The organism is Pseudomonas kitaguniensis, from assembly GCF_049199985.1.
Taxonomy (GTDB): Bacteria; Pseudomonadota; Gammaproteobacteria; order Pseudomonadales; family Pseudomonadaceae; genus Aquipseudomonas; species Aquipseudomonas kitaguniensis.
In genome coordinates, this window is sequence record NZ_JBLZPT010000010.1 from 92,704 (window position 1) to 201,551 (window position 108,848).

Here is a 108,848-nt window from a genome sequence, read left to right on the forward strand (position 1 = left end):
ACGGGGCAGGGACGCCCCGTCGCGGCGGCCCGCTCCGTAATATCGGAGTGAGGGCATGCCGAGCCACAGCGAGGCACCGAGTGGTGGGGCGAGAGCGTTTTGGTTACTTTTGCGCTCTATCAAAAGTGACTCGCTGTAAGAGCGAAACCGATATAAGCCGTTACCCAAATAACGGATATGTACTCAGCAAACTATTTCCAAACCTGCACATTCACAAGGTTCTTCGGCCGCTCCCCAGCCAGCGCCGCCAGCAGGTTATCCACCGCGCACCGCGCCATCGCTTCACGCGTCTCGTGCGTCGCCGAACCCATGTGCGGCGTGGCCACCACATTGTTCAACCGCAACAACGGCGAGTCATGATTCAACGGCTCACGCTCAAACACATCCAACCCTGCCGCACGAATGATGTTTTGCTGCAGCGCCTCGATCAGCGCAGCTTCATCCACCACCTTACCGCGCGAGATATTGATAAAGATGGTCTGCGCGCCCATCAGCGCGAACTGCTCGGCGCCAATCAACTTTTCGGTTTCAGCCGTCAGCGGCAAAGTCAGGCAGACAAAATCGGCCTGTTGCAGCAAGTCGTTCAAGCTGCGGTATTGCGCGCCGAAGCGTTCTTCTACCCGCGGTTTGGGCGAGTGGCTGTGATAAATCACCGGCATGCCAAAGCCGAAATGCCCGCGTTGGGCCAAGGCTTCACCAATGCGCCCCATGCCGATAATGCCCAGGGTTTTGCCATGCACGTCACTGCCAAAATGCGCGGGGCCGATGTTCTTGTTCCATTGGCCGGCACGCACCATGTTCGCCAATTCGACCACGCGGCGTGCGGTGGCCAGGATCAGCGCAAAACCGCTGTCGGCGGTGGTTTCGGTGAGCACGTCCGGGGTGTTGCTGAGCAGAATGCCACGCCGGGTCAGGTAGTCGATGTCGTAGTTGTCGACGCCCACCGACACGCTGGCCACGGCTTGCAGTTTGGGCGCCAGGTCGAGCAGCTTGGCATCCAGGCGCAGGCTGGCGCCCAGCAGGCCATGCGCGGTGGGCAGTGCTTCGCGCAGCTTGGCCAGGCCGGGTTCGTCCAGCGCGTCGATCAGCGTCACGTCGGCGTGCGCATGCAGGCGCGCCATTAATGGCGCGGAGAGTTTTTTGTATAACACCACAGATTTTTTCATCAGGCTTTTACCTTTAATTCGAGGCTGTGCAGCGGCGCGCGGGCACGGTCGCTGGCGCCAGGCTGGAGGAAAATCGTCAGCACCACGGCCACCATCAGTGCGCCACTCATCAGCAGGTACGAAGCGCCGGGCGAGCCGGTGCTGCTGTTGAGGTAACCCACCAGGTAGGAGCCGCCGAACGAGCCGAGCGCGCCCATGCTGTTGATCAGCGCCATGGCACCGCCAGCGACGTTGGCCGGAAGAATCTCCGGCACAATCGCGAAGAACGGGCCATACGGCGCGTACATGCAGGCGCCGGCAACCACCAGCAGGCTGTAGGACCACCAGAAATGTTCGGCGCCCAGCGCGTAGGACGCATAGAACGCGATGGACGCAACCAGCAGCGGCGGCCACACAAAGCGTTTACGCTTTTGCAGCTTGTCCGAACCCCAGGACACCGCGAGCATGCCGATTACCGCCGCCAGGTATGGCAGCGCCGACAGCCAGCCGGCTTCGACCATGTCCATCTGCAAACCGGCTTTGAGGATCGACGGCAGCCACAGCACAAAGCCGTACACGCCGATGCTCCAGCAAAAAAACTGCAGCGCCAAAATGATCACCTTGGGAGAGCGGAAGGCGTCGGCGTAGTTCTTCACCGCCTTGATCCCGACTTGCTCGGCAGCCAGCGCGTTTTCCAGGTCTTGTTTATGCTGCGCGCTCAGCCATTTGGCGTCTGCGGGTTTTTCGTCGGCATACCTCCACCAGATAAACGCCCAAATCACTGCCGGTATGCCCTCGATGATAAACATCCAGCGCCAGCTGAAATGCTGCACCAGGTAGCCCGAGACCACCGACATCCACAGCATGGTCACCGGGTTGCCGAGGATAAGGAACGTGTTGGCCCGCGAGCGTTCGGCCCGCGTGAACCAGTGGCACAGGTACACCAGCATGGCCGGCATTACCGCCGCTTCAACCACGCCGAGCATGAAACGAATCGCGATCAACATGTAGGCGTTGGACACCACGCCGGTCAGCGTGGCCAGGCCGCCCCACAGGATCAGGCTGACGAAAATCAGCTTTTTAACGCTGCGCTTTTGCGCGTAGATCGCCCCCGGCACCTGGAAGAAAAAGTAGCCAAGAAAGAACAGCGCGCCGAGCAGCGACGACATGCCGGGCGTGATCATCAGGTCTTCGGCCATCCCGGAGGCGGCGGCGAAGCCATAGTTGGCGCGGTCCAGGTAGGCCAGGCTATAGGTGATAAACACGATGGGCATGATGTACCACCAACGGCGGGTGGCGAGTTTCACGGTTTCCATGGAATGGCTCCTGAGCTTGTTGTAGTTGTGGCAACAGGTAACGGGTTATGCAACGGAGGGCGTGGGCAGCTCCGAGCGGGTCGGCAAACCTTCCATATCTCCGCGGCTTTGCACGGCGCGGCTGCCGATCCAGTTGCCGCGCTGTACCGCCTCGGGGAAGCTTAGGTTTTCGAGCAGGGCGCTGATCATGCCGACGGCAAAACCATCACCGGCGCCGACCGTGTCCACCACCTTTTCCACCGGGAAGGCGGCGACAAAGCCCTGGTCCATGTGCGTGCGGTAATAGGCGCCATCCGGCCCCAGCTTGATCGCCACGGCTTCGGCGCCCTGGTCGAGGTAGAACGCTGCGATGTCGGCCGGGTCGTCGAAACCAGTCAGCAAGCGGCCTTCGCTCAAGCCTGGCAGCACCCAGTCGGCCAGGCCCGCGAGGGCGTTGATGCTGCGGATCATCTGCGCCTGGCTGGCCCACAGCGATGGGCGCAAGTTCGGGTCAAACGACACACTGCGCCCGGCCTTGCGCATCTGCGTCATCAGCTCTACCGACAGCGCGTGCGTGGCCTCGGACAACGCCGGCGGAATGCCGGTGGCGTGCAGGTGCCGCGCTTGCAACAACGCGGGGCTGATGCCGGCGATCGACAAGTGGCTGGCCGCCGAGCCTTTGCGGAAATACTCAACCTGCGGGTCAGCGCCCGTTTCTTCGCGCGATTTAAACTGAAAGCCGGTGGGGTGCAGCGGGTCGACCGCCACGTGACGGCAATCCAGGCCTTCTTTTTTCAGCGTGTCGACCACAAAGCGCCCGAGCGAATCGTTGCCCACGCGGCTCAGCCAGGCCACCTTGAAACCCAGCCGCGACAGGCCGATGGCGACGTTGCTGTCGGCTCCGGCAATGCGTTTGTGGAACTGGGAGACAGCGGCCAGGTCGCCGGTCTGTTCGGCGACAAACATCGCCATGGTTTCACCAAACGAGAGGATATCGATCTCAGACATACGCATTCTCCGCACGGGGTTGGCCAAGAAGGGCGAGGGTGGCGACCTGTTGCGCGGTGACCTCGATCAAGTCATCGCCTTGCAGCGGGAACTCCACGGCCCTGGTAATACCTTGAGTCATATGGTTGAGCAGTTGTTTCCACGTATGCAAGTCGGTGGCGCCAGGCGGTACGGCGACCAGCTTGCCATCCGGGCGACGCGCAACCGCCTTGCAATGCAGGTAATCCACGTGCCGGCCCAACAAGCGGGCGGCAGTGAGCGCAGATTGGTCTTGCCACTGCCAGTTGCCGATGTCGAACGTCATCTTGAGCGGCAAGCCCACTCGCTCCACTTCGCTGAAGAAGCGTTGCATCGGCTCGATGCGCCCGCCGTGCAGGGTCTGGTCGTTTTCCACCAGCAGCTTGACCGGGTGGCGGTTGAGCAGGGCGTGCAGGCTTTGCAGGTCGTTGGTGTCGGTAAAATAGCCGAGCGAGACTTTCAGCCAGCGCGAGCCGAATGCCTGGGCGCGGTCCAGGGTGGCGGCGAGTTCGGCGTTCGGCTGGGCGCGCCCGGCGACCCAAAGTTCCAGCGGCGAGGAATACAGCGACTCCAGGCCATGCTCGGCGGCGGCCTGGGCGAGGGCGGCGGGCTGTTCGGTGGTCAGCAGTTCTTCACGCCACTCGATGCGCTGGGCGCCGGCGGCACTGAGCAAGGTGACGAAACTCAATTGGCCCTGTTGGCGCACGAGGTCGGCACCGTAACTGGAAAGGCTGATGGAGACGGGGTATTTAAGCATGGTTGTTAACCTCTGAAACCGGTTTCATTTTTTATAAAAAATTATTTGAATTGGGTTGAGCCACGAATAATCAGTTGCGGCAGGAAATCCAGGGTGCGTGTCGGCGCGTCATCGCCGCGCAGGCGTTTGAGCAGGCAGTCAAACGCACTGGCGCCAATCGCAGCGGTCGGTTGGGCGAGGGCGGTGATGCCGTTGCTCACCAGCGGGTACCAGTCGAGGTCATCCAGGGCGATCAGGCCGACCTCTTCAAACAGGCTGCAGCCCAATATTTTGAGCGCGCGGGTACAGGCCAGCGCGGCGACGCCATTGGCGCAAAACACTGCCTTGGGGCCGGGCTTGGCGAGAAAACGCTGCAAGCGGTTTTCCAGGTCGTCATTCAGTTCAAGCACTGCGCCGGTCAACCCCGGACGCGCGGCAATCTCTGCCTCGAAGCTGACTTGGCGCTCCAGGCGTGAACTGGTGCCATCGGCGGCTTCGCTGACCAGCAATACGTCGCGATAACCCTGCTGCTGCAGGTGTTCGACTGCCATGCGCACGGCTGCCGGGTTATCCAGGCCCACCAGGTCGCTGTGCAGCGGCTCGACTTTGCGGTCGATCAGCACCAGCGGCATTTCTTGCTGCAGTTCGAGCAGTTGATCCAGGTGATGGCCAAGCGTATTCACGATCAGCCCTTCGATGTTGTACGAGCGCAGCGCCGCCAAATGCTGGCGCTCCTGATCGTCATCGCGGTCGGTGTTGCACACCACCAGGCTGTAGCCATGTTGGCGGCAGGCGGTTTCGACGCCGTGCATCACGGCAATGGAGTAGGGGTTACGTATGTCCGCCACCAACATGCCGATCAAGCGCGTGCGGCCGCGTTTCAAACCGCGGGCCATCTGGTTGGGGCGATAGCCCAGTTCGCTGATCGCCTGCTCGATGCGCAAGGCAATGGCGTCGGAGAGCAGGGCGCGGTCATCGCCGATAAAGCGCGACACGCTGGCTTTGGACACGCCGGCAAGCTCGGCTACGTCAAGCATGGTCACGCGGCTGCGCTGGGCGGCGGAAAAAGGAGTCACGGTAGCAGGCCTTTCTTATTGGATGTTGTTGAGCGTTGAAACCGGTTTCAGGAAGCCTCAACGACGAAAGCAAGTCAAGTGTATTTCGGTGCAACTGTGCGATCAGCGCCGGCTCAGCCCGACGAGTGGAGGCGCTACCTGTTAGTTCTGACAGTATCCGAAGAGCGGCGTTGGGTATTCAATCTTTCCTAACGTAGTTCTTTACAGCGATGCACAAACGCGGCGGAGAAGAACATGGGGAACGCTTCAGGGGATACTACCAACAGCAATATTAGAGCTGCCAGTGTGTCGGCAGCGCCGACGTTGCCCGCGCCGCAGATAGAGGATGCACTGCCAGATGGGTTGATCCCGATACAGTTTCTGTTTGCCGACCTGGCCGTCAATTTAATGGAACCCTGGAAACAGTTGCCTGGCGTTGGCGAGAGCGACTGGGTGACGTTTACATGGCAGGTTAAGGGAAGCGTCGCGTTTGACCTTGAGCCAATAGAGTTACGCGGGCCTATCACCGCGGATAAATTTCCGCTTGAAGTAAAAATTCCTCAGTCGTATTTTCAAAACAATGCGGTGGTGAACCTCTCTTATCGCGTCAATAACCTGTTTCAAGACAGCGAAGTGTTCGAGCGTTCGCTCACCACGACGATTATCATCGACCGGGTCGCGCCAGGCGGCGGCCAAGTGCTGAAAGCGGCCAAATTTCTGCTGGACCCTGTTACGGAGTTCGATTTAAGCAGTAACACAACAATCGGCGTCGAAGTGCCCGGCGATTACCTTGATCGAAAAGTCGGCGACACGATATTAGGCTATTTAAGTGCGAAAGACGCGCTGCCCACACGCCCGGCATTTCCAGTGCAAGCATTTGCGGCCATCAGCGGGCCAATGCGGGTGAATATTCCAGTCGCGGAAATTCGCAAGTTTGCCGGCTCGCCCACACTCTATTTCTTTTATCGAATACGTGACCGTGCCGGCAATGTCTCTCCTCAGTACTCGTTGGTCGCGAGTACCCAGTTGCTCCTGAATGCTCCGCCTGCCAATTTGTCGATACCCGAAGTTCCGGCTTATGACTCGGACCTGCTGGTTAATCGGGAAGACGCGCGCAACATTGTTTCGGTCAGGGTGCGTCAATACGACAACCCGCTGCCGGGTGACCAGTGTGTGGTTGAGTGGGACGGCATCAAGCTTGCGGCGGTGCCTGTAAACGCGTTGCCGCGCACTGTGCCTGTGGCGTGGACGGTGTTGATTGCCAAAGGCGCGAATTTACGCCGCATTATTGACCTGCCGGTGCGCTACTTTATTCTGCGTGCCGGGGATACGCTGGGCCCGGGGGTAGGCTCCCCTGTGAAACGGGTCACGGTGGACATGACGATCGCGGGCCAGGAAAACCCTCAGGCGCCTGCACTGTTGAACCGCCAATTAGCCCTGGTGAATATCCATGGCGCGATTTCGCCGGTTCCCAATCGCTTGGACAACCGCGATGCCAACCAGCCTGTAAGGGCTTCATTTACGCTGTTCGACAACCCCGTACTTGGCGAGCGGGCGTTGCTTTTCTGGCCGGGCCAAGCGGCGCCGGTAGCGACCTATCGGGTCAAGGCCGGTGATGTGGCCGGGGATGTTGTTGACTTTGATAACGCGATTGCGTGGGCGGTCATTCAGGCTGGCGGCAGTAATGCGACAACCCTTGTTAATTATCAGACAGACAATGGCGTCAACCAACAGTTATCGCCTGACCAGATAGTTTTTGTCAGCCTGGTACCACCTGTTAACTATGTGCGGCCGAGTTTCCCTCAGACGTTACAACACCCTAACAAGTTTCTTAATTGCAAGACGCAGCCGCCGATATGGCAAGGCATTGAAGTAGCGGTTAACCCGGCGCCGAATACATTGCGGGCGGGAGACGTGGTCGTCTTAACGTGGCAGGGGTATTTAAATTACCCGGACCGTAATCCGATTGCTTCAACCGCGCAAACCTTCAGCTATACATGGGGCGCGGCCGATGCGATCCATAGTTTCTGGGTAGATGATTATGAAAATCTAATCCGGCCGTTGAGTGACTTTGCCGGTGGCTCGGCGCGTTACAGCGTGTCGCGAAACGGCATTCCGCTGGGCGCGTCAGCCGTTGCTTATGTGCAAATTGACCGTAAGTTTTCCACGGGCAACTACTGCGGCCCGAACGGCATCGGCCCTGAACACAAGTAAGCGCTGGTCGACGTTAAACCGCCGGCGCGCCGGGTGGGGTGCACGGTATCCATGAATGATTTCTTCACCGTCAACACGTTAGTTGGTGGGCGCAGAAAGAAGTAAGGCTCTCAAGGGTCAACAAGGTTTAACGCATGTTGACGCTATGTGTTTGTTCGGCATTTATATCAAATCGTGATGGAGACTATGAAATGAGCACCAAAATATCTGCAAGAGCTGCGGCACTACTTGCCGGCCCGGTGACACTGGAACCGACCAGCATCGTAGAGGCATTGAACCCATTGACGGGCCTTATTTCAGCCGCGACCGCCGGGGTGGGTATAACCCTGACGTGCCCCTTGGGTGCGGTATCAGACGATGGTGACTGGATCGAGGTTCAACAACAAGACCTCACCAAGCCGCTCCCCAACTGGATTAAGATACATGGCCCAATCCAGTTCACGCTCCCGGCTGCCGGCAACTCTATTGACATAGCTATTCCGGCCCCGCTAGGTGCGGGAGGGTTCGTGCATGGTCAATTTCAGCTCCGGCACCTGCTGTACGTGAATTCGTTTGATGACACGGGAGCAGAAAGACCCAGCGACGCGCTGGAGTTTTCGGCAGGCACGCCTTTCAAAGTTGACAGGATTGCGCCATACGCCAGTTTGATCACTCGTGATGTGCCACCTGTCTCGGTATACACGGGCACTCTACCGGTGGGTGCGCCGCTTACCCAAACGATCATTAACGCCGACGGCGGGCTGCCCTTCACCATTCCCGACAACGCCTACCCGCTGCCGAGCGGGCAATGGGAACTCGGCGATACTCTCCGGTATTACTGGAGCCAAGGCCTGATCCCACTGCCGGCCGTTGAGGTGGGTGCGACAGTCCCGCCACGGTTGATGCTGCAAACCGGCAACACGTTTACGGTGCCTGCAAGCGCAGTCGCCGGCAGTGGCAACTGGAATTTGTTCTACACCATCACCGATGCTGCGGGGAACGTCAGTCGGCCATCAGTCGTCAGCAACTTCCTGGTGGCGTTGTTGCCTGCGCCGGAGCAACGGGAAATTTTCATTCCTTTGGCACCGGCACCGGAAGGTGGCAGTCTCGATAACCTGCTCAATATTGCTGACTATCTTGCCGTTATCGAGGCGCATGTTCGAACTTACTTGAACCATCAGCCAACCCTGGATCAAATTCAGTTGAAATGGGGCGTACAACCGTTCACGGCGGTATCTTCGACGTTCACGAACTTTCCGTTAATCTATTCGGGAGGCGCGCTTAACCCTTTGATCATTGCTGACTACGCGAACAGGAGAGGGCCGCAGCCGACTGCCGTACAATATCGCATTGTACGAAACGGTGAGACCTTCGATTCTCTGATCAAAACGATCAACGTCGACTTGAGCGTGACGGGGCCGGAAAACCCGGGACTGCCTGGCAGCCGTAACCCTGCGCTGAACCAAGCGCATATCTTTGGCGAAGGTTCGCTGGTGCCGGATGTGCTGACAGCCGAGCATGCCAATAAACCTATTACGGTGCAGATCGTACTGTGGACCGCCGCCGATTTGCCGGCGCCTGGGCAGTGGATTCACGTTGTAGGGGACGACGGCATCGCCGTTCTGCCGCCTTTTGAAATCACCGTTCAACTTCCCGGTGACACGATCAGCTTTACAATCCCCTGGGCCTCTAACTTAATCAAGTTTAACGGTCCCCAGAACATTCATTACTTTGTTGCACCGTCGGCAACCCCTGCGCCCGCCGACAACCTCAATAGAGCGCCGGATACACCGATCACTGTGACCGATGTGGTGACGATTACCCTGGCACCGCCGCAGTTTGTACGTGTGCTTGGCAGCGGCCCGAGCACCATATGGAACTGCGATTCGTTCGGGCTAAGGCCGCAAGTGACCCCGGCTGACTAAGACGGGAGGATCTTCGTGCCAGCGGACGCGCGGCTTGTGCTGGGGGCGACGCTGACCTTGAGTGTTCGGGTATTCGCTCCGCGTACCGGGACTCCGACAGCCGACGAGACTCGGACTTTCACTCAAACCATTACGCCAGCGGTTGTCGCCAGTGGTTTCACGTTTATCGTGCCATTCGATTTACTCAAGATCGGTCGATTGGGACGCGTGGAGGCCACCAGCATCGCTCGGATTACCGGCAATATCAGTGGGCGCGGTAATGCCAGCGTGAACTCACGCGCGGCCTTGTCGAATTCGTTTTGCGACTTTAGCCCACTCACGCCATAACTCAGCACCTTGAAACGGCGCTTAATTAAACGGCCGTTATGACGACGCCTCCCTCTTTTAGAGGGAGGCGGAAGTCACTGACAATATTCTGCTTAATAGACCACGGTATACACAGTTTTTTACCAGAAGCTTTAGGGATTATTCCTACAGAATGTCGGATGTTTACTCCTTAATCTGTGCGCCTCACAGGTAAGGCTTCACTCCCACAGAGTGGCCGAACCGTTTTCGTAGGCCTCACCTGAAGAGTGATTGAGCATGTCGCCACTGAATACATTCGAACTCAAACCATTAAGTGCGATGATGAAAGTCCCCACCATTACATTCTGTCTGTTTGCGGCGATGCAGGGGCACGCGCAAGCGGCTCAGTTGAACGGTGAGCAAAAAAATATCAACGCCACTGAGCAATCTACGGATTGGCAATTATTCAATACGTCCACCCTGGACATGAACAGCGCAACCGCAACAACCATTACACTGACTGACTCTGCGTTGAACATGAACCGCGGCAGTCTGGCCAGTGATATTCGTGCAACTGCGGGTTCCACCGTTAATATCAACGCATCGAAAGTGTCCTCGAACAACCCGCTGTTCGGCGCCTTGCGTCTGGAACAAAGTGCGGCCGTTATCAAAGACAGCACTGTCACCAACGGTCACGGAGTAGGCCTGCAGGCACTGGGTGCTGCGGGTACTGCGAACGGCTCGTCTGTAGAGGCGAGCAACAGTGTCATCAGCGGGTCCGGCGGCGGTGCAGAAGCCACCAACGGCAGCGTGTTGAACTTCAAGCAAAACACCCTCGTACAAGGTACCGGTGCTGGCAGCGCTGGTCTTGCCTTGCAAGGTGCTACGGCCACGGCCAGCCAAAGTACTATCGTCGGCCAGGGCAACGGAGTGTCGTTCACCCGTGGCCGTTTTGATACCACTGACAGCAAGTTGGTATTGGATCAATCCGTCGTAGAGGGTAAAACCGGTTCCGCCATCTCGGTCAGGGGCACGCAAGGTCGAGCCCCTGTGGTGGCGATAGAGGTGCGCAACGGCTCCACGCTGACGGGCGGCGACGGTAATCTGCTGACGGTCTCGGGCGGCGGTTCGGCGGCGATGATTGTTGATAACAGCCGCTTGACCGGAAACGTAGTTGCCGACGGCACCAGCACCGCCCATTTGACGCTGCAAAACAACGCCGAGTTGACTGGCCAGTTGCAGAATGTCTCCAGCTTGAGCGTGGGCAACGCGTCCAATTGGACCATGACCGGCGACAGCCAGGTCAGTGTGCTGAACATGACCGGTGGTACGGTCACCCTGGGCGCTGCGGATGCGTTCTATCAACTGAACCTTAATACGCTTGCCGGTGATGGTACGTTTGTCATGGGCGCCGATTTTGCGCAAGGCAAGGCCGATTTCATCAATGTTACCGGTGAAGCTACGGGTCATCATGGCGTGTTGCTGTCTGCCAGCGGCGCTGAGCCGGTTAACCCCGATCAGATTCGCGTGGTTCATACGGGCGGCGGTGATGCGCAGTTCTCCCTGGTGAATGGCCCGGTCGACGCAGGTGCCTTTGCTTACGATCTGAAAAAAGAAGGTACCGATTGGTACCTCGATCCGGAAACACGCGTAAGAAGCCGCAGCACTCGCGTGGTCACGGCCCTGTTCAACACCGCGCCGACCGTGATGTACGGCGAAGAAGCGTCGTTGCGTGCGCGTATGGGTGAGTTGCGGTTCGAGCCTGGCCAGGCGGGTCTGTGGATCCGTGGTTTCGGTAATAAATACAACGTGTCTGAAAATTCCGGCACGGCTTATACGCAGAACCAGCGTGGTTTCTCCATCGGTGCCGACATGCCGTTGGCAGACAGCCAATGGCTGGTGGGCGTGATGGCCGGCCACAGTACGTCCGACCTTAACCTGGCTCGCGGCTCTTCCGGCACGATCAAGAGTTACTTCGTGGGCGCTTATGCAACCTGGATGGACCAGGAAAGCGGTTTCTACTTTGATGCGGTCGCCAAGGCCAACCGTTTCCAGAACGAAGCCAAGGTAGCACTCAGCGATAACAACACGACCAAAGGTAACTATAACAACGTGGGCGGCGGCCTCTCGGCGGAGTTCGGTCGCAATATCAAACTCGACGATGGCTGGTATGTTGAACCGTATGCTCGCGTGTCGACAATCGTGGTGCAGGGCGGTACTTACAGCCTGAAAAATGGCCTGCAAGTGGAAGGCGAACGCACCCGTTCACGGGTCGGCGAAGCCGGTGCAACGGTTGGGCGTGACATCCAGCTCGACAGTGGCGCGATTGTTCAGCCTTACCTGCGTGCGGCGCTTGTGCACGAGTTTGCCAACAATAACAAGGTGTCGGTCAACAACCAGACCTTCAATAATGACTTGTCGGGCTCGCGCGCCAAGTTTGGTGCCGGCCTGGCGGTGAAGCTGTCGCAGAACCTGCAAATGCATGCCGACCTTGAGACCAGTACCAGCGATAAAATTGACCAGGTGCTGGGTGCCAACGTTGGCGTACGTTATTCCTTCTAAATAGCGCAGTAGACATAAAAAAGCCCTGATCGAAAGATCAGGGCTTTTTTTGCGCTGGCAATTAATTATTGTTTCAGGTGAAAACTGATGTCGACCGGCTGATCAGCTTCATCCGTGGTGCCACGGAGTTGGCCTTTTACTTCAAAAGGGCTGAGTGACAGCGTTTCAATAAACAGGGTTGCCTCGATGCACTGGACGACCCGGGGCGGTTTAGAGGCCTTGAAGGAAACCCAGGCCAGCGGAGACCTCTGGGGCTGCAGCTTCAGTTCCTTGTTGTGTTCGACGTCGCTTGAAAATTGGATGAACACCTCTTCTGCCACGCTGCCGTCGTCATGTTTATCAATCAGATACACCTCAATAGTGTTGTCATGGACGTTCCATTTTCCGCTATCGGTTTTAAAAATGTGGTCACCAATCTTTCCGTTGACATCGCCAGATGCGTCGCGGGTTTTCGGGATATCAGTTGCCAATTTCAGTTGTGCTGACATGATCGCCTCTCCATCTCTGATGTGTGTGCAAAACCCAGAAGCCCTGATGCTTCTGACGCTCTCTATCAAGCGGCAAAAGCAAATTTTATGTAACTGTCAAAAGTCACAGTTTACAAATGCCTGCTTGTCTTTTTAGCGGCCGGTGCGGGTCGTTAAACTAAAACTGTGAAACGTCATGCTTAAATGACTTCTGCTATTAAATGCATTCACGCAGGAATGTCTACTGTCAGAGTTGACAGTCTAAAAAAGGATTTTTAATAGCGTTTTTATATAAGCTCGCCAGGCTCAACTAAACAGGCCCGCCGCGATATTGATCGAGAAGCCCAGAATAGCGGTATTGAATAGAAAACCGATCAATGACTGGCCCAGCACCACTTTACGCATGCTGCGCGTGGCAACACCCACATCAGCGGTTTGCACCGCCACGCCGATGGTGAACGAGAAATACAGGAAGTCCCAGTAATTGGGGTTGCGCAAATCATCGGCAAACCGCAGCGCCGGCTCGTCGCCTTCCCACGTGTAAAAAAGCCGCGCGTAATGCACGCTGAAAATCACCCCGGTCAGCAACCATGAGCCGATCACCGTCATGCCGGTAAACCCGTAGTGCAGCAGGCGTGCTGTGCTGTCCAGGTCTTTGCTGCCCACCAGGTTTACCGTGATGGTCGCAAGGCTCGCAATTGCCGCAATGCACACCATGAACAGCACCAGCCCGGCGTTTTCATCTTCGATTTCGGCGATGCGTTTTACCTCGTCGGCTTGCGAGCGGCTGGTCAGCCACAGCATCAGCAGCAGATAAATCCAGACCCCGGCGTTCCAGCCGATGAGGATCTTGCTGATGAGTGTATCCGCCGGTGCCAGAATGCCCACGGCAAGGCCCAATACGGCGGCGGATGAAAGGCGAGGGTGGGTGCGGGCGAGGAAGGCCATAGGTGCTCACAAAACTGCGGAAGTTGTAGAACGGCAGCTACAAGCTACAAGCTACAAGCTGCAAGCTGCAAGCTGCAAGCTACAAGCTACAAGTCAAAAGCAAACCTGCTTTTCCTTGCAGCTTGTAGCTTGCCGCTTGCAGCTTTCCTTACCGCTTGTGGCTTGCCGCTTGCAGCTTTCCTTACCGCTTGTAGCTTGCCGCTTGCAGCTTTCCCTTACCGTTTGCGTGTGAGCTTCATGACGACGACAAAAAACACTGGCACAAACACCACCGCGAGCGTTGCGGTGATCATCCCGCCGATCACGCCCGTGCCGATGGCTTGCTGGCTGGCCGAGCTGGCGCCGGTGGCAATCGCCAACGGCACTACGCCGAGGATAAACGCGAGCGAGGTCATGATGATCGGCCGCAGGCGCAGCCGTGCGGCTTTCAAGGTGGCGTCGATCAAATCTTCGCCTTGTTCATAGAGGTCCTTGGCGAACTCGATGATCAAAATCGCGTTCTTCGCCGACAAGCCGATAATGGTGATCAAGCCGACCTTGAAGAACACGTCGTTCGGCATGCCGCGCAACGTCACCGCCAGTACGGCGCCCAGCACACCCAGCGGCACCACCAGCAATACCGACGTCGGAATCGACCAGCTTTCATACAGCGCCGCCAGGCACAGGAACACGATCAGCAGCGACAGGCCGAGCAGCAATGGCGCCTGCGCGCCGGACAAGCGTTCCTGCAACGACAACCCCGTCCATTCCTGGCCCAGGCCCGGGGGCAGTTGGCCGACCAGGCGCTGGATCTCCGCCATGGCCTCACCGGTACTGTGCCCCGGCGCCGCTTCGCCGCTGATGGCGATGGCCGGGTAGCCATTGTAACGAGTCAATTGCGCCGGGCCTTGGGTCCACTTGGCTTCGACAAACGCTGACAACGGCACCATGTTTCCGGCGGTGTTGCGCACGTTGATCTTGAGCAAATCCGCCACCTGGCTGCGCTGGTCGCCTTCGGCCTGCACCACCACCCGCTGCATGCGGCCCTGGTTGGGGAAGTCGTTGATGTAGGCCGAACCGATGGCCGAGGACAGCACGTTGCCCACCTCGGCAAACGACACGCCGAGTGCGTTGGCCTGCTTGCGGTCGACGTCCAGTTGCACTTGCGGCGCTTCGGCCAGGGCGCTTTCACGCACGTTGGCGAGGATCGGGCTCTTTGCTGCGTTAGCCAGCAGTTCAGCGCGCGCCGCCATCAGCGCGGCATGGCCGACGCCACCGCGGTCCTGCAAGCGGAACTCGAAACCGCTGGAGGTCCCCAGGCCGTCCACCGGCGGTGGCAGCACGGCGTAGGCAAGCGCATCCTTGAGCTCGCTGAACGCGGCGTTGGCGCGGTCGGCAATCGCTGCGGCAGAGTCTTTGCTGCTGCGATTCGACCAATCCTTGAGTGTGGTAAACGCCAGTGCCGCGTTCTGCCCGGAGCCAGAGAAACTGAACCCCAGAATCATCGTGGTATCACCCACGCCCGGCTCTTTGGCGTTGTGCGCCTCGATCTGCTCGACCACTTGCACCGTGCGGTTTTTGCTCGCGCCCGGTGGCAACTGAATATCGGTGATGGTGTAACCCTGGTCTTCCACCGGCAGGAACGAGGAGGGCAGGCGGCTGAACATCAGCCCCAAGCCCACTAGCAACACCAGGTAGATCAACAGGTAACGGCCGCTGCGCTTGAGCGCATAGACGACCCAGCCTTCATAGCGGTCGGTAAGCTGATCAAAACGTTTATTGAACCAGCCAAAAAAACCGCCCTTGGCATGGTACTCACCCTTGCCGATGGGCTTGAGCAAGGTGGCGCACAGCGCCGGCGTCAAGGTCAGGGCCAGGAACGCCGAGAACAGAATCGAGGTGGCCATCGACAGCGAGAACTGCTGGTAGATCACCCCCACCGAACCCGGCATGAACGCCATCGGCAAAAACACCGCGACCAACACCAGGGTGATACCGACGATGGCCCCGGTGATCTGGCCCATGGCCTTGCGCGTGGCCTCTTTGGGCGACAAACCCTCGGTGGCCATGATGCGCTCGACGTTTTCCACCACCACAATTGCATCGTCCACCAGAATGCCGATGGCCAGCACCATGCCGAACATGGTCAGCACGTTGATCGAAAAGCCCAGCAACAGCATGGTGGCGAAAGTGCCCATCAGCGCCACCGGCACCACCAGCGTCGGGATCAAGGTGTAGCGCACGTTCTGCAAGAACAGAAACATCACCGCAAACACCAGCGCCATGGCTTCCAGCAAGGTGTAAACGACTTTGGTGATCGAGACTTTAACGAACGGCGAGGTGTCGTACGGAATCTTGTATTCCACGTTGGCCGGGAAGTACCGCGACAGCTCGTCCATCTTCGCCCGCACCAGCGTCGCGGTGTTCAGCGCGTTGGCGCCGGGCGACAATTGCACGCTGACGGCGGTCGACGGCATGCCGTTCAGGCGGGTGGAGAACTGGTATTCCTGGCTGCCGATTTCCACCCGCGCCACATCGCCGACACGCACGGTGGAGCCGTCAGGGTTGGCCTTGAGCACGATGTCGGCAAATTCCGCCGGGGTCGACAGTTGGCCTTTGACCACAATCGCCGCCGTGATTTCCTGGGTTTTGGTGCCTGGCAAATCACCGATGCTGCCCGCCGACACCTGTGCGTTCTGCGCGCCAATCGCCGCGTTAACGTCGGCGGGCGTCAGGTTGAAGCCAATCAGTTTTTGCGGGTCGATCCAAATGCGCATTGCCCGCTCGGAGCCATACAACTGCGCCTTGCCGACACCGTCGAGGCGCTTGAGCTCGTTCATCACGTTGCGCGCCAGGTAATCGCTGAGCGCTACGTCATCAAGCTTGCCGTCGCTGGACGTGAGGGTGATCAGCAGCAGAAACCCGGCGGAGACTTTCTCCACGTGCAGGCCTTGCTGGGTCACCGCCTGCGGCAAGCGCGGCTCCACTGCCTTGAGCCGGTTTTGCACATCGACCTGGGCCATCTCCGGGTCGGTGCCCGGTTGGAAGGTGGCGGTGATGGTCGCCGTGCCCAAACTGCTCTGGGATTCGAAATACAGCAGGTGATCGGCGCCGTTGAGCTCTTGCTCGATCAGGCTGACCACGCTTTCATCCAGCGTCTGCGCCGAGGCGCCGGGGTACGTTGCGGAAATTTCTACCTTCGGCGGCGCGACGTTGGGGTACTGCGCCACCGGCAACTGCGGGATGGCAAGCGCGCCGGCCAGCAGGATAAACAGGGCCACCACCCACGCGAAGATCGGGCGGTCAATAAAGAACTGCGGCATGGCGGGTTATTCCTTGACTGGCTGGCCCGAGGCTGGGCTGTCGTCCACTTCAACTTTTTCACCGGGGCGCGCGTGTTGCAGGCCTTCGACGACAATGCGGTCACCGGGCTTGAGCCCGCTGCTGACTATCCAGCGGTCTTCAATCACCGCGCCCAATTCCACCGGATGCTGGCTGACAGTAAGCTCGGCATCTACCAGCAACACCATCGGGATGCCGGCGCTGTCGCGGGTGATGGCACGCTGCGGCACGCTGATGCCCTGTTTATCCACGGCCTGTTCCAAACGCACGCGCACAAAACTGCCGGGCAACAGGTCGAGGTCCGGGTTGGGGAACTCACTGCGCAACGTGATTTGCCCGGTGCCTGGGTCCACGCTGATGTCGGCAAACAGCAACTTGCCCGGCAGCGGGTACAGGCTGCCGTCGTCCTCAATCAGCGTGGCCTTGGCCTGGTCCTGACCGACTTGCTTCAAGCTGCCGGCGCGGAAGGCGCGGCGCAGGTCATTCAGTTCACGGGTGGACTGGGTGAGGTCGGCGTGGATAGGGTCCAGTTGCTGGATGATCGCCAGCGGCGTGGCTTCGTTCTGGCCGACCAGCGCGCCCTCGGTCACCAGCGCGCGGCCGATGCGCCCGGAGATCGGCGCGGTCACGGTGGCGTAGCCGAGGTTGAGTTTGGCGCGCTCAACGGCAGCCTGGTTGGCGGCGACTTCGGCGTTGGTCTGGCGCACGGCGGCGCGCGCATTGTCGTATTCCTGGCCGCTGATGGCGTTGCTTTCGACCAACTGGCTGTAGCGCTGCGCTTGCAGGCGTGCCTGAAACGCGTTGGCGCGGGCCTTGCTCAGGTTGGCCTGCGCGCTGTCCAAATCAGCGTTGAACGGCGCCGGGTCGATACGGAACAGCACGTCACCCTGTTTTACGTCGTGGCCTTCCTTGAACACACGCTGCATCACCACGCCGGCAACCCGCGCGCGCACTTGCGCGATGCGTGGCGCGGCGATGCGCCCGCTCAGTTCGCTGGTGATGGACAGCGGCTTGGCTTGCAGGGTTTCGACGCGCACTTTGGCCGGCGGCGTTGACGGCGCGCCGGCGGCCGACTTGTCACACGCGCTCAGGGCGAGTGCCAGGGCCAGCAAGCAAAACGGCGCTAACAGATTCTTCGACATGCTTATATCCCACTATTGACTGGCGCATCCTAAAGACTCCGGCTGCAGGGTGCTGTGAAGCTCTGTAACGGGTCTGTGAAGAAATGTAAGGCGCAGCCCATAGTCTGCCGCGTGCGTATATCCTTGCACAATCCTGCAACACATCAGGTTGTTAACAACCCCTAACAGTATTCTTTGGAAACACCATGCCCAACATCCTCCTGGTGGAAGACGACGCCGCACTCTCCGAGCTGATTGCCAGCTACCTGGAACGCAATGGCTACCACGTCAACGTGCTCAGCCGTGGCGACCACGTACGCGAACGTGCGCGCCTCAACCCGCCGGACCTGGTGATTCTCGACCTGATGCTGCCCGGTCTCGACGGCCTGCAGGTGTGCCGCCTGCTGCGCGCGGACTCGGCCTGCTTGCCGATTTTGATGCTGACCGCGCGTGACGACAGCCACGATCAGGTGCTGGGCCTGGAAATGGGCGCCGACGACTATGTCACCAAACCCTGCGAGCCGCGCGTGCTGCTCGCCCGTGTGCGCACCTTGCTGCGCCGTAGCAGCTTGTCGGAACCGCACGTGGCGAATGACCAAATCATCATGGGCAACCTGTGCATCGACCTGTCCGAACGCACGGTCACGTGGCGCGAGCAGGCGGTGGAGCTGTCCAGCGGTGAATATAACCTGTTGGTGGTGTTGGCCCGGCATGCCGGTGAAGTGCTCAGCCGCGACCAAATTCTGCAACGCCTGCGCGGTATCGAATTCAACGGCACCGACCGCTCGGTGGACGTGGCCATCTCCAAACTGCGCCGCAAGTTCGACGACCACGCGGGCGAGGCGCGCAAGATCAAGACAGTATGGGGCAAGGGCTACCTGTTCAGCCGTTCCGAGTGGGAATGCTGACCCATGTACCGTTTACTGCTACGCCTTTACTTGATCACCATCGTCACCTACAGCGCGGCGATCTACTTGATCCCCACGGTCGTGATCCACGCGTTCGAACATCGCTACATGAACTACAACGTCGAGCAAACGCGCGGCCAGCAAAAACTCATCGTCAAACAGTACCTGCGGGCGCCGGTGGAGCGCTGGTCACAGGTCACCGAACAACTGGGGCGTGACTTCGCACCGCTGACCGTGCAATTGCTGGTGCGCGAGGACGCACGCTACACGCCGCAAGAGGCACTGTTGCTGGCGCAGGGCAAACCGGTTGTGCGCTTGGGTGAGTGGGGCTGGATGGAAGAAATCAGCTCGCCGATCAACGCGCAGTTTGTGGTCAAGGTGACGACACCGCCCGACCCGCTGGACATGAACGTGCTGTATTGGGCGATCAACGTACTGATCGTGGCGGCGTTGCTGGCCTGCCTGTTGATCTGGCTGCGGCCGCACTGGCGTGACCTGGAGCGCCTGAAAACCACCGCCGCGCAACTCGGCAAGGGCAACCTTAGCGAGCGTACGTGCATTCCGGCCAGTTCCAACATCGGCAGCCTGGCGTCGGTGTTCGACACCATGGCCGATGACGTTGAAAACCTGCTTAACCAGCAGCGCGACTTGCTCAACGCGGTGTCCCACGAACTGCGCACACCCTTGACCCGCCTGGATTTCGGCTTGGCCCTGGCGTTGTCTGAAGACTTGCCGCAGGCGAGCCGCGAGCGCCTGCAAAGCCTGGTGGCGCATATTCGCGAGCTGGATGAGTTGGTGCTGGAATTACTCTCTTACAGCCGCCTGCAAAACCCGGCGCAGTTGCCGGAGCGCGTCGAGGTGATGCTCGACGAGTTTATCGACAGCGTGTTGGGCAGCGTTGACGACGAGCTGGAAAACCCCGGCATTGTGATCAATGTAGCGCTCGACTGCGCCGTGGAGCGTTTCAGCCTCGACCCGCGCCTGACTGCCCGCGCCTTGCAAAACCTGCTGCGCAACGCCACGCGCTACTGCGACCAGCGCATTCAGGTGGGCGTCAAGGTGTGCGCCAAAGGCTGTGAAATCTGCGTGGACGACGACGGCATCGGCATTCCGCTGGACCAGCGCGAGCGCATTTTTGAACCGTTCTATCGCCTCGACCGCAGCCGCGACCGCGCCACGGGTGGCTTCGGCCTCGGCCTGGCGATCAGCCGGCGCGCCCTTGAAGCACAAGGCGGCAGCTTGACGGCCCAAGCGTCACCGTTGGGCGGGGCGCGGTTTCGCCTGTGGTTGCCCAGTGTTAGCTGATCAGAGCACCTTGACCGCGCGGCCGATGGCCTGAATCGGCCCGGTCGGCTTGCCGGTCGGTGAGCCGTTAGGGTCTTCCAGGGTCAGCTCAAACAGCTGGTTTTGCGTGAGCGGCGGCAGCCTGTCCAGCGGCACCGACAGCGTTTGCCCGGGCGTTACCAGCCCCAGCGAAACCGGGCCTTGCCAGCCATCGCCTTTGGTCCAGAACTGCAGCGCCTTGTCGGCCGGAACGTGCATCACGCCCAGCGGAATCAGCTGGATTTTCTGCGCAGTGCTGGCCTGGATCACCCAGCCCGGCGCCTGGCTTTGCGGCGCCACCAGCACCACCACAAAAGACGGCTCCGAAGTGGGCGGGCGGGTCAGCAGCAACGCCGTCAGTAGCACGCTGGTCAGCAACCCCGCACCGGCCAGGCCGCGCCACACCGCCAGCAGGTTCCACCACGCCGGGCCGGCCTGTTTGCCGGCGAGGTTGCCTTCGATGCGCCGCCACAGGTGAGCGGAGGGCGCCACCGGCTCGGCCAGCGCGGTCAATGGCAGCAGGCGCTGTTCCCAAGCGTCCACCGCTGCACGCAACGCGACGTCATGTTTAAGGCGGTGTTCGACCTCGGCGCGCTGTTCGGGCGCCAGGGTGCCCAGCACGTATTCGCTGGCCAGTTCGTCAAGTGGGTTACTCATGCCATGCACTCCCGCAGCGCGGCGAGGCTACGTTTGATCCAGGCTTTGACGGTCCCCAGCGGCGTGTCCAGTTTCTGTGCGATTTCGCTGTGGGAATAGCCGTCGACGTAGGCGTGAAGGATGCAACGGCGACGGGCCGGGTCGAGCTGTTCCAGGCAGTGGTAAATCTGCCCGGAGCGTGCGCTGAACTCAAACCTGTCGTCAGGTGCTGCGAGGTGCTCATGTTCTTCGCTCAAGGCTACTTCGCGGTAATGGTTGCGCACCGCGTTCAGCGCCAGGTGCCGGGTAACGCTGAACACCCAGCCGCGCGCCGAGCCACGGCTGGCGTCGAAACTGCCGGCGCCGCGCCAGATCTTGATAAACGCATCGTGCACGATGTCTTCGGCCAGGGCCTTGTCGCGGGCGATGCGCAGGGCCACGCCGAGCAAACGGCTGCTGTCTTGCGCATATAACTGGCGCAAGGCACGTTGCTCGCCCCGCGCGCAGGCACGCAAACACGCTTCGTAATCAAACAGGTTTTCAGTTGGGGACACGGTTTTGCGCCGCAAGAACAAGACCCATACCCCGGCCCGAAGGCCGGGGCGCTATCGCAGCAGAATAGCTGAATTTACTCAGTCGGCCGCCCAGAAGATGTAGTCGGCCTGGTACTTCACGACTTCCTGCTTGCCTTTGTTGGCGGTGGTACACGCGGTGCTCGGCGCCACGCCGCCTTTAAGCGCGACGCGCTGGATATAACTGACGCCACTCATCGCGCCCTTGCCTTCGGCCGGGTTGGCCTTGACCAGTTGATAGGGCAGGTTGCCCGCACTCGACGGCGCCACGGCCAATTGCGTGCCGGTGATTTTTGAACCGTCGTTGGCCTGCCAGGTCGCCGGTGGGCCGAAGTAGGTGCCCACTGCCTTGCCGCTGCGGTCATTGAGCACGGCCTTGGGGCCGACGAAGGTCCATTCGGTCTGGCCGGTAGCGTTGGCTTTGTCGCGGCACTCGTAGGTGATTTCGCCGACGCCGGTCGTTTCCATTGCCACCTTGTGCCCGTCCGGCACTTTGATGCTGTCCGGCAAGCCGGTCTGGGCAAAGGCGCTTGGCGCAGCGGCCAGCAGGGCGGTCAGGCAGAACAGTGCTTTAGCGTTCATGGGTGCTTCTCCATTTAAGTAAAACAGCGGGGTGACTGTCTGTACTACCCACGGCGCGCACGATTGGATGCACGGATTAGAAAATAAACTTTTTGGGGCGCACACTGTGCCCCCGCTTTACCCGATGAGAGATTGGCAATGACTGGTGTACACACGTCTGCTCAACAAGGTTTCTCTGCCCAGGCCGTTACCTACGCCCAAGGCCGGCCCGGCTACCCACGCCAACTCACGGGCTGGCTGAACAACGCGCTGCACATTGACGCGCACTCGACGGTCGTCGACCTCGGCGCCGGCACCGGCAAGTTCACCCGTTTGCTCAGCACCCTGGCGCCCACGTTGATTGCCGTGGAGCCGGTGCAGGCAATGGGCGCGCAGCTTAGAACACTGTTGCCGGACGTGCGCCTGGTAAACGGCACAGCCGAATCCATCCCGTTGGAAACCGCCAGCGCCGATGCACTGGTGTGCGCGCAGGCGTTCCACTGGTTTTCCACCGAGGCCGCGCTGGCCGAGATCCACCGCGTACTCAAGCCCGACGGGCGCTTGGGGCTGGTGTGGAACGTGCGCGATGAATCGGTGGATTGGGTCGCCGCGATTACGCACATCATCACCCCTTACGAGGGCGATACCCCGCGTTTTCACAGCGGGCACTGGCGCGAGGCGTTTACCGGACGCTACTTTTCCGAGCCTGAACTGACCTGCTTTGCCTACACCCACGTTGGCAGCCCGCAAGAAGTGATCATCGACCGCTTCCTCTCGGTCAGCTTCATCGCCGTGCTGAGCGAGGCGGAAAAAGCCACGGTGACCGCGCAATTGCAGGCCTTGATCGACACCCATCCCGACCTCAAAGGGCGCGAAACCGTGGCATTCCCTTACCAGACCCAAGCCTACGTGTGCCGGCGAATGGCCTAAAAGGCATAAAGTCAGATCATATTGATATAAGTGGTTATAAGAAAAATCGCTATCCTTCGGCCAGAAATTTATAAGGCCGCGGGTAGCTGTAATGGATGTGGGTAATATTGGTTTTGTAGTCGCGGGCCTGATCGTTGGTTTTATTGTGGGCATGACCGGTGTCGGTGGCGGCTCTTTGATGACCCCGATCCTGTTGTGGTTCGGCATCAACCCGGCCACCGCCGTGGGCACAGACTTGTTGTACGCCGCGATCACCAAGTCGGGCGGCGTGTTGGTGCACAGCAAGAACAAGAACATCGACTGGACCATCACCGGCTGGCTGACCCTCGGCAGCGTGCCTGCGGTGCTGCTGACCCTGTGGTTTCTGGCCAGCCTGCACACCGACCCCAGCGCCATGAACGCGGTGATCAAGCAGGCGCTTGGCTTTGTGTTGCTGCTGACGGCCCTGGCGATTCTGTTCAAGAAGCGCTTGTTGGCGTTTGCCCAGCGGCATGCCGGCGATGATTACCACATGCGCCCGCGTAACCTGAACGCGCTGACGGTGTTGACCGGTGCTGTACTCGGCAGCATGGTCGCGCTGACCTCGATTGGCGCGGGTGCGCTTGGCACCGTGGCGTTGTTTATTCTGTACCCGTTTTTGGCCACGCGGCGCTTGGTCGGCACGGAGATCGCACACGCGGTGCCGTTGACCCTGGTGGCGGGGCTGGGGCACGCCGGCATGGGCAATATGGACTGGCATTTGTTGGGCTTTTTGCTGATAGGGTCGCTGCCGGGGATTTACCTGGGCAGCCACATGACCGGCAAAGTCCCGGACGCTGTGTTGCGCCCTTGTCTGGCGATTATGTTGATGACGATTGGGTATAAGTTGGCGTTTTGAGTAGGGCAATGATCGTTCCGACGCTGCGCGTGGTAACGCCGCTTGGGACGCTCCGCGTCCCTTTGTACGGGCTGCATTCCCACACAGAGCGAGGGAACGAGCGGGCTCAAGCCCGCGTGGCTGGGCCATTGCCGATCTGCCACACAAACGGCGGCTCTGTCCCATTCACCACCCAATCCCCAACAATCCGCGCCTTGTAGATCACCGGGTTGTGCGACGACACCGTACGCGCATTGCGCCAGTGGCGATCCAGCGATTTACCCTGGCGCACATCCGACGCGCCCAGCGCATTAAACAACTCACTGGTCGCACGCTGGATCAATTCCGACACCACCACCTGCGCCGTCGCCGATTCAATCTCCGCCGCCACATTCGCTGCGCGTTCAGCCACCGCATCCCCGGCAAATCGCGCCAGGTACGCCTGTTGCGCCGGCACCGCGGCTTTTAAGGCGCTGGCCTCGGCGGCATACACCAGCGCCGCCACGTCACCGACCACGTGTTGAACTTGAGCGTCCTGGCTGACATGGGCGGCATTGCCATGGCTGTAAATGCGCTTGCGGCTGCGCACTTGATGGGCCACGTCGTTGAGCGCAGCGCGGCCGATACCGGCCAGGGTCGCCAGTAGCACCAGTTGGTAAAAAGCGGTCTGGTATTTAAAACGTGTAGCAAAATCGATAACGTTTTCCGCCTCCACCCGCGCGTCGGTAAACCGCGTGGTGCCGCTGCCGGTGGTGCGCTGGCCAAAGCCATCCCAGTCATCGCTGGTAGCAACGCCAGGCTGGCGCGTGCGGGTGGCGGCAATCACATCACCGCCGGTGTCGCTGCGCTGCGCGTACACGTCGATCCAGTCGGAAAAAATGCTGCCGGTGCTGTAGAACTTCTCACCGTTGAGCTTCCAGTGTTCACCGTCGGGGCTGACCTGGGTGACCACATCGCCGATGGCGACATTGCCGATTTCGGTCCAGGCGCAGCCGACAATATCACCCTCGACAAAACGCTTGAACCAAACCTCACGGCCCGCGCCGGGGGGCGCATTCAGGCGGTCTTCGGCAAACGCGAAGTGCCCGCGCAAGGCCTGTGGCACGTTGGAATCGGCGGCGGCGAGTTCGATCAGCAGCTCGAACAGTTGTGGCAACGACGCGCCGCCACCGCCATATTCCACGGGCACGCGCACCGCGCCAAACCCTGCTTGTTTAAGCCATTGGATCGGTTCATGGGGCAGGGCGCGGGTGTGCTCGCGCGTTAGCGCGCCGTCGGCGATGCGTTGGAATATCGGCCGGAAGCGCGCGGCCAACGTGGGGTAGTCGACGCCGGTGGACAGCGGGTTGATGACGTGTTGCTCGGTCATGGGGACGGCTCCTTGGCAGTGATCAAGTCTGAGGGCGATTGCACAGTCCGTGCCGTGCTGCAAACGCCCGTGTTTGCGTGGTGCAGGTGCGCTGCGCTGTTGCGCCAGCAACAGTGAACCGACAAATCGACGCGATCCCTGACATCAGCCGCTCAGCGATCCAGCGCCGCGTTTTGTGCCACGGCCCCCATGGCCTGGGCCTTTGCCGGGCCTGGCACGCTTGCTGCTCAAGCGCTTGTTACATCCCTTTGTGCGAGGTAATGCCCGATGAGTCAGCAAGCCGTGAAATTTGCCTACTGGGTGCCCAACGTCAGCGGTGGGTTGGTGGTGAGCAAGATCGAACAACGCACCCATTGGGGTATCGACTACAACCGCAAACTGGCGCAGTTGGCCGAAGCGGCGGGCTTTGAATATGGCCTCACGCAAATTCGTTTCACCGCCGGTTACGGCGCCGAAAACCAGCACGAATCCGTGGCGTTCAGCCATGCGTTGCTGGCGGCGACCACCACGCTCAAAGTCATCGCAGCGATCCTGCCCGGCCCTTGGCAACCGGCGCTGGCGGCCAAGCAACTGGCGACCATCGACCAGCTCACCAACGGCCGCATCGCGGTGAATATCGTCAGCGGCTGGTTCAAGGGCGAGTTCCAGGCGATCGGTGAACCCTGGCTGGAACACGACGAGCGTTATCGGCGTTCCGAGGAGTTTATCCGCGCCCTGAAAGGTGTCTGGAGCCAGGACGACTTCACCTTCAAGGGCGATTTCTACCGTTTCAACAACTACACCCTCAGGCCCAAGCCGCTGGGCCGGCCGGAAGTGTTCCAGGGCGGCAGTTCGCGGGCGGCGCGCGACATGGCCGCGCGCGTGTCGGACTGGTACTTCACCAACGGCAACACGCCTGAAGGCATCAAGGCTCAGGTGGATGACATTCGCGCCAAGGCGGCGGCGAACAACCATTCGGTCAAAGTCGGCGTCAACGCGTTTATCATCGCCCGCGACACCGAGGCAGAAGCGCGTGCCGTGCTCGCAGACATCATCGACAAGGCCGACCCGGAGGCCGTGAATGCCTTCGGCGATGCTGCCAAACAGGCCGGTAAAGCCTCACCGGAAGGCGAGGGCAATTGGGCCAAATCCAGCTTTGAAGACCTGGTGCAGTACAACGACGGCTTCAAGACCAACCTGATCGGCACCCCACAGCAGATAGCCGAGCGCATCGTCGCGCTCAAGGCGGTGGGCGTGGACCTGGTGCTGGCCGGCTTCCTGCACTTTCAGGAAGAAGTCGAGTACTTCGGCACGCGCGTATTGCCGCTGGTACGCGAGCTGGAAGCCAAGGCCGCGATCAAGCAGGTGGCCTAAGCATCACCGGTTAAACACCAGCACCGCCGCGCGCAATTTATTACTGCCGAAACGGCACATCCGCTCGAACTGCGCATGGCTGACCGGCAGGTGCTGGCAGTCGAGCGGCTGGCGCTGCTGGCTGTGGTCCACATCGGGGTCGTGCAGGTAAACAAAGTCGTCGTCGCAATCGGTGACCATCACCCAGTGCGGCGACTTGGAGCGGGTGAGGCGATAGCTGCTGATCAACACCAGCGGCTGCGCGCCCTCGCGCAGCAACTGCGGCAGGTCCAGTGCGCCGCCCACGGCTTGCTCGACATCGCTGCCGGCCAACGCCTCTTCGAAGGCCTCATGGACTAAACGCATCACGTCCTTTTTGTGCTGGTCGCGCACACCATCCAGAAACAGCGGCCCGCGCACATTCACCTGCATGCGCACCCGAAAACCCCGGCGCCACGCCGCCAGCGCCAAGCCTTGCGGGCTGCAACCGCCGTGGCCTGCGGTCATGAACACGGTGGTCGCCTCGCGCCAGATTTGCAGCTCTTCGCGGCGCCCGGCCACGCGCGCAGGCACCAGCGCGCCCATCGCCATCAGCAGGCAGGCGGCGCCGCAGGTAAAATCGGTGGTCTGCGGGTAATACGGCACGCTGTGTGGGCGCGCGACCTGGTGCTGCAGAATGCGTTTTTCCAGGCGCAGGGCCGGGGCGTGGTCTTCGTAGTAATCGTTGATCAGGTCGAAACGCCGGTAACCATTGCGCTCATACAAAGCGAGTGCGCCGGGGTTGTCGGTGCGCACTTCCAGGCGCAGGTAGGCGCAGTCATGCGCCACGGCGCAGGCCTCAATGCGCGCCAGCAATTGTTTGCCCAGGCCCATGCCCCGCGCGTGCTCGGCAATCGCAATCGAATACAGGCGCGCCAGCGAGGTGCCGCGATGGAACAGCACCAAGGCGTAACCGAGTAAATCGCCGTCATTGTCGGCGACCCACAACTGCCCGTTGGCGCGGCTGATCATCCACTGAAAACTGCGCGGCGAGAGCCGGTCGGTGGTGAAACAGTGCTGTTCCAGTGCCACCAATTCAGGCACATCAGCGGGGGTTGCAACGCGAAAGGAAAGAGCCATATGACCGCCGTAAAAGTTGCGTAACGAAACGGGACTTCTCTAAAAGATCGTGCTTAATAGAAAAGGTCGAGTTCTCTAAAGCGGATCAAATATTATGTCGGCGGTACACAGTCATTGGCGTGAAGTATCCGAGCAATCGGTCGCGGCGACAATAACGTCGCAGCGTTATTTTTCGGCCCAACCGCGAGGTTCCAGTCAAGTCGTGATTATTGTCGAACGCAAGGAAGACTGGGCGTCGTACTTTCCCAGCGAAGACATCGTCAGCGCCCAGGAGTACCTCGAGCAAACGCCCGAGAGCGAGGCGGGCAAGCGTGTGCAGGTGATCAACCTGTGCCGCGGCTACAAGTACCTGGGGCACGGTTATTACTGTTCGTTGTTGGCTGAGGCGCGCGGGCACAAGGTGATTCCGTCGGTGCGCACCATCAGTGAGCTGACCAAAAAGTCGCTGTATGGCCTGGCGTTGGATGACCTGGATAAAACCCTCGATAAAGCCTTGAACCATCACCTTTACAGTAATACCGAAGGCTTCACGCTGACGCTTTACTTTGGTCGAACCAACATAGAGCCGTTGCAGGAGTTGGCCCGCCAGTTGTTCGAAACCTTTCCCTGTCCGATTTTGTTAGTTGAGTTTCGCAAACACAACGGTTGGCACATTGAAGGGGTCAAGTCCGGCGTGTTGCACAAGTTACGCGATGACCAGGAAGACCACTTCGCCCACGCACTGGATAACTTCAGCCGCAAGATCTGGCGCCAACCCCGCTCACGCCGACTGGCGCGTTATGACCTGGCGATTTTGCACGATCCTCAAGAGCAACTGCCGCCGTCGAATGCCCGTGCGCTGGAAAACTTCATCCGTGTCGGCAAGGGGCTGGGCATTGATGTGGAACTGATCGAGCGCAAGGATTACTCGCGCCTCGCCGAATACGACGCCTTGCTGATCCGCGAGACCACCAGCGTCGACAACCACACCTACCGTTTCGCCAAAAAAGCCGAAAGCGAAGGCCTGGTGGTAATGGACGACCCGGCATCGATCCTGCGCTGCACCAACAAGGTCTACCTCACCGACCTGCTCAACAGTCACCAATTGGGCATGCCCGCCACCGAAATTCTGTACAAGGATCGACCGCAAGACTTTGAGCGTGTCGGCGAGCGACTGGGTTTTCCGCTGGTATTGAAAATCCCCGACGGGTGTTTCTCCCGGGGCGTGATCAAGGTCGAAAGCCAGGAGGCATTGCTCAAGGCCACCGCCGAGTTGTTTGAACATTCGGTACTGCTGCTGGCTCAGGAATTTTTCTACACCGAATACGACTGGCGCATCGGCGTACTCAACCGCAAGCCGATCTTTGCCTGCCAGTACTTCATGTCCAAGGGCCATTGGCAGATCTACAACCACAAAGCCATTGGCCAGGACGTCAACGGCGAATGCCGCACCCTGGCGGTCCACGAAGCCCCCAAGGCGGTGGTGGAGCTGGCGGTAAAAACCGCCAACCTGATCGGCGACGGCCTCTACGGTGTCGACCTCAAGCAATCCGGCGACAAGGTGGTGGTGATTGAGGTCAACGACAACCCCAACATGGACGCCGGTATCGAAGATGCCTACTTGCAGGACGACTTGTACGCCCTGGTGCTGGAAGAGTTTGTGCGGCGGCTGGAGTTGAAGCGTCAGGGCCAGGTGTGGTGAGTTTTCTGGGTGTAGCGCTGTCGCGCATCGGACTGGCTCGGGGTGTTCTTCAGGTTGGGTATATATCCGGTATTTGGGTTATGGCTTATATCGGTTTCGCTCTTACAGCGAGTCACTTTTGATAGATCCGGAAGCCGGCCCAGCCAAAAGTAACCATGCATACCCAGCAGATCTGCTTTTTTTGCTTTCTGTGGGAGGGGGCTTGCTCCCGATAGCAGTTTTACAGTTGATACATGAATTGACTGACCCACCGCCATCGGGAGCAAGCCCCCTCCCACAGTTTGACCGAGTTTGGCTTGGGGATTGGGCCGGCTTCCGGTCCTTTCAAAAGTGACCCGCTGTAAGAGCGGAACCGATACAAGCCATCGCCCAAATAACGGATATGCCCTTAAACCTCAAGGCAAAAAGCCTGTGGGAGGGGGCTTGCTCCCGATTGCAGTTTTACAGTTGATACATGAATTGACTGACCCACCGCCATCGGGAGTAAGCCCCCTCTCACAGTTTGACCGAGTTCGGCATGTGATTTTGATCTAAAGGGCGGCGCCAGCCTGCAGGGTCAGCACTTCAAACCCATCCGCCGTCACCGCCACGGTGTGCTCCCACTGCGCCGACAAGCTGTTGTCCTGGGTCACCACCGTCCAGCCATCCTTCAGGCTGCGCACTTTTGAGCTGCCCTGATTGAGCATCGGCTCGATGGTGAACACCATGCCCTCGCGCAATACCAGCCCGGTGCCGGGGCGGCCGAAGTGCAGCACCTGCGGCTCTTCGTGCATCTCGCGGCCAATACCGTGGCCGCAATACTCACGCACCACGCTGTAGCCGTTGGCGTGCGCATGGCTCTGGATCGCATGACCAATATCGCCCAGGCGCGCGCCGGGCTTGACCTGGCGAATGCCTGCCCACATCGCCTCGAAGGTTTTTTCTACCAGCCGCTGTGCGTTGGGCGCCACCTTGCCGATCATGTACATCTTGCTCGAATCGGCGATGAAGCCGCCTTTTTCCAGGGTGATGTCGATATTGATGATGTCGCCGTCCTTGAGCACGTCCTTGCCGCTGGGCATGCCATGGCACACCACTTGGTTGATCGAGGTGTTGATGCAAAAGGGGTAATCATATTGCCCAAGGCTGGCCGGGCGCGCTTTCAGGTCGTTACGGATGAACGCTTCAACCGCGCTGTCCATCTGCAGAGTCGAGCGGCCAGCGGCGACAAAGCCGTCGAGCATGTTGAAGACTTGCGCGAGCAGGCGCCCGGATTCACGCATCACGGCCAGTTGTGCGGGGGTCTTGATCATCAAGCGCGCCCCCGGATCAGGTCGGGTTTGTCGAGCAACAACTTGTTGATCAGCTCGTTGTACGGCAGGTGCGGGTTGAGCTCGGCGAGCAGGCCGATCTTGATCCAGAACTCGGCCTGAGCGTTGATGGAACGGTCCATGGCGGCGCTGGCCAAGCGCAGTTGTTCATGCAGTTGATCGGTGATTTTGACGATGCCCATGCGCTTCACTGTGATAGGTGGATATGCAAAGCGTATACGTTTCGTATGCTCATCGTAAACCCTCTCCCACCCAATGGCTGCCTGTGGCGAGGGGGCTTGCTCCCGTTGGGCTGCGCAGCGGCGCCAAAAATGCCACAGCAGCGAGTATCCGGATAGTTTGCTACATGTTGCAGAAACAATCGACGCATGACATTGCGTTTAATAAAACCCTCAACGTTAAACGTTTAATCACAGCAGTTCGAAGATGATCTAAACATCGCAGAAAAACCTGCGCTAACGTTATATAACGCCGCCTGTTGCTTATGAAGAAAAGTTACAACGTGAGTGGATTTTGCCGAGTACGCTGATCAAGGTAAGCGTCTTCCAGGGTCGGCAAGACGTGGCAGGCAGACGCCTGCCGCACATAATTAATCTGTTGGCAGTCTCATAAAAGGAGAGGTTGGCCATGCTTTCGGAATTAGAACTTCGCAGCATTATTGAAGGAAGTTTCCTGCCCAAACGGTGCGAATGCACCAAGGCCGAAGATGCTTCGCTGACGATCAAGGTGTATGACGACCGTGACCGTGACCGAGTCGATTTGGAAGTCAAAGGTATAAACGCCGACAAACTCGACAGCAGCCGCGCTATTTGCAACCTGATCGCCGGGTTGCGCGAAGACCTCAAGCACAGCGCAGCACCCACTGTGCAAAGAATGGGCGCGCGCGGTTATCACTGATTACGCGCGGTTGTCGGTGTGCACTTGATTCATCGACAACCTGTGGGCCTGGACAAACGCCAGGCCCAGTATCAGTTCGGTTGCTACCGCCAGCAGGATTCCAGGGCCGGCGTTGCCATTGAGCCACTCACTGAACCCCAGCACAGCCAGTGCAAAGCAGCCGGCAGTAAACCCGCTGGTCAAGGCACTGCGCGTGTCGGAGCGGGGCGCGTGGCGAGCGCGATAAAACATGATGCCGATGGCCAGGAACAGCGCGGCATTACGGCGCGCCAACAGCTCGGCGGCGCTTGAGTATTCGACACTCCACAGCCACAACAGCAGGCCCGGGCGTAATCCCCAGAGCAGCGCGAGGGCGAAGCAAAGAAGGGCGGTGAAGGTGGCGAGGTTACGAAAACTCAGCGACATGGCGAATCCTTTCGGCCTTGTGACAAGCTCGCAAGACTACGCGTTTGCACAGGGGCTTGTCGCCTACCGTTGATTGCCTCAGTTCTAGGATTGCCTCAGTTCTGGAAATCGCAGACGTCGGACATCTTCCGATAGCCCACATCTTCAACCTTGCCGGCTTTGTCGACGAACTTGATGTCGGCATTGATAACCTTGCACACAGGGGTGTCGGTCTCGTGCATGGCGATCACCTTGTCGATGTTTAAAGGCATGCCGTATTGATACGGCACCGGCTTCGTCACAGGCGCTTGGGTGTCCGCATGGGCCAGGCCCGATAGCGCCGCCAGGGCGAATGTGCTGCTAAAAAGTAAGGTACGCAGTTTCATGGCAGGTCTCCGCAAGTCTCGCCTGCGCATCAACACGATGCGCTGGCGGCCGCACGAGCCCTTGGGCGGTGAGTGCGGTCAACTTCACTGTCGACTGGCGGGATTAACCGTGGATTAATCTTGACCTGGCTGACAAAACCTTCATAAACCCGCGTTCAGCCCACTTGCTGACGATACGGCAGGTCTGGCCCGGTTTTGCCGCAGGTGAGGGCGGCGGCGCGGATGGCGAAGCCGAGCATGGCGTCGATCTGCGCACGCGTGAGCTGTTGCAGGCCGTCAACTGAATCCAATTGGTGTTCGGTCAGCCAGGCAATCAGCGCGGCCTGAAAGGTGTCGCCGGCGCCGACAGTGTCGGCCATCACCACCTCGACCGCCGGTTGCGACCAACTGCCGTGCTGGCGACTGAATACCGTCGCGCCGTCGCCGCCACGGGTGAGGAACACCAGTTGGCAACGGTGCTGCAGCCAGCCTTGCAGCACGCTTTCGGGCGACTGATCGGGGTAGAGCAGGTGCAAGTCTTCATCGCTGACTTTGATCAGGTCGGCATGCTTGACCAGCTCGGCCACGCGGTCTCGCCACAGTTGAATATCCGGTTGCGGGTTGAGCCGCACGTTAGGGTCGAGGCTGATCAGGCGCTTGCCGCTTTCGCGCCGAACCAGGCTCAGCAACGTGTCGCCAATGGGCTGTACCACCAGCGAAAACGAGCCGATGTGCAGCCCGCGAATCTCATCGCCCAAGGCCGGCAAGTGCGCGATTTGCAGTTGGCGGTCGGCGCAGCCTTCGCCGCGAAAGCTGTAGCGCGGTGAGCCATCGGCGCCCACGGCGACCATTGCCAGCGTCGTCGGCGCCGCGAATTCCACCAGAAATTGCGGGCTGACGCCTTCGTCCTTGAGCACTTGCTGCAAGCGTTGGCCGAGGAAGTCGTTGGACACCCCGCCGAACAGCCCGGCCTCAATGCCCAGGCGGCGCAAACCCACCGCCACGTTAAACGGTGAACCGCCGGCAATCGCCTTGTAATTGACCTTGGACGCCTGCCCGCTGGCATCCTCCTCGCTGAAAAAATCGAACAGCGCTTCGCCACACACCAAATACATAGTCGTTCGCTCTTAAAGGGTTGCCACGAGTTGTTGATAGCGTGCGTAGGCCTGTTGATAGGCGCTTACGCTGGCGGCCACCGGCAGTGTACGGCTGGCCGGGTCGACGCTCACGCATTTGTCGCAGAGGCTGGCCAGCGACTCGCCGGACTGGCTCCACGCCGCCTGAATTGCCGCGCCCAGGGCGGCGGCTTCGCTTTGTTCGGTGCAGACCACTTCGGTGTTCATGATGTCGGCAACCATCTGCCGCCACACCGGGCTTTTCGAGCCGCCGCCGATCAGCCGGATACGCAGGCTTTGCAGGCCGGTCTGACGCAGCAGGTCGAGGCCATAACGCAGGCCGAAGGTGGTGCCCTCGACCGCCGCGCGGCACAGGTTGGCGCGGGTCAGGTTGGTCATGGTCAAGCCGTGCAGGCTGCCGGTGGCGTGGGGCAGGGCGGGCACACGTTCGCCGTTGAAGAACGGCAACAGGCTCACGCCGTCGGCACCTATCGGCGCTTGCGCGACGAGGGCGTTGAACGCCGCCAGGTCGAGGTCGAACAGCTCGCGAATCAGCGAGGTGGCGTTGGTCAGGTTCATCGTGCAGATCAACGGCAGCCAACCGCCGCTGGACGAACAGAAGGTCGCGACCGACGCTTGCGGGCTGACATTCGGCTGCTCGGCAAAGGCATACACGGTGCCGGATGAGCCCAGGCTCATGGTGATCACGCCGGGGGCGATATTGCCGGTGCCGATGGCGCCCATCATATTGTCGCCGCCACCGCTTGCGACAACAGCGTTGGGGTTGATGCCCAAGCGTTCGGCGATGGCCGGCAGCAGCGTGCCGACGCTTTGGTGGGCGTCGATCAGCGGCGGCAACGCCGCTTCCAGGCGGCCGCTGGGGTCGATGTGATTGAGCAGCGCGACGTCCCATTCGCGGCTGCGCACGTTGAAATAACCGGTGCCTGAGGCATCGCCGTATTCGGCGACGGCGCGCCCGGTCAGCCAGTAATTCAGGTAGTCGTGGGGCAGCAGGATATGCGCGATGCGCGCGAAGATCTGCGGGTGCTGCTCGCGTGTCCAGAGCAGCTTGGACACGGTGTAACCCGGTGCAATCGCCACGCCGAGGCGCGCAAGCGAACCGCTCTCGCCGCCGAGGTAATCCAGCAGGCGCTGGTTTTCGTCGGCGGTTTCGGTGTCGCACCACAGCTTGGCCGGGCGCAGTACCTGGCCTTGGTCGTCCAACAGCACCAGGCCGTGTTGCTGGCCGGAGACGCCGATACCGAGGATGTCCTGGCCATCGACGCCAGCGTCTTGCAAGGCGCGATGGGTGGCTTCGGTGAAGGCGTCCAGCCATTCCTGGGTGTGTTGTTCGCGCCGGCCATTGGCGCCGCTGATCAGCGTATGGCTGGCAGCGCCGAGGCCCAGCACCTTGCCGCTGGTGGCATCGAGGACGACGGCCTTGGTGCCTTGCGTGCCGCAGTCGATGCCGAGAAACAGGTTTTGCCGGGTCATGATGATTTGCTCAGCAGTATTATTATTGGGCGGTTAGCCCGGTCGACTGTGGGAGGGGGCTTGCTCCCGATTTCGGTGCATCAGTTATCAATCAGGTGGCTGACACAGCGCTATCGGGAGCAAGCCCCCTCCTACATTGTTACGCCGCTTGCTTCAACAGGGTGTTCAGGGTGTGGGTCACGCCGTGATCACGCAAGCTGACAAAACACCGCTCGAACGCTGCCACAAACTCAGGCGAGTTGGGAATAGCTTTACCAAAAATCTCCTCTACGCCCAACAGGCGTTTACTGATCAGCGCATCATCACTCACCAAGCTTTGGCAGAACTCGGCGCGCGGGTCCGGGATGCTGTAGGCCACGCCGTTCTCGTCGACACCCTTGAGGTACAACGCCCACGCCGCCACCACCAACGCTGCACGCTCGGTCTCGCGCCCATCGGCGATCAAGCGGTTGATGGTCGGTACGGTGAACTTGGGAAACTTCGACGAGCCGTCCGAGCACACGCGTTCCAACTGGTCGGCAATCGCCTGGTTGGAAAAACGCTCCACCAGCGTTTGCTTGTAGTCCGTGAGGTCGATGCCTGGCACCGGTGCCAGGTGCGGGGTCACGTCCAGGTCCATGTAGGCGCGCATATACGCCACAAACACCGGGTCGTTCATGGTCTCGTGCACAAACCGGTAGCCCTTGAGAAACCCGAGGTAGGTGAGGGCCAAGTGGCTGCCATTGAGCAAGCCGATTTTCATCTCTTCGTAGGGCGTGACGTCATCGGTGAACTGCACGCCGACCTTTTCCCAGGCCGGGCGACCGTTGACGAATTTGTCTTCCAGCACCCACTGCACAAAGGGTTCGCAGACCACCGGCCAGGCGTCGTCGATGCCGTGTTCGTCGTGCAGTTGCAGGCGGTGGGCGTTGCTGGTCATCGGCGTGATGCGGTCGACCATGGCGTTCGGGAAGCTCACGTTGGCCTTGATCCAGTCATGCAACTCGGCGTTGTGCAGGGCGGCGAAGGCCAGCAGCGCCTTGCGCGTGACGGCGCCGTTGTGCGGCAGGTTATCGCAGGACATCACGGTAAACGCCGGGGTGCCGGCCGCACGGCGTTGGGTCAGTGCGGCGCAGATAAAACCGAACACGGTTTTCGGCGCCAGCGGGTTCGCCAAGTCATGCTGGATTTGCGGCAGGTGGGCCATGAACTCGCCGTTGCTGTCGTCGATGCAGTAACCGCCCTCGGTGATGGTCAGCGAGACAATCCGAATCTGCGGATCGGCGAGTTTGTCGATCAGCGCCTGCGCGCCGTCCTCGGCCAGCAGCATGTCGCTGAGGGCGCCGATCACGCGCACTTCGGTGTCGTCGGTGTCACCCAGTTCGTACAGGGTGAACAGGTAATCCTGGCTGGCGAGGTCATCGCGTGCCTTGCGGTCTTCGCTTCGCAGGCCGACGCCGCAAATGCTCCAATCGAGGCCAACGCCCAAGTTCATCAGCGCATCGGTGTAATACGCCTGGTGCGCGCGGTGAAAACCGCCGACGCCGATATGCGCGATGCCTTGGGAGGTGCTGGCGATTGAATAGGTGGGCAGTTGGACTTCGGGCGCCAGTTGGGTGAGGGTCTGTGTGTTCAATTTCATCGGTAAATACTCAGGCGGCAGCGCGCAATGGGCGGGCCACGGCGACGCCTTCAGCGTCGAACAGGTGGCATTGGGTCGGGTCCAGGTACAACTGCAGTGTTTCGCCATATTGGCTGGCCATGTCGCCACGAATGCGCAGCGTCAACGGCTCTTTGCTCGCGGTGATGACGTGGCAGAACGTGTCACTGCCCAAGCGCTCGCCGACATCGGCGGTGACGGTCAGCGTGGCTTGGCCGGGCGTGGCGATTTCCAGGTGTTCCGGGCGAATGCCGAGCGTGACCGGGCTGCCGACACTCAAGGTAGCGCTGCTCAGTGGCAGGCTGATGTGGCCGCCGGCGTCCAGTTCGAGTTCGCAGCTTTGGGCATCGACTCGTGTGACCTTGCCTTTGAGAAAGCCCATTTTCGGCGTGCCCAAAAAGCCCGCCACAAACAGGTTGGCCGGCTGGTGGTACAGCTCCAGCGGTGACCCGACCTGTTCCACGCGGCCGCTGTTGAGTACCACTACTTTGTCGGCCAGGGTCATGGCTTCGACCTGGTCGTGGGTCACGTAGATCATCGTGGCTTGCAGTTCTTTGTGCAGGCGCGACAGCTCCAGGCGCATCTGCACGCGCAGCGCGGCGTCGAGGTTGGACAGCGGCTCATCGAACAGGAAGATCTTCGGGTTACGCACAATCGCCCGGCCAATGGCCACGCGCTGACGCTGGCCGCCGGAAAGCTGCTTGGGTTTGCGCTCCAGCAACGGGCCAAGCTCAAGGATGCGCGCGGCTTCGTTGACTTTGCTCTCGACGACTTTCTTGTCGACGCCGGCCAAATCCAGGGCAAACGACATGTTTTTGCGCACGCTCATGTGCGGGTACAGGGCGTAGGTCTGGAACACCATGGCCAAATCGCGTTTGGCCGGGGTGACTTCGGTGATGTCGCGGCCATCGAGTTCGATGGTGCCTTCGCTGACTTCTTCCAGACCGGCGATCAGGCGCAGCAGGGTTGATTTACCGCAGCCCGACGGGCCGACGAAGACCACGAATTCTTTGTCGTTCACTTCCAGGTCGATGCCCTTGATGATCGAAAAGCCTTCGAAGCCTTTTTGCAGATTCTTGATTTTCAGGTTGGCCATGGGATGGGCCTCCACGTCTAAATGCGTTTTTGTTAGAGAGAAGCCGTTACTTCACCGCGCCGAACGACAAGCCGCGCACCAGTTGTTTCTGGCTGATCCAGCCAAAAATCAGGATCGGCGCACAGGCCAGGGTCGACACGGCAGACAATTTGGCCCAGAACAAGCCTTCGGGGCTGGAGTAGGAGGCGATCAGCGCAGTCAGCGGCGCCGCATTCGAGGAGGTCAGGTTGAGCGACCAAAACGCCTCGTTCCAGCACAGGATCAGCGACAGCAACACCGTGGACGCCAGGCCACCCTTGGCGATGGGCAGCAGCACGCGGACCATTTCCTGCCACAGCGTGGCGCCATCCAGGCGGGCGGCTTCGAGGATGTCTTTAGGGATGTCCTTGAAGTAGGTGTAAACCATCCACACCACAATCGGCAGGTTGATCAGCGTGTAGATGATGATCAGCGCGATGCGCGTATCGAGCAGCCCCATGCTTTTGGCGAGCAAGTAGATCGGCATCAGCACGCCCACCGGCGGCAGCATTTTGGTGGAGAGCATCCACAGCAGCGTGCCCTTGGTGCGTTTGGTTTCGTAGAACGCCATGGAGTAGGCGGCCGGCACCGAAATCAGCAGGCACAGGGCGGTGGCGCTGAACGAAATCAGCACCGAGTTCCAGGCGTAGCTGAAGTAGTTGCTGCGTTCGTTGATGTGCAGGTAGTTCTCCAGCGTCGGCGTGAAGATAAACTGCGGCGGCGTGGCGAACGCATCGATTTCAGTTTTGAAGCTGGTCAGCACCATCCAGAAGATCGGGAAAAAAATCAGGATCGCGATGGCCCAGGCCAGCGTGCCGAGCAACAGGCTTTGCAGGCGGCGAGATTGTTGAAGCGTCATGGCGCGGCCCTCAAGGCTTGTCAGTCAGGTTTTTGCCGATCATCCGCACCAGGATGATCGCCGCGATATTGGCGATAACCACGGCAATCAAGCCGCCGGCCGAGGCCATGCCCACGTCGAACTGCACCAGCGCCTGGTTGTAGATCAGGTACGCGAGGTTGGTCGAGGCGTAGCCCGGGCCACCATTGGTGGTGGTGAAGATTTCGGCGAACACCGAGAGCAAAAAGATCGTTTCGATCATCACCACCACGGCAATCGGGCGCGCCAGGTGGGGCAGGGTCAGGTGCCAGAAAATTGCGATGGCGCCAGCACCGTCCAGGCGGGCGGCTTCCTTCTGTTCCTGGTCGAGGGACTGCATGGCCGTCATCAGCAACAGGATCGCGAAGGGCAGCCACTGCCACGACACAATGATGATGATCGACAGCAACGGGTAGTGCGCCAGCCAGTCCACCGGCTGCGCGCCGAACAACTTCCACACGGCCGCGAGCACGCCCGACACCGGGTGAAAAATCAGGTTCTTCCAGATCAGCGCACCGACGGTGGGCATGATGAAGAACGGCGAAATCAACAGCACGCGAACTACGCCGCGGCCAAAGAATTCACTGGCTTCGAGCAGGGCGCTGATCAACACGCCGAACACCACGCTGATCAACAGCACACTGCCGACCAGCAACAGGGTGTTGGTGGCGCCCGGCAAAAAGCCCGAGTCGGTGATGAAGTAAGTGAAGTTTTCCAGCCCCACAAATTCGTTTTCGCCGGGGTAGAGCAGGTTGTAGCGGATCAGCGAAAAGTACAGCGTCATGCCCAGCGGCACGATCATCCACAGCAACAGCATGGCGACCGAAGGGGTGACGAGAAACCAGCCGGGGTTGGCCAGGCGGTTTTTGCGCTGCTTTTCCTGCGTGGCAGATTGCCCTTGGGCAGTGTTGGTATTCATAGGATCAGAACCCGTCAAGTACATGCAAAACCAGAGTCGAAGCGCGGTCAGTGTGGGAGGGGGCTTGCCCCCGATAGCGGTGTATCAGTTACAAAATCATCAACTGGTAGATTGCTATCGGGGGCAAGCCCCCTCCCACATTTGACTGTGGCAGGCCCGGATTACTTGGGATAACCCGCCCGCTTCATTTCGCGCTCGGTGGTGGTCTGCGCGGCGCTCAAGGCTTGATCCACCGTTTGCTGACCGGTCAGCGCGCCCGAGAAGAACTTGCCGACCTGGGTACCAATCGCCTGGAACTCGGGAATGGTCACCAACTGGATACCGATGTACGGCACTGGCTTGAGGGTAGGTTTGGTCGGGTCCGCTACTTTCAGCGATTCCAGGGTCACTTTGGCGAATGGCGCCGCCTTCATGTACTCATCGCTGTAGGTCGACTTGCGGGTACCCGGCGGCACATTCGCAATGCCATCGGTCTTGGCCACAAGCTGGCTGTATTCCTTGGACGTGGCCCAACTGCTGAACACCTTGGCGGCGTCCTTGGCTTTGGAACTGGTCGGTATCGCCAGGCTCCACGAGTACAGCCACGACGTACCCTTGTCGGTCGTTTCGTGCGGGGCAAAGGTGAAACCGACATGCTCGGACACTTTGCTTTGGGTTTTGTCGGTGACGAACGAGCCGGCCACGCTGGCATCCACCCAGATCGCACACTTGCCGCTGTTGAACAGCGCCAGGTTTTCGTTGAAACCGTTGCTGGAGGCACCCGGTGGGCCGGATTTTTTCATGTTGTCGACGTAAAAATTCAACGCGTTTTTCCACTCGGGACCGTTGAATTCCGGTTGCCACTTCTCGTCGAACCAGCGCGCACCGTAGCCGTTGGCCAGGGTAGTGATCAGCGCCATGTTCTCACCCCAACCGGCTTTGCCGCGCAGGCACAGGCCGTACTGCTCTTTGCTTTTGTCGGTGAGTTTTGCCGCGTATTCACTGATCTGCGTCCAGGTCGGGTGCTCGGGCATGGTCAGCCCGGCGTCCTTGAACAGGTCGGTGCGGTAATAGGTGATCGAGCTTTCGGCGTAGAACGGCAGGGCGTACAGCGAGCCTTTAACCGACAGGCCGTCACGCACCGAAGGGAACACGTCGTCGAGGTCGTAGGACGCCGGCAGGTCCTTCATCGGCTCCAGCCAGCCCTTGGCGCCCCACAGTGCAGCTTCGTACATGCCGATGGTCAACACGTCGAACTGCCCGCCCTGGGTGGCGATGTCAGTGGTCAGGCGTTGGCGCAGCACGTTTTCTTCGAGCACCACCCAGTTCAGCTTGATCTCGGGATGCTCGGCCTCGAAGGTTTTCGAGAGCTTTTGCATGCGGATCATGTCGCTGTTGTTGACGGTGGCAATGGTCAGGGTTTGCGCGCCAAAGCTGACGGCGCTGAGGGTCATGCATGCAGTCATGCACGTAGAGGCAAGCAGAGCTTTTGCTGTGAACTTCATTGCGCACTCCATTTCTGCGCCCATGGGCTGCAGAAGGACAGTTATTGTTGTTGTGTCTCCCAAGGCAACTGGAAGAGTGTGCGTTGATTACAGCCTTGAAATGAGCATATGACAAATCCTTGGGCGCACTTTCACTGATACTTTTTTGCACTCGGGCGGCAGCGCATTGCAGGCGTGCCTTCTCGACAAACCTGAAAGTACAGGGCCCGCGTTTAACACCGCAGGAGCCGTTCCAACCGGCTTCTGCGGGTGACAGAGAGCCTGGATTAATCGGCGAAGTCGAATACATCCCGGATCTGCGCGGTGTTGAACACGCCTTTGCCCGTGCCTTCAATTAACGTGAATGTGCCATCCGGGTTAATATCAACCCCCAGTGAACTGGCGATCGTAGTCTCTACACCAGGTTTTCTGAGGAGGGCCAGCAGCGGTTTTTTCCCCTGGTACTCTTGCCCCAGTACAACGCCCATGCCTACCGCAGATTGTGAGTCGATACCGCCGACGAATATCACCTTGCCGCCATCGGCAAGCGACTCATTCAGTGTTTGCAGTAGCTGATAAGTGTCATTGTCAAATAAACCGAACTCCAGATTGCTGCCGGTCAGGTGCATTAATGTGCGTTTCTGATAAACCCCGTCCTTCAGGTCAGTCAGCACCGCCAGTGCGGAGCAATCTGTGAGGCTGCGAGTTGACAGCACCGAGTGCGCGTCTTCAGCGGTATGCGAGTAACCCATCAGTACTTCAACTGGCTTGATAGGCGCAGGCTTGATCTTCGGTGTTCCAAAGGTCCGCGGTTGATAATCGACCCTGGTTTTATAGATCACCGGCTTGTCATCACTGCCGATATTGAGCTCGACTTCCGTGCCGTTATCTTTGAAGACATTGAACTCGATATCCCGATCAGCAAGCTTGCGGTTCAGTTCTGCTTCAGCCATGCGGTGGATCTCACGGTCACTGAGGTTTGCATAGTTTTTGCGGTAACGTGCCGAGGCGTCTTCGTAGACCTTGAATGGATCTTCATCGCCAACGCCCATGTAGTCTGTAATGATTTCCTGCTCAAAACCCTTTACGCGCGCACCTGTGAGTGTACTGAGTTTCGCCGCGAGAGACTGTTCACCGCCGTTGCCGGAGTAGCAGGCTAATAACCGCACATCGCTATAGTCTCGGATGTCTATGCCGCGCGCCAACAATTCCTGGTCAATGTCTTCTGCCTCGTAATGCTTGCCATCTTCTCCAAAGATGTGTGCAGCTTGCTCACCTATGGGTTTCTCACCGTGGCCCATGATATTGAGGCGTTGCTTGCCGTTGTAGGTGTCCACAAAGACTTGAACGTCGCCGGCAAGCGGTTTTATATCCGCAGGGCCTCCCAGGACAATGCGGTTATTGGACGCTGGAGTGGGCGCTGCCACCTCATCCACCAGTAGGCTGCCGCCGGTTGCTGGCCTTGGTGAGAGGGTTGTGGATGGTTCAGGCAGTGATCGCGCCTTGAAATGGATCAACAACGTCGCAACGTTGACCAACAGATCTGCCAGCGCCGCCTCTTTGCTTGTCGAACGCTCATCGCCCAGAACCTCCAAGTCGTTGATGATGCCCTCTGCCTGCAGCAGCAAGCCGAGCACGGCGCCAGGGCCGCGCAGCACTGGCAACAGCGCATTGAGTAGCAGGAAACCCCCTGTCTTGAGGGACGCCCACCGGCTTTGCGCGTCGGATGTCGATTGTTGTCCGGCCAGGGAGATCAAGCTGTGGGCATTCGCCTCGTACAGGTATTCCATCAGTTTGCCCTCTTGCAGCGTTTGCTGCAGGCGGCTGTCCACGGCCAAGGGGACGGTCTCGTTGAGGGAAACGGACCCCAGGTTGAGCCCGAACAGCACAATGTTAGAGTGTTTAAAACCGTTACCGCTGTAGAGTTGTCGCGTGTTTTCGTCAGGTAACCAGGCCAGGGTGTCGTTTTGTAGCTTGCCTGGCGTCTGGATGGCTTCCAGCAGAGCCTCGCGAGTAGCAAATTGCAGAAGCGGGGCATCGGCAATCAGCGGACGATACAAAATATGCGGGCCGGTTGTGCTGTCTTTGGGTTCGATCAGGTAAGCGCCTTCAACCACATCGGTTTTGCCAGTGGGCTTATTATCGAAAGCCAATGGCCGGATGACGATTTCCTTGCTGTCTACGGTCTTGGGGCCTGGCCCCGGCGTGAGTATCTCCTGGATGTACCGGAACCCCGTGTTGTTGAAACCGGCTTTTCCCGTGATGCTAAGCTCCAGCGCTTTGAGCTGCAGCTCGATGGGCACTTGCTGGACAAACAGCGATCGGCGTTCGGCCATTTTGGCCGGCTCGTCGAGTAGTTTTTCCTTGAGTAACGCGGGGTAGTTTTTGCCGATGTCGAGGTCGGTAACCAGTTGCTTGAGCACGCCCTCTTTCTCAAGTGCGGGCACCCGGATTCTGACTTCTGCAGCGTTTTCATCTTTGAACCCTGGCTTGAAAAAAACCTCGATCTGACCATTAGGCAGCCCCGACAGGTTATTGAGCAGCATGTCAGTCAGGCTCATGGTTTGGCGCTCGATAAAGCCAGAGCCCAGCGTCCCGTAAGCCACTTTAAAGACCACCTCCAGTTTCTCGGCTGCGTGCTGCGTCAGTTTCTTGTTTTCGGGCAGCAGGTCGAACTGCTGCTGCGCAAACGTATGGATGTCTTTGATGTCGCTGTTGTACGCACGGCCTTTGTTACGTTGTATGAAGCTTGCCAGCCCCTGGCTGAGCTCATGCATCACAAAACGTTCGGCTTCGCCGGCATTACTCATCCAGTCGGGCAGCCTGGTTTTTACTGGCGTCGGGTTCTGTGCACCCATCGGTAGTGGCGGGTTGAACAGGCTGTTGCCTTGATGCTGCTTGATGAGGGTTTGGGCTTGGGTGTCGAACATATTACCGGTGAGTTCCCGCCGGACAAGGCCTGCCTTTTCGACGTCATCCCAGGCCTCATAAGCGCTGATTTTTCCACTGGGCTCCACTAGCAAGAGGATGCCGCGGTTTGATTGTGCCAGGTATCGATGAATTACCATGTTCGGCGTAGAACCGCCCAAGGAATAGACGGTGGCACCCGATGAATTGGGGTCAAGTGGCGCGGGCCGCGTCGATCCTTCGGGATGCCTCACGACCATGTCCACGGTTTTACGTTGCTCGTCATCCAAACCGGGCTGTTTCAGGCTCGCCAGTTGCAGGTTGCTGCGCAGCATATGACTGATCAACGTACGACGGCTGCCGCTGAAGACGCTGTCGGCATTGGTCGGACTGCTGAACGCCGGTTTGCTCCAATAGTCGCGCGAATCATCCTCGTAGGCTGTGTTCAGACGGGACGGCAACGCACCGATGAGACCGCTTATGGCTGACAAATCGAGAGCGAGTGGGGTGTCGGCAGCGGTGCCCGTGCGGGCCAATAAATCAGGGCGAGTGTCATACGCCCTGTCGGTGCTGGTGAAGTTCGGGGCCTCAGCGCCGGCCAGGTAGCCCAAGGCAAGCGTCATCAATTGTGTTCGCTTAACGCTCCCAGGGTTGTCCGGGTCGGGTGTTTCAATGGCGATTTGATTAACGTCGACGTCCAGTGACGGGGCGGCCTGCTTTATCCGCTCGCTGAGCAATCGCGCGACCACCGAGTTCACGTTGGGCTCACCGGCAAACTGGCGGCGTGCAATAGCGGCCATCGGGTCGAGTACAGGGCTGGGCTTTTCAGTCGGCGGTACAGCCACCGCCGGTTTAGTTGTGCTTGGGTTTGCGAGCGTCTGGATGGCGGCGCGTTGGCGTTGCTGGACCGCGCGGGAACGTGCGTCGGTTGGCGGGGTGTCTTTGCTCAATGCGCGAAAGCCGTTGCGAGTGAGCGTTGAGGCGTGTGTGAGCACGCCGACCAAGGTGTCGTTATTGCCCGGCTCGGCGTAAAACCGGGTTATCCAGGCGAGGCTGATCTGCGCGTCTTTGCCTGGCGGTAGCTGTGTGTTGCGCAGGGTTTGCCCCAGGGTTGAGTGTTCAGGTATCTCAGACAGTGCAAAGCCGGTGCGCGGGCCTTTGCCGTAACGCGCCATTTCGGGCCTGAGGCTTAACAAGGCACTGCTGCACATTCTGGCCAGTTCCCGATCAGCGTCCTCAACCAACGGCGCAGGCTTGTGTTGCGCAGGGGAGAGAAGCTCGGGATTCAATGCGATTTCCCCGGCAAAACTTTCTATCGCTTCGCGTTGTTGTTCTCGGATGTGCGAATAAGCCGGACGGTTAAACTCGGGTGCCTTGGAGTCAGGCTCACGCAGCGCGTTGAAGGTGTGGTGGTCTTGCTGTTCGCTGATCAAGCGCAGGATCTGCGCTTGTATGCCGCCTGGGCGTACGCCGTAGAAGTTGCCTATTACCTCGGCAGAGGCACGGTTTGCGCCGGTATATTCGATCGGGCCAAGCTGCGAGGAGAACGCTTGCGCGGCGGCGCTAACCGCTGCAGTGGCCTGTTCATAACCCGTATCGTATGTGCTGAACGTGGCAAACTTGCCGCGTGCAACACAATCCATAACCCATCCTGACTGAGTGTTCAGTTTGAGGGTTGACGTATCAATGTTGTGTTTACTGGCGAAACTTGCAAAAGGTTCGCTTTGAATCGCATGGGTGAGCTGAGCCCAGGCTCTACCGAACGTTGAGACGGCAGGAAGATCGGAAATAAAAGGGCTCCGCAGCGGGGACTTCCTTCCAGCGGGATCGGCAATGACTTGATCCATCAAGACAGCGCTATGCAGGGAGGAGAGGGCTGCATCGCCTGCTCTGATCAGTGCTGTTGCGGCTTTTGTGGTCCCCAGACCCACCACCGGGCTGCTACGTTTAGTCCGTGCATGATCAGTAGAGGCTATTTCGGATTGAGCTTGAAGGTGGGTAGCTGAAAAGGGGAGCGGGCTGTAGCGTAATGGCTCGATTCTCATGAGGACGTTTTCCCGGGCGGTGCGACAGCTGACGTGTACGCAGTCGTTATCGAATGCGTAGATCGCGGATAAGCTTCGTGGAAACTTATCTTTTAACCGTAGGGTTATTGGTCATGAGAGGGCGGGCGTTCACTTCGAGCTGTTACAGCGTGTGAGCCGCGCCAGAGTATGTTTGCGGCAGGGCGCCGTGCATGAATGGGCCGTTGGGGCGTGCAACTAGGCCAAATTCTGCTCGGTCAAACGCTGCACGGCCAGACGGCGGTAGTGGGAAGGCGTCATGCCCTTGAGCTGCTGAAAGCGCCGGTTGAAATTGGAGATGTTGTTGAAGCCCGACTCAAAGCACACGTCCGTGACTGCCTTGTCGCCGTCCGCGAGCAATTCGCAGGACTTGCTGATGCGCAACCGGTTAACAAACTCGATAAACGTGCGCCCGGTGGCTTGTTTAAACACCCGCGAAAAATAGGTGGGCTTCATCCCCAGATAGTCCGCGACTTCCTCCAGCGGCAATTCGCGCGCGTAATGCGCAAAAATATAGTCCACCGCACGGTTAGTGCGGTCGATGCTGTGTTCGTCGGCCAATTGCGGCGTGGTCACGCCCGACAGCAACTGGTAGTCCTCACACGCGCTCAACACTTCCAGCAAGATAAAAAAGTGGCCCAAGCGCGCCATGCCTTTGGCGTCCTCGATACGTTGCATCAAGCTGATGGCCTGCGCGATGGTCTTTTTGCAGCGGAATTCGATGCCGTAGTGCGCGCGCTCCAACAGCGGCGCCAAGGTTTTTAGTTCGGTAAAAATCTGGCTGCCGCCCTCAAATACCTCATCGGTGAAATTCACCAGCATGTCGCGTTTGGGCACCACTTCGTCTTCGCCCACCTGGCTTATCCAGTTGTGGGGCAGGTTGGGGCCGGTCAGGAACAGGCTTTCCGGGTAGAAGTTGCCGATATAGTCGCCAATAAACACTTTGCCCGAGCTGGCGACGATCAGGTGCAGCTCGTATTCCTTGTGAAAATGCCAGCGCACCAGCGGGCACGGGAAACCGTGTTGACGATAGATGATCGACAGGCCGTTGTGATCGTCCATCAGCTCGTAGGAAGGGTCGGTGATTCGCGCTGCTCGGGTCATGCTGCCGTCGCTTTATTGTGGTTTCTGCACAGGATAATGCCCCCTTGCGCGCGACCTCGCCAGCGTCGGAGGTTAGACGGTGCGGTTTTTCGCCTCGATCCACTGCGACATGTACTGCGTACTCTTGTGCGCGTGATGGCGCAGCATGCTGCCGGTGAAATTGTGCAGGCGATGGCGGGCGAGGTCCTTGCGGCAGCGCTCCAGGCATTCCACCAGCGCCGGGCCATGCACCGCGTAGGCGTAGCGCCGCGCCAGCAACTGGCGCCCGTGTTGCTGCGCCTCGGTCCAGCGCTCGCGGTCTTGATACAGCGCCACGGCGGCGGCGGCGAGGGCCGGCGCAGTGTGTTCGATTGCGCCTGGCCACGGCTGCTCATCACCCATGGCTTCGGCGCCGATCGGCGTGGTGATATTCGGTGTGCCGCAGAGCATTGCATCCACCAGCTTGCCCTTGATGCCGGCGCCAAAGCGCAGCGGGGCCAGGCAAATACGCGCGGCGCTCATCACCTGCAGCGCGTCTTCGGCCCAGTTCATCACGTGAAAACCTTGCGCCGGGTTATGCAGCGCGGTGGCCTTGGGCGGCGTGTAGGCGCCGTAGATATGCAGCTGCGCGCCCGGCAACTGTTGGCGGATCAGCGGCCACAGGCGGTTTTTCATCCATAACACCGCATCCCAGTTGGGCGCGTGGCGGAAGTTGCCGATGCTGAGAAAATGCGCACGTTCTTCAAAGCGCGCAAAGGCCTGCTCAGGCGGCTCAAGCATCAGCGGGCACCAGTGGAGCAGGGCGGCAGGTACGTTGAAGTGCTCGGTGAGCAGGCGAATTTCCACGTCCGAGATCATCAGGCTGATGTCACAGCGGTAAATCGCTGCGATTTCGCGCTTGGCCAGGTCAGTGTCGGCCATCAGCTGGAATGTCTGCTGCAGTGCCGGGCTGAACAGCGCGTTGAAATCATCGGCGTCCGGAGCGGCCTTGAGGTGGTCCTTGAGGCGCTGGTGGCGTGCGTCGCGCAGGCTTTGCAGGTCGGAGGTTTCCAGCACCCGCAGGGCGCCAGGGCAACACTGTTCGACCCGCCAGCCGAACTGTTCCTCCATCATGAAGCGGTCGAACAGCACAATGTCCGGGGCCAGTTCGCGAATAAAGTCGTCGAAGCTGCTGTTGTTGAGTTCAATCGCGCATTCAGTGATACCGAGTGCCGGCAAGTCGGCCTTGTGCTCGCCAATCGTCGCCGGGCTGCTGAAGGTAACCGCCCAGCCGCGGTCCAGAAAACTCTGCAAAATCTGCATCATGTGCCCGCCTGCGGCCGACGAGCGTGGTTCCGGCCAGACATAACCAATGACCAGAACTTGGGTGGCGGGCTGATTCATCAACGACGTATTCCTTGAGCGGGCAGGCGAAAAGCGCATTATTAAAGCACACCGGCGCACGATGAGAATTTGTGTCTGGCGGTAGGTAGCGACCTCAGTTTGTGGTTAACTTCGGCCTCTCGAATTGGTTTAATCACACCCAGCATAAGGATTCCGTTCATGGCTCAAGTCACCCTTCGTGGTAACCCAGTCCAGGTTGAAGGCGAACTGCCGCAAACCGGCACCCAGGCGCCCGAGTTCACCCTGACCGCCGGCGACTTGTCGGAAGTCACCCTGGCCACGTTTGCCGGCAAGCGCAAAGTGCTCAACATCTTCCCAAGCGTCGACACCCCGACCTGCGCCACCTCGGTACGCACATTCAACGCCCAGGCGAATGAACTGAACAACGCCGTGGTGTTGTGCATTTCTACCGACCTGCCGTTCGCCCAAGCACGCTTCTGCGGCGCTGAAGGCCTGGAAAACGTGAAAAACCTGTCGGATTTCCGCAGCGCGGCGTTCGCCGTTGACTACGGCGTGGCCATCGCTGAAGGCCCGCTGAAAGGCCTGACCGCTCGCGCCGTGGTGGTGCTGGATGAAAACGACAAGGTGTTGCACAGCGAACTGGTCAGCGAAATCGGCCAAGAGCCAAACTACGAAACCGCCCTGGCTGTTTTGAAGTAACTGTTGCCGCACATTACTGTCGCGTTGCAGTAACACGCTTGATACATGATTGCGGCCTGGCCTAGTCCAGGCCGTTTTCATTTATAGTCAGCAGCTTAGCTAAATAGCGAACGGACTAAGGCTAAAAGTTAAAAGTTGTAAGCCCAAGGTAAATAGCCGGTAAAGGCGCTTTTCTTAATACGCCCCAGTGCTTATCTTTCAGCCTCCCCAAAAAGAAGCTCTCGCGCCCAATGGTTGATCACTCCATGCAATCGTCTCCCCGCAACTCCCGTCGCTGGCTGTTTGGCCTGCTCGTGCTGCTGGTTATCGCCGGCTTGTGCTGGAAATTCTGGCCCGGCAGCCACACGGATGCGGCGGCGTCGAAAGCCGCCGGGCATACCGGCAAAACGGGCATGGCGCGCCCTGGCTTCGGCGGTTCCACCGGCCCGATCCCGGTGCGCGTGGCGCCGGCGGTGCTGGGGGAGTTCCCGGTGTACTACAAGGCCTTGGGCACGGTGACTGCGCTCAATACGATTAATGTACGCAGCCGCGTGGGGGGCGAGCTGGTGAAAATCGCCTTTGAAGAAGGGCAGATGGTCAAGGCGGGTGACTTGTTGGCGGAAATCGACCCGCGCAGCTACCAGAACGCCTTGCTCCAGGCCCAAGGCACGTTGATGCAGAACCAGGCCCAGCTGAAAAACGCTCAGGTCGACGTGCAGCGTTATCGCGACCTGTACGCGCAGGACAGTATCGCCAAGCAAACCCTGGACACCGCCGAAGCGCTGGTTCTGCAATACCAGGGCACGGTCAAGACCAACCAGGGCGCGGTGGATGACGCCAAGCTGAACCTTGAATTCACCAAGATCCGCGCGCCCATCGGCGGCCGCGTAGGCTTGCGTCAGGTCGACGTGGGCAACCTGATCGCGGCCAACGACACCACGTTCCTCGCGGTGATCACCCAGACCCAGCCGATCAGCGTGGTCTTTACCTTGCCGGAAAACACACTGGAAACCGTGCTCGGCCGTTACCACGCGGGCAACAAGCTGCCGGTGGAAGCCTGGGACCGTGGCGACCTTAAAAAGCAGGCCACCGGCGTGCTGCAAAGCCTGGACAACCAGATCGACGTGACCACCGGCACCCTGAAATTCAAGGCGCGTTTCGATAACAAAGACCAGGCGCTGTTCCCCAATCAGTTCGTTAACGTGCACTTGCTCGCCGATACCTTGCACAACGTGGTGCTGGCGCCGACTGCGGCGATTCAGTTCGGCAACAGCGGCACCTTTGTTTACAAGCTCGATGGCGACAAAAAGGTCAAGGTCCAGCCTCTGGTGGTCGGTGACACCGACGGCGACAACACTGTGATCACCGAAGGCCTGGCCGCTGGCGACCGCGTGGTGCTGGAAGGCACCGACCGCCTGAAAGACGGCAGCGAAATCGAAGTGGTCAACGACAGCAGCGCCGTGCCGACCACGCCGACCGAACACCTGCAAGGCAAGCCCGCTGCAAAAGGGGAGACCGGTGCTAACGCCGGCAAGGCGCAAAAGGTCGGTTCATGAATTTATCGCGGCTGTTTATCCTCCGCCCGGTAGCCACCACGCTGAGCATGCTGGCGATTGTGCTGGCGGGCATCATCTGCTATCGCCTGCTGCCGGTATCGGCCTTGCCCCAGGTCGATTACCCGACCATTCGGGTGATGACCCTGTACCCCGGCGCCAGCCCGGATGTGATGACCAGCGCGGTCACCGCGCCGCTGGAGCGCCAGTTCGGGCAAATGCCTGGCCTCACGCAAATGGCCTCGACCAGTTCCGGCGGCGCGTCGGTACTGACCCTGCGCTTCAACCTCGACATCAATATGGATGTCGCCGAGCAACAGGTGCAGGCGGCGATCAACGCCGCGACTAACCTGTTGCCCAAGGATTTGCCGGCGCCGCCGGTGTACAACAAGGTCAACCCGGCAGATACCCCGGTTCTCACGCTGGCGATTACCTCCAAGACCATGCTGCTGCCCAAGCTCAATGACTTGGTCGACACACGCATGGCGCAAAAAATTGCGCAGATCAGCGGCGTCGGCATGGTCAGCATCGCCGGCGGCCAACGTCAGGCGGTGCGCATCAAGGTCAACCCGGAGGCGCTGGCGGCCAACGGCCTGAACCTGTCAGACGTGCGCACCTTGATCGCCGCGTCCAACGTCAACCAGCCCAAGGGCAACTTCGACGGCCCGACGCGGGTGTCGATGCTCGACGCCAACGACCAGTTGGTCTCGCCCCAGCAATACGCCGATTTGATTCTGGCCTACAGCAATGGCGCACCGTTGCGCCTCAAAGATGTGGCCGAAATTGTCGACGGCGCCGAAAACGAACGCCTCGCTGCGTGGGCCAATGAAAACCATGCCGTGCTGCTGAATATTCAGCGCCAGCCAGGCGCCAACGTGATTGAAGTGGTCGACCGCATCAAGGCGTTGCTGCCAAGCATCACCGACAACCTGCCGGCCGGCCTCGATGTGGCGGTACTCACCGACCGCACGCAAACCATTCGGGCGTCGGTCACCGATGTACAACACGAGTTGCTCATCGCCATTGTGCTGGTGGTGATGGTGACCTTCCTGTTCCTGCGCCGCTTCAGCGCCACCATTATTCCGTCCATCGCCGTACCGCTGTCGCTGGTAGGTACCTTTGGCGTGATGTACCTGGCGGGGTTTTCAATCAACAACCTGACGCTGATGGCGCTGACCATTGCCACCGGCTTTGTTGTGGACGATGCCATCGTGATGCTGGAGAACATTTCGCGCTATATCGAGGAAGGCGAAACGCCGATGGCCGCCGCGCTCAAGGGCGCCAAGCAGATCGGTTTCACCCTGATTTCCCTGACCCTGTCGTTGATCGCGGTATTGATCCCGCTGCTGTTCATGGCCGACGTGGTCGGGCGCTTGTTCCGCGAATTTGCCATCACCCTGGCGGTGGCGATCCTGATTTCGCTGGTGGTGTCGCTGACCCTGACGCCGATGATGTGCGCGCGGCTGCTCAAGCGTGAGCCCAAGGAAGAAGAACAAGGACGTTTTTACAAGGCCAGCGGTGCCTGGATCGATTGGCTGATCGCAGGTTATGGGCGCAAATTGCAGTGGGTGCTCAAGCATCAGCCACTGACGTTGCTGGTGGCCATCGCCACCCTGGGCCTGACCGTGGTGCTGTACCTGGTGGTGCCCAAGGGCTTTTTTCCGGTGCAGGACACTGGCGTTATCCAGGGTATTTCCGAGGCGCCGCAGTCGATTTCCTTTGCGGCGATGAGTCAGCGCCAGCAAGCGTTGGCGAAAATCATCCTGGCTGATCCAGCGGTTCAGAGCCTGTCGTCCTACATCGGTGTGGATGGCGACAACGCCACCCTCAACAGCGGGCGCCTGTTGATCAACCTCAAGCCGCATGGTCAGCGCGATTTAAGCGCGACGGAAGTGATCGCGCGCCTGCAGCCGGAAATCGACAAGCTGGTGGGTATACGCCTGTACATGCAACCGGTGCAGGACCTGACCATTGAAGACCGTGTCAGCCGCACGCAGTACCAGTTCAGCATGTCGTCGCCCGACGCCGAGTTGCTCGCGCTGTGGAGCGAAAAACTGGTGCACGCGCTCAGCCAGTTGCCGGAACTCACCGATGTCGCCAGCGACCTGCAGGACAAAGGCTTGCAGGTGTTCCTGGTGATCGACCGCGATGCCGCCTCGCGCCTTGGCGTGAGTGTGTCGACCATCACCGACGCGCTGTACGACGCCTTCGGCCAGCGGCAGATTTCGACCATCTACACCCAGGCCAGCCAGTACCGCGTGGTTTTGCAGGCGCAATCGGGTGAAACCCTCGGCCCGGCCGCGCTGAACCAGATCCACGTAAAAACCACCGACGGCGGGCAAGTGCGGCTGTCGAGCCTGGCGCGTGTGGAGCAGCGTCAGGCGCAGTTAGCCATTGCGCACATCGGCCAGTTCCCGGCGGTGATGATGTCGTTCAACCTGGCGCCTGGCGTTGCGCTGGGCAAAGGCGTGGAGCTGATCAACCAGACGCAGAAGGACATCGGCATGCCGGTGGGCGTGCAAACCCAGTTCCAGGGCGCGGCGCAGGCGTTTGAAGCGTCGTTGTCGAGCACCTTGCTGCTGATTCTGGCGGCGGTGGTGACCATGTACATCGTGCTGGGCGTGCTGTACGAGAGTTATATCCACCCGATCACCATCCTCTCGACCTTGCCGTCGGCGGCGGTGGGCGCCTTGCTCGCGTTGCTGCTCAGCGGCAACGACTTGGGCATGATCGCGATCATCGGCATCATCTTGTTGATCGGTATCGTCAAAAAGAACGCGATCATGATGATCGACTTCGCCCTCGACGCCGAGCGTAACCAGGGCCTTGACCCGCAAACGGCGATCTATCAAGCCGCGCTGTTGCGCTTTCGGCCGATCCTGATGACCACGCTGGCCGCGCTGTTTGGTGCGGTGCCGTTGATGCTGGCGACCGGCTCCGGGGCGGAACTGCGCCAGCCGCTGGGCCTGGTGATGGTCGGCGGTTTGCTGGTGAGCCAGGTATTGACCCTGTTCACCACGCCGGTGATTTACCTGTACTTCGACCGCCTCGGCCGGCGCTGGCGCAAAGAGCCGCAACGCCTGGAGCCGGTTGAATCATGAACCTGTCCGGACCCTTCATTCGCCGGCCGGTCGCGACCATGTTGCTGAGCCTGGCGATCATGTTGCTGGGCGGCGTGAGCTTCAATTTGCTGCCGGTGTCACCGTTGCCGCAGATCGACTTTCCGGTGATCGTGGTATCGGCCAGCTTGCCCGGCGCGAGCCCCGAGGTCATGGCGTCTACCGTGGCGACGCCGCTGGAACGCTCATTCGGCGCGATTGCCGGCATCACCACCATGAGCAGCTCGTCGAGCCAGGGCTCGACCCGCGTGATCCTGGCGTTCGACTCCGACCGTGATATAAACGGCGCGGCGCGCGAAGTGCAGGCGGCGATCAACGCCTCGCGCAACCTGTTGCCGAGCGGCATGCGCAGCATGCCGACCTACAAGAAAATCAACCCGTCGCAGGCGCCGATCATGGTGCTGTCGCTGACCTCCGACGTGTTGCAAAAGGGCCAGTTGTACGACTTGGCCTCGACGATACTCTCGCAAAGCCTGTCGCAAGTGCCGGGCGTGGGTGAAGTGCAGATCGGCGGCAGCTCCTTGCCGGCGGTGCGTATCGAGCTGGAGCCCAAAGCCCTCGAACAGTACGGCGTAGCGCTGGACGATGTGCGCAACACCATCGCCAATGCCAACCAGCGCCGGCCCAAGGGCTCGCTGGAAGACGCCGAGCGTAATTGGCAGATCCAGGCCAACGACCAGTTGGAAAAGGCCAAGGACTACGAACCGCTGCTGATTCGTTACCAGAACGGCGCAGCCCTGCGGTTGGGCGACGTGGCCAAGATCAGCGATGGCGTGGAAGACCGCTACAACAGTGGTTTTTTCAACAATGACTCGGCGGTATTGCTGGTGATCAACCGCCAGTCGGGCGCCAACATCATTGAAACGGTCCGGCAGATCAAGGCACAGTTGCCGGCGTTGCAGGCAGTGCTGCCGAGCAGCGTCAAACTCAACCTGGCGATGGACCGCTCGCCGGTCATCACCGCCACGTTGCATGAAGCCGAGATGACGCTGTTGATCGCCGTGGCCCTGGTGGTGCTGGTGGTGTACCTGTTCCTCGGTAACTTCCGCGCCTCGTTGATCCCGACGCTGGCGGTGCCGGTGTCGCTGGTGGGCACCTTCGCGGTGATGTACCTGTACGGTTTTTCGTTGAACAACTTCTCGTTGATGGCGTTGATTCTGGCCACCGGGCTGGTGGTGGACGATGCCATCGTGGTGCTGGAGAACATTTCCCGGCACATCGACGACGGTGTGCCGCCGATGAAAGCTGCATACCTGGGCGCCGAGGAAGTCGGCTTCACCTTGTTGTCGATGAACGTGTCGCTGGTGGCGGTGTTCCTGTCGATCCTGTTTATGGGCGGGATCGTCACCAGTTTGTTCCGCGAGTTTTCCATCACCTTGTCGGCCGCCATCATTGTTTCGCTGGTGGTCTCGCTGACCTTGACCCCGATGCTCTGCGCGCGCTGGCTCAAGCCGCATGTCAAAGGCCAGATGACTGGTTTGCAGCGCTGGAGCCAAAAGGTCAACGACCGCATGGTCGCGGCCTATGCCACCAGCCTGGATTGGGTGCTGCGCCATCGGCGCCTGACCCTGCTCAGCCTGTTGATCACCGTGGGCGTGAATATCGCGCTGTACGTGGTGGTGCCGAAAACCTTCATGCCGCAGCAGGACACCGGCCAGTTGATCGGCTTTGTGCGCGGCGACGACGGGCTGTCGTTCAATGTGATGCAGCCGAAGATGGAAACCTTCCGCAAAGCCGTGCTCAAGGACCCGGCAGTGCTCAGCGTGGCCGGCTTCATCGGCGGCAACAACGGCACCAACAACGCGGTCATGCTGGTGCGCCTCAAGCCCATCGCCGAGCGCAAAGTCTCGGCCCAGGCGGTGATCGAACGCTTGCGCAAGGACGTACCGCTGGTGCCCGGTGGGCGTTTGTTCCTGATGGCCGACCAGGACCTGCAATTTGGCGGCAGCCGCGACCAGTCGACGGCGCAGTATTCCTACATCCTGCAAAGCGGTGATTTGGCCGCGTTGCGGTTGTGGTACCCGAAAGTAGTCGCCGCCTTGCGCGCGCTGCCGGAACTGACCGCCATTGATGCCCGTGAAGGGCGCGGTGCGGCGCAGGTGACGTTGGTGGTCGACCGCGACCAGGCCAAACGCCTCGGCATCGACATGAGCATGGTCACCACCGTATTGAACAACGCCTACAGCCAGCGCCAGATTTCTACCATCTATGACAGCCTCAACCAGTACCAGGTGGTGATGGAGGTCAACCCGATATATGCGCAAGACCCGATCACCCTGAACCAGGTGCAGGTGATCACCTCCACTGGCGCGCGGGTGCCGTTGTCGACCATTGCGCATTACGAAAACAGCCTGGCGGCTGACCGCGTCAGCCATGAAGGCCAGTTTGCCTCGGAAAACATTGCCTTTGACCTCTCGCCCGGCGTGACGGTGCAGCAGGGCTCTGCGGCCATCGAACGAGCGATTGCCAAGGTCGGCTTGCCCGAAGACGTGATCGCCAAGATGGCCGGCACCGCCGATGCCTTCGCGGCCACCCAGAAGGGCCAGCCGTTCATGGTGCTCGGTGCGTTGGTGGCGGTGTACCTGGTGCTGGGCATTTTGTATGAAAGCTACATTCACCCGCTGACCATCCTCTCGACCTTGCCGTCGGCCGGCGTCGGCGCGTTGCTCTCGATCTACCTGCTGGGCGGTGAGTTCAGCCTGATTTCGCTGCTGGGGCTGTTCTTGCTGATCGGGGTGGTGAAGAAAAACGCGATCCTGATGATCGACCTCGCGTTGCAACTGGAACGCCATCAGGGCATGAGCCCGCTGGAGTCGATTCGCAGTGCCTGCCTGTTGCGCCTGCGGCCGATTTTGATGACCACACTGGCCGCGATTCTTGGCGCCTTGCCGTTATTGCTCGGCGCTGGCGACGGTGCAGAAATGCGCCAGCCGCTGGGCCTGACGATTATCGGCGGCCTGGTGTTCAGCCAGATCCTGACCCTTTACACCACGCCTGTGGTTTACCTCTATCTCGACCGCGCGCGCCACCGCTTCAACGCTTGGCGCGGCGTGCGTACCGATGCTGCCCTGGACACTGCGCTATGACCGATTCAACCTTTGCCAAATTGGCCATGCGCATGCCCCGTGGTTCGCGCGTTGCCAGCCTGCTGCTGTGCAGCGCCTTGCTCAGCGCCTGCGCCATCGGCCCCGACTATAAGCGCCCGCAGGTCACCGAGCCGGCGCAGTTTAAAGAAGCCCAAGGCTGGCGTCAGGCCAAGCCCAGCGATTCCCTGGCGCGTGGCGCCTGGTGGGAGTTGTACGGTGATCGCCAGCTCAACGACTTGGTGACGCGCCTCAATAACGCCAACCAAACCGTGGCGCAAGCCGAGGCACGGTTTCGCCAGGCCCAGGCTCAAGTGCGCAGCTCGCGCGGGGCGTTTTTGCCGTCGGTAGACCTGAGCGTCGGCAAAACCCGCGCCAGCCAAGGCACCGGCAGCAGCAGCGCGAGCCTGAGCAGCTCCAGTAGCGGTATCCGCGATACGCTCAACGCGCAATTGGGCGTGAGCTGGGAGGCAGATGTCTGGGGCAAGTTGCGCCGCGGTCTCGAAGCCAATGAAGCCACGGCCGAGGCCAGCTTGGCGGACCTGGCCGCGATGCGGTTAAGCCAGCAATCGGAACTGGTGCAGGACTACCTGCAACTGCGCGTGATGGACGAGCAAACCCGCTTGCTGCAAGCCACGCTGGACACTTACCAGCGCTCGCTGAAAATGACCGAAAACCAGTACCGCGCGGGCGTGTCGGGCAAAGATGCAATCGCCCAGGCGCAAACCCAGCTCAAAACCACCCAGGCCAGCCTGATCGACCTGATCTGGCAGCGCGCGCAACTGGAGAACGCCATTGCGGTGTTGATCGGCGAAGCGCCGGCCAATTTCAACCTGGCGGTGAGCAAGGACATCCCGGCGCTGCCGCAGATTCCGGCGAGCCTGCCGTCACAGTTGTTGGAGCGTCGCCCGGATATTGCTTCGGCTGAGCGTTCGGTGATTGCCGCCAACGCCAATATTGGCGTGGCCAAGGCGGCCTACTACCCGGATTTGACCTTGAGCCTGGCGGGTGGTTATTCGAGCAGCACCTATGCGGACTGGATCAGCTTGCCGAACCGTTTTTGGTCGGTCGGGCCGAAGTTGGCGATGACCTTATTCGACGGCGGGCAGCGTTCGGCCGAGGTTGATCGTACGGTGGCGAGTTATGACGAGACCGTCGCCAAGTATCGCCAGACGGTGCTGGATGGCTTCCGTGAGGTGGAAAACTACATGGTGCAGCTCAAAGTGCTGGAGGACGAGGCGGTGGTCAGCAACGAAGCGCTGGACGCCGCGCGGGAGTCGTTGCGACTGACCGAGAACCAGTATAAAGCGGGCTTGATTGCTTACCTGGACGTGGTGACGGTGCAGGCGACGGCACTGAGCAACGAGCGTACGGTGCTGACCTTGTTGCAGACCCGTCTGGTGGCGAGCGTGCAGTTGATTGCCGCGTTGGGCGGTGGTTGGGATGGTCAGACGGCGATAGAGGCGAACGATCAGTAGATCTGCTTTCTGCGGGGGGCGCTGCATCTTTGATGTAGCGCTGTCGCGCTTGGGGTGTTCTTCAGGTTGGGTGTATATCCGGTATTGGGTTTATGGCTTATATCGGTTTCGCTCTTACAGCGAGTCACTTTTGAAAGGACCCAAAAGTAACCAAAAGGTCCTCGCCCCACCACTCGGTGCCTCGCTTAGGCTCGGCATGCCCGCACGCAGGCTTGAATCCGTGGGCCGCCGCGATGGGCCATCCTTGGCCCAGCGCGGCTAACCCGGCGTCCTGCCGGGTTACCCACGGATTCAAGCCTGCGTGCGGCCATCGTGGTTAACGGGGCGCTTCTTAGATCAAAAGCAAAAGCACGGCGGCCTGAAAGCCGACCTGAGTGGTTGAAGCAGATCAAAAGATGGTTTTGCATCACAGCAGATCTGCTTTTTTTGCTTTCTGTGGGAGGGGGCTTGCTCCCGATAGCAGTTTTACAGTTGATACATGAATTGACTGACCCACCGCCATCGGGAGCAAGCCCCCTCCCACAGTTTGAATGCATTCTGCTTGGGAGATTGGGCCGGCTTCCGGGCCTTTCAAAAGTGACTCGCTGTAAGAGCGAAACCGATATAAGCCATAAACTCAATAACGGATATGCACCCAAGACCAAAGCCACAAACTAGATAAATTTCAATAACAAAAACAACACGTTATTTTTAGTTTGGCCGGAGCGCTCAGAACAAAAAACCGCCGGTTTTCAAGCCAGCAAATTGACGCCAAATGACCACTAATCCCCCCGCGACAATTAATCAACTCGCCAAGAATTAATATCGCTACAATCGCCCGCTTTTCCACGTCATACGGGCTTTTCAGGCCCATCAGGTACTGAGAAACCCATGCTGATCGGTAGCTATTCCCCCTCCTTGGTCGTGATATCCGTTTTCGTCGCGATCCTGGCGTCTTACACCGCGCTGGACCTGGCTGGCCGCATCGCGACCGCCAAGGGCCGCACGGTGTATGTGTGGATCGCGGGGGGCGCGTTGGCGATGGGCGTGGGCGTCTGGTCCATGCACTTTATCGGCATGTTGGCGTTGCGCCTGCCGTTTGCCTTGGGGTTCGACTTGCGCATTACCGCGCTGTCGCTGCTGATTGCGGTGTTGTCCAGTGGCTTTGCGTTGTGGCTGGTCAGCCAGGCCTGTTTGCCCACATGGCAATTGGCGTTTGGCGCGCTGATCATGGGGGCTGGCATCAGTAGCATGCACTACACCGGCATGGCCGCGATGCGCATGACACCGGGCATTGATTACGACCCCGGCTTGTTTGGCGTTTCGTTGTTGATCGCAGTGGTGGCCTCCGGCGCTGCGCTGTGGATTGCCTTCAACCTGCGTCGCAACACCCCTTACGTGCACGTGACACGCGGTGGCGCCGCTGTGGTGATGGGCGTGGCGATTGCGGGCATGCACTACACCGGCATGGCCGCGGCGCGGTTTGCCGACAACAGTTTTTGCGGGGCGGCGCTGACGGGCCTCAGCGGCAAAGGGCTGGACGACCTGGTGTTGGTCACCTCGCTGGCGGTGTTGATCATCGCGTTGCTGACCTCGTTGCTCGACGCGCGCCTGGAAGCGCGCACCGCGGTACTCGCAGACTCCCTGACCCTGGCCAACCAGGAACTGACCCACCTGTCGCTGCATGACATGCTCACTGGCTTGCCCAATCGCACCTTGCTGACTGACCGCATTCAGCACGCCATGCAAACGGTAAAAGAGCAGGGCGGTTGTTTTGCGCTGATGTTTATCGACCTGGATGGTTTTAAACCGGTCAATGACGCCTTTGGCCACCACATGGGCGACCAATTGCTGCGCGAAGTTGGCCTGCGCTTGCGCGAAGACCTGCGCGGCCAGGACACCTTGGCGCGTATCGGCGGTGACGAGTTTGTGCTGCTGGTGCAATTGACCCAGCCAGACGACGCCATCGGCTTGGCCGAGCGCCAGGTCAGCCTGGTCAACCGTGCGTTCAGCGTTGCCGAACATGAGCTGAAAATCTCTGCGAGCATTGGCATCAGCATGTTTCCGGGCAACGGCGGCACGCCTCAGGAATTGCTGATGAACGCTGACGCCGCGATGTACCACGCCAAAGGCATGGGCAAGAACGGTTACAGTTTCTTTGAAGTGTCGATGAACACCAACGCGCGCAAACAGCTGCAATTGCTGCAGGACCTGCGCAACGCGCTTGAACACCAGCAGTTTCGTTTGTATTACCAGCCCAAGTTCGACGCGCTCAGCGCAATGCCGGTAGGTGCCGAAGCCTTGCTGCGCTGGGAGCATCCGCAGCAGGGGTTGTTGTTGCCCGCGACGTTTATTCAGTTGGCGGAAAAAACCGGGTTGATTATTCCCATCGGTGAGTGGGTGCTGAACGAAGCGTGTCGCCAGATGCGCGAGTGGTACGTGCAGGGTTACGACGACTGGCGCATCGCAGTGAATTTGTCGGCGTTGCAGTTTTGTCATGCCGGGCTGATCAACAGTGTGGCTGCCGCCCTGGAGCGCCATCAGTTACCGGCCAACAGCCTGACCCTGGAGATCACCGAGTCCACCGCCATGAGCGACGTCGAGGCGAGCATGACGGTGTTGCAGCAGTTGTCGGACATGGGTGTCGACCTGTCGATTGATGACTTTGGCACCGGCTATTCGAGCCTGATGTACCTCAAGCGCCTGCCGGCCAACGAGCTGAAAATCGATCGCGGTTTTGTGCGGGACCTGGAACACGACAGCGACGACGCCGCGATCGTCTCGGCCATCGTCGCCCTTGGCCAGGCCCTTGGGCTGCGCATTGTCGCCGAAGGCGTAGAAACCGATAAGCAACAGCGTTTCCTGACCCGCCTGGGCTGCAACTCGCTGCAAGGCTACTTGTTGGGCCACCCATTGCCGGCTGACGGTTTTATGGCCGAGATCCAGCGCGCCGAGGCCGCGATAGCGCCTGACAAAAACCGTGCGTGACGCGTATTCTTGGATCCAACCCCGTACATCAGGTTGAATCAGGAGATCGCACGCATGGCCAAAGTCGTCATCATCACCGGAGGCAGCCGTGGCATCGGCGCCGAGACGGCATTGCTGGCAGCTCGCGAGGGCTATCACATTTGTATCAACTACCAGTCCGACGAAAAAGCCGCCCATAGCGTGCTGGAGCAGGTGCGTGGTTTGGGCGCGCAAGCCATTGCGGTGCGCGCTGATGTGAGCATCGAAGACGACGTGGTTGCGCTGTTCAAACGTGTCGATGCCGAATTGGGCCGTGTCACGGCACTGGTCAATAACGCCGGCACCGTGGGGCATAAGGCGCGGGTTGATGAAATGTCCGAACTGCGCCTGCTTAAAATCCTCAAGACCAATGTGCTGGGGCCGATCCTGTGCGCCAAGCACGCCGTGCTGCGTATGTCGCCACGGCATGGCGGGCAGGGCGGCAGCATTGTCAACGTGTCGTCGGTGGCCGCACGCCTCGGCTCGCCGGGCGAATACGTCGACTATGCCGCCTCCAAGGGCGCGCTGGACACCTTCACCCTCGGCCTGTCGAAAGAAGTGGCGGGCGAGGGTATTCGCGTCAACGCCGTGCGCCCCGGCTATATCTTTACCGACTTCCACGCTCTCAGCGGCGACCCGGATCGGGTCAGCAAGCTTGAGTCCGGCATTCCCATGGCGCGTGGCGGGCGCCCGGATGAAGTGGCCGAGGCGATTATCTGGTTGCTGTCGGACAAGGCGTCGTATGCCACGGGCACGTTCGTTGATTTGGGCGGTGGGCGCTGATCGGGCGCCTCAAAAAGACCGCACAATCTGCCCCAGCGTCGCCATGGCGGTTTCTGAAACCTCGGTCCACGGGCTGCCGTAGTTCAAGCGAATACAGTTCCTGAAGCGCTGCGTCGCCGAAAAAATCGGCCCCGGCGCGATGCTGATACCTTGGGCCAAGGCGCGCTGGAACAGCTTCAGTGAGTCGGTTTGCTCCGGCAGTTCCAGCCACAAAAAATACCCGCCTGCCGGCTGGCTGACGCGGGTTTGTGCCGGGAAGTAACGGGCGATAGCGGCCAGCATCGCGCTTTGCTGTTCTTCCAGGGCATAACGCAATTTACGCAGGTGGCGGTCATACCCACCGTGCTGCAAATAGTCGGCAATTGCTGCCTGGGCCGGCATTGATGGGCACAACGAGGTCATCAACTTCAAGCGTTCGACTTTCTGCGCGTAGCGCCCGGCGGCCACCCAGCCGACGCGATAACCGGGCGCCAAGCTCTTGGCAAAGGAGCCGCAGTGCATCACCAGCCCTTCGGTGTCGAAGGCTTTAGCCGGTTTGGGTGCGTGCTGTCCGTAGTACAGCTCTGCGTACACATCGTCTTCGATCAAGGGCACTTGATGGCTGCGCAGCAGTTCCACCAGCGCCTGCTTCTTCGCCTCCGGCACCGTCGCGCCCATCGGGTTCTGGAAACTGGGCATGCTCCAGCAGGCCTTGATCGGGTAGCGCGCAAGGCTCTGCGCCAAGGCGGTGAGGTCGATGCCATCGCGCGGGTGCACGGGAATTTCCACCGCCTTGAGCTTCAAGCGCTCCAGCACTTGCAGGCAGGCATAAAACGCTGGCGCCTCGATGGCGACCAAGTCGCCCGGTTCGGTCACGGCCTGCAAGCACAGGTTGAGTGCTTCAAGGGCACCGTTGGTGATCAACAGCTCTTCGATGGGCAGCGTCAGGCCGCCGATGCTGTACCGCAGGGCAATCTGCCGACGCAGTTGCGGGTTGCCCGGTGACAGGTCGGTGACCACCAGGCGTGGGTCCATCTCGCGGCTGGCCTTGGCCAGCGAGCGCGCCAGTCGCGGCAGCGGAAACAACATCGGGCTGGGGAAGGCCGAGCCAAAGGGCACGGTGTTGGGGTCTTTGATCGAGTCGAGCACCGAAAACACCAGTTCACTCACATCGACTTCGGTGGACTCGTGCACCTGCTCACTCACCGCAGGCTCGCAAAACGGGCTCGGCGCATGCGTGTTGACGAAGTACCCGGAGCGCGGCCGCGCACGAATCAGGCCACGGCGCTCAAGCAGGTAGTAGGCCTGGAACACCGTGGACGGGCTGATGCCATAGGTCTGGCTGGCATAACGCACCGACGGCACGCGCTGGCCTGGCCCAAGCACACCTGTGCGGATCAGTTCGGCGATCTCATCGGCGAATTTTTCGTAGCGTTTCATTGGGGCCTTAAACTGCACGTTGAATCAAAGCATAACAGGCCCCGGTACAGCGTAAAAAAGCCGATCAGACCGTGCAGGCGTGAGCGGCCGCTGATTCAGCTCGTTCAAACCAGCGAATTGTCGTCCGTCGCCTTCAAGTGTTTGCGCCCATCCTGAGCGCCGGCGACCGTCAAGGCGTCTGCCTCGGCTTCGGTAATATAAATACGCTCGGCATTCACCTCGACAAAGGACATGGCTTTTGCGCTGTCGGTATTCACCGTGACCTGCGCTGCGGTCAGGCGTTGCTCCTGGCCATCCTCGCTGACCTTGAAGTAGCACGCTGGGTGATCGATACGTACCGGCATGTTGATCTCCGTTTTACAGGCTGATGGGCATTGGGCTTCACCGCCGTTGTGACGGTTCCAGGCAACTGACTGGCGGTCGCCGCTGTCCATCGCTTAACAACACTTGAATAGGATGGTGTCCGTGGACGCTTGGTGGCATGAAGTCTGGCAAACCCTGCAAACCGAATTCGCCGACATCGGCGATGCAAAACAGCTCACTCAACTCACCGTTAGGCTGCTGATCGCCGCCATTTTGGGCGGTATTCTGGGGTTTGAACGAGAGCACAAGGGCAAGGCCGCCGGGGTACGCACGCATATGCTGGTGGCGTTGGGCGCTGCATTGTTTGTATTGGTGCCGCATGTGTCCGGCAGCCAGGCGGATGCCATGAGCCGCGTGTTGCAAGGGGTAATCGCGGGGATCGGGTTCCTTGGCGCGGGCACCATTCTCAAGGGCAAGCCGGATGACGAGGGCCAGTATGTCAAAGGCCTGACCACCGCTGCCGGGCTGTGGATGACCGCTGCGATTGGGGTCGCCGCCGGCATGGGCCGGGAATCGACCGCAGTGATCAGCACGTTATTGGCGTTGTTGATCTTTAACGTGATGCCCCGAGTCGTCAGTGTTTTCGAGAAAAATGACCACCCCCGGTCAGGTCACTAAGTCTTTGTCTGTGACGTGGCCGAATATTTTCGCGACCAGCGCAGGCGTACCGCGGTTGCCGGTAACCACCAGAACACTGGCGTTATGTTCACGCGAATATTTCAACTGAATTTCGCCACTCTCGCCAGATAACCGGTTGACGCTCTGCAGCGGTTTATTCAGTTGCCTGCTGATACCGGTGAGGTTGAGTTTGTCTCGGCCAGTGACGAAATTCCGGATTTCGCTCGGCTGATCGAGCGTTGATTCGCCGGTGTTGGAGAAGCTATAGATCATGGGGTGATTCTCGTGGCCGGAAGGATATTGATGACCTCTGTCCCAATCGTCAGCCAGTGCATATTGCAACCCCTCGGAATGTTTTCTCACCAGCGTGGCGATGTCGCAGAGGTGTTTACTCTTGCTGGCCAAATCAGTCATATAGTGTTGAATAGTGGTCAACGCAGGCTGTTCTCTTTTGGAGAAAGCGCGAACCATGTCAAAACGGCTGCCCGGCGAGGCGTTCATCAAACCGGCCTTTAAATTGAACAGGGCCGCATCCACGTAGTTGCGATAAGACTCGACCTGCTCGGACTCGATGGGGTCGAGCACAGCCTCGATCGAGTGTTCGCTGAACAGGTTTTCAATCGCGTTGAGATCCTTGGCGCGGGAATGCGCGTCAGGCCCCCTCAACAAGCTTTTGATGGATTCGGCGGTCAACAGTGTGTCGATCTTTTGCATACACGCTTGTGACTCTTTGGCGTCAGGGGCGCGCAGCATGCGCTCTACCGTGTTGCGATCCAGTTGAGCCCTGAGATTCTTGAGTTCTTGTTTCAGTTGCGCCTGACTCTCAGGGCCGGATGTGGCCGTGTCGGCGTCCTTGGGGGGCCGCGCGTTGTTCGGCGCCGACTGCAGCAATGTGTCTAATGCCAGGGAAGACACGCCCTCGGGTGCTGGCGCGGTAGTTTGGGATTTAACGTGGTTAGACGGCGCGTCCGACTGGGCGCGCCACGGTTGCTGAATGGTCGACATGATAAGTCCTCTTTGGCAAATGTAATAAACGTAGTCTCGGGGGACGGCATTGAGATCAGCCTTGGGTCAGTATGAGGACTGTCATGTCAGCGGGATTTAGGGTTTTCTCTCTAAATCGAGTAGGAAATTTCGACTGTAAATAGCCTTACCAGTAACGCTCAAAGGATCACGGGCGGCTCGCCCGTCGGCGGTTCCTGCACAGGCGGTGGGTCATTTTCGGGCGGTTCCTGTTCAGGAATCCGCGGCGGCTCAGCGGGCGGTAGTGTCGGATCGTCGATATTCGGATCAGGGGTTTCAGCCGGGATCGGGATATTCATCGGTGTGGCCTCCTTTATGCTTTGGTCTATCGGTGGACACCCGCTGCGGGGAATTGATTCCCCGCTCAATGGCAACACATTCACCTGAACTTTTAACCCAAGTGCAGGCTCGGACCTATGACGGCCCTGCTCAGGGAGAGCGTCGCCGTATCAGAATTCGGATCTAGCAAAGAGCGTCCATAGGGCGTAAGGGGAAGATGCTCGATGACTGCTGAAACACTGACTCCAGACGATTTTCTATTGCCACTGTCCCAGGCGCTGCTGTTGCCTCGGATAGCGATTGAAAGCACCAGCCCTGTAATCGACGGCGGCGAATTTGCGGTAAAAGCCGTGGTTGGCCAGCGGGTCAATGTCACCAGTACGGTGTTTGCCGACGGCCACGACAAGCTCGCCGTGGTGATTCGCTGGCGTGCGCTGAGTGAAGAGAGCTGGCACAGCGTGGTCATGGCCGATGTCGGCAACAACGGCTGGGAAGGCGCGTTTACCGTTAACCAGCAAGGCCCCCACGAATACTGCATTGAAGCCTGGGTCGATACGTTCGCCAGCTTCTGCTACGAATTGCGCAAAAAGCATGAGGCCGGGGTGCCGGTCAGCCTGGAACTGCAGGAAGGTCGCAGCTTGGTGCTGCAAGCGGCTGAGCGCAGTGACAACGAGCTGCGTGACCGGCTGATGCTGTTGCACCATGAGCTTTCCGGGCTGCTTGAAACCGAGCAGGTCGCGCTGTTCCTGCACGAAGACAGTGCACACCTGATGACCCAGGCCGACCACCGTGCCTACTTGAGCGTCAGCACTGTTTACCCGATCGACGTGGAGCGCGAAGCGGCGCAATTTGCCAGTTGGTATGAGCTGTTCCCGCGCTCGATCACCGACGATCCAGCCCGTCACGGGACGTTTAATGATGTGCACTCGCGGTTGTCGATGATCCATGACATGGGTTTTGACGTGCTCTACTTTCCGCCAATTCACCCCATCGGCCGCAGCCATCGCAAGGGCAAGAACAACTCGCTGACCGCTGGCCCGCAAGACCCTGGCAGCCCCTACGCGATTGGCAGCGAGGAGGGCGGCCACGAAGCCATCCACCCGCAACTTGGCAGCCGTGATGATTTTCGCCGCCTGGTCAAAGCCGCCGCCGACCACGGCCTGGAAATCGCCCTCGACTTTGCGATCCAGTGCTCGCAGGACCACCCGTGGCTCAAGCAGCATCCGGGCTGGTTCAACTGGCGCCCGGACGGCACGATTAAATACGCCGAAAACCCGCCGAAGAAATACCAGGACATCGTCAACGTCGACTTCTATGCCGCCGATGCGATCCCTGGCCTGTGGACCGAGTTGCGCGACATCGTAGTGGGCTGGGTCGAGGAGGGCGTGAAGACGTTCCGTGTCGACAACCCGCACACCAAGCCGCTGCCGTTCTGGCAATGGTTGATCAGCGATGTGCGTGCCAAGTACCCCGAGGTTATTTTTCTCGCTGAAGCGTTCACCACGCCGGCAATGATGGCGCGCCTCGGTAAAGTCGGTTATTCGCAGAGCTACACCTATTTCACTTGGCGCAACTCCAAGGCCGAGTTGAGCGAGTACCTGGCGCAACTCAACCAGTCACCCTGGCGCGAGTGCTACCGGCCGAACTTTTTCGTCAACACACCCGACATCAATCCGGGCTTCCTGCACGAATCCGGCCGCCCTGGCTTTCTGATCCGCGCAGCGCTGGCCACCATGGGCTCAGGCTTGTGGGGCATGTATTCGGGCTTTGAATTGTGCGAAGCCGCGCCGGTGCCGGGCAAGGAAGAGTACCTGGACTCGGAGAAATACGAGATCCGCCCACGCGACTTCACCGCCCCCGGCAACATCATTGCCGAAATTGCCCAGCTCAACCGTATCCGTCGGCAAAACCCGGCGCTGCAAACGCACTTGGGCCTCAAGCTTTACAACGCCTGGAACGACAACATTCTGTACTTCGGCAAGCGCAGTGAGGACGGCAGCAATTTCATTCTGGTCGCGGTCAACCTCGACCCGTTCAATGCGCAGGAGGCCAATTTCGAGTTGCCGCTGTGGGAAATGGGCTTGCCTGACGACGCCCAAACCCAAGGCGAAGACTTGATGAACGGCCATCGCTGGACCTGGTACGGCAAGACCCAGTGGATGCGGCTGGAGCCGCATACGCCATTCGGAATCTGGCGAATCACCACGTCCTGAGCCAACTGATGATCAACGGTGGGGGCTGGCACGCCAGCTCCCGCACTGACCGCAGTGCTTCAGGCAGACGTTCACCTATTTCAGGAGCTTGCAATGGCGAAGAAACCCAAGGCTGCCACGTTCATCAAAGACCCGCTCTGGTACAAGGACGCGGTGATCTATCAGGTTCATGTCAAATCCTATTTCGACTCCAACAACGATGGCATCGGTGATTTCCCGGGGCTGATCGCCAAGCTCGACTACATCGCCGATCTGGGCGTAAACACCATTTGGCTGTTGCCGTTCTACCCGTCGCCGCGCCGCGATGACGGCTATGACATCGCCGAATACCGTGGCGTGCACAGCGATTACGGGACCATGGCCGACGCCAAGCGGTTTATCGCCGAAGCGCACAACCGCGGGCTGCGGGTGATTACCGAGCTGGTGATCAACCACACCTCCGATCAGCACCCGTGGTTTCAGCGCGCGCGCAAGGCCAAGCCGGGTTCGGCGGCGCGTGACTTCTATGTGTGGTCCGATGACGACCAGAAGTACGACGGCACCCGCATCATCTTTCTCGATACCGAGAAGTCCAACTGGACCTGGGACCCGGTCGCCGGCCAGTACTTCTGGCACCGCTTCTATTCGCATCAGCCGGATCTCAACTTTGACAACCCGCAGGTGATGAAAGCGGTGCTGTCGGTGATGCGCTTCTGGCTGGACATGGGCATTGACGGGCTGCGCCTGGATGCCATTCCGTACCTGATCGAGCGTGACGGCACCAACAACGAGAACCTGCCGGAAACCCACGACGTCCTCAAGCAGATTCGCGCCGAGATCGACGCGCATTACCCCGACCGCATGCTGCTGGCCGAAGCCAACCAGTGGCCGGAAGACACACAGCTGTATTTCGGTGACAAAAAAGGCGATGACGGCGATGAATGCCACATGGCCTTCCACTTCCCGCTGATGCCGCGCATGTACATGGCGCTGGCCCAGGAAGATCGCTTCCCGATCACCGATATTTTGCGCCAGACCCCGGAGATCCCCGCCAACTGCCAATGGGCGATCTTCCTGCGCAACCACGATGAACTGACCCTGGAAATGGTCACCGATAAAGAACGCGACTACCTGTGGAACTACTACGCCGCTGACCGACGCGCGCGAATCAACCTGGGTATTCGTCGGCGCCTGGCGCCGTTGATGGAGCGCGACCGTCGCCGCGTTGAATTGCTTAACAGCCTGCTGTTGTCGATGCCGGGCACGCCGACCCTGTATTACGGCGATGAAATTGGCATGGGCGACAATATCTACCTGGGCGACCGCGATGGCGTACGTACGCCGATGCAATGGTCAATCGACCGTAACGGCGGCTTCTCGCGCGCCGACCCGGCGAGCCTGGTATTGCCGCCGATCATGGACGCGCAGTACGGCTATCAGTCGGTTAACGTCGAAACCCAGGCACAAGACCCGCATTCGTTGCTGAACTGGACCCGGCGCATGCTTGCGGTGCGCAAACAGTCCAAGGCGTTTGGCCGGGGCAGTTTGAAAATGCTCTCGCCGAGCAACCGGCGCATTTTGGCGTATACCCGAGAATTCACCGGCGAAGACGGGCGCACTGAAATCATTTTGTGCGTGGCCAACGTGTCGCGCAGCGCGCAGGCGGCAGAGCTCGACCTCTCGGCTTTCGCCGGCATGGTGCCGGTGGAGATGCTCGGCGGGAATGCCTTCCCGCCCATCGGCCAGCTGAATTTTTTACTCACGCTGGCGCCGTACGGGTTCTATTGGTTTGTGCTCGCGGCGGAGAACCAGATGCCCAGCTGGCATGTGGAACCCGCGCAGAGCCTCCCCGACTTCACCACCTTGGTACTAAAACAGCGTATGGAAGAATTGCTCGACGAACCGTGCCGCACCACCCTGGAGCAAACGGCGCTGCCGGTTTGGCTGCCCAATCGGCGTTGGTTCGCCGGCAAGGACACCGCTATCGAGCGTGTGCAAATTGCCTACGGCGTACGCTTTGGCGACGCGCAGCATCCGGTGCTGCTCAGCGAAATCGACGTGACCAGCGGCGGTCAGGTCAACCGCTATCAGTTGCCGTTCGGCTTCCTCGGTGAGGACCAGTTCACCAGCGCGCTACCGCAGCAGTTGGCGATGGCGCGCGTACGGCGCGTGCGGCAGGTGGGTCTGGTGACCGATGCGTTCAGCCTCGACCACTTCATTCGCGCGGTTATTCAGGGCTTGCAAGCCGGCACCGTGCTGACTACCAGCGAAGGCGATTTGCGCTTCGAGGCCACACCGCACCTGGCCCCGCTGCAACTGACCGACGAGGCGCAGGTGCGTTACCTGTCGGCCGAGCAGTCGAACAGTTCAGTGGTGGTCGGCGAAAGCCTGGTGCTCAAGCTGATCCGTAAAGTCAGCAGCGGCGTGCACCCGGAACTGGAAATGAGCGCCTACCTGACCGAAGCCGGTTACCCGAACATTTCGCCGTTGCTGGGCTCGATGATCCGTCGCGATAACCAGGGCGAGGACAACTTGTTGATGATTGCTCAGGGTTATTTGAGCAACCAGGGCGATGCGTGGGCCTGGACCCAAAACAGCCTGGAACGCGCGATTCGCGACGAGCTGGCGCAGGCCATGTCCGAACAGGAACAGCATTACAACGCCCTTGGCGAGCTGAAAGACTTTGCCGGTTTGCTCGGCCAGCGCCTCGGTGAAATGCACGTGGTACTCGGCGCGCCTACCGGCAATAAAGATTTCAAACCCGAGGCCACCACGGTCAAGGACACGCAAGCCTGGGCCAAGGATGTGGGCGCGCAAATCGACCGCGCGCTGCAATTACTCAAACTTCATCAAGCCCGGTTGAACCCCGCCGATCAGGCGCTGGTCAGTGATTTACTGGCGCAGAAAAAAGCCATCGGCAGTCATGTTCAAGCCCTGGCGAAAGCCACGGCGGGCGGGCTGCGCATTCGGGTTCACGGTGACTTGCACCTGGGCCAGGTTTTGGTGGTGAAGGGGGATGCCTACTTGATTGACTTTGAAGGCGAACCTGCACGACCGCTGCATGAGCGGCGCGGTAAACATAGCCCGTATAAAGACGTGAGCGGCGTGCTGCGCTCGTTTGATTACGCGGCGGCCATGGCGCTGAATGTACAAGGCGTGGATCACTCGCCCGAAGCGGACACCGCCCGCAAGCGCGTGACCGATCGCTATCTCAGTGAAGCGCGTGAGGCCTTTACCGAGGCTTATCACCAGGCGACGTCTACACTGGCGCATGCCTGGCAGGATGCTGAGGGCCAGCGTGCAGCACTGACCTTGTTCAGTCTGGAAAAGGCCGCGTACGAAGTGGCTTACGAAGCGGAAAATCGCCCGACCTGGTTGCCGGTGCCGTTGCAAGGTTTGCACGGACTGCTCAGCGGGCTTACACCTATATCGAAAACTGCACGCGGTGAGGAGAATTCATGAGTTTTACAGATAAACAACCGCTGCAATCGACATTGAAGGCGATGCCGGCGTCCCACGACGTTGAAGCGCTGGTACGCGCCGAGCACCCGGACCCTTTCTCGATTCTGGGGCCGCACGATGACGACCATGGCGGCCAATTCATCCGCGCGTTTTTGCCCGAAGCCCTGAGCGTTCAGGTGTTGACGCGTGACGGCGGTGAACCGATCGGCAGCCTGGATGCGACCCAGGTGCCGGGCTTGTTTATCGGGCACTTCACGACGCGCCAGGCTTACCTGCTGAAAATTCAGTGGGCCGGTGGCGAGCAAATCACCGAAGACCCGTACAGCTTCAGCCAATTGCTGCTGGGCGAGATGGACCTGTACCTGTTTGCCGAAGGTAACCACCGCGACCTCAGCAGTTGCCTCGGCGCGCAGGTCACCAGCGTAGATGGCGTGCAAGGTGTGCGCTTCGCCGTCTGGGCGCCAAATGCCCGACGCGTGTCGGTGGTGGGTGATTTCAATATCTGGGACGGCCGCCGGCATCCGATGCGCTTGCGGCATCCGTCGGGGGTGTGGGAGATCTTTGTGCCGCGCCTGCAACCGGGCGCGGCCTACAAATACGAGATTCTCGGCGCCAATGGCATTCTGCCGCTTAAGGCTGACCCGATGGCGCTGGCCACCCAGTTGCCGCCCGACACCGCCTCCAAAGTCGCTGCGCCGTTGCACGTGGATTGGCAGGACGACGCGTGGATGCAGTCGCGCGCCGAGCGCCAACACCCTTCGGCGCCGCTGTCGATTTACGAGTTGCATGTGGGTTCATGGCAGTGCGAGCTGGACGAGGCCGGTGAAGTGTCGCGCCAATATGGCTGGCGCGAACTCGCCGAGCGCTTGATTCCGTACGTACAGGAACTGGGCTTTACGCATATCGAACTGATGCCGATCATGGAACACCCGTTCGGCGGCTCGTGGGGCTATCAGGCCTTGTCGCAATTTGCGCCGACCGCACGCTTTGGTTCGCCCGAAGACTTCGGGTTCTTCATCAATGCCCTGCACCAGGCCAATATCGGCGTGATTCTTGACTGGGTGCCGGCGCATTTCCCCACCGATACCCACGGGCTGGCGCAATTCGACGGCACTGCGCTGTACGAATACGCTAACCCGCTGGAAGGCTTTCACCAGGATTGGGACACGCTGATCTACAACCTCGGCCGCACCGAAGTTCACGGGTTCATGCTGGCCTCGGCGTTGCACTGGCTTAAACACTTTCATATCGATGGCCTGCGCGTGGATGCGGTGGCGTCGATGTTGTATCGCGACTACTCACGCAAAGCCGGCGAATGGGTGCCTAACCGGCACGGCGGCCGCGAGAACCTCGAAGCCATCGATTTTCTGCGTCATTTGAACGATGTGGTTGCCCTGGAAGCGCCCGGCGCGCTGGTGATTGCCGAAGAGTCGACGGCCTGGCCGGGTGTGAGCCAACCGACCCAGCAGGGCGGTCTGGGCTTTAACTACAAGTGGAACATGGGCTGGATGCACGATTCGCTGCATTACATTCAGCAAGACCCGGTATACCGCGCCCATCATCACAGCGAACTGAGTTTTGGCTTGGTGTATGCCTGGTCCGAGCGTTTTATCCTGCCGATTTCCCACGATGAAGTGGTGCACGGTAAACATTCGCTGATCGACAAGATGCCCGGTGACCGCTGGCAGAAGTTTGCCAACCTGCGCGCTTACCTGAGTTTCATGTGGATGCACCCGGGCAAAAAGCTGCTGTTCATGGGCTGCGAGTTCGGCCAGTGGCGCGAGTGGAACCACGACCAGCAGCTCGATTGGTACTTGTTGCAGTACCCCGAGCACCGTGGCGTGCAGAAGCTGGTTGGCGACCTGAACCGCTTGTACCGCGAAGAACCAGCACTGCACGAACAGGACGATGCACCGCAAGGCTTCCAATGGCTGATTGGCGATGACGCCGTCAACAGCGTCTACGCATGGCTGCGCTGGAGCAAGGACGGCAAGCCGGTGCTGGTGGTGGCCAACTTCACGCCGGTACCGCGTGAGGCCTATTCGGTCGGCGTACCTTTTGCTGGGCGCTGGAGCGAGGTGATCAACAGTGATGCCGACACGTACGCGGGCTCCAATTATGGCAACGGTGGGGAAGTGTTCACTCAGGATGAGCCGCGCCATGGGCAGCCAGTGTCGTTGTCGTTGAATCTGCCGCCGCTGGGCGTGTTGATTCTGAGGCCTCAAGCGCTCTAACGGCTCTAGCGTAACGGTTTGTGTTGTCCGTGCTGCTGGCGAGGTGCCACAATGCCGCCTTTGTGGTGGCAGTCGGGGCAGACGGACTTCATGAATAGCCTAGGACGTGGGCAGGACCAGGATGGTTTTATCGAACAGCAGGTGCGAACAGATCGTTTGCACCAGCTTTTTCGCCAATCGTTCGCGGCTATTTTCGGCGGCTACCTGGGCGCCCTTATGCTCTGCTGGCTGTGTTGGGAGCGTTTTGACCACACGGTTATGCTGGTCTGGCTGGTGGCACTGGCGGCGTCTTCGCTGTTACGGCTGAAGATGTTCATGGGCTGGTTTCGCTGCCCCGACAGCGGGCGTACGCCCGAGCGTTGGGAGCGCCGCTATGCGCTCACGTTGATGCTGTCTGCCGGTGTGTGGGGCATTGGCGCGCTGGCGGTGATGCCTCCCGACGACCGTCTTTCGCAGGTTGTGGTGATGTTGTTTACGGTCGGCATGTCGGTCAGCGCGGTCTCGTGTTATTCGGCGTATCGCTATATGACGCTGGGCTCCATGGCCTTGGTGCTGATGCCCTGCACCGTGTGGTTGCTGTTTCAGCCATCGTCGATGCAAGTGGGCGTGGGCATTGCAGTGCTGGTGTTCTCGACCTTTGTGGTCAGCGCTACGCGTAAATTTTCAGATGCGCTCGAAAAAGCCTTTCGCCTGACCCGGCAAATGGAACGCGCACGCAATATTTCTACGCACGCCGCGCAGACCGATGAACTCACCGGGCTGATGAACCGCCGCGCGTTTTTCGAAAATGCCCATGTGTCGTATGCGCAGTGTCGCCACCAACAGCAGCCGCTGTGCGTGCTGATGATGGACATGGATCACTTCAAGCAGATCAACGACACCTACGGCCACCAGGCGGGTGACCAAGTGCTGCGGCAAATTGGCGAGGTGATCAGCGCATCGTTTCGTCAGGCTGATGTGTATGGTCGGCTCGGTGGCGAGGAGTTTGCGGTGCTGCTGCCCAATACCACGCTGGACACCGCACGGGGCATTGCCGAGCAACTGATCAAGGCGATTTCTGGCCTGGTCTCCGACCCGGTGCAGGGCGTGACCGCAAGCCTTGGTGTTGCCGCCACCCATCATCTTGATATGGACCTGCACGGCCTGATGAACAGCGCCGACAAGGCGCTTTACCGCGCCAAGGCGCTCGGCCGCAACCAGGTCGCCTTCGCAGAATAGGGCAGCGACGCGGTAGCCGTCAGTCCTTGAGCATCGACTTGGCCAACGCGCAGGCCACCTGTTCGGCAGAGTACGGCTTGGCGAGGAACTCGAACCCTTCGTAGCCACTGTCGGCCAACTCTTCGCTGTAGCCCGACGTGATCACCACCGGCAGGTCGGGCCGGCGCTGGCGCAGCAGCTTGGTCATCGCTACGCCCGTCATGCCTGGCATCACCACGTCCGAAAACACCGCGTCGAACCCCGAGGCATCCGGGCCAGCCAGCGCCAATGCCTGCTCGGCGTTGGTGGCCCAGGTGGTCTGGTAGCCCAGGTCCTGCAAGATTTGATTGGCAAAACGACCGACTTCGAGGTTGTCTTCGACGATCAAAATATGCAGCAGGGCGGCGTCGTGCGCTGTGTGCAGGGCCACGCCGTGATCGTGCTGCGGCGCGCAAGGCTGCTCAGCCACGGGCTCTGCTTGCGGCAGGTACAGGGTAAATACGCTGCCCTGGCCAGGGTTGCTGGCCACGTCGATGTTGCCGCCGGACTGTTTGGCGAACCCGAACACCTGCGACAAGCCCAAACCGGTGCCTTTGCCCACAGCCTTGGTAGTAAAAAACGGGTCGAAAATGCGCTCTACGATGTCAGCCGAAATACCGATGCCGGTGTCGAGCAGTGAAACACTCACAAACGGCTGGTGTACGGCGGCATCGCCACGAATGCTTGGCAGCGCCGCCACATTCGCCACGCGCAGTGTGAGGGTGCCTTGACCCTGTATGGCATCGCGGGCGTTAAGGGCGATGTTGATCAGCGCCGTTTCAAACTGGCTCACGTCGACACTTACATAGCAGGGCTCATAGCAGGGCTCATAGCAAGTCTGCTCGGGCACTTCCGTGCGCACCTGAATACGCGCACCGGTGACGCTTTCAAGCATCTCGCCGATATTTTTCACCCGCTGGCCGGCGTCGAACACTTGCGGGTTGAGCGGTTGGCGGCGCGCAAAGGCGAGCAATTGACTGGTGAGCTTGCTGGCGCGTTCGACCGTGTCCGAGACTGCGCCCACGTAGCGTTGGCGGCGTGCTTCGGAAAGCCCTGGCTGGCGCAAGAAGTCCACCGAGGAGCGAATGATGGTCAGCAGGTTGTTGAAGTCATGGGCCACGCCGCCGGTCAACTGGCCAATGGCTTCGAGCTTTTGCGACTGATGCAGGGCGGCCTCGGTCCGGGCCAGTGCGGCGGTACGTTCTTCGACCCGCCGCTCCAGGGTGGCATTGAGTTCGGTAATTGCCGCCAGGCCCTCGCGTACAGCGGTGTCGGCGCGTACACGCTCGATGTGCGCCCACGAACGTTCGGTGACTTCGCCGACCAGTGCCAGTTCATAGGGCGACCAGACACGCGGGGATTTATCGTGCACGGCCATCAGCGCCGTCAGGCGGCCATGCTTGATCAGCGGGAAACACACCGACGCGGTGACGCCCAGCGCCTGGTAGCGGGCCGACTCCTCAGGGATGAACTCCTCGCGGTTATCGCGAATCACCAGCGGTTCACCGGCGCTTAACTGTTCTACCGCCCGCGCGCCAAAGGTAGACAGGCTGTAGCGCCCAACGATATTTGGCGAGCCTTGAGCGACCCAGTTGCCGCGAATGGTGAAACCGTCTTCATCGGCATCCATATCGGCGTAGGAACAATTCGACACGCCCAAATGCTCGGCCAGCAGGCGCGTGGTGGTGGTCATGATCGCTTCGGCGTCGTGGGCATTCACGACATGACTGCTGATGGCGTCGAGCACGGCCAGGCGCCGAGCCAGAAATACCGTAGCGGTGGTTTCCGTGACCGTATTGAGCATGCCGACAACCGTGCCTTGAGGGTCGCGAATAGGGCTGTAGCAAAACGTGAAGTACGCCTGCTCTGGGCCGCTGCCGCGCTCAACCACCAAGGGGTAATTTTCGATGTAGGTGGCATGCCCCTGAAAGGCGGCGTTGGCGATGGGGCTGACTTCGGCCCAGACCTCGCGCCAGGTCTCGCTGAATGCGCGCCCCAATGCGCTGGGTTTATCGCCAAGAATCGGCACAAACGCATCGTTGTAGAGCGTAATCAGGTGTTGCCCCCAAATGATGGCCTGCGGGAAGCTCGACGCGAAGCTCAGTGCAACAGTGGTTTTGAGCACATCGGGCCACTCTTCAAGCGGACCCAGCGGGGTACTCGCCCAATTGTGCAAGCGTACCTTCTCGGCCATGTCGCTGCTGCTTTGCAGCCAGTTCATCATTCGGTCAACACCTTATTTACCGCGGCCTCGAAGTCACCTGAGTGCACCAGCGCACTCAGCAACAGACACGCATCCACGCTGCCAGTTCAGCGCGATTATCCATGAGATGGCAATGTGATGTCTCACTCCGTTTGAATAGGTCGGTATGGCTGGCCGCGTGAGGCCGTCCAGGCGTGCTATTGCGCGCCCAAAACCGCCGTCCAATAAATGCCTGCATCACTCTTCGGGTCCATGGCGTAGGCCGCGCCCAACTCACGAAACTGCGGGTTCATCAGGTTGGCACAGTGGCCGGGGCTGGCGAGCCAGCCGTCGACCACCTTGCGCGGCGTGTCGAGGCCAGCGGCGATGTTTTCGCCAATATTTTTTGCCCCATAGCCCGCCAATTCCGCGCGGTCGCCGGGCGTCCGGCCGTCGTGGTCGAGGTGGTCGAAGAAATTGCCGTTGGCCATATTGCGCGTGTGGCTATTTGCCGCATCGGCCAGGTTGTCGTTCCACGACAACGGTGTGGTCGCGGTAAAGGCTTGGCTGCCGCATTGGCGCGGCTGTTCTCGCGCCGCATTGACCAGGCTCAGCAGTTGCTTGCCTTCGGTCTGCCAGTCGCCCAAGCCGCTGGAGAGCAGCGGGCGGGCCAGCACGATGCGCCAGTCCTGGCCGCTGTTGCTCACGCCGATGTCGACAAATTGCGGGTCGAGCACCACACGACAGAAGCTCTCGCGCACGGCTTTCATCGCCGCCTCGGCGTTTTTAGGCCCGGACAGGCTGATAGCCTGCACATTCACCATGGGGTACGCAGCCCGCGCCAGTGCCTGCTGTAAATCGCCGACATTGGTTGCCGGCAGCACCAGCCGCGTATCGCTGGCCAGTGGCGGCAGTTCCTGGGAACCCTGATTACCGCAGCGCTGAACCTGGCTGCGGTACTGATTGATCTGTTGCACCAACTGAGTTTCTTCATCCGCCATCGCGCTGGCGCAGAACGCCAGACTGGCGGCCAGCGTCGTAAGACCCATCATCAATGACAGCACGCGCATGGACGTTACCCTTGAGCTTGAAAGTGCCCATGATGCGCGATGTAGCCCGGTGTGGTGCAACGCCTTTTTTGTTTTTTTGCCTCAACGGGTGTTCTGCAGGGGTTGATCAGCCCGCTCGCCACACTGTTGTAACGGGTACAATCGCCGCTGCCTTGACGCAAAATTCCAGGAATGTTCATGTTCAGCCTTACCCGTTACACCACGCCGTGCCCCGAGTCGATCAATAGCCAGATCCTGCAGATGGTGGTGGACAACCTCACCGACATCAGCGCCGTCGCGCTGGCGCCGAGTAACCTGCTCTATAACATCTATCAATACGCGCTTGGCTTTGAGGTGCACCTGTACCTGGAAGCGCTGGGCGGAGCCAAGGGCATTGCGGTTGAACTGATCGTGGCCACGGCTGCGCAGGACCCCGAAAAGGTCATCGGCTTTCTGCTGTACTTGCCGGTAAAAGACGACCCCGAGGCGTGCGGTATTGCGTTCATGGCGGTGCAGGCAGGCTGTCGGCGCCAGGGCGTGGCACGCGCGATGATGCGCGAGGTGCTGGCGCGTTACCCTCACGCCGAGTTGGCGTGCGCCGTGGAAAAGGTCGCGGTGTTTGAGGCCTTGGGCTTTCAAGTACGCGGCGCGCGTGGCACTCAGGTGTTGATGAACACCCGTGACTACGGCACCGATGGCCTGATGGGCGTGTTGGACGTAGCGGCGATTTACCAATCGCTGGAGGTTCGGCAGATTCACACCTACCTGCTGCAAAAACACGGCAAGCGCGCGATGACCGATGCGGAGAAACAGCGTGATCGGCATCTGGATCAATTAACACGCAAGGTCCAGCGCTTTGTGAGTGAGCACCAGGCCTGAATGCAAAAAAACTTCCCGGGAAGGTTTTTATCGGTTCAGTCAAGCGGCCCCGCGTTCGACCATCGCCACAATCATTGCGAATAACTCATGCTGCGCCTCGTCGCGGCTGATGTCGCCATTGGCCGCCGCCTGCGACAACGCTTCGGCTGCGCCGAGCATGCCGCGCAGGCCAGCCTGGGACACACTGGCGCCGGGCGCGAACGGCGCCAGTGCATCGTGGCATTTGTCGAGGAAGATGGCCTCGTATTTGCGCTTCAAGGTTTCCAGTTCAGGGGAACTGCTTAACGCGGCAATGACCCCCGGAATCTCCCGCCCTTGTAACAACACGCAATCGACGTAACACGCGGCGATCACCTGCGCGCGTTCGCCCAGCGTCGCGCTGCTGGTCTGCAGGGCTTCGTCAAATACCTGGTTCTGGCGCGCGTCGAAGTCTTCATACAGTGCCGCCAACAGCCCTGCGCGGGTGACGAAATGGTCGTAGACCACCGGCTTGGTCACACCTGCCAGCTCAGCCAGGCGGCCGAGCGTCAGGGCATCAGTGCCCTCGGCGCGCACCAGTTGCCAGGCAACGTCGAGCAATTGGCGCAGGCGGTCTTCGCGTGAAAGGCGTCGGCGTGGGGCAGGGGATTCAGTACTTGACATGCTTATATACCAAAAGTAACTTGATTCGGGTAACTTACCAAAAGTAGCTTACTAAGCGTAGCTTACCAAACGTAGCTTCGCCCGAGCCTAAACCGAATTGGAGTCACTGTCATGCACGCACTGATCGTTGTTGCTCACCACGACCCGGCATCCCTCACCCACGGCGTGGCGGCGCAAGTGGCGGCGGGGCTGACCGCCTGCGGCCACACGTACGAAATCGCCGACCTTGCCGCCGAAGGCTTCGACCCGCGCTACAGCGCCGCCGACCATCGGGTGCACCGCTCGCACGCCGCGCCGCCCGCCGAGATCCTTGCCGAACAGGCGCGCATCGACCGCGCCGACGCCGTGGTGCTGGCGTTCCCGATCTACTGGTGGTCGCTGCCGGGTTTGCTCAAAGGCTGGATCGACCGTGTGTTCGTCAACGGCTGGGCGATTGACTACGGCCCGGACACACCCGTGGTGAAAAAGCTGCGGCACCTGCAGGTGCATTTATTGGCGCTGGGCGCTGCGGATCAAAGCGCGTTTGATCGGCACGGTTATGCCAACGCCATGCGCACGCAAATCGACTACGGGATCTTTGATTACTGTGGTGCGCAGGTGCTGACATCAAGGTTGCTGCTGGAGTCGGAGTCAGGCGGCGCCGAAGCGCATTTGCACAGCGCCATGGCGTTGGGGCGGCAGATGTTCGAGCGGCCCCAGCTGCGTGAAAACGCTTGAGCGGAGGCTGCCGCCGCTCAACCCTGGCCAAACAGGTCGTGGGCATCGAGCAAGCGGTAGGCGATTTCCGGGCGTTTTTCCATACCGCGACGGATCGCCGCCGGAATCGATTGCCGGGTTTTGCGGCACATGCCCGGCAGGTCGTCGATGACGATTTGAATGCCGCGCATGCTCTTGACCTCGGTGTGCCCCGGCGCGATATGCACGCGGATACCGAGTTGTTGGTGCATCAGCTGTTGCATGCGTTCGAGGTCTTGCAGGCTTTTGAGGTCTTCGAGGCGCTCGATCAGCTTTTTCTCTTCCTGACGCGTCAGGTTGAGAATCCGCAGGTCGGCGCCGGGCGCTTGCAGCAGCTGTTCGCGCTCGCAGACGCACGCGCCGGGCGGGCAGGGTTGGCGAATGGTCATGTGCAGTGCCTCCCCATTCCGGCGCGGCGGCTTCAGTAGCTCAGCGCAACCCCAAGACTGCCCAAGGCCTTCCAGTAGTCAGGGTAGGTCTTGGCGACGCAGTCCGGGTCTTGAATGCGGATTCCCGAGACCTTCAGCCCGGCCAAAGCAAAGCACATGGCGATGCGGTGGTCGGCGTGGGTGTCGATCAGCGCGGTGCACGCCGTACCGGCGAGTGCAGGGTCACTGGCGACCAGCAAGTCATCACCTTCGATGCGCGCAAGGCCTGGGCGTATTTGATTCAGTCCGTCGTGCAGCGCTTGCACGCGGTCACATTCCTTCACGCGCAGGTTGGCCAGTTCGGTAAAACGCACCGGTGTGTTGTTGAACGCGGCGAGCACGGCCAGGGTCGGGATGGCGTCTTGCATCTGCGAGCCGACGACCGTCGCCTGCATCTGCGGGAACTGCGCGATCACCGCTTGGGCCTTGGCATCCGGCTGGGTGAAGTCTTGCGCCGCCACGCCAATGTCGATGCGGCCACCGGTCAGCACTTCGGCCGCCCACAAATAGGTCGCCGCCGAGGCGTCGGGTTCGATCAGGTAATCATGCGCGGTGTAGCCGGTGGGGGCGACGCGCCACGTGGTGTCATCCACCACCTCGACCTGTGCGCCGAAAGCCCGCATGCAGTCCAGCGTCAGGTCTACATAGCCACGCGCGCCGATGTCTTTGCCGGTCAGCGCAACGTCAATCGGTGCTTCACCGCAGGCGGCGAGCATCAGCAGGGCCGACACGTACTGGCTGGACAAACCGCCGTCGATTTCAAAACGCTTGGCGTGCACCTTGCCCACGCCATGCACGGTAACCGGTGGGCAACCAGTCGGGCTGTGAACGCGGATACCGTTCTGGCCGAGGGTGGCCAGCAGCGGGCCAATCGGGCGTTTTTGCATGTAGTCGTCGCCGTCCAGCACCACGGTGCCGTTGACGGTGGCCACGGCCGCGGTGAGAAAACGCATCGCGGTGCCCGCATTCCCGAGAAACAACGCGTGCGCCGGCAATTGCAGCTTGCCTGAGCTTGTGACCACGAAGGTGGTGTCATCCGGCTCGTCGATGCTCACGCCCATCGCGCGCAGGGCCACCGACATGTGGCGGGTGTCATCGCTTTTCAGCGCGCCGCTCAAACGGCTGGTGCCCTTGGCCAGCGCCGCCAGCAACAGCGCGCGGTTGGTAATGGATTTGGAACCGGGGGGCGCGACCTTGCCGTTCAGCGGTGAATTGGGCGGTGTAACGGTCACGGTTTTCTGCGAACTCAAGGTACAAGGCTCCTGATCAAGGCAATGGGGTGCGCGGTGGTCGACGGGCGGACCCGAATAATCGGGCATAGACGCGGTGCTTGTCGAGGCTTAGCGCTGGGCTAGCCAGTAATCATGCAGCGCCCGCGCCGCCGGTTCGATGGCGCTGACCCGCTGCTGATGCGCCTGCACATCGAGGTCTGCCGGCAACTCAAAGTTATCCTGCTCGGCGCACCAGGAGATTTTCTCGAGTTGGCCGGCCTGTTCGGCGGGCAGTGGCGGCCAATCGCCGATAGCGGCGCCGCGCACATAGCCAAAGCACCATTCCTCGGCGAGCGTCACGATTTGGCCCTGATGCTCGGTCTCATCGAAACGTGCCTTGAAGCCTTGCGCATCACTGGCCAATTGCGCTGCCAGCGTGTTCATGTGGCGCACGCACAGCTCCAGAAAGTGCTGGGCCTCTTCCAGGCTTTCCCACTGTGGGTTCTGGCCACCCCAAATGGCCGGGAACCACTCGCCGATGTCGACCTGTGTTGGGCTCGACACCAGCGCGGTGAAGTAACCGTCGAGTTCGGCCAGGTTCAGCACCGAATGGTCGTCGCCGTACTTGAGCAGGGTGGCTTCGACAGAGTCGAAGTCGGCGGGCGCGAGGGGTTGGGCGTGCATGGGCATATCCTTTATACGTCGAGCGCCGCTGACGGGGCGGCTTAAAGCGCAAAGAATGGCGCGTAGGGCGGTTTTTATCCAGCGTTTTCCAGACGTTGGCACAGCGTACTGTATTGTTGCCCGTCCGGCTTTTGGCTGATGCGCCGTCGCGCTCCCTTGATATAGTTCGGGCCTTATCACTCGCCAGTCAGGGGTCACTGCCATGTCCGAATACCAAGCTTTCGTCGTCGAACTTGCAGGCAACGTTGCACATGTGCAGATCAACCGTCCGGAAAAGGTCAACGCGATGAACGCGGCCTTCTGGACCGAGATCATTGACATCTTCCAATGGGTTGAGGATACCGACGCCGTGCGCGCCGTAGTGCTCAGCGGCGCGGGCAAACATTTCTCTTCCGGCATCGACTTGATGATGCTTGCCTCGGTGGCCAATGACCTCGGCAAGGACGCGGGCCGCAATGCCCGCCTGCTGCGCCGCAAGATCCTTGAGCTGCAGGCCTCGTTCAACGCGGTCGACCAGTGCCGCAAGCCGGTATTGGCGGCGATCCAGGGCTACTGCATCGGCGGCGCCATCGACCTGATCAGCGCTTGTGACATGCGTTACGCCGCTGAAGACGCGCAATTTTCGATCAAGGAAATCGACATGGGCATGGCCGCCGACGTCGGCACCTTGCAACGCCTGCCACGCATTATCGGCGATGGCATGCTGCGTGAACTGGCCTACACCGGCCGCCCATTCGGCGCCGAGGAGGCGCGCAGCATTGGCTTGGTCAATCGCGTGTATGCCGACCACGCAAGCTTGTTGGCGGGCGTGATGGAGATCGCGCAGCAAATCGCCGCGAAGTCGCCAATTGCCGTGACCGGCACCAAGGCGATGATCAGCTACATGCGTGACCACACGGTGAATGATGGCCTGGAATACGTTGCCACGTGGAACTCGGCTATGTTGCAATCCAACGATCTGCGCGTGGCTATTGCGGCCCATATGAGCAAACAGAAACCCGAATTTGTGGATTGACTGACATGACCCCAGGCTGGATTACCACGACCTTGCTGGACAACGACGCCCCCGGCGGCTGGGCTGTTGCCCGCAGCCGCGAGGGCTTTTTGCAGGATGCCAACGGCCCGCTGTTCCCACGCGAATGGCTCAAGCGCCAAGACCTGTCGGTGTTCGCCGAACAGGGCATCGGCCACCTCGACGGTGAGCCGGTGTACCTGCTGGAACTCAACGCACCCAGCGAGGTGCCAGGTTGCAGTTGGCAGGGCTTGCGCGCTTTCATGCTGCAAGGCGACCACACGTTATACAAAGTGTTGGGTTATGCCGCGCAGATCGGCACCTGGGCGCGCGAGCATCGTTTTTGCGGCAGTTGCGGCCAGGCCATGGTTCAAGTGCCGCGCGAGCGGGCCATGCATTGCCAGGCCTGTGACCTGCGCAGCTACCCGCGCATTTCACCGAGCATGATTGTGCTGGTGACGCGCGGTGACGAGATCTTGCTGGCGCGTTCGCCGCGTTTTGTGACCGGGGTGTACAGCACGCTGGCAGGCTTTGCCGAGCCGGGTGAATCGGCCGAAGACTGCCTGGTCCGCGAAGTGCGCGAAGAAGTGCAGGTAGAGGTCCGGAATATCCAGTACATGGGCAGCCAATGCTGGCCGTTTCCGCACTCGATGATGCTGGGCTTTCACGCCGAGTACGCCGGTGGTGACATTGTGCCGCAGGCCGATGAGATCGAAGACGCGCAGTGGTTCAACATTCACGCGCTGCCGCCGTTGCCGGCGTCACGTTCGATTGCGCGCTACTTGATCGACCTCTATGTGGCCCGTCGCCTAGGCCACGCTGAACCAGTGTTGCCAGGCTAGGCGTACGGTCAGGCCGAGGACCACGGTGATAAACACTGGGCGAATGAATTTGGCGCCGCCGCTGATTGCGCTGCGTGCGCCAAAGAACGCGCCGCCCATTACCGAAACACCCATGGCCAGGCCGACGATCCAATCCACCGAGCCGTTGAAGATAAACACCGACAGCGCCGCCGCGTTGCTGACGAAGTTCATGCTGCGCGCCACGCCGCTGGCTTTCACCAGGTCGATAGGGTGCAACAGCATCGTACTCACGGTCCAGAACGCACCCGTGCCGGGGCCGGCTACGCCATCGTAGAAGCCGAGGCCGAAGCCTTGGGTCGATTGCCATTTTTTCTTGATCGGCGCATCGGCGTCCAGCGGCGCCTTGGGCGTGCCGCCGAACAACAGGTAAACGCCACAGCCGAAGACGATCACCGGGAGCATTTTGTTCAGGGTTTCGGCCGGCAAGTAGTGGGCCACCACCGCACCGGCGAAGGCGCCGATCAGCGTGCCGACGATGGCGTGGACCCATTGGCGCGGGTGGAACAGCTTGCGCCGATAAAAGGTGAAGCTTGCGGTGGCGGAGCCGAACGTCGAGCTGAGTTTGTTGGTGCCGAGCACCAGGTGTGGCGGCATGCCGGCGGTGAGCAGGGCAGGCGTGGTGAGCAAGCCGCCGCCGCCAGCGATGGCGTCGATAAAGCCGGCAATGAAAGCTACAACGGCCAGGATGGCCAGGGTTGTCAGGTCGACGCTGAGTTCAAAGGGCATGGGCAGGGCTTATTGTTGTCATGGCGCAGAAGGGGCTGCGCCAAAGGCCCTATCTTACCTGCTGATGTAGGCAGAACCAACTGTGGGAGAGGCCTGCTGCCGATGGCTACGGGTCAGTTCCGGGGTGTGGACGGGCTTTATCTGCGAAGCCGAATGCAGTCAACTGTGGGAGGGGGCTTGCTCCCGATAGCGGTGTGTCAGTCGACTCATGTATCAACTGTAAAACTGCTATCGGAGCAAGCCCCCTCCCACAGAAAGCAAAAAAAGCAGACGACAGGTTTAAACCGCTATTTATGGGTGCCTATCCATTCCAGCGCCGTGCGCCATACGCAAATCCCCAGGAAGTACGCCGACATCAGCGACCACAACCCAAACGTCCAGGGATTGGTATTCGGATAATCCACCACCATCAAAAAGCTGCACAACAGCCAAATCGTGGTGACGGCGATATTCAACGGCATAAACCGCTTCACCCGAAACGGGTGCAAAAACTTCATCGGCGTTACGGTCAACAGCGCCAACCCAATCACCGTCGCCAGGGTCACCCAAGCGTCCGGCTGGATGATGTACACGCACAACGCCACGACGTTCCATGCCGCAGGAAAGCCGACAAAGTAGTTGTCCTTGCTCTTCATGTTTACATTGCAGAAGCAGAACAGCGAAGACACGAGGATCACCGACACCGTAAACAGATGGGTAAACTCCGGCAGGTCGATGTAGCGGTAGATAAACAGCGCCGGAATAAACACGTAGGTCAGGTAGTCAATCACCAGGTCCAGCACCGACCCATCAAAGCTGGGCAATACCGTGCTGACATTCACCCGTCGCGCCAGGGAACCGTCGACGCCGTCCACCACCAACGCCAGGCCGAGCCAGAGCAAGCAGGCTTTGGGCGAGTTTTCCAGCAGCGCCAGGGTGGCCAGAAAGGCCAGCACTACACCGGTGGCCGTAAAGCCGTGGGCGCCCCAGGCTTTGAGTCTGGCTACATGCAGGGTCGAAATCACGGGCGGTTCTCCAAAAGGTGAAACAGGGCAGCCGACAACGTAACGCCGTCGAGTCTGGCCAGGGAATGCAGGTATCGACCGGAAAGGTGGGAATAAGGTTCACCTCCCCGGTGTATCACTTAGCGTAGCAAGCGTAGGGCGTTTCTACATCAGCCTTGACGGAACACCAGCGCTTTCAAGCCACTTTGCACGTCAATATCCGGAAATTCAGGCGGATTTTCCAGCCTCTCCACAAAGCGCAGGCCCGGCGCTTCGCGGGTTACGCCATCGATCAGGAAGTCTTCGCCAAAGGCCGGGTCATTCATGCAGGCCAATACGCTGCCTTGTGGCGTCAGCAAATCCGGCAAGCGGCGCAGCACGCGCTGGTAGTCCTTGGTCAGCAAAAAGCTGCCTTTCTGAAACGACGGCGGGTCGATGATCACCAGGTCGTAAGGCCCGCTGTGGGTGACTTTGGCCCACGACTTGAACAGATCATGGCCCAGAAACGTGACGTTGCTCAGGTCATGACCATTCAGGCGATGGTTGTCGCGGCCACGGCTGAGCGCGCCGCGCGCCATGTCGAGGTTCACCACATGCTCGGCGCCGCCTTCGATGGCGGCCACCGAAAAACCGCACGTGTAGGCAAACAAATTAAGTACGCGCTGGCCCTTGGCCTGCTCGCGCACCCAGTTGCGGCCGTAGCGCATGTCGAGGAACAGCCCGCTGTTTTGCTTTTTACCCAGGTCGATCAAGTAACGCAGGCCGCCTTCGGTGATGGTCAGCTCATCAATCGCTTCACCGACCAGCCATTCGGTGGTGCTTTGCGGCAAGTAGCGGTGTTGCAGGGCGACCGTATGCGCGCCGAACTGCGCCCATTCAAACCGGGTCAGCAACTGTTTTAGCGCATCCAGTTGTTCGGCTTCAGGCGCCTTGAACACGGCAACCAATACCACGCCCTGCAGCCAATCTACCGTCAACTGTTCAAGGCCCGGCCAGCAGCGGCCACGGCCATGGAACAGGCGCCGCGTTTCGCAGGGCGGGGTCGCCAGGGCAGTCGGCAAGTGAGCGTGAAGGGTCGCGAGTGCATCTGGGGTCATCGGTCAGCGTCGGTCATTGAGCGGGCGGCATTTTAAACACAATTGCTGACGATAAGGGGCAGACCGATACCACAAGAGCTCGGGAGGCATCCTACATCAATTTTTTTTTCGTCTTGTTAGCGTGCTCGGAAATTTGAACGTGCGCAGGCTAAGGCTTGTGCATCGCGTCTCTCTTGCACTTTTCAGGTTAAGGATAAGCGTATGTTCGCGTCAGCCAATGCTGCGCACTTCGCGTTGTTAATCCCGTCCGTTAGTAACGATTTCAAGGTGCTGGCCTTTCACGGCACTGAAGCGATCAGCACCTTGTACGCGATTAAGATTGAGCTCGTCAGCGAGGCGCCGGACTTCGATCTTGGGCGCCTGCTCAGCCAACCCGCCTTCTTGCAGTTCGGCCTTAATGGCGAAGGTATTCATGGGCATATTGAGGATGTGTTGGCAGGTGAGGCCGGTAAACGCCTGACCCGCTATCAACTGACGTTAGTGCCCGCGCTGCACTATTTGCAGTTCAGCCACAACCACCGCATCTTCCAACACCTGACGGTGCCGCAGATTGTCGCCCAGGTGCTCAACGGCCACGGCATCCAGGCCGATGTGTACACCTTCCATGTCCGCAGCTCTGTAGAGCGAGAGTACTGCACGCAATACGCTGAAAGTGACTTGGATTTCATCAGCAGGTTGTGCAGTGAGGAAGGGATTTCGTGGCACCACCAGCACAGCCAACATGGCCATCAGTTGCTGTTCACCGACAATCAGGCCTGCTTCCCCTTGCTGGGGGCAACCCCGTATCAGCAGGACGCTGGCCTGGTGGCGGATTACCCGGTCGTCAGCCAGTTCTCCACGCGTTTCAGCAGCCGAACCAGCAAGGTCACGCGTCGCGGCTATGATTTGAAGCGCCCAAGCCTGTTGCGGCAAAGCCGAGCTGCCGTCGAGTTTAGCCCTGCACTTGAAGACTACCGTTACCCGGCGCTGATCGAGCATGAAAAACTCGGCAAGCAGCTCGTCCAACAGGCGCTGGAGCGACACCGTGCCGACTACCAGTTGGCCGAGGGTCAAAGCGATCAACCCACCTTGCGCAGTGGCCACTTCTTTGACCTGACGGAACACCCGCGCCAATCGTGCAACGCGTTGTGGCTGTTGCTCAGCGTGACCCACTCAGGCAAGCAGCCTCAATCACTTGAGGAGGCAGCCACCACTGAGGTTGAACCCGAAGACGGTTTTACGCAGGGTTACCGCAACACCTTTACTGCGATTCCGTGGGATGCGGTGTACCGGCCACCCTTGGTCACGCGCAAATCGCCGATGGTCAGCCAGACCGCCCGTGTCACCGGACCCGCCGGGGAAGAAATTTTTTGCGATGAGTACGGCAGGGTCAAGGTCGAGTTCCATTGGGACCGCGCCGAGTTGGGCAGCGACAAGAGCAGTTGCTGGCTACGGGTGTCGTCGAGTTGGGCGGGCGACAGCTTCGGCGCCGTAACCATTCCGCGCGTGGGTATGGAAGTGGTGGTGACCTTTTTGGAAGGCGACCCCGACCATCCGCTGATCACCGGTTGTGTGCCCAACAAGGTCATGCCGGTGCCGTACCCGTTACCGGCGAACAAGACCAAAAGCGTGCTGCGCAGCCATAGCTCGCCGCGCAGTGGTGGTTACAACGAACTGTCGATTGAAGACCGGGCAGGGCAGGAACTGATCTACCTGCGTGCCCAGCGCGACATGCAGCAGACGATCAAAAATGACAGTCGATTGGACGTGGGCAACGAACGCCACGAAACCATCAAAGGCAACAGCATTGCGGTGCTTGAAGCTGAGGATCAGCGCACGGTAACGGCGGATCGCAAGGTCGAACTCAAGGCCAACGACTACTTGCAGGTCACCAACAGCAGCCATACCCGCGTCGGGCAGGCCTTCGTCGTCGAAGCAGGTCGGGAAGTGCACCTCACAGCCGGGGACCATCTGATTCTTGACGCAGGCGCGAGCATTACCTTGAAGGCCGGCGGTCAGCACATAGTGATTGGCCCCGAAGGCATCTTCAGCAGCAGCGAGATTCAACTCGGTGGCGCACCCATCAGCGGCACAGCGGCAGCGCCGTTACTGCCGGGTTTGCTCGGGCTGCAGGCCGCGCCGTCCTTATTTGAACAGCAGCAAAACCCGTCGAATCAAGTCGCTCAGGCCGCCGAGCCGCCAGGGGCGCCGAACCCTGTGTGTGAAGATTGCCTGTCAACCGCACAGGCCATGATCGAACAGTTAGTAACGCGTTAACACGTATTCAGCAGACATCATTTATTAAGGAAGGGTCATGTTACCGACCGCTAAGGACTGGTTGAACCTTTTGATGGCAGAGGCGCGCAGTGCACAGCTTGATCACCTGGATGTAGTGATCAACTGCGCAGCGTTGCCTGCGCCACTGTTGCCGACACTGCTTGAACTCACGCCTGCGCCTTCATGCGCGTGGCTATTTGAGCAAACGCCCGAGCATGCATTGGCGCAGTGCGGCCCCGTGCTGTTGCGCATAGAGTTGGCTAGCCAGGAGCAGCGCACTGCAATTGCGGCATTGCTTGACGCGGCGTATTCCGACTTTTGTGCGCTGATACTGATCAGTCGCTGGCCTTTTGCGGACCTCGCCGCGCACTTGCGCGGCGCTACGCAAGCCACCCTAAGCAAAGGCACCCGCTCCGGGGTGCTGCGTTATTACGACACGCGCCTGTTCAGGCACTTTTTTGACCAGCTTGATCCCTGCCAACGAAGGCTTTTTAACGCCCCGGTCATCCAATGGCACTGGATCGACCATGACAATAAAGCGGCAAGCGTTTCAGGGTTCGACAGCCGCCTGGATAACCGGAACAGGTTGACCGGGATGAGCCTGACCGATGAGCAAATTGCGCACTGGCAGGCCGTGAGCGCCGCGCTTCGGTGGTTCGAAGGCTATGAAAAGCCCCCCAATGAACATGGCTTCACTTCACGCGAAGCGATGATTCGCTGCCTGATTGCAGCCCATCTGCAGATCAGTCGCAAGAAGCTGGACAAGCGCCATCACCAAGATTTTATCGTCAGCGCGCTCAGCGAACATCTCCCACTGACGTTGACGCGTCAGCGGGACCATTTATGAGCCGCCTGCTCCTTGCGCTTTTAATGAGCGGTACGTCGTTGCTGGGATGTGCGCAGCCCCAGCCTGAACGATTAGGTACGCCCATTGAGGGTTATAGCCATACCTCGGCGGCGATTAACCGGTTCTCGGTGAATGGTAACGGTGGGCCGAATTTGGCTCCTTACGGATACGGGGGCGGGCAAATGTGCTGCGCGCCGCTTCCGGTGAAGTGGCATCCCGGTTTGACCGTGGTGGTGGAGTGGGAGAAAGACCCAAATCCGCATGACTCTGCCAATTGGCCGGACCCTTCATTTTCTGATGCTTGGCGCAAGGCGGCTAGAGAGCATGAAACTCGCTACACCCGCCATCGTGCGGTTGTAGCCGTCGCACCCTATGACGAGTTGGGCGCAATAGACGTGCATTTTCTACCGTGTAACCAAGTCGCGGTTTCAGCAGTGGCCGTGCTTCCTGGCCAACCCGGCTACCCATTTAACTTCCCTCAAAAAATGGAGGAGCCCGCCACATGTCCGACGCCATGAGCTCGCGACTCCAAAAGCCTGCTTTGGCATTCATCTGCCCTACACCTGACTTCAAAGTGGGTGAGCTGCCGCCGCAAACACTTGGGGATGAAGGCCGACCTCTGATGATCCGTTTTAACCTTGTGATGTTAATCAGCGGCCTTTCGCTGCTGGGCTGTGCGCAGCCTCAGCCTGAACGATTAGGCACGCCCATTGAGGGTTATAGCCATACCTCAGCAGCGATTAACCGGTTCTCGGTGAATGGTAACGGCGGGCCAAACGTCGGCCCTTATGGTGGCGGTGGAAAGCAGAACTGCTGCGCGCCGCTTCCGGTGAAGTGGCATCCCGGTTTGACGGTGGTGGTGGAATGGGAGAAAGACCCAAATCCGCATGACTCTGCCAATTGGCCGGACCCTCCATTTTCTGATGCTTGGCGCAAGGCTGCTAGAGAGCATGAAACTCAATACACCCGGCATCGTGCGGTTGTAGCCGTCGCACCCTATGACGAGTTGGGCGCAATAGACGTGCATTTTCTGCCGTGTAATCAGGTCGCGGTTTCAGCAGTAGCCGTGCTTCCGGGCCAACCCGGCTATCCGTTTAACTTCCCTCAAAAAATGCTGGAGCCAGTCACATGTCCGAAGCCATGACCCCACAACTCAAAAAGCCTGCTGCGGAATTTCTCAGCCCGACTCCCGATTTTGAAATGGGTGGGCTGCTGCCACAGACACCAGGGGATGTATTGCGTAATTATCGGACCCAACGGACGGCCTACGACCCTTTTGAACAACAATCGATGGACGCACACCGTGCGGCTGGGCTGGTTTACCCGGGCCCGCCATGTATGAAGATCGTGACGATCACGCTTTGCTTTGACGGCACCAACAACCATGAACCGTCAGACGCTATGGCAATGCCTTCAACTACGACCAATGTGGCTCGCTTGTACCACGCGAGTGTGGGTAGGAATGACAGTAAGGCCGCTGAGCAAGAAGGTTTTTACCGTTACTACATGCAGGGAGTTGGCACCGAGTTCAAAGAAATAGGCGAGTTCAAACCTGACAGTCAAGGGTTGACGATGTCGACAGGCGGCGAGAACAGGATCAACTGGGCGCTGACCCGCCTGATCGATGCGCTGAAAAGAGCCAGTAGTAAAGAGCGCCTTAAAAACCCGGATGCCTACGCCCTCGTGCAAAAAATGGGCACCAGTCTCACCGAAGACGCGCTCGGCGCTTCGATATTCAAAAACAGCTATACGCGTCGCCGAGAGGTGTTGGCCCAACCGCTGGCGGAACTTAAAAGCCAAATTGACGCAGCACATACGGCCAAGTCGATCCCCAAAATCATGGCGATACGTCTGTTTATTTATGGCTTTTCACGCGGAGCCGCCGAGGCGCGAGCGTTTGCGACCTGGCTTGAAGCCCTGACCAAGGTCGAGGTGGAAGGTGAAACCTGCTACTTGTTTGTCGGGCTGCCGATTAAAATTGTGTTCATGGGGCTATTCGACACGGTGGCCTCGGTCGGCCTTCCGTACTTGGTGCCCTTTGCTGCCGGGCATATGGGCTGGGCCGACGGCGCCATGCGTTTGTCGGACTCCGAGGCGTTTCTTGAACACTGCGTGCACTTGGTGGCGGCCCACGAACAGCGCAGTTGCTTCCCTGTCGACTCGATTCGGCGCAAAGCCAACCCGGACGATCCAAACTGCCCGTCTACCTATCGCCAGGGCACGGCGGAATACATCTACCCCGGCATGCACTCCGACGTCGGCGGCGGCTACCCGCCCGGCGACCAAGGCAAGGCCGCCGAGGGTGGCCATATGGTGTTGTCGCAACTTGCTCTGCACCATATGTACAGTGAGGCCTACAAGATTGGCGCGTCGTTGCAGGCACCGCCAAAAGCATTTAGCAATGAGTTAAAAAAACGCCGGCCATGGTTAGTCATGAGTGACTCGACTTACCTTGAATACGCAGTAGGCCCCCAACTCATCGAGCGCTTCAACATCTGGCTAGACGCCATGGACAATGGCCCACTGGAAGCGGTCATGGCCCGCGAGGCCGGGCATATCACCGGTTGGCGAATCAGCCGTTATGCCAAGGGCCGTGCCAAACACACCGACTTTTACGCCCGGCTGATGAAAAACGGCCCAGCGGCAGACATGACCGCCGAGGAAGTCGCCGCCTTTGAAGCCTTACACAGCATCCAACTTGAGGAAGATGCCGCCAACCGCGCGGGCACCCCGGCGCCGGCCTGGTCTGAAGGTCAGTTGGCCACGCAAAACGATAATCAGCTGATCAAGTTGAACTACGAACGTCGCACCGGCGCCCGCTCCTCAAGCGCGTTTAACACCAGCAAGGTGTATGAACCGAACCTGGATTGTCGCCAGTTGCTCAACGCCATGGCCGATTTTCGGCGCGACTATGTGCCGGAATGGACCTGGCCCGCCGGTGAACTGTTCAGCCTTGGCACGCTTGCCAACACCTTGGTCGGTGGCCTTGTGTACATGACCAACGCGCAGGACGAAGCCCAGCACTATGCCGACCTGCGCGAGGCCGGCGAGATGAACTACGCCAACCTGTTCGGCGCAGACGGCAAATCGTTAAACGACAAGGTCTACCCGATCATTCAGATGTTTGATGAACACGTGCACGACTCGCGCGCCTGGTTTATGAACGCGGCCTTGAATGAACGGGAAATTTTCAGCGACTACTTTCGTTATCGCGGCATATTTTTCGACACTGAAACCAATAACCCGCTATCGCTGTTGGTCACCGCCGAACGCGTGGTGGGCGTGGGGTTGGCGGTCGCCAGTGTTGGCCTGACGATCAGACGCCGCAACCCACGCTACCTGATCGGGTTGATTGTTCCCTCGCTGGGCACGCCGGTGATTCGCGGCAAGGTGGATTTCCCGAGCATCCGTGCGTTTGACCGTGTCACCGGCCTGACACTGCCAATGCTTGAGGGGCTGGAGGCGATTCGCGCCTTTACCGCCGAGACCGGCGCTGCGTCAGAAGCGGCAAAGGCCTTGCCGGTGCCGCCCGCGTTGACGGCGAGCACCGCCACGACTCAAGACTTGATCGAGATACTCAAAGCCTCGCAAGCGCTTGAAGGCGCAGCGCTGAGCCCACCCGCGAGCCCGCTGGATGGCGCGTCGCAGGCGCCAGGTGCCGAGGCACCGGCCTCAAAAAACTGGCTGGACCAAGCCAAGGGGGCGGTGGCAAGTGTCACGCTTTAGACCGTCCGCCTGGCGGGGCCGCGCGGCAGCACTTACTTACATGCTGGCGATAAGTGCTGGCCCAAACGCGTCACGGATAAACCCTGGCGCGATGTACCGCTCGTAATGTGCCTCGGACAACAGGAAGAACTCCCGGTCGATTGCATCGCGCAAGTCGGTGAGGTGGCGCTCGCGAAACTCCGGCAATAACGCCAGTCCATAGGCATCCAGCCTGGAGATCACCCGCGCACCCCGGGCAATCAGTTGGTAGGCCCAGCAATACGGCGACTGGTGCGGCATAAAACGAATCTTGCGATCTTCCAGTTGCTGACGCAGACGCTGCGGGTCAAACACTTCCAGCTTGCTGGCCATCACCTGCACCAGTAACTGTTCCAGGCGCAGCCACACCGCTTGCTTTTCGTCGGCGTTGTAGCCATTCCACTGGATGACTTCATGGTGATAACGCTTGCAGCCCCGGCAGACCAAGTCCCCGTAAACGGTGGAGCAGAGGCCGACGCACGGTGTCTTGATGGTTTGATTGGGCATAAAAAAACATCGACAGGTAAAACAAACACGGCCCCAAGAGGGGCCGTTTTTATATCAATCCCAGCTCAGCGCGCCGCCGGTCTGATACTCGATCACACGCGTCTCAAAGAAATTCTTCTCTTTCTTCAAGTCCATGATCTCACTCATCCACGGAAACGGATTTGTCGTGCCTGGGTACTCTTCCTTCAAGCCAATCTGCGACAAGCGACGGTTAGCGATGAACTTGAGGTAATCCTCCATCATCGCCGCGTTCATGCCCAACACGCCACGCGGCATGGTATCGCGCGCGTATTCAATCTCCAGCTGCGTACCCTGCAGAATCATCTGGGTCGCTTCTTCTTTCATCTCGGCATCCCACAAGTGCGGGTTTTCGATTTTGATCTGGTTGATCACGTCGATACCGAAGTTCAGGTGCATCGACTCATCGCGCAGGATGTACTGGAACTGCTCGGCCACGCCGGTCATTTTGTTGCGGCGGCCCATCGACAGAATCTGGGTGAAGCCGCAGTAGAAGAAGATGCCTTCCAGGACGCAGTAGTAGGCGACGAGGTTGCGCAGCAGCTCTTTGTCCGTCTCGACGGTGCCGGTTTCGAACTTCGGATCCGAGATCGAGCGCGTGTACTTCAAGCCCCACGCGGCCTTTTTGGCGACCGATGGAATCTCGTGGTACATGTTGAAGATCTCGCCTTCATCCATGGCCAGCGATTCGATGCAGTACTGATAGGCGTGGGTGTGGATCGCTTCTTCGAAGGCTTGGCGCAGGATGTACTGGCGGCACTCCGGGTTGGTGATCAGGCGGTACACGGCCAGCACCAGGTTGTTGGCAACCAGCGAGTCGGCGGTGGAGAAGAAGCCGAGGTTGCGCATGACGATGCGGCGTTCGTCGTCGGTCAGGCCTTCGGGGTCTTTCCATACGGCGATGTCGGCGGTCATGTTGACCTCTTGCGGCATCCAGTGGTTGGCGCAGCCGTCGAGGTACTTTTGCCAGGCCCAGTCGTACTTGAAGGGCACGAGTTGGTTGAGGTCGGCGCGGCAGTTGATCATGCGTTTTTCGTCAACGGCGACGCGGGCGGAGGCGCCTTCGAGTTCGGCGAGGCCTTCGGCGACGTCGAGTTTGTCGAGTGCAGCCTTGGCGCGCACGATGGCGGCGGAGTCACTGGCGGTGACAGCGCGGGCTTCGATGGCGGCGGCAGCGCCGGCACCGTCGAGGCGGTCCATGTTGGCTTCGCTCGCGTGGCCGGCGTTAGCGCCTTTGATCACCGCTGCACCGGTGTCCTCGGTGTCGACTTCATCCCAACTCAGCATCGAAATATTCCTTCCTGATCTGTTCTGACGGCGTAGGAGGCCGTCTAAAAATACGCAATTTGCAGGCTACTAGGCATTGAAATACTGCGCATAGTGTGGTCGGTAAATACCGATACTGCACACTATGTAGTGGTTTGTTCTGTTTGTGGGCACACTATATGGGGTGTAACAAGGTTGGTCAACGCGCAGAAGCAGGCGCGAAGGTCGCAGGCCAGGGTCGGCAGTCAGCAGCACTTGCCCGGCCCCCGTGGAAAAGGGCATGGTGCAGCGGCGCGATATTAAATAGAATGAATCTCATTTGAGACTCACTCGCGCCGCGCAGGTTGCTTGCCATGAATGATGCTGTTGTGCCAACCCACGCCCCCGAACTGACGTTGTCGAGTTTGTACCGCGATCACCGCAGTTGGCTCGAAAGCTGGCTGCGTCGGCGCCTGGGCAATACCTGGGACGCGGCGGACTTGAGCCAGGATACCTTTCTGCGCGTGCTCGCCAGTGCCCAGCCGATTGCGCAGATGCAGGAACCGCGCGCTTATTTGGTGACCGTCGGCAAGCGCCTGCTGGTCAACTTTCATCAGCGGCGCAGCCTTGAGCAAGCGTATTTGAATGCCCTGGCGACGCTGCCCGAGGCGTGCGTGCCGTCGCCTGAACAGCGTTGGTTGCTGCTGGAGACCCTGCAAGCGCTGGATGAATTACTCGACGGTTTGCCGGTGCTGGTGCGCCGCGCGTTTCTCTGGAGCCAACTGGAGGGTTTGGGTTACCGCGAGATAGCCGAGCGGCTTGAGGTCTCGGAGCGCACGGTAAAGCGCTATATGGCGCAGGCCTACGAACACTGCTTGCTGGTGCAGGTGTGAGTCGCGACGTTGCGCGTGCCGCCGCCCAGTGGCTGGCGTTACTGGAGTCTGGCGCGGCCACCGAGCGTGACCACGCGAACTTGCAGCAATGGCGCGACAGCCATCCCCAGCACGAACAGACGTGGCAGAAAGCGCAATCGCTGCGCCAGCGCTTCAGCGACTTGCCGCAGTCATTGGCGATGGCCAGCCTGGACCGCCCGCAACCGGGGCGGCGTGCGCTGCTCAAGCGCGGTTTGGGGGTTGTGGCGTTGGTGCCGGCCGCCTGGTTGCTCAGCCGCCAATTGCCCATCGACGCTTGGCGCGCCGACCTGCATACCGCCACGGGGGAGCGCAAACGGCTGCCGTTGGCCGATGGCAGCAGCCTGCAACTCAACACGGCCACGGCGGTCGATGTCGATTTGGCACAACGGCGCATCAGCTTGGTCGACGGCGAACTGGCGCTGAGGGTTCCGGGTGCTGCGGCGTTGACCGTGCACACCCGGTACGGCGAGGTAGACGTCAGCCAGGCCGAGGTGTGTGTGCGCCAGCTCGCCGCCGGGTGCCTGGTGTCAGTGCTTGAGGGCGTGGTGAAGGTGCGTGATGTGCGTGGAAACGGGGCCACATTGAGCAGCGGTCAGCAAGCGATGTTGCAGCCACTCGGGTTGGCTGCCTGGGCACCGTTTGATGTGCTGCAACCGGGCTGGCGTGACGGCGTACTGACGGCACAGAACCAGGCGCTGGGGGATTTTCTGCGCGAGCTGGAACGTTATCGCCCTGGCGTGCTGCGCTGGGACCCAAACCTTGAAACATTACGCGTCACCGGCAGCTTTCGCCTGGATGACACCGACCGCATTCTCGCCTTGCTGGCGCAAACCCTGGGGCTTGAGGTGCGCGCACGCACGCGGTATTGGGTAACGTTGAGCCGTGCGTTGGTTTGACGCTTACCGTCACAGGGGTCTCATACCCACACAGTCCCATCAACCCCGTCTAGATCAAATGCGCCCGCTGCAGTTCGGTCAACGACAGCGCCTTGAGCTGCGCCAGCAACGGGTCACGCCGGTCGCGCGGGTGGGGCAGGTCCACCACCAATTCCTGGCGAATGCTGCTCGGGCGGTTGTCCATCACCAGCACTCGATCACTCAGGTACAGCGCTTCGTCCACGTCATGGGTGACCAGCAGCAACGCGATGGCATGGTGTTCGGCCAGTTGCAGCAGCAAGTCTTGCAGCTTCATGCGGGTGAACGCGTCCACGGCGCTGAACGGCTCATCCAGCAGCAACACCTGCGGGCGTGAATACAGGCCACGCGCGATGGCCACGCGTTGCGCCATGCCGCCGGACAATGCCTTGGGCAGCGCCTGCGCGAAGCCCGTGAGGCCGACTTCCTCGATCAACTGGTCGACCCAGGCTTGGTCATAGTGGTCGTCATCGCTGAACCCGATGTTCTGCGCAACCGTCAGCCAAGGCATCAGGCGCGGCTCCTGGAACACGAACGCGACTTCGCCCTTGGGGCTGCGCAGCTCACCCTCAAAGTCGGTTTCCAGGCCGGCAACCATGCGCAGCAAGGTGCTTTTGCCGCAACCGCTTGGCCCGAGCAGGCTCACGGCTTCGCGCGGCTGCAAGGCCAAATGCACGTGGGTCAACACCGGGGTGTCGGCGAAGCTTTTGCGCTCCACCCGAATCTCTAATAAAGGCTGCATGCTCATTGCTCCGCGCCTTGGCCATTGAACGTGTCGCGCCAGACCAGGCAGCGTTTCTCAAGTGCTGCGAGCACGCCATCGCTGACTTTACCCAGCAGCGCCAACACGATGATTGCCGCCAGGACGATGTCGGGCCGTGAGGTTTCCCGCCCGTCACTGAGCAAGTAACCCAAGCCCTTGGTGGCCGCGATCAGCTCGGCCGCCACCAAAAACATCCAGGCCAGGCTCAAGCCACTGCGCAGACCGGTAAACAGGCCGGGCAGGGCGGCGGGCAACAGAATGCGCCGCACCAGCCGGCGCCGGCTGAAGCCGTACATTTGCCCGACTTCCACCAGTTTGCGGTCGATGTCGCGAATCGCTGCGACGCCGTTGAGGTACACCGGAAAGAACGCGCCAATCGCGATCAGCACGATCTTGGAGGTTTCATCAATGCCCAGCCATAGCAGCAACAGCGGCACCCACGCCAGGCTCGGGATCGAGCGCAGCCCGGCGAAGGTCGGCTCCAGGTAAGCCTCGGCTTCGCGGCTGAGGCCAACCCAGGCGGCAAACACCAGCGCCAGGCTTGCGCCAATCGCAAAGCCTGCCAGCACCCGCAACAGGCTGGCGCTGATGTGTTTCCAGAGTGCGCCTTCGGCGAGGTCGGTAAGGGTCACGGCGATCTCGCTGGGCGCCGGCATCTGGTACGACGGCAGCCAGCCGATCCGCACGACGACCTCCAGCACCAGCAGGATCAGCACCGGCAACACCAACCCTTTGAGCCGCCGAGGCCAGGCGCTGCGAGGGGTGGCCGTCGGCGCCGCAAGGGCGGCGGGCAAGGCTTGGCTTTTGCTGGTCATCAGGCGCCCCTTACGGTGTTGGCAGGGTCTGGCCGAACGAGGTATCGATCAGTTGGTCGATCACCTTGTCCACGTTCACGCCCCGCCGTACCAACGCTTCGGACACCAGAATCGGCGCGGCGGCCTTGGACGCGAGTACATCCTTGGCGCTCAGCAACGGGCTGCTCAAGTCGGTGCGCGACAGTTGCAGCTTGGCCACTTCCAACGGCAGGCCGGACTCATCGGCGAGCAGTTTGGCGAACTCATCCGGGTGCTTCACCGCCCAGTCGCGAGCTTTTTCATACGCGCCGAGCACTTTAGTGATGGTTTGTGGATGTTCTTTGGCGTACTGCTCGGTCACGCTGACCACGCCGAAGCTGTTGAAGTCTTTGTTGCGGTACAGCAAGCGCGAACCGGCCTGCAGTTGGCTGGCGGCCATGTGCGGATCCAGGCCGGCCCAGGCGTCTACGTCAGCTTTTTCCAGCGCGGTGCGGCCGTCCGGGTGTTGCAAGTGCACCAGCTCGACGTCGTCTTTTTTCAAACCGGCCTTCTGCAGGCTGCGCAGGGTGAACAGGTACGGATCGGTGCCTTTGGTGGCCGCGATCTTTTTACCTTTGAGGTCGTTGACACTGTTGATCGGCGAGTCTTTACGCACCACCAAGGCTGTCCACTCGGCGCGGCTGTAAACGTACACCGATTTGATCGGGCTGCCATTCGCCCGGCTCAACACGGCGGACAAACTGGCGGAGGAGGCGAAATCGACGCCGCCGGCGTTGAGGTATTCCAGCGAACGGTTGCTGCCCTGGCTGAGTACCCAGCCGACTTTGGTGTGCGGCAACGCTTGTTCCAGCCAGCCGAAATGCTTGAGCACCAGGCTGACGGGTGAGTAGTAGGCGTAATCGAGATTGACCTGCGCGGGGTCAGCGTCGGCGGCGAAGGCCTGCGGTTGCAAGCACAGGGCGAGGGCACAGACGCCCAATAAGCGTTGGGTGAAGGGTTTCATGGAACAGCTCCGGACAAGGCGTTGAGAGAAGGCTTTCTTATATTCAGAAAAGTGAATTGGCATGTTCCATCATGCTTTATAGGAATATGCAGTCTCTGTGCCAGCTTGCGCGCAGGCGTATTCGCTAAGGGCCAGGCAGGCAGAGCTGTGGCGGGAGCGGGCAGATTGTTGATCTGCTGTTGGTGGGTGAACAGTTCTCATATATCCATATCGTATAAATAAAGAGTTATATATTCTTTTTAATGCTTCCGCAGATAGCGCATTTTGAGTGCCTGCGCATTTGTGCGGATTGACCAACAGCCAAAAGGAAAGCCTGCATGACTATTAAAGCGATCAACGTGCGCAACCAGTTCAAGGGCGTTATCAAAGAAATTTTACTGGGTGAAGTGGTGTCTGAAATCGACGTGCAAACCGCGTCAGGCATCGTCACCTCAGTGATCACCACCCGCTCGGTGCGTGACCTGGAATTAAAAGTGGGCAGCGAAGTGATTGCCTTTGTGAAGTCGACCGAAGTGTCAATTGCCAAGTTGTAACGCAATTTAAATGTGGCAGCGAGCAAACTCGCAGCCACATTTTGTTTCACGTACAGTCAGTTGAACTTCGAGCCATCATCCCTGGTGGCCTTTTGCTTTGTTGTGCTCGACACAGTTGCCAATAAATCCTGATCTGGAACACCTTGTAAAACGATCAAAGGCATCGCCGGATTAGTCTGATCGTTACACCTTTCATTCCCTTGTTAGGCTCATTTGAGGGATTAATCATATAAGGAATTGGAGTTGCTAAACTTATGCCGCGGAAATAATTATGCGTATTTCGTCCTCTACCGCAAGCCCGTCTTTTGCTCTTGATCTGCCCGTTCGTGATACCTCTTTTTTATCTTCTGACTCCATAAATGTTACACAACATCGCCGGCCACGCCGGGAGACAGCGAGTGTAACGGGCCTCGATCGAGACTCACCCAAAGAGGTTGTTCTGGACGAGGACGTTCCTACGCTTTTCCATTCAAAAGTAATAAAAGCCAAGTACGGAGCTGCCGGCAGCGATTACGTGCGTGGCTATAATCAACCCTCTTCCATAGACCTGCCTGGCTATACCGCCTCCCTTAGCGATACGGCGCTGATGAAACTTGCGCTGGATAATCAACTCAGCCCTGAGCAAATCGGCGCGTTGCAGCGCGTGAGTGAACAGCGTGTGATAAAAGGCGCACAAAACAATGTGATGTTGTACAACTCGGTGATGACCAAGCCTGGCGTAACGACGACACCTAATCCGCAAAGTTATTACCTTTCCATGATCAACCAATTGGCCGGAGGTGAGTGCGCGGGGTTTTCACATCTACACTCGCTGGCGATAGCCGAAGGTAAACATCAGGTGTTTCTGGGGAACATTTTCCAGGCGACCGCCGACCCGGATGCTCCCGAATCCCAAGCGTTTTTCCACAAACTTGCGCAAGTTCAGGGTGCGATGAAAGACCGTGCAATTGCGCATGATCCCGCCACGGTGGCGGTCGCTGCCTATACCAGTATCGCCCCGCAACTTACCGGTTCGTCTACCACTAAAACATTGCTGATCAGCAGCGAAGGTCATCGTCTGACAGCGGGTGTGATCGTTGCGCCAGATAACAAGCGTACCTATTACTACAGTGACCCGAACATTGGCTCTACTTGGTTTTCTTCTGCCGAGCTCTTTGCAGAGGGCATGAAAAAAATATTCACTGATTCCAGGCTTGCGTATTTGACCCAACCGTTAACGGCCGATTCGATTGCGACCATTGGCGGCGACTCAGATCGGGCGTCGACGCTTTCAGCGCACAGCGCGGGCGAACCCAAATACCTTATCAGTGTGTTTAACCCAGACCATATTCCCGGTACATCCGGCGCCTCCAACGACATCAAGTACACGTACAACGCACCCTTGGGGGGGCTCGACAGCGTCAACGTGATTAATGCATCAAGGCTGCCGACCTCGGAAATGTTACGTCTTGAGTCCGCCTCTCCAGTTAATGATGCCTTGAATGACTACAACCGGGTAGCGCTGGCGTTGGACCAGTTGCACGCCAAAAAAGGGATTGCGCAGTTTCACCAGGCAACGGCCGTTTTGAGCGACGTCAAAAAATTCATTGTTGAGCATCCGAACGCCAGCGTTTTTTCAGCCATGAGGGCACTTGGGCAAAAACTCGCCAATGTGATCAATGAGGCGGCTGCACCCGTTGATTATCCTTATATCTTTGAGCGTATGGAGCTAGACCGTGTAAAGCTGGCAGAGGACAAACTCGGTTCACAGAAACATTCCAAAACTGAGGTTATCCAAGGTAAGAGCGTTGATGTAAAAAACTCTGACAACGCTACCCCCGAGATGATTAAGGCGCTAGCCGGTGCTGTCAACGCAGCGCTGCAGAAGCTCTCACAGAGTGACCCGGCCGCTTTTGCGGCGTTAGGTGAAAAGATTAAAGTGGTTATTGCCAACCCCGGCGATCAAGCGCAAACACAACTGCGTTTAGGCGCGCCGCCTACGCTTATCATGGGCGACGATTTTTTCGCGCCCCTGGCGGCGAGTGACGCCACCGTCGCCGATCGTATTGGTCTGCAAGGTCTAGCGACTGCCGATAATCAGTCCGCCCGTAAACAAGCCGCGTTAATCGCCGGCAAGCTGGGCATGGTGAGTTACTACAAGGCCCATTCCACGGCCTTCCTGACGATGGCCAACAACCACGAGCCGTTTCGTGGCGATGGCAGTCACCTCAGCGCACGCGCCACAAGAACGTCACGAGATTTCGTGGAGGAAGCCTTCACCGCACGGCTCTACGACGCAACGCTCGACAGCCGCGTCGAAACCTCAATAAGAAATTTTCTGCCGTTACCTGCCGTTGGCCAAGCGCCGGTAACGCCACCGACAACCGCTGTGGTACCCATCGACCAAGCTGAAGTGAGCCGCCTGCAAATACTCGACGCCGCCGGACCTGCGGTGCGAATTGGTGAAGTGGAAGTCAGTCGCGTCGAGCTGTATAAAATGGGCGCGCAGATTGATGGCAAGCCGATTGAAGGCGCAATGGCGAATGACTCGGACGGTCGCAAGCTCGCCAACGCAGTGCAGATCGACTACGCCCGATTTGCGGCTTATCGCAAATCCGCGTCGAGTGACGTTGTTGACCGCATGGCTAATATCGTTGCTGAGTTCGCGGCCAATCGCAACATTGCCGCTGCGCCCTTGATCTCCCATGCAGACGGTGGGCGAGTGCCTGACGCGTTGCAAAAAAATCTCGTTGAAATTACTCAACACGCTGCTGCGCTGCAAGCGTTGGAGAGCATCGGCAAGCCGCTGCCTGCGGATTTCTTTTCCGCAGAATCATCTGGCAAGGCCGGCGCGACTACCGCCGCAGGGCTGGGGTTTCGAGCGTTCAGTACGTATCAAGGGCTGCGCAGCGGCATCGAGAGCCTGGAGCAAGGGGACACCACGGCAGCGGCCATTGGTTTGGGCGCTGTCGCTGCGGATTTCGTGGGCGAGGGCGCTGAGTATGCCTTGAACCGCGCGGCGCAAGAGATCATCAGCAGTAACGCGGCTTCCCTTGCCGGCTTCAAGACCAGCAGCGTCGGCAAAATGATTGGCAAGGCCAGCGCGGGTGCCGGGGCGGTTTTCAGTGTGCCTTTTGACGTGTACGCCGCGATAGATTCATTCGCCAAAGCCGACCGAACCACGGGCAAAGAGGCTCAGGACCACTATGTTGACGGTGCTTTCGCCGTCACCAATGCGGTCACTTCAATTGCCTTGAGCGCTGCCTTTATGTCGCGCAACGGTGCTTCAAGCCGAGTGGCACTGACCGTGGCGGGCACCTTAATGAGTGCGCAAGCGATTTATAAGGCGGTGCGTAACGTCGAGGCAATTGAAAGCCACACATCCCTGACAGATCAGCAGAAAGTCAGTGTCGGGCTGAGGTCATTTCTGGGGATCGAACCGGGGTTCGATGTCATGAAGCCTTACCTTGAGGCAAAGTATGCCAAGGCGAATGAAGAAACCAACAGGGCTCGCTACGAGAGCTTTTTGCAAGGCCCGGGTAAACAATACTTTGAGCGGGTTGTATACGGCTCCACGGACGTTGAGGCCATCCGGGTTCCCGGAAGCGTTAGCCTGACGCCTTCGCTGTGGTATTCGCCGATCACGTGGTTGCTGAACCTTATCCCGGCGCCGGGTCTGGTGACGGAGGTTGTCGCCACCGGCGGTGATGATCATATTTCAAGCAAGCTCACCTCTTGGAATACCAAACCGGTCAACACCGTGGAAGGCGAGCAAGGGGAAAGCAAAGCCACATTCTGGGACTTGGGCGAGGGTCGGGACTGGGTGGTGGGCGTTGAGAAAAAACCCAACTATTTCGTCATGGGCGGCGGCAAAAAAGGGATCACGGGCGGCGATGCGGACGATAAGGTCGTCTTCGCCGCCGATGCACGCCAGTCATTGGAACAAGCGACGCTGGTGTCGCAAGTGCCAGGCCAGGACGCCAACCCGCACCGAACCGCACTGAATGGCGGCGGTGGACGTAATACGCTGATTTTTACCGGGCCTTTGGTAACCACCTACAAAGATAATGGACGGGACGCGGAGGCCCGCTACGTGGGCCATGATGTAAATTTAAAAACCAATACCATCTCGATCAGAACCCCGGTTCCGATGGCAAACCGCGACCTGATGGCCGGTGTAAAAAAGATCGCGCATGCCCAGGCATTTTCTAATGTGACTACGGTTGAGAAGGGGCAAAGCGTTATTCATGGCAATGATCAGAACAACCTGTTCACGCTCAATGGCCTGAATGACACAGTTTTTACCGGACAAGGCGCGAACGTTATGGTTATCAACGGTGGCGCCGTCGTCGTCGGTGAGGGTGGTTTCAACACCTATATGATTAATCAGGGAAACCAGACCTACAGTAACGTGGAGATCAGTGACCCCGCCAACAGCCTTGTCAGGCTGGACTATAGTGCCGCGCAAGTATCGGGCTGGTGGATTAATCCCGAGCAAGTGCGTAGCGGAAGGCGCACCCCCGAGAGATTGATCATAACGCTTACCGGCGATACCCATGCGCAAACGCGGATTCTGCTTATCAATGATGCGTTTTCCAATGACGCGCAAGGCGATAAGGGGCGGATGACGTTCATCACCAATGACGGCGTGATGATCACGGTCAGTGCGCCGCGCACGGCGGGCTCATCCGAGCGTGTTGTGCAGTTGAGCAGCGTCAAGGTTGAGGCCGGCAGGCCCCAGGCCTGACGCAGGCAAGAGCGGGTTGGCACGCGTACGTGCCAACCCGTTTCAACGATCCAGCAAGCTGCGCTCCATGCGCAGCAAACCCTCTTCCAGCATCGCCCGTGGGCAGCCGAAGTTCAGGCGCACAAACTGCTGGCTGTCATCGCCGAATTCGATCCCGGCGCTCAATCCAACCTTGGCCTGTTCGAGAAAAAATTGCTGTGGGTCATCCAGCCCAAGCGCGCTGCAATCCAGCCAAGCCAGGTAGGTGCCTTGAGGGGCGTGCATGACGACGCCGGGCAAGCGCGTTTGCACCGCGTTGAGCAGGTAGTCACGGTTGGCTTGCAGGTATTGCAGCAACGCGTCGAGCCAGTCACCACAGTCGCTGTAGGCCGCGCGTGTTGCTTCCAGGCCCAGCGGGCTGACGCTGTCGACCATGCCGCAGCGGGCATTGGTGAAGCGCTCGCGAACCTCGGCGTTTTGCACCACGGCAAAGCAGGTTTTCAAACCGGCCACGTTATAGGCCTTGCTCGCCGACATCAGCGTGATGGTACGTTGCGCGATCTCCGGGCTGAGGCTGGCAGTGGGGATGTGGCGGCGGCCGTCGAAACACAGTTCGGCATGGATTTCGTCGCTGATGATCAGCGCGCCGTTATCCAGGCAGGCGTTGGCCACGGCCAGCAGCTCTTCGCGTGGGAAGACTTTGCCGATGGGGTTGTGCGGGTTGCTCAACAGCAGTGCACCGGCGCCGCTGAGCGCCTGGCGCAAGGCCGGCAACGGTGTGAGGTATTCACCGTCGACCTGCGCGAACGGTAACTCGATACGTGGCAGGTTCCAGTTGCCGGGGGCCAGGCGAATCGGGCGGTAGTTGGGGGTTTGCAGCACGACGGGCTGGCCGGGTTTTACGAACGCGTGCAGGGCCATGTTGAAACCGGGCTCTACGCCTGGCAAAAACAGCAGGTCATCGGGTTCGACGCGCCAGGCGTATTTGGCCCACAGGTCGGCGACGATGGCTTCGCGCACGTCCGGCCCTGCCACGCTATAACCGAGAATTTGCTGGTCGAGGCGGTCGTGCAAGGCTTGCAATACGGCGGGTGGCGCGGCGATGTCCATGTCAGCGATCCACATGGGCAACACATCTGGCGGGTAGCGGTTCCACTTGGTGCTGCCGGTGCCGAGGCGGGAATGGATCGTGTCGAAATCAAAGCTCATGGGGGGCTCGTGTGGGGGCGCTGGAGAATGGCGCTGATTCTAGCGGTATTAGGTTTTTCGGTTGTGAGGATTTTAAGACGGGCTTTTTCACCGCTGCTGCACCTGCATGAGCAGCCGTTCGACCGCCGCAAACGCCACGCGCCGGCGCGCCTCCCAGTCGCCTCTGATCACCCGCATGGGCTGCTGATGCTGTTGCATCCAGTCCAGGCTGGCTTCAAAAAACGCCCGGCGATCCGCCAGTTGCGGCTGGCAACGCTGGCCGTCGGCGGTCCATTCCACATCCTCAGGGGACAGCAGCAAGTGCAAGTCGTAATGCCGCGCCAACAGTTCGCTGTCGAGCCACGCCGGGTAGTCACCGAACAGGGTCTGGCTCCACAGCTTGTTGGTCAGCAAGTGGGTGTCGAGGATCAACAAGTGCGGCTGTTCGGCGCGCGCAGCATCTTCCCAGGCCAGTTGACCATTGGCGATTGCGGGGATGTCCGCCAAGCAGGTGTCACGCTGGTGGTGGTCGATGAAATACCGTACGTATTCCCCAACCATCAGCCCGCCGAACTGCGCGTGCAGTTGCGCCGCCAGCCAGCTTTTACCGCTGGATTCGGGGCCGGCGAGTACGACCACCTTCATGCGCGTAACGCCGGGTCGGCGCGCCATTCGCGCCAGCCTTGCACGGCGATAACGGTGAACAGCGCGTAGAGTGCGGCCGTGAGGTAAAGGCCTTGATAGAGAAACAACCCGGTGGAGATCACGTCCACGGCGATCCATAGCGGCCAGCATTGCACGCGTTTTTGCGCCATCCACAGTTGCGCCACCAGGCTGAAGCCGGTGAGCGCGGCGTCGATCCAGGGCTGGGCGGCTTCGGTCCAGTGGGCCATGGCCGCGCCGAGCAGCAGGCCGAAGACGGCGCCGACGGCGAGGTGGGTAATGACCGCCGAGGTGCCGAGGCGGGTAACCTCGCGGCCTTGTTTGACGTTGCTGGTGCGGGTCCATTGCCACCAGCCGTAGAGTTGCAGGGCGGCGTAAACCACTTGCAGCAGCATGTAGGAATAGAGTTTCGCTTCCCAGAATACCCAGGTATAGAGCACCACCATCACCAGGCCGATGGGCCAGCAACCAGGGTTTTGTTTGACCGTGAGCCAGACAGCGATCACCCCCAGGGCGGCGGCGAACAGTTCAAGCCCGGACATGGTGAATCCTTGGGAGAGTGGGAGAGGGCGGTGATTGTAACCAGCGGTGGGGAATCTTCAAACTGTGAGACGTTGAGTTCGGGTTCCCAGTGGTTTTATGTGGGGGCTTGCTCGCGATTACGTGTGTCAAATAAGTATTTTTCAACTGACCCACCGCAATCGCGAGCAAGCCCGCTCCCACAAAACCCCGAGCACGTTTGCTGCGCGACAGCGCTACATCAACGATGCAGTGGGGCCTCCCACATTGGATTTGCGCCGCTCGTGATATTGCGCTTAAAAAGGTTCGCTCAGGTTTTTGCCTCAGAGTCCTTATGTTCAATGTCAAACCCCTGGCTTTTGCCTTGCTGACCGCCGCTGCGCTGCCTGCCCACGCCGACTGGTACCTGGACAACGAGTTCTCGCGCTTGTCGTTCGTCACCACCCAAAACACCCAAATCGCTGAAGTCCGTGTTTCCTGCACCTGAAAATGGTGCTGGTGGACGATTGGGTCAGCGTCGGTTCGTGCAATTTCGACCACTGGAATTTGCGCTTCAATCTGGAAGCCAACCTGGAAGCGCTGGACCCGCAATTGACGGCGGCAGTGGCGGGCAGTTTCGAGCGTGATTTTGCCCAGAGCCAGGCGGTCAGCCTGGCGGCGTGGAAGTCGCGGCCGTTGTGGCGGCGGGTGAAGCAGCGGGTGTGGGGCTGGATTGATCGTTTGGTGGTGAATCTGCTGGATCGGCGGGGGTAACGCGCGCGCTCCCCGCCGTTGCTGCCTGGCGTGCTTAAAACTCCAGCGAATACTGCGCCGTGATGCTTTGGTCGCGCGTACGTTCACCGCGTTGTTGGCTGAAGCCTACGTCCAGCGCACTGTCGCGTGTCAGGCGTGCGGTGGCG

84 protein-coding genes and 2 pseudogenes are annotated in these 108,848 nt (G+C 59.8%); 37 read left to right on the forward strand and 49 right to left on the reverse strand.

Going from position 1 to position 108,848, the window contains the following annotated elements; all coding sequences use genetic code 11:
* Positions 1–191: 191 nt before the first annotated feature.
* Genes ACOZK9_RS14605 through ACOZK9_RS14625 form a run of 5 tightly spaced genes read right to left on the reverse strand, consistent with a single transcriptional unit; the run spans position 192 to position 5,278 of the window.
* The gene (locus tag ACOZK9_RS14605; protein ID WP_421556102.1) at positions 192–1,166 is read right to left on the reverse strand and encodes an NAD(P)-dependent oxidoreductase; all 975 of its coding nucleotides are present in this window, start codon (positions 1,164–1,166) and stop codon (positions 192–194) included.
* Positions 1,166–2,461, reverse strand: coding sequence for an MFS transporter (locus ACOZK9_RS14610; protein ID WP_421556103.1), 1,296 nt, complete (start codon positions 2,459–2,461; stop codon positions 1,166–1,168). The genes ACOZK9_RS14605 and ACOZK9_RS14610 overlap by 1 nt, the downstream gene beginning before the upstream one ends.
* A gap of 45 nt (positions 2,462–2,506) precedes the next feature.
* On the reverse strand, positions 2,507–3,448 hold the full coding sequence (locus ACOZK9_RS14615) for a sugar kinase (protein WP_421556104.1): 942 nt from the start codon (positions 3,446–3,448) through the stop codon (positions 2,507–2,509).
* The gene (locus ACOZK9_RS14620; RefSeq protein WP_058413370.1) at positions 3,441–4,223 is read right to left on the reverse strand and encodes a sugar phosphate isomerase/epimerase family protein; all 783 of its coding nucleotides are present in this window, start codon (positions 4,221–4,223) and stop codon (positions 3,441–3,443) included. Before ACOZK9_RS14620 ends, ACOZK9_RS14615 begins: the two co-directional genes overlap by 8 nt.
* Positions 4,224–4,264: 41 nt before the next feature.
* Complete coding sequence (locus tag ACOZK9_RS14625) at positions 4,265–5,278, reverse strand: LacI family DNA-binding transcriptional regulator (protein ID WP_421556105.1); 1,014 nt, start codon at positions 5,276–5,278, stop codon at positions 4,265–4,267.
* Positions 5,279–5,512: 234 nt separating this feature from the next.
* Here ACOZK9_RS14625 and ACOZK9_RS14630 point away from each other — a divergent pair, with 234 nt between their 5' ends.
* From ACOZK9_RS14630 to ACOZK9_RS14640, 3 genes are all read left to right on the forward strand, one after another.
* On the forward strand, positions 5,513–7,471 hold the full coding sequence (locus tag ACOZK9_RS14630) for a hypothetical protein (RefSeq protein ID WP_421556106.1): 1,959 nt from the start codon (positions 5,513–5,515) through the stop codon (positions 7,469–7,471).
* 191 nt (positions 7,472–7,662) lie between these two features.
* Positions 7,663–9,375, forward strand: coding sequence for a hypothetical protein (locus tag ACOZK9_RS14635; protein WP_421556107.1), 1,713 nt, complete (start codon positions 7,663–7,665; stop codon positions 9,373–9,375).
* Between the two features lie 582 nt (positions 9,376–9,957).
* On the forward strand, positions 9,958–12,222 hold the full coding sequence (locus tag ACOZK9_RS14640; RefSeq protein WP_421556108.1) for an autotransporter outer membrane beta-barrel domain-containing protein: 2,265 nt from the start codon (positions 9,958–9,960) through the stop codon (positions 12,220–12,222).
* Between the two features lie 65 nt (positions 12,223–12,287).
* Here the strand turns inward: ACOZK9_RS14640 and ACOZK9_RS14645 are convergent, their stop codons facing one another.
* The 4 genes from ACOZK9_RS14645 to ACOZK9_RS14660 form a co-directional block, all read right to left on the reverse strand.
* Positions 12,288–12,710: a hypothetical protein gene (locus ACOZK9_RS14645; protein ID WP_058413366.1), complete on the reverse strand. Its 423-nt coding sequence runs from the start codon at positions 12,708–12,710 to the stop codon at positions 12,288–12,290.
* 285 nt (positions 12,711–12,995) lie between these two features.
* Positions 12,996–13,637: a DUF1345 domain-containing protein gene (locus tag ACOZK9_RS14650; protein ID WP_058413365.1), complete on the reverse strand. Its 642-nt coding sequence runs from the start codon at positions 13,635–13,637 to the stop codon at positions 12,996–12,998.
* A gap of 215 nt (positions 13,638–13,852) precedes the next feature.
* Complete coding sequence (locus ACOZK9_RS14655; RefSeq protein ID WP_421556109.1) at positions 13,853–16,939, reverse strand: multidrug efflux RND transporter permease subunit; 3,087 nt, start codon at positions 16,937–16,939, stop codon at positions 13,853–13,855.
* Positions 16,940–16,945: 6 nt separating this feature from the next.
* Positions 16,946–18,100, reverse strand: a complete 1,155-nt coding sequence (locus ACOZK9_RS14660) for an efflux RND transporter periplasmic adaptor subunit (RefSeq protein ID WP_421556110.1) — start codon at positions 18,098–18,100, stop codon at positions 16,946–16,948.
* A gap of 185 nt (positions 18,101–18,285) precedes the next feature.
* Between ACOZK9_RS14660 and ACOZK9_RS14665 the strand changes: the two genes are divergently transcribed.
* Both ACOZK9_RS14665 and ACOZK9_RS14670 read left to right on the forward strand, forming a co-directional pair.
* On the forward strand, positions 18,286–18,987 hold the full coding sequence (locus ACOZK9_RS14665; protein WP_058413362.1) for a response regulator: 702 nt from the start codon (positions 18,286–18,288) through the stop codon (positions 18,985–18,987).
* A gap of 3 nt (positions 18,988–18,990) precedes the next feature.
* Positions 18,991–20,292 carry an ATP-binding protein gene (locus tag ACOZK9_RS14670; RefSeq protein WP_152746344.1) on the forward strand — a complete coding sequence of 434 codons (1,302 nt, stop codon included), beginning with the start codon at positions 18,991–18,993 and terminating at the stop codon, positions 20,290–20,292.
* On the opposite strand, the gene ACOZK9_RS14675 is transcribed toward ACOZK9_RS14670, so the two are convergent.
* The 3 genes from ACOZK9_RS14675 to ACOZK9_RS14685 all read right to left on the reverse strand — a co-directional run bounded on the left by ACOZK9_RS14675 (position 20,293) and on the right by ACOZK9_RS14685 (position 22,100).
* Positions 20,293–20,967: an anti-sigma factor gene (locus tag ACOZK9_RS14675; protein WP_122251505.1), complete on the reverse strand. Its 675-nt coding sequence runs from the start codon at positions 20,965–20,967 to the stop codon at positions 20,293–20,295.
* On the reverse strand, positions 20,964–21,482 hold the full coding sequence (locus ACOZK9_RS14680; protein WP_058413375.1) for a sigma-70 family RNA polymerase sigma factor: 519 nt from the start codon (positions 21,480–21,482) through the stop codon (positions 20,964–20,966). Before ACOZK9_RS14680 ends, ACOZK9_RS14675 begins: the two co-directional genes overlap by 4 nt.
* A 96-nt stretch (positions 21,483–21,578) precedes the next feature.
* Positions 21,579–22,100, reverse strand: coding sequence for a DUF3455 domain-containing protein (locus ACOZK9_RS14685; protein WP_421556111.1), 522 nt, complete (start codon positions 22,098–22,100; stop codon positions 21,579–21,581).
* A 138-nt stretch (positions 22,101–22,238) separates the two neighbouring features.
* Here ACOZK9_RS14685 and ACOZK9_RS14690 point away from each other — a divergent pair, with 138 nt between their 5' ends.
* Both ACOZK9_RS14690 and ACOZK9_RS14695 read left to right on the forward strand, forming a co-directional pair.
* The gene (locus tag ACOZK9_RS14690) at positions 22,239–23,009 is read left to right on the forward strand and encodes a class I SAM-dependent methyltransferase (RefSeq protein ID WP_421556112.1); all 771 of its coding nucleotides are present in this window, start codon (positions 22,239–22,241) and stop codon (positions 23,007–23,009) included.
* Positions 23,010–23,100: 91 nt separating this feature from the next.
* On the forward strand, positions 23,101–23,886 hold the full coding sequence (locus ACOZK9_RS14695) for a sulfite exporter TauE/SafE family protein (protein WP_421556113.1): 786 nt from the start codon (positions 23,101–23,103) through the stop codon (positions 23,884–23,886).
* 106 nt (positions 23,887–23,992) lie between these two features.
* On the opposite strand, the gene ACOZK9_RS14700 is transcribed toward ACOZK9_RS14695, so the two are convergent.
* The gene (locus ACOZK9_RS14700) at positions 23,993–25,234 is read right to left on the reverse strand and encodes an acyl-CoA dehydrogenase family protein (RefSeq protein WP_421556114.1); all 1,242 of its coding nucleotides are present in this window, start codon (positions 25,232–25,234) and stop codon (positions 23,993–23,995) included.
* 267 nt (positions 25,235–25,501) lie between these two features.
* Between ACOZK9_RS14700 and sfnG the strand changes: the two genes are divergently transcribed.
* Entirely contained in the window at positions 25,502–26,587 is a 1,086-nt protein-coding gene (gene sfnG / locus ACOZK9_RS14705) for a dimethylsulfone monooxygenase SfnG (RefSeq protein ID WP_421556115.1), read from the forward strand.
* A gap of 3 nt (positions 26,588–26,590) precedes the next feature.
* On the opposite strand, the gene ACOZK9_RS14710 is transcribed toward sfnG, so the two are convergent.
* Entirely contained in the window at positions 26,591–27,685 is a 1,095-nt protein-coding gene (locus tag ACOZK9_RS14710; RefSeq protein ID WP_421556116.1) for a GNAT family N-acetyltransferase/peptidase C39 family protein, read from the reverse strand.
* Between the two features lie 94 nt (positions 27,686–27,779).
* On the opposite strand from ACOZK9_RS14710, the gene ACOZK9_RS14715 reads away from it, so the two are divergent.
* Positions 27,780–29,366 (forward strand): RimK family protein, encoded by a 1,587-nt coding sequence (locus tag ACOZK9_RS14715; protein WP_421556117.1) that lies wholly within the window; start codon positions 27,780–27,782, stop codon positions 29,364–29,366.
* 530 nt (positions 29,367–29,896) lie between these two features.
* On the opposite strand, the gene map is transcribed toward ACOZK9_RS14715, so the two are convergent.
* Positions 29,897–30,658 (reverse strand): type I methionyl aminopeptidase, encoded by a 762-nt coding sequence (map, locus tag ACOZK9_RS14720; protein ID WP_421556118.1) that lies wholly within the window; start codon positions 30,656–30,658, stop codon positions 29,897–29,899.
* Positions 30,658–30,858, reverse strand: a complete 201-nt coding sequence (locus ACOZK9_RS14725; protein ID WP_058413351.1) for a ParD-like family protein — start codon at positions 30,856–30,858, stop codon at positions 30,658–30,660. The genes map and ACOZK9_RS14725 overlap by 1 nt, the downstream gene beginning before the upstream one ends.
* Positions 30,859–31,303: 445 nt before the next feature.
* On the opposite strand from ACOZK9_RS14725, the gene ACOZK9_RS14730 reads away from it, so the two are divergent.
* On the forward strand, positions 31,304–31,573 hold the full coding sequence (locus ACOZK9_RS14730; RefSeq protein ID WP_058413350.1) for a DUF1652 domain-containing protein: 270 nt from the start codon (positions 31,304–31,306) through the stop codon (positions 31,571–31,573).
* On the opposite strand, the gene ACOZK9_RS14735 is transcribed toward ACOZK9_RS14730, so the two are convergent.
* The 12 genes from ACOZK9_RS14735 to ACOZK9_RS14790 form a co-directional block, all read right to left on the reverse strand.
* Positions 31,574–31,978 (reverse strand): hypothetical protein, encoded by a 405-nt coding sequence (locus tag ACOZK9_RS14735; RefSeq protein WP_421556119.1) that lies wholly within the window; start codon positions 31,976–31,978, stop codon positions 31,574–31,576.
* 95 nt (positions 31,979–32,073) lie between these two features.
* Positions 32,074–32,343 carry a DUF2790 domain-containing protein gene (locus tag ACOZK9_RS14740; RefSeq protein WP_421556120.1) on the reverse strand — a complete coding sequence of 90 codons (270 nt, stop codon included), beginning with the start codon at positions 32,341–32,343 and terminating at the stop codon, positions 32,074–32,076.
* A gap of 155 nt (positions 32,344–32,498) precedes the next feature.
* Positions 32,499–33,437 (reverse strand): carbohydrate kinase family protein, encoded by a 939-nt coding sequence (locus ACOZK9_RS14745; RefSeq protein WP_421556121.1) that lies wholly within the window; start codon positions 33,435–33,437, stop codon positions 32,499–32,501.
* A gap of 12 nt (positions 33,438–33,449) precedes the next feature.
* Complete coding sequence (gene xylB / locus ACOZK9_RS14750; RefSeq protein ID WP_122249834.1) at positions 33,450–34,931, reverse strand: xylulokinase; 1,482 nt, start codon at positions 34,929–34,931, stop codon at positions 33,450–33,452.
* 139 nt (positions 34,932–35,070) lie between these two features.
* Positions 35,071–36,552, reverse strand: a complete 1,482-nt coding sequence (locus ACOZK9_RS14755) for a mannitol dehydrogenase family protein (protein WP_421556122.1) — start codon at positions 36,550–36,552, stop codon at positions 35,071–35,073.
* A 10-nt stretch (positions 36,553–36,562) separates the two neighbouring features.
* Positions 36,563–37,666: an ABC transporter ATP-binding protein gene (locus ACOZK9_RS14760; RefSeq protein WP_058413344.1), complete on the reverse strand. Its 1,104-nt coding sequence runs from the start codon at positions 37,664–37,666 to the stop codon at positions 36,563–36,565.
* A 46-nt stretch (positions 37,667–37,712) separates the two neighbouring features.
* A complete protein-coding gene (locus tag ACOZK9_RS14765; RefSeq protein ID WP_058413343.1) occupies positions 37,713–38,543 on the reverse strand; it encodes a carbohydrate ABC transporter permease in 831 nt (276 codons plus the stop codon).
* Positions 38,544–38,553: 10 nt separating this feature from the next.
* Positions 38,554–39,480 carry a carbohydrate ABC transporter permease gene (locus ACOZK9_RS14770; protein WP_421556123.1) on the reverse strand — a complete coding sequence of 309 codons (927 nt, stop codon included), beginning with the start codon at positions 39,478–39,480 and terminating at the stop codon, positions 38,554–38,556.
* A gap of 161 nt (positions 39,481–39,641) precedes the next feature.
* Positions 39,642–40,964, reverse strand: coding sequence for an ABC transporter substrate-binding protein (locus ACOZK9_RS14775; RefSeq protein WP_058413341.1), 1,323 nt, complete (start codon positions 40,962–40,964; stop codon positions 39,642–39,644).
* A 266-nt stretch (positions 40,965–41,230) separates the two neighbouring features.
* Positions 41,231–45,697: a dermonecrotic toxin domain-containing protein gene (locus tag ACOZK9_RS14780; protein WP_421556124.1), complete on the reverse strand. Its 4,467-nt coding sequence runs from the start codon at positions 45,695–45,697 to the stop codon at positions 41,231–41,233.
* 414 nt (positions 45,698–46,111) lie between these two features.
* A complete protein-coding gene (locus ACOZK9_RS14785) occupies positions 46,112–47,017 on the reverse strand; it encodes an AraC family transcriptional regulator (RefSeq protein ID WP_152748782.1) in 906 nt (301 codons plus the stop codon).
* 72 nt (positions 47,018–47,089) lie between these two features.
* Positions 47,090–48,379 carry a glycosyltransferase gene (locus ACOZK9_RS14790; RefSeq protein ID WP_152748783.1) on the reverse strand — a complete coding sequence of 430 codons (1,290 nt, stop codon included), beginning with the start codon at positions 48,377–48,379 and terminating at the stop codon, positions 47,090–47,092.
* Positions 48,380–48,538: 159 nt separating this feature from the next.
* Between ACOZK9_RS14790 and tpx the strand changes: the two genes are divergently transcribed.
* From tpx to ACOZK9_RS14825, 7 genes are all read left to right on the forward strand, one after another.
* Positions 48,539–49,039 carry a thiol peroxidase gene (tpx, locus tag ACOZK9_RS14795; RefSeq protein WP_058413338.1) on the forward strand — a complete coding sequence of 167 codons (501 nt, stop codon included), beginning with the start codon at positions 48,539–48,541 and terminating at the stop codon, positions 49,037–49,039.
* A 230-nt stretch (positions 49,040–49,269) separates the two neighbouring features.
* A complete protein-coding gene (locus ACOZK9_RS14800) occupies positions 49,270–50,574 on the forward strand; it encodes an MdtA/MuxA family multidrug efflux RND transporter periplasmic adaptor subunit (protein ID WP_058413337.1) in 1,305 nt (434 codons plus the stop codon).
* Positions 50,571–53,672 carry an MdtB/MuxB family multidrug efflux RND transporter permease subunit gene (locus ACOZK9_RS14805; protein ID WP_421556125.1) on the forward strand — a complete coding sequence of 1,034 codons (3,102 nt, stop codon included), beginning with the start codon at positions 50,571–50,573 and terminating at the stop codon, positions 53,670–53,672. The genes ACOZK9_RS14800 and ACOZK9_RS14805 overlap by 4 nt, the downstream gene beginning before the upstream one ends.
* The gene (locus tag ACOZK9_RS14810; protein WP_058413335.1) at positions 53,669–56,776 is read left to right on the forward strand and encodes an efflux RND transporter permease subunit; all 3,108 of its coding nucleotides are present in this window, start codon (positions 53,669–53,671) and stop codon (positions 56,774–56,776) included. Before ACOZK9_RS14805 ends, ACOZK9_RS14810 begins: the two co-directional genes overlap by 4 nt.
* Positions 56,773–58,251, forward strand: coding sequence for an efflux transporter outer membrane subunit (locus ACOZK9_RS14815; RefSeq protein WP_152748785.1), 1,479 nt, complete (start codon positions 56,773–56,775; stop codon positions 58,249–58,251). The genes ACOZK9_RS14810 and ACOZK9_RS14815 overlap by 4 nt, the downstream gene beginning before the upstream one ends.
* Before the next feature lie 870 nt (positions 58,252–59,121).
* Positions 59,122–61,218, forward strand: a complete 2,097-nt coding sequence (locus tag ACOZK9_RS14820) for a putative bifunctional diguanylate cyclase/phosphodiesterase (RefSeq protein ID WP_421556126.1) — start codon at positions 59,122–59,124, stop codon at positions 61,216–61,218.
* Positions 61,219–61,272: 54 nt separating this feature from the next.
* The gene (locus ACOZK9_RS14825) at positions 61,273–62,019 is read left to right on the forward strand and encodes an SDR family oxidoreductase (protein ID WP_152749514.1); all 747 of its coding nucleotides are present in this window, start codon (positions 61,273–61,275) and stop codon (positions 62,017–62,019) included.
* 9 nt (positions 62,020–62,028) lie between these two features.
* Here the strand turns inward: ACOZK9_RS14825 and mapR are convergent, their stop codons facing one another.
* Together mapR and ACOZK9_RS14835 are read right to left on the reverse strand one after the other, a co-directional pair.
* Positions 62,029–63,438, reverse strand: coding sequence for a GntR family transcriptional regulator MpaR (mapR, locus tag ACOZK9_RS14830; RefSeq protein ID WP_058415007.1), 1,410 nt, complete (start codon positions 63,436–63,438; stop codon positions 62,029–62,031).
* A gap of 104 nt (positions 63,439–63,542) precedes the next feature.
* Positions 63,543–63,782, reverse strand: coding sequence for a DUF3203 family protein (locus tag ACOZK9_RS14835; protein ID WP_421556127.1), 240 nt, complete (start codon positions 63,780–63,782; stop codon positions 63,543–63,545).
* A gap of 121 nt (positions 63,783–63,903) precedes the next feature.
* On the opposite strand from ACOZK9_RS14835, the gene ACOZK9_RS14840 reads away from it, so the two are divergent.
* On the forward strand, positions 63,904–64,419 hold the full coding sequence (locus ACOZK9_RS14840) for an MgtC/SapB family protein (RefSeq protein ID WP_122249970.1): 516 nt from the start codon (positions 63,904–63,906) through the stop codon (positions 64,417–64,419).
* Here ACOZK9_RS14840 and ACOZK9_RS14845 read toward each other — a convergent pair.
* A complete protein-coding gene (locus tag ACOZK9_RS14845) occupies positions 64,408–65,424 on the reverse strand; it encodes a M10 family metallopeptidase C-terminal domain-containing protein (protein ID WP_421556128.1) in 1,017 nt (338 codons plus the stop codon). The genes ACOZK9_RS14840 and ACOZK9_RS14845 overlap by 12 nt on opposite strands.
* A 158-nt stretch (positions 65,425–65,582) precedes the next feature.
* Complete coding sequence (locus tag ACOZK9_RS14850; protein ID WP_421556129.1) at positions 65,583–65,741, reverse strand: hypothetical protein; 159 nt, start codon at positions 65,739–65,741, stop codon at positions 65,583–65,585.
* Between the two features lie 204 nt (positions 65,742–65,945).
* Here ACOZK9_RS14850 and ACOZK9_RS14855 point away from each other — a divergent pair, with 204 nt between their 5' ends.
* The 4 genes from ACOZK9_RS14855 (at position 65,946) to ACOZK9_RS14870 (ending at position 74,827) form a co-directional block, all read left to right on the forward strand.
* A complete protein-coding gene (locus ACOZK9_RS14855) occupies positions 65,946–67,934 on the forward strand; it encodes an alpha-1,4-glucan--maltose-1-phosphate maltosyltransferase (protein WP_421556130.1) in 1,989 nt (662 codons plus the stop codon).
* Between the two features lie 93 nt (positions 67,935–68,027).
* A complete protein-coding gene (gene treS / locus ACOZK9_RS14860; protein ID WP_421556131.1) occupies positions 68,028–71,375 on the forward strand; it encodes a maltose alpha-D-glucosyltransferase in 3,348 nt (1,115 codons plus the stop codon).
* The gene (gene glgB, locus ACOZK9_RS14865) at positions 71,372–73,609 is read left to right on the forward strand and encodes a 1,4-alpha-glucan branching protein GlgB (RefSeq protein WP_122249963.1); all 2,238 of its coding nucleotides are present in this window, start codon (positions 71,372–71,374) and stop codon (positions 73,607–73,609) included. The genes treS and glgB overlap by 4 nt, the downstream gene beginning before the upstream one ends.
* A 51-nt stretch (positions 73,610–73,660) precedes the next feature.
* A complete protein-coding gene (locus tag ACOZK9_RS14870; protein WP_421556132.1) occupies positions 73,661–74,827 on the forward strand; it encodes a GGDEF domain-containing protein in 1,167 nt (388 codons plus the stop codon).
* Positions 74,828–74,846: 19 nt separating this feature from the next.
* Here the strand turns inward: ACOZK9_RS14870 and ACOZK9_RS14875 are convergent, their stop codons facing one another.
* Together ACOZK9_RS14875 and ACOZK9_RS14880 are read right to left on the reverse strand one after the other, a co-directional pair.
* Positions 74,847–77,069 (reverse strand): GAF domain-containing protein, encoded by a 2,223-nt coding sequence (locus ACOZK9_RS14875; RefSeq protein ID WP_152749531.1) that lies wholly within the window; start codon positions 77,067–77,069, stop codon positions 74,847–74,849.
* Positions 77,070–77,245: 176 nt separating this feature from the next.
* Positions 77,246–78,097: a CAP domain-containing protein gene (locus ACOZK9_RS14880; protein ID WP_152746797.1), complete on the reverse strand. Its 852-nt coding sequence runs from the start codon at positions 78,095–78,097 to the stop codon at positions 77,246–77,248.
* Positions 78,098–78,274: 177 nt separating this feature from the next.
* Between ACOZK9_RS14880 and ACOZK9_RS14885 the strand changes: the two genes are divergently transcribed.
* Complete coding sequence (locus tag ACOZK9_RS14885) at positions 78,275–78,955, forward strand: GNAT family N-acetyltransferase (protein WP_421556133.1); 681 nt, start codon at positions 78,275–78,277, stop codon at positions 78,953–78,955.
* A gap of 39 nt (positions 78,956–78,994) precedes the next feature.
* Here ACOZK9_RS14885 and ACOZK9_RS14890 read toward each other — a convergent pair whose 3' ends face one another.
* Entirely contained in the window at positions 78,995–79,597 is a 603-nt protein-coding gene (locus ACOZK9_RS14890; protein ID WP_058414998.1) for a TetR/AcrR family transcriptional regulator, read from the reverse strand.
* Between the two features lie 111 nt (positions 79,598–79,708).
* Here ACOZK9_RS14890 and ACOZK9_RS14895 point away from each other — a divergent pair, with 111 nt between their 5' ends.
* A complete protein-coding gene (locus ACOZK9_RS14895; protein WP_421556134.1) occupies positions 79,709–80,314 on the forward strand; it encodes an NAD(P)H-dependent oxidoreductase in 606 nt (201 codons plus the stop codon).
* Between the two features lie 17 nt (positions 80,315–80,331).
* Here the strand turns inward: ACOZK9_RS14895 and ACOZK9_RS14900 are convergent, their stop codons facing one another.
* From ACOZK9_RS14900 to ACOZK9_RS14910, 3 genes are all read right to left on the reverse strand, one after another.
* Entirely contained in the window at positions 80,332–80,721 is a 390-nt protein-coding gene (locus tag ACOZK9_RS14900; protein ID WP_152749537.1) for a hypothetical protein, read from the reverse strand.
* A 32-nt stretch (positions 80,722–80,753) separates the two neighbouring features.
* Positions 80,754–82,010, reverse strand: a complete 1,257-nt coding sequence (locus tag ACOZK9_RS14905; protein ID WP_152749539.1) for a 3-phosphoshikimate 1-carboxyvinyltransferase — start codon at positions 82,008–82,010, stop codon at positions 80,754–80,756.
* A 90-nt stretch (positions 82,011–82,100) separates the two neighbouring features.
* Positions 82,101–82,655 carry a UPF0149 family protein gene (locus ACOZK9_RS14910; protein WP_152749541.1) on the reverse strand — a complete coding sequence of 185 codons (555 nt, stop codon included), beginning with the start codon at positions 82,653–82,655 and terminating at the stop codon, positions 82,101–82,103.
* A 202-nt stretch (positions 82,656–82,857) separates the two neighbouring features.
* Here ACOZK9_RS14910 and ACOZK9_RS14915 point away from each other — a divergent pair, with 202 nt between their 5' ends.
* Both ACOZK9_RS14915 and nudC read left to right on the forward strand, forming a co-directional pair.
* The gene (locus tag ACOZK9_RS14915) at positions 82,858–83,670 is read left to right on the forward strand and encodes a crotonase/enoyl-CoA hydratase family protein (RefSeq protein WP_058414993.1); all 813 of its coding nucleotides are present in this window, start codon (positions 82,858–82,860) and stop codon (positions 83,668–83,670) included.
* A 5-nt stretch (positions 83,671–83,675) separates the two neighbouring features.
* Positions 83,676–84,509, forward strand: coding sequence for an NAD(+) diphosphatase (nudC, locus tag ACOZK9_RS14920; protein WP_421556135.1), 834 nt, complete (start codon positions 83,676–83,678; stop codon positions 84,507–84,509).
* On the opposite strand, the gene ACOZK9_RS14925 is transcribed toward nudC, so the two are convergent.
* The 3 genes from ACOZK9_RS14925 to ACOZK9_RS14935 all read right to left on the reverse strand — a co-directional run bounded on the left by ACOZK9_RS14925 (position 84,477) and on the right by ACOZK9_RS14935 (position 87,336).
* A complete protein-coding gene (locus tag ACOZK9_RS14925) occupies positions 84,477–85,256 on the reverse strand; it encodes a TSUP family transporter (protein WP_058414991.1) in 780 nt (259 codons plus the stop codon). The two genes, nudC and ACOZK9_RS14925, sit on opposite strands and share 33 nt — an antisense overlap.
* A gap of 287 nt (positions 85,257–85,543) precedes the next feature.
* Positions 85,544–86,260, reverse strand: a complete 717-nt coding sequence (gene pcsA, locus ACOZK9_RS14930) for a phosphatidylcholine synthase (RefSeq protein WP_058414990.1) — start codon at positions 86,258–86,260, stop codon at positions 85,544–85,546.
* Between the two features lie 149 nt (positions 86,261–86,409).
* The gene (locus ACOZK9_RS14935; RefSeq protein WP_421556136.1) at positions 86,410–87,336 is read right to left on the reverse strand and encodes a class I SAM-dependent methyltransferase; all 927 of its coding nucleotides are present in this window, start codon (positions 87,334–87,336) and stop codon (positions 86,410–86,412) included.
* Positions 87,337–87,537: 201 nt separating this feature from the next.
* On the opposite strand from ACOZK9_RS14935, the gene tssI reads away from it, so the two are divergent.
* From tssI to ACOZK9_RS14960, 5 genes are all read left to right on the forward strand, one after another.
* Entirely contained in the window at positions 87,538–89,592 is a 2,055-nt protein-coding gene (gene tssI, locus ACOZK9_RS14940; RefSeq protein ID WP_152751418.1) for a type VI secretion system tip protein TssI/VgrG, read from the forward strand.
* A gap of 37 nt (positions 89,593–89,629) precedes the next feature.
* Positions 89,630–90,439 carry a toxin Tle1 chaperone Tla1 gene (locus ACOZK9_RS14945; RefSeq protein ID WP_152751420.1) on the forward strand — a complete coding sequence of 270 codons (810 nt, stop codon included), beginning with the start codon at positions 89,630–89,632 and terminating at the stop codon, positions 90,437–90,439.
* Positions 90,436–90,957 (forward strand): Tli1a family immunity protein, encoded by a 522-nt coding sequence (locus tag ACOZK9_RS14950; RefSeq protein WP_241678255.1) that lies wholly within the window; start codon positions 90,436–90,438, stop codon positions 90,955–90,957. Before ACOZK9_RS14945 ends, ACOZK9_RS14950 begins: the two co-directional genes overlap by 4 nt.
* 104 nt (positions 90,958–91,061) lie before the next feature.
* Positions 91,062–91,583, forward strand: coding sequence for a Tli1a family immunity protein (locus ACOZK9_RS14955; protein ID WP_152751424.1), 522 nt, complete (start codon positions 91,062–91,064; stop codon positions 91,581–91,583).
* A 194-nt stretch (positions 91,584–91,777) separates the two neighbouring features.
* Positions 91,778–94,165: a T6SS phospholipase effector Tle1-like catalytic domain-containing protein gene (locus ACOZK9_RS14960; RefSeq protein WP_421556137.1), complete on the forward strand. Its 2,388-nt coding sequence runs from the start codon at positions 91,778–91,780 to the stop codon at positions 94,163–94,165.
* A gap of 36 nt (positions 94,166–94,201) precedes the next feature.
* On the opposite strand, the gene ACOZK9_RS14965 is transcribed toward ACOZK9_RS14960, so the two are convergent.
* Both ACOZK9_RS14965 and ACOZK9_RS14970 read right to left on the reverse strand, forming a co-directional pair.
* Entirely contained in the window at positions 94,202–94,690 is a 489-nt protein-coding gene (locus ACOZK9_RS14965; RefSeq protein ID WP_058411408.1) for a DUF1289 domain-containing protein, read from the reverse strand.
* Positions 94,691–94,744: 54 nt separating this feature from the next.
* Positions 94,745–95,995 carry a ribonucleotide-diphosphate reductase subunit beta gene (locus ACOZK9_RS14970; protein ID WP_421556138.1) on the reverse strand — a complete coding sequence of 417 codons (1,251 nt, stop codon included), beginning with the start codon at positions 95,993–95,995 and terminating at the stop codon, positions 94,745–94,747.
* Positions 95,996–96,327: 332 nt separating this feature from the next.
* On the opposite strand from ACOZK9_RS14970, the gene ACOZK9_RS14975 reads away from it, so the two are divergent.
* Entirely contained in the window at positions 96,328–96,846 is a 519-nt protein-coding gene (locus tag ACOZK9_RS14975; RefSeq protein ID WP_152747877.1) for a sigma-70 family RNA polymerase sigma factor, read from the forward strand.
* Positions 96,843–97,763 (forward strand): FecR domain-containing protein, encoded by a 921-nt coding sequence (locus ACOZK9_RS14980; protein ID WP_172979861.1) that lies wholly within the window; start codon positions 96,843–96,845, stop codon positions 97,761–97,763. The genes ACOZK9_RS14975 and ACOZK9_RS14980 overlap by 4 nt, the downstream gene beginning before the upstream one ends.
* A 49-nt stretch (positions 97,764–97,812) precedes the next feature.
* Here ACOZK9_RS14980 and ACOZK9_RS14985 read toward each other — a convergent pair whose 3' ends face one another.
* Genes ACOZK9_RS14985 through ACOZK9_RS14995 form a run of 3 tightly spaced genes read right to left on the reverse strand, consistent with a single transcriptional unit; the run spans position 97,813 to position 100,341 of the window.
* Positions 97,813–98,529: an ABC transporter ATP-binding protein gene (locus ACOZK9_RS14985; protein WP_421556139.1), complete on the reverse strand. Its 717-nt coding sequence runs from the start codon at positions 98,527–98,529 to the stop codon at positions 97,813–97,815.
* Positions 98,526–99,359: an ABC transporter permease gene (locus ACOZK9_RS14990; protein WP_152750549.1), complete on the reverse strand. Its 834-nt coding sequence runs from the start codon at positions 99,357–99,359 to the stop codon at positions 98,526–98,528. The genes ACOZK9_RS14985 and ACOZK9_RS14990 overlap by 4 nt, the downstream gene beginning before the upstream one ends.
* A 10-nt stretch (positions 99,360–99,369) precedes the next feature.
* Positions 99,370–100,341 (reverse strand): aliphatic sulfonate ABC transporter substrate-binding protein, encoded by a 972-nt coding sequence (locus ACOZK9_RS14995; protein ID WP_152750547.1) that lies wholly within the window; start codon positions 100,339–100,341, stop codon positions 99,370–99,372.
* A gap of 317 nt (positions 100,342–100,658) precedes the next feature.
* Between ACOZK9_RS14995 and ACOZK9_RS15000 the strand changes: the two genes are divergently transcribed.
* The gene (locus tag ACOZK9_RS15000) at positions 100,659–100,874 is read left to right on the forward strand and encodes a TOBE domain-containing protein (protein WP_003173733.1); all 216 of its coding nucleotides are present in this window, start codon (positions 100,659–100,661) and stop codon (positions 100,872–100,874) included.
* Positions 100,875–101,145: 271 nt separating this feature from the next.
* Positions 101,146–105,600: a hypothetical protein gene (locus tag ACOZK9_RS15005; RefSeq protein WP_421556140.1), complete on the forward strand. Its 4,455-nt coding sequence runs from the start codon at positions 101,146–101,148 to the stop codon at positions 105,598–105,600.
* A gap of 42 nt (positions 105,601–105,642) precedes the next feature.
* Here ACOZK9_RS15005 and ACOZK9_RS15010 read toward each other — a convergent pair whose 3' ends face one another.
* From ACOZK9_RS15010 to pnuC, 3 genes are all read right to left on the reverse strand, one after another.
* Positions 105,643–106,788 carry a MalY/PatB family protein gene (locus tag ACOZK9_RS15010; RefSeq protein ID WP_152750545.1) on the reverse strand — a complete coding sequence of 382 codons (1,146 nt, stop codon included), beginning with the start codon at positions 106,786–106,788 and terminating at the stop codon, positions 105,643–105,645.
* An 87-nt stretch (positions 106,789–106,875) separates the two neighbouring features.
* Positions 106,876–107,412 carry an AAA family ATPase gene (locus tag ACOZK9_RS15015; protein ID WP_152750555.1) on the reverse strand — a complete coding sequence of 179 codons (537 nt, stop codon included), beginning with the start codon at positions 107,410–107,412 and terminating at the stop codon, positions 106,876–106,878.
* Complete coding sequence (gene pnuC / locus ACOZK9_RS15020; protein WP_152747883.1) at positions 107,409–107,972, reverse strand: nicotinamide riboside transporter PnuC; 564 nt, start codon at positions 107,970–107,972, stop codon at positions 107,409–107,411. The genes ACOZK9_RS15015 and pnuC overlap by 4 nt, the downstream gene beginning before the upstream one ends.
* Positions 107,973–108,283: 311 nt before the next feature.
* Here pnuC and ACOZK9_RS15025 point away from each other — a divergent pair.
* Positions 108,284–108,421 (forward strand): annotated as a pseudogene (locus ACOZK9_RS15025) (YceI family protein); the annotation flags it as partial.
* Positions 108,418–108,702: pseudogene (locus tag ACOZK9_RS15030) on the forward strand (phospholipase D-like domain-containing protein); the annotation flags it as partial. The pseudogenes ACOZK9_RS15025 and ACOZK9_RS15030, both read left to right, overlap by 4 nt.
* Between the last annotated feature and the right edge of the window lie 146 nt (positions 108,703–108,848).

Excerpts from the sequence above, each read along its gene's own strand:
- ACOZK9_RS14915 (WP_058414993.1), top strand. The coding sequence starts at position 82,858 with ATGTCCGAATACCAAGCTTTCGTCGTCGAACTTGCAGGCAACGTTGCA.
- ACOZK9_RS14970 (WP_421556138.1), bottom strand. The coding sequence starts at position 95,995 with ATGCTGAGTTGGGATGAAGTCGACACCGAGGACACCGGTGCAGCGGTG.
- ACOZK9_RS14995 (WP_152750547.1), bottom strand. The coding sequence starts at position 100,341 with ATGAAACCCTTCACCCAACGCTTATTGGGCGTCTGTGCCCTCGCCCTG.
- ACOZK9_RS14630 (WP_421556106.1), top strand. The coding sequence starts at position 5,513 with ATGGGGAACGCTTCAGGGGATACTACCAACAGCAATATTAGAGCTGCC.
- ACOZK9_RS14755 (WP_421556122.1), bottom strand. The coding sequence starts at position 36,552 with ATGAAATTGAACACACAGACCCTCACCCAACTGGCGCCCGAAGTCCAA.
- treS (WP_421556131.1), top strand. The coding sequence starts at position 68,028 with ATGGCGAAGAAACCCAAGGCTGCCACGTTCATCAAAGACCCGCTCTGG.
- ACOZK9_RS14990 (WP_152750549.1), bottom strand. The coding sequence starts at position 99,359 with ATGACCAGCAAAAGCCAAGCCTTGCCCGCCGCCCTTGCGGCGCCGACG.
- ACOZK9_RS14715 (WP_421556117.1), top strand. The coding sequence starts at position 27,780 with ATGTCGGCGGTACACAGTCATTGGCGTGAAGTATCCGAGCAATCGGTC.
- ACOZK9_RS14675 (WP_122251505.1), bottom strand. The coding sequence starts at position 20,967 with ATGAGTAACCCACTTGACGAACTGGCCAGCGAATACGTGCTGGGCACC.
- ACOZK9_RS14745 (WP_421556121.1), bottom strand. The coding sequence starts at position 33,437 with ATGTATTTGGTGTGTGGCGAAGCGCTGTTCGATTTTTTCAGCGAGGAG.
- ACOZK9_RS15000 (WP_003173733.1), top strand. The coding sequence starts at position 100,659 with ATGACTATTAAAGCGATCAACGTGCGCAACCAGTTCAAGGGCGTTATC.
- ACOZK9_RS14925 (WP_058414991.1), bottom strand. The coding sequence starts at position 85,256 with ATGCCCTTTGAACTCAGCGTCGACCTGACAACCCTGGCCATCCTGGCC.
- ACOZK9_RS14645 (WP_058413366.1), bottom strand. The coding sequence starts at position 12,710 with ATGTCAGCACAACTGAAATTGGCAACTGATATCCCGAAAACCCGCGAC.
- ACOZK9_RS14665 (WP_058413362.1), top strand. The coding sequence starts at position 18,286 with ATGCCCAACATCCTCCTGGTGGAAGACGACGCCGCACTCTCCGAGCTG.
- ACOZK9_RS14820 (WP_421556126.1), top strand. The coding sequence starts at position 59,122 with ATGCTGATCGGTAGCTATTCCCCCTCCTTGGTCGTGATATCCGTTTTC.
- ACOZK9_RS14690 (WP_421556112.1), top strand. The coding sequence starts at position 22,239 with ATGACTGGTGTACACACGTCTGCTCAACAAGGTTTCTCTGCCCAGGCC.
- ACOZK9_RS14615 (WP_421556104.1), bottom strand. The coding sequence starts at position 3,448 with ATGTCTGAGATCGATATCCTCTCGTTTGGTGAAACCATGGCGATGTTT.
- ACOZK9_RS15010 (WP_152750545.1), bottom strand. The coding sequence starts at position 106,788 with ATGAGCTTTGATTTCGACACGATCCATTCCCGCCTCGGCACCGGCAGC.
- ACOZK9_RS14975 (WP_152747877.1), top strand. The coding sequence starts at position 96,328 with ATGAATGATGCTGTTGTGCCAACCCACGCCCCCGAACTGACGTTGTCG.
- ACOZK9_RS14910 (WP_152749541.1), bottom strand. The coding sequence starts at position 82,655 with ATGCACGCCCAACCCCTCGCGCCCGCCGACTTCGACTCTGTCGAAGCC.
- ACOZK9_RS14955 (WP_152751424.1), top strand. The coding sequence starts at position 91,062 with ATGATCCGTTTTAACCTTGTGATGTTAATCAGCGGCCTTTCGCTGCTG.
- nudC (WP_421556135.1), top strand. The coding sequence starts at position 83,676 with ATGACCCCAGGCTGGATTACCACGACCTTGCTGGACAACGACGCCCCC.
- mapR (WP_058415007.1), bottom strand. The coding sequence starts at position 63,438 with ATGAAACGCTACGAAAAATTCGCCGATGAGATCGCCGAACTGATCCGC.
- ACOZK9_RS14710 (WP_421556116.1), bottom strand. The coding sequence starts at position 27,685 with ATGGCTCTTTCCTTTCGCGTTGCAACCCCCGCTGATGTGCCTGAATTG.
- ACOZK9_RS14870 (WP_421556132.1), top strand. The coding sequence starts at position 73,661 with ATGCCGCCTTTGTGGTGGCAGTCGGGGCAGACGGACTTCATGAATAGC.
- ACOZK9_RS14965 (WP_058411408.1), bottom strand. The coding sequence starts at position 94,690 with ATGCCCAATCAAACCATCAAGACACCGTGCGTCGGCCTCTGCTCCACC.
- ACOZK9_RS14770 (WP_421556123.1), bottom strand. The coding sequence starts at position 39,480 with ATGAATACCAACACTGCCCAAGGGCAATCTGCCACGCAGGAAAAGCAG.
- xylB (WP_122249834.1), bottom strand. The coding sequence starts at position 34,931 with ATGACCCGGCAAAACCTGTTTCTCGGCATCGACTGCGGCACGCAAGGC.
- ACOZK9_RS14785 (WP_152748782.1), bottom strand. The coding sequence starts at position 47,017 with ATGACCCGAGCAGCGCGAATCACCGACCCTTCCTACGAGCTGATGGAC.
- ACOZK9_RS14605 (WP_421556102.1), bottom strand. The coding sequence starts at position 1,166 with ATGAAAAAATCTGTGGTGTTATACAAAAAACTCTCCGCGCCATTAATG.
- ACOZK9_RS15005 (WP_421556140.1), top strand. The coding sequence starts at position 101,146 with ATGCGTATTTCGTCCTCTACCGCAAGCCCGTCTTTTGCTCTTGATCTG.
- ACOZK9_RS14725 (WP_058413351.1), bottom strand. The coding sequence starts at position 30,858 with ATGGGCATCGTCAAAATCACCGATCAACTGCATGAACAACTGCGCTTG.
- ACOZK9_RS14660 (WP_421556110.1), bottom strand. The coding sequence starts at position 18,100 with ATGTCGAAGAATCTGTTAGCGCCGTTTTGCTTGCTGGCCCTGGCACTC.
- ACOZK9_RS14985 (WP_421556139.1), bottom strand. The coding sequence starts at position 98,529 with ATGAGCATGCAGCCTTTATTAGAGATTCGGGTGGAGCGCAAAAGCTTC.
- pnuC (WP_152747883.1), bottom strand. The coding sequence starts at position 107,972 with ATGTCCGGGCTTGAACTGTTCGCCGCCGCCCTGGGGGTGATCGCTGTC.
- ACOZK9_RS14875 (WP_152749531.1), bottom strand. The coding sequence starts at position 77,069 with ATGATGAACTGGCTGCAAAGCAGCAGCGACATGGCCGAGAAGGTACGC.
- ACOZK9_RS14700 (WP_421556114.1), bottom strand. The coding sequence starts at position 25,234 with ATGACCGAGCAACACGTCATCAACCCGCTGTCCACCGGCGTCGACTAC.
- ACOZK9_RS14780 (WP_421556124.1), bottom strand. The coding sequence starts at position 45,697 with ATGGATCAAGTCATTGCCGATCCCGCTGGAAGGAAGTCCCCGCTGCGG.
- ACOZK9_RS14790 (WP_152748783.1), bottom strand. The coding sequence starts at position 48,379 with ATGAATCAGCCCGCCACCCAAGTTCTGGTCATTGGTTATGTCTGGCCG.
- ACOZK9_RS14890 (WP_058414998.1), bottom strand. The coding sequence starts at position 79,597 with ATGTCAAGTACTGAATCCCCTGCCCCACGCCGACGCCTTTCACGCGAA.
- ACOZK9_RS14685 (WP_421556111.1), bottom strand. The coding sequence starts at position 22,100 with ATGAACGCTAAAGCACTGTTCTGCCTGACCGCCCTGCTGGCCGCTGCG.
- tpx (WP_058413338.1), top strand. The coding sequence starts at position 48,539 with ATGGCTCAAGTCACCCTTCGTGGTAACCCAGTCCAGGTTGAAGGCGAA.
- ACOZK9_RS14805 (WP_421556125.1), top strand. The coding sequence starts at position 50,571 with ATGAATTTATCGCGGCTGTTTATCCTCCGCCCGGTAGCCACCACGCTG.
- ACOZK9_RS15015 (WP_152750555.1), bottom strand. The coding sequence starts at position 107,412 with ATGAAGGTGGTCGTACTCGCCGGCCCCGAATCCAGCGGTAAAAGCTGG.
- ACOZK9_RS14655 (WP_421556109.1), bottom strand. The coding sequence starts at position 16,939 with ATGCCGCAGTTCTTTATTGACCGCCCGATCTTCGCGTGGGTGGTGGCC.
- ACOZK9_RS14760 (WP_058413344.1), bottom strand. The coding sequence starts at position 37,666 with ATGGCCAACCTGAAAATCAAGAATCTGCAAAAAGGCTTCGAAGGCTTT.
- ACOZK9_RS14845 (WP_421556128.1), bottom strand. The coding sequence starts at position 65,424 with ATGTCGACCATTCAGCAACCGTGGCGCGCCCAGTCGGACGCGCCGTCT.
- ACOZK9_RS14695 (WP_421556113.1), top strand. The coding sequence starts at position 23,101 with ATGGATGTGGGTAATATTGGTTTTGTAGTCGCGGGCCTGATCGTTGGT.
- ACOZK9_RS14620 (WP_058413370.1), bottom strand. The coding sequence starts at position 4,223 with ATGCTTAAATACCCCGTCTCCATCAGCCTTTCCAGTTACGGTGCCGAC.
- ACOZK9_RS14855 (WP_421556130.1), top strand. The coding sequence starts at position 65,946 with ATGACTGCTGAAACACTGACTCCAGACGATTTTCTATTGCCACTGTCC.
- ACOZK9_RS14610 (WP_421556103.1), bottom strand. The coding sequence starts at position 2,461 with ATGGAAACCGTGAAACTCGCCACCCGCCGTTGGTGGTACATCATGCCC.
- ACOZK9_RS14835 (WP_421556127.1), bottom strand. The coding sequence starts at position 63,782 with ATGCCGGTACGTATCGATCACCCAGCGTGCTACTTCAAGGTCAGCGAG.
- ACOZK9_RS14670 (WP_152746344.1), top strand. The coding sequence starts at position 18,991 with ATGTACCGTTTACTGCTACGCCTTTACTTGATCACCATCGTCACCTAC.
- ACOZK9_RS14635 (WP_421556107.1), top strand. The coding sequence starts at position 7,663 with ATGAGCACCAAAATATCTGCAAGAGCTGCGGCACTACTTGCCGGCCCG.
- ACOZK9_RS14950 (WP_241678255.1), top strand. The coding sequence starts at position 90,436 with ATGAGCCGCCTGCTCCTTGCGCTTTTAATGAGCGGTACGTCGTTGCTG.
- ACOZK9_RS14800 (WP_058413337.1), top strand. The coding sequence starts at position 49,270 with ATGGTTGATCACTCCATGCAATCGTCTCCCCGCAACTCCCGTCGCTGG.
- ACOZK9_RS14815 (WP_152748785.1), top strand. The coding sequence starts at position 56,773 with ATGACCGATTCAACCTTTGCCAAATTGGCCATGCGCATGCCCCGTGGT.
- ACOZK9_RS14880 (WP_152746797.1), bottom strand. The coding sequence starts at position 78,097 with ATGCGCGTGCTGTCATTGATGATGGGTCTTACGACGCTGGCCGCCAGT.
- ACOZK9_RS14650 (WP_058413365.1), bottom strand. The coding sequence starts at position 13,637 with ATGGCCTTCCTCGCCCGCACCCACCCTCGCCTTTCATCCGCCGCCGTA.
- ACOZK9_RS14945 (WP_152751420.1), top strand. The coding sequence starts at position 89,630 with ATGTTACCGACCGCTAAGGACTGGTTGAACCTTTTGATGGCAGAGGCG.
- ACOZK9_RS14765 (WP_058413343.1), bottom strand. The coding sequence starts at position 38,543 with ATGACGCTTCAACAATCTCGCCGCCTGCAAAGCCTGTTGCTCGGCACG.
- ACOZK9_RS14740 (WP_421556120.1), bottom strand. The coding sequence starts at position 32,343 with ATGAAACTGCGTACCTTACTTTTTAGCAGCACATTCGCCCTGGCGGCG.
- sfnG (WP_421556115.1), top strand. The coding sequence starts at position 25,502 with ATGAGTCAGCAAGCCGTGAAATTTGCCTACTGGGTGCCCAACGTCAGC.
- ACOZK9_RS14810 (WP_058413335.1), top strand. The coding sequence starts at position 53,669 with ATGAACCTGTCCGGACCCTTCATTCGCCGGCCGGTCGCGACCATGTTG.
- ACOZK9_RS14885 (WP_421556133.1), top strand. The coding sequence starts at position 78,275 with ATGTTCAGCCTTACCCGTTACACCACGCCGTGCCCCGAGTCGATCAAT.
- ACOZK9_RS14900 (WP_152749537.1), bottom strand. The coding sequence starts at position 80,721 with ATGACCATTCGCCAACCCTGCCCGCCCGGCGCGTGCGTCTGCGAGCGC.
- ACOZK9_RS14730 (WP_058413350.1), top strand. The coding sequence starts at position 31,304 with ATGCTTTCGGAATTAGAACTTCGCAGCATTATTGAAGGAAGTTTCCTG.
- ACOZK9_RS14640 (WP_421556108.1), top strand. The coding sequence starts at position 9,958 with ATGTCGCCACTGAATACATTCGAACTCAAACCATTAAGTGCGATGATG.
- tssI (WP_152751418.1), top strand. The coding sequence starts at position 87,538 with ATGTTCGCGTCAGCCAATGCTGCGCACTTCGCGTTGTTAATCCCGTCC.
- ACOZK9_RS14775 (WP_058413341.1), bottom strand. The coding sequence starts at position 40,964 with ATGAAGTTCACAGCAAAAGCTCTGCTTGCCTCTACGTGCATGACTGCA.
- ACOZK9_RS14735 (WP_421556119.1), bottom strand. The coding sequence starts at position 31,978 with ATGTCGCTGAGTTTTCGTAACCTCGCCACCTTCACCGCCCTTCTTTGC.
- ACOZK9_RS14935 (WP_421556136.1), bottom strand. The coding sequence starts at position 87,336 with ATGACCCCAGATGCACTCGCGACCCTTCACGCTCACTTGCCGACTGCC.
- ACOZK9_RS14895 (WP_421556134.1), top strand. The coding sequence starts at position 79,709 with ATGCACGCACTGATCGTTGTTGCTCACCACGACCCGGCATCCCTCACC.
- map (WP_421556118.1), bottom strand. The coding sequence starts at position 30,658 with ATGATCAAGACCCCCGCACAACTGGCCGTGATGCGTGAATCCGGGCGC.
- ACOZK9_RS14850 (WP_421556129.1), bottom strand. The coding sequence starts at position 65,741 with ATGAATATCCCGATCCCGGCTGAAACCCCTGATCCGAATATCGACGAT.
- ACOZK9_RS14960 (WP_421556137.1), top strand. The coding sequence starts at position 91,778 with ATGAAGATCGTGACGATCACGCTTTGCTTTGACGGCACCAACAACCAT.
- ACOZK9_RS14825 (WP_152749514.1), top strand. The coding sequence starts at position 61,273 with ATGGCCAAAGTCGTCATCATCACCGGAGGCAGCCGTGGCATCGGCGCC.
- glgB (WP_122249963.1), top strand. The coding sequence starts at position 71,372 with ATGAGTTTTACAGATAAACAACCGCTGCAATCGACATTGAAGGCGATG.